Below are 115,343 nucleotides of genomic sequence, written 5' to 3'. Positions count from 1 at the left end.
TTTTTATTTTCTGGCAGTTGGCGGCCGGGCAATAGCGGCCAGGCTCAGGCTGCCTGCTGATAGAACTCCAGAAAGCTGAAGCCGGTGTCCTGATCCAGGTCTGGCAGGTCGTGATGAACATGCCCGCCCAGTGCGCAGTAGACCAGCCAGTGGCGGTCCTGAACATTGAAGGCCAGGCCATCGATCAACTCCTGCTGCTCATCGCTCTGGGCCATGAGATAAAGGCGATCCTGATTTTTTGCATGCAGCATGACAAGCTCCAAAAAGAGTGAAGTCCGTTTCTTGAGGAGCCACACAATGCAGGCGCTGCGTTACGCTTGGGTGACAGCGGCGGGGTATTTTTGTGCAGGATGTTTCGGCGTGCCACAGCGTCAGGCGCAGAGCATCGAGGACGGCAGGCCGACGCAGAGCATTGGCACAAGCGTTACAAGATTCTCGTTCCGCACGCTCGGCGTGAGAATGCAGTGCGTGACGCTCTGCGTCACACATCCACGCTGCGCATTCAAGCCCTGATCAAAGCGCCAGCCCCGCTTTGACACGATACTGGTTACGAACCGGCGTCGCGTATTGCTGCACCAGGAACGGCCGATGCTCGGCAGGCACGCCTGCCAGACGGCTTTCCCATTCGTCTCTGGCGCGCTCCAGTTCATCGGCCGGGAACAGCGCCTCGGCCTTTGGCACCTCAAGTGCCGGGTCTGCATCGGCCCATTGCGCGTACGCCAGGTAATGCACCGGGAACAGGCGATAGCCGCCGAGAATCTGCCGGTCCATTTCGATAGCCAGTTGCTTGGTGTCTTCGAAATACTCGGTAATCGGCGGTGCAAAGTTCACGTGTACGCGCCCTTTGTAACCGGTGATGCCCAGCGCGATGCTGACGTCATCTTCGCCAGGCGTCTTGGTGTACGAGCCGGTGGTCGCGCGGATATACAGCTCGCGGGCTTTGGCACTGTCACACGGGTCGTATTCATAGCTGATCGACACCGGGATCAGGTTCAGCGAACGAATCACCTCGCCAAACGGTTCTTCCTTGCGGCTCATGTGGAACATCTTGAGGATCGCCGATTCGGTGCGGTCATCGCCGTCCTTGGCACGGCCCTCGGCCTGCGCGATCCAGATTGACTGGCAGTCCTTGGTAATCGAGTGATTGATGTACGCCGACAGCAGTTGATAAGCCGCCATCTTCTCGCGACGCCCGATGATCGAGCGATGCACGATAAAGCTTTTGTTAAGACGCATCAGGTCGCTGACAAATGGCTTCTGCAGGAGGTTGTCGCCAATCGCGATGCGCGGCGTAGGCAGGCCCGCGTGGTACACGGCGTAGTTGACAAACGCCGGGTCCATCACGATATCGCGATGGTTGGCCAGAAACAGGTAGGCACTACCGGACTTCAACTGTTCGACGCCGGTATAGGTCACACCGTCCGTGGCACGTTCGATGGTGTGGTCGACGTAATATTCGACCTTGTCCTGCAAGGTCGCGACCGAGTCGATCCCAGCGAATTCACGGCGCAGTTTGCGCGCCAGAGTAGGCTGAAGGATCCAGCCGAATGCGCTCGCCAGGCGAGGAAAACGGAATTTGGTCAGAATGGCCAGAAAGGCTTTGTCGCTCAGCAGGCGTGCCAAGACGGCGGGGACTTCTGCATCGTTGTAAGGTCGGATGGCATCGAATTCGCCCATCATGCTCTCTTGTCGGAAACGGATAGGGTAAAAAGAAGACAGATTTGTTAAAACAGCCTTCTGAAGAATGCGGCAATTATACGCACAACTGATCCCGGAGACCGTGATGCAGGAATTAGAGAGTTACGACTGCCCTTATTGCGGCGAACCTGTCGAGGCGGTACTGGACCTGTCCGGTGGCGATCAACAGTACATTGAAGACTGTCCGGTCTGTTGCCGCCCGATTGTTTTCGACCTGCAGACCGACGGCGAAGCATGGAACCTGGACGTTCGCAGCGAGAATGAGTGATGCAGAAGGTCTACGAGCCGGAGAATCTGATGGAGGCCGAATTGCTGCAAGCGATGCTCGCCAGCGAGGGCATCAAGGCGCATCTGGCCGGTCGTGACCTGCTCGGCGCAATGGGCGAGCTGCCCGGGCTGGGGTTGCTGGCGCTCAAGGTTGAAGATGCGCAGGTCGTGCGGGCACGAGAGCTGATCACTGCGTACAATAGCGCCTCGCCCTTGTCTGGCGATGAGCCGGATGATTTTCCCGATGTACTTGTGTGCTGATCAAGCACCTTTCGAAAGAGTCTGATTAACCCCCATGTGTGGACGCTACGCCCTGTTTCGCTGGACCCCTGCCTTTGCAGCCTTGCCCGGTTTTCCGGCTGATCAACAGGCGCAATGGAATATCTCGCCAGCCGACTGGGTGTTGATCATGCGCGCAGCCGAAAACGATCAAGGCATCGAACTGGTCCGCGCCCGCTGGGGGCTGACGCCTGCCTGGCTCACCGATCTGTCGAAGACACCGGCTCATGCGCGCGCCGAAACCGTGGCTGAACAGCCGATGTTCCGCGATGCGTTCGCCCAGCGGCGCTGCCTGCTGCCTGCCAACGGCTTCTATGAATGGCGCGGCACGGTGCGCAAGCGCCCGTTCTGGTTGACGCCGGGGGAGGGTGCGGCGCTGTTTTTTGCCGCCATCTGGGAAGCTTATCCGGTTCAAGGCCATACCTACCTGAGCGTAGCGGTGGTCACCCAGGCTGCCGCGACCCAGCGCCGCCCGCTGATTCTGGATGCCAAAGGGCAGAAAGACTGGCTGGCTGCCGACACACCGCTGTCTACGCTGCAGGCCTTGCTGGCTGCACCGCAAACCGCTCTGAGAGAGCGGCCTCTGGCCAATCTGGTCAACGATCCGAAACTCAATGCACCCGAGTGCCTGACACCGTTGAGTTAAGTCGGCAGAGCGGATAAAAATACCGACCTGAGCAAATCCGATATCCGGCCTGAAGCACTTCTGATACAAACTGAACATACCTTCGGGAACCATCCACCTCTGTGCAACGCCCAAGATGCCAATTGGCCGGTATCTGGCGCAGAGGTCTGCCCCCGAGAAAGACCGTTTTTACCCACAAGGAGATTCACCATGCGTCAGTCATTTGCCCTCTGTGCCTTGAGCGCTGCGTTACTGCTCGGCGGGTGTCAGGCCGTCAACACCACGAGTGGCGATTCGGTGGGCGTCGAGCGCAAGCAGTACATGTTCAGCATGCTCTCGACGGATGAAGTCAACAAAATGTACGCCCAGTCCTACCAGCAGACGGTAGGTGAGGCGACCAGCAAAGGTGTGCTCGATACCACCAGTGCGAATGCCAAGCGTGTCCACGCCATCGCCGATCGCTTGATTGCTCAGGCCCCGAAACTGCGGCCTGACTCGGCCCAATGGCAGTGGGAAGTCAATCTGATCAAGAGCGACGAACTCAACGCGAACTGTGGCCCGGGTGGCAAAATTTTCGTTTACACCGGCCTGATCGACACCCTCAAACTGACCGACGATGAACTCGCCGCGGTCATGGGCCACGAGATCGCTCATGCCCTGCGCGAGCACGGTCGTGAAGCGATGTCCAAGGCGTATGGCGTGGCGATGGCCAAGCAGGGTGCTGGTGCCTTGTTGGGAGTAGGGCAGGACAGTCTGGCGCTGGCCGATACCGTAGTGAACTACAGCCTGACGCTGCCCAACAGCCGCAGCAACGAAAATGAAGCGGACCTGTTAGGTCTGGAACTCGCCGCGCGCGCCGGTTACAACCCTAACGCAGCGATCAGCCTGTGGCAGAAAATGAGTCAGAACGCCGGTGGCTCGCAGCCGGAGTTCATGAGCACTCACCCGGCGTCAGCAAATCGCATCGCCTCGTTGCAGGCGGCGATACCGAAGGTCATGCCGCTGTATCAGAAAGCCGCCAAATCCTGATCTGCAGTCATTGCCGGAACGCTGTGGTGGTTTTCACGGCGTTCCGGCGGGCTTGATCAGACCCAGCCGCTGACCTGCATCGCCTTGTAGACCGCCACCAGTGCCAGCACGAAAAACGCGCAGGCTGCCAAACGGCGGATCAGCGTCAGCGGCAGCTTGTCCGCCGCAAAATTACCCGCCAGCACCACCGGCACGTTGGCCAGTAACATGCCGAGCGTGGTGCCGAGAATGACCAGCCACAGGTGGGAATACTGTGCCGCCAGCATCACGGTGGCGATCTGCGTCTTGTCGCCGATTTCAGCGATGAAGAAGGTGATCAGCGTGGTCATGAACGGGCCGAATTTGCGTGCGGTACTGGCCTCGTCGTCGTCCATCTTGTCGGGCACCAGCGTCCACAGCGCCGTGGCGGTAAAGCTGGCGGCGAGAATCCAGTGCAGCACTGCGTCGGAAAGGAAGCTGCTGAACCATGCGCCTACCGCGCCTGCAGCAGCGTGGTTAGCCAGGGTCGCGGCGACAATGCCCGCGATGATCGGCCAGGGCTTGCGAAAACGGGCGGCGAGAATGAGCGCGAGCAACTGCGTCTTGTCACCGATTTCGGCGAGCGCAACGACGGCGGTAGGGATTAAGAATGATTCCAGCATCAGGATTCCCGGGGGCGGGTCGACACGGCTATGACACGTACAGCCTTCCCGCCCCGGGTAAGGTGTGCGTGTCATAGGTCTTGTCAAACCACCGATCCGTCTGAGCGGATTCCGGGTCGCACGTACCATGGTCTGAGGACCAAGTATGTTGATACGTGCCGGACGAGCATGGCGCTCGTGGGAGACTACTCCCCTAGGACGGAGCGGATTCTGCCTCCGCAAAATCGTTTCGGCAAGCGCTTATTTTCAAGCGCGTTTGGCACTGTAGACTTTGAAACCGTTGCCCTGCGCCTTGACGTGGCAGTACCCCACATGCTCTTCGATGAGTGGCTGGTAACGCAGGAAGTTATTCGCCACCACGCGCAGTTCGCCGCCTGATTTCAGATGTTGGCGTGCTTTTTTCAGCAGGTTTTCCGTCGCCATGTAATCGGTGTGTACCCCGACATGGAACGGTGGGTTGCTCAGGATCGTGCTCAGCCCCATGGGCGCCGCGTCGATGCCGTCTCCGGTCAGAACCTGGGCTTCCAGGCCATTGGCGGCAAGGGTCAGGCGTGCACTGGCAGTGGCGAAAGCATCCACATCCAGCAGGACGACGTCGTTGTGCGGGTAGCGACGCTTGACCGCCGCGCCCAGTACGCCGGCACCGCAACCGAAGTCGAGCAGGTTGCCGCTGGGCAGCTTGTCGATGTTTTCCAGCAACAGTGCCGAGCCTCGATCAAGACGACCGTGGCTGAAGACGCCCGGCAGGCTGACGACCGTGAGCGAGCCGTCCTGCAACTCGATCTGGTACGGTCTGGCGAGGCTTTCCAGAGTGACGGCTTGCGGTGCGTCTTCGACAGTAACCTGCCACAGCTGGCAATGCCGGGCGCTGTCGAGCTTGCGCGCGCGTCCGAACGGGCTCAGCTGCTTTGCCGCCGCTTCAATGCCGCCCCGTTTTTCACCGACCAGAAACAGCTCGCGCCCGGCCAGCCGCGAGGCCAGCGCGTTGAGCAGGTAATCGGTCAGGTCGCGGGCCTTGGGCAGGAACAGCACGGCGGCTTCGAAGGCCGCCTGTGGGGCCTCGACGCCGAACGCCACGCGTCCTTCGAAGCGCGTATCCAGCGCCGCCTGATCACCCGCATGCCAGCACCAGCCACGCGCGTTCGGCAGTTTTCCGAGCAGGTCATCGGCAGGCAGCCCGACCAACAACAGCGAGCCTTGAAACAACTCGGCCTGACGGAGTAACACTTCACTGCGCGGGTCCATGGAATGGCTCCTGAAAAAGCGCGGAGTCTAACAGGATATGGTTGGGCGGACGCAGAGCGTCCAGAACTGCATGCCGACGCGGAGCGCCGCACCGTCGTTGAGATTGTCGTTCCTCACGCTCAGCTCGGGAATGCCGTTCACGACGCTCTGCGTCGCCAAAAATGCCGGTACCTTTTGCGAAGGCATCAGACGGCGTAACCTGCCAAGTCCGTCAACCCTCCAGGAGGTCCCCCCATGTACTTGGCAGAATTTCTCACCGTTGCGCTGATTCACCTGCTGGCCGTCGCCAGTCCCGGTCCAGACTTCGCGGTCGTTGTGCGGGAAAGCGTGACCCATGGCCGCAAGGCGGGCACCTGGTCGGCGCTGGGCGTGGGCTCGGCCATCTTCCTGCATGTGGGCTATTCGCTGCTGGGGATCGGGATCATCGTTTCCCAGTCCATCGTGTTGTTCAACGCGCTGAAATGGGCGGCTGCCGCGTACCTGCTGTACATCGGTATCAAAGCCTTGCGCGCCAAGCCGGCTGCGGCGGGCGACGAGGCGGCGATCAGCAGGATGCCCGGCGAACGCACGGCTCGGGGTGCTTACATCAGTGGTTTCGTCACCAACGGCCTGAACCCCAAGGCGACGCTGTTTTTCCTGTCACTGTTCACGGTGGTGATCAACCCGCATACCCCGCTGCTGGTGCAGGCCGGATACGGCGTGTACCTGGCGGTGGCCACGGCGGCCTGGTTCTGCCTGGTGGCGCGACTGTTCAGTCAGGCTCGGGTACGCGCCGGTTTTGCGCGCATGGGCCATTGGTTCGACCGGGCCATGGGCGGCGTTCTGGTCGCGCTGGGGGTCAAGCTCGCCTTCACCGAAGTGCGCTGAAACTCGCCGGTGAGAGCGCTTTTACCCGGCCGGTTATTCCGCGAGCGCGGGTCGACAGCGCATTCCTGACGCCGATTTCACGGGATTTTACTGGCAGAAGAAGGCTCTAGCGTCCATATTTCGAGCCTCGCCTGTGGACTTTGAAAAGGGGCTCATATGTTACAGACTCGCGTTCTTCCGCCTGCCGATGGCGCTCACCGATACCCTCTGCTGATCAAAAGCCTGCTGTTATCCGGTCGTCGTTATGAAAGGACGCGCGAAATCGTCTACCGGGATTCTGTCCGTTTCACCTACGCGACACTCAACGAACGTATCTGTCGCTTAGCCAACGCGCTGACCGCCGCAGGCGTGAAAGCCGGGGACACGGTGGCGGTCATGGAATGGGACAGCCACCGCTATCTGGAATGCATGTTTGCGATTCCGATGCTGGGCGCGGTGATCCATACCGTCAACGTCCGGCTGTCTCCGGAACAGATCGCCTACACCATCAATCATGCTGATGACCGTTTTGTTCTGGTGAACAACGAGTTCGTCGGTCTGTATCAGGCCATGTCCGGGCACCTGACCACGGTCGAAAAAACCCTGTTGCTGACCGATCAGGCGGAAAAGACAGCCGGGCTGCCGAACCTGATCGGCGAATACGAAGAACTGCTGGCGGCCGCCAGCCCCGAATACGCGTTCGAGGATTTCGACGAAAACTCGGTCGCGACCACGTTCTACACCACGGGCACCACCGGCAACCCCAAAGGGGTCTATTTCACCCACCGTCAACTGGTACTGCACACCCTGGGCTTGGCGACCATCATGGGTTCCATCGACAGCACCCGGCTGCTGGGCACCGAAGACGTCTACATGCCCATCACGCCGATGTTCCATGTGCACGCCTGGGGCATTCCGTATGCCGCCACCATGCTCGGGCTCAAACAGGTCTATCCGGGCCGTTACGAGCCGGAATTGCTGGTGGAGTTGTGGCGCCGGGAGAAAGTGACCTTCTCGCATTGCGTGCCGACCATCCTGCAAATGCTGCTTAACGCCAAAGGAGCGCAGAATGCGGATTTCGGCGGCTGGAAAATCATCATTGGCGGCAGCGCCCTGACTCGCACCCTCTATCAGGCGGCCAAGGCCAAGGGCATCCAGCTCACCGCCGCCTACGGCATGTCGGAAACCGGGCCGCTGATTTCCGTGGCGCACATCAACGAAGAGCTGAAAGCCGGCAGCGAAGACGAGCGCATCACCTACCGGATCAAGGCCGGTGTTCCCGGCATGCTGGTCGAGGCGGCGATCATCGATCAGCAGGGCAACTTCCTGCCAGCCGACGGCGAAACCCAGGGCGAACTGGTGCTACGTGCGCCCTGGCTGACCGAAAGCTATGTTCGCGAGCCCGAGAAAGGCGCCGAGTTGTGGGCGGGTGGCTGGCTGCATACGGGCGATGTGGCCACCCTCGACGGCATGGGTTTCATCGACATTCGTGACCGCATCAAGGATGTCATCAAGACCGGTGGCGAGTGGATCTCGTCACTGGAGCTCGAAGACCTGTGCAGCCGCCACCCGGCTGTGCGCGAAGTGGCGGTGGTCGGTATCGCCGATCCGCAATGGGGCGAGCGGCCGTTTGCCCTGCTGGTGATTCGCGAAGGTCATCCGTTCGATGCAAAGGAATTGAAAGAACACCTCACGCCTTTTGTCGATAAAGGTCACATCAACAAGTGGGCGATTCCCCGCCAGATCGCGCTTGTTACTGAAATTCCCAAGACCAGTGTCGGCAAGCTCGATAAAAAGCGCATGCGTCTGGACATTGTCGAGTGGCAAAACAGCAACAGCGCGTTGCTTTCCACGCTCTGACCATTACGGCTTGCCGTACGTGTCGGGTACGGCAAGCGTCTGCGCCGCAGGTCCTGCTCTGCGACTTGCCAAATTTTCTATTTCAGCCATTCTCCTCGCCTGACGTTTTGCGCAGCGGCTCGAAAACGAGCGGGCCAGAGGCGTTGGTTCTGCAAATCACCCTTTAGAGGGATCAAGTGGCGGAGTCTGCTGGCTATAGTCGCCACAGGGAATGAGCGACCGCGGACCTGGCGTGTGAGTGGATTCGATGACTGAATCGTTTTCCGGATTTTCCCACTGCCATAACAATAAAACACACGGAGTAGCATCGATGACTACCACAACCCTGTTCTGGCGGCGGGCCAAGCTGCCGCTGGCCGTGAGTCTTGCTTCGTCACTCGCCGGCCCGGCGTTCGGCGTGACGTTCAATGTCGGCGAAATCGAAGGCAGTTTCGATTCCTCGCTGTCAGTGGGGGCCAGCTGGTCGACTGCCAGCCCCAACAAGAACCTGATCGGCGCCAACAATGGCGGGCGGGGGCTTTCGCAGACGTCCGATGACGGTCACTTGAACTTCAAGCGTGGGGAGACGTTTTCGAAGATATTCAAGGGCATTCATGATCTGGAGCTGAAATACGGCGACACCGGTGTGTTTTTGCGTGGCAAATACTGGTACGACTTCGAACTCAAGGATGAAAACCGCGAGTTCAAGGACATCAGCGACTCGGGTCGCAAAGAGGGCGCCAAGTCGTCCGGGTTCCAGTTGCTCGACGCCTTCGTCTATCACAACTACTCGATCGCTGATCAGCCGGGCGCAGTGCGCTTCGGCAAGCAGGTCATCAGTTGGGGCGAAAGTACCTTCATCCAGGGCGGTATCAACAGCGTCAACCCGGTCGATGTCTCGGCCTTCCGGCGTCCAGGTTCGGAAATCAAGGAAGGCCTGATTCCGGTCAACATGTTCTACGTGTCGCAGAACCTGACCGACAACCTGTCTGCCGAGGGTTTCTACCAGCTCGAATGGGACCAGACCGTTGTCGATAACTGCGGCACCTTCTTTTCGCAGCCGGACGTGATCGCGGATGGCTGCAACAGCAACCTCGCGGTATTGCGCAGCCGCAGCGGCCTGAACAGTTCGCTGGCCGCCGCCGGTCTGCCGGCAGGTGCGCGCGGGGCGGTTTTCAACTCGCTGTCGCAGCAGGGCGTGGTGTTCGGCAACCCGGATGAGGGCGCGGTGGTACGTCGTGGCGGTGATCGCGATGCGCGTGACAGCGGCCAGTTCGGCTTCGCCATGCGTTACAACTACGAGCCGCTGGACACCGAGTTCGGCGCCTACATGATGAACTACCACAGCCGCGCGCCGATTTTCAGCGGCCGCGGTGGTTCGGCTGCATCGTTCAGTCCGCAAGGGCTGGTGGGATCGCTGGTTCGCAACGGGATTCCGGTCGCCACCGCTACACGACTTGCGCCAACGCTGCTTCCGGTCGTGGTGGCGGGCAACTCCAGTTACTACGTCGAATACCCCGAAGACATCCGTCTGTACGGTCTGAGCTTCTCGACCACCTTGCCCACCGGCACCGCCTGGAGCGGCGAGATCAGCTACCGTCCCAACGCGCCGGTTCAAGTCAACACCACTGACATCCTGTATTCGGGCATTTCGCCGCTCAACCCCAACGTGTCGCTGCTGAGCGGACGGCCGAACACCGACCAGCCGGGTTATCGCCGCAAGGAAATCACCCAGCTGCAAACCACGTTCACCCAGTTTTTCGATCAGGTCATGGGCGCAGAGCGTCTGACCCTGGTGGGCGAGGTGGGCTGGACCCACGTCGGTGGTCTCGAAAGCACGTCGAAAATCCGCTATGGCCGCGACCCGGTCTATGGTCCGGGTCCGCTGCCTGGTGGCCAGTGCGCGACCCTCAACGCCGGCACGCTGACTGGCGCAGAGCAGAACAACCTGACTCGCTATTGCGAAGACGACGGCTTTACCACGGCCAACTCGTGGGGTTATCGCGGTCGCGCCATCTGGGACTACAACAGCGTGTTTGCCGGGATCAACCTCAGGCCGAGTGTGGCCTGGTCGCATGACGTCAAAGGCTACTCACCCGGCCCGGGCGGCAACTTCGAAGAGGGGCGCAAGGCGGTCAGTCTGGGGCTTGATGCCGAGTACCAGAACACCTACACCGCGAACCTTTCCTACACCAATTTCTTCGACGGCAAGTACACCACGGTGGACGACCGGGATTTTGTAGCGCTCAGCTTCGGCATGAACTTCTAAGCACATGTTTTCAGGATGACGACGAACATGAAAATAACAAAAGGTCTGTTGCAAGCCGGTGTACTGGGAATGTCGTTGCTGGCAACCGGAGTGATGGCGGCGGTATCCGCGTCCGAAGCGGCAAAGCTGGGCACCTCCCTGACCCCGATGGGGGCGGAAAAAGCCGGTAATGCGGCCAATACGATTTCTGCCTGGACCCCGATGCCGAAAAATGCCGGTGCGGTCGACAGCAAAGGGTTCCTGGCCAACCCGTATGCCAGTGAAAAACCGCTGTTCATCATTACCGCGGCCAACGTCGAGCAGTACAAGGACAAGCTGGCACCGGGTCAATACGCGATGTTCAAGCGTTACCCGGACAGCTACCGCATTCCGGTCTACCCGACTCATCGCGGCGCTACGGTGCCGGATGAAGTGTTCGCCGCGATCAGGAAAAACGCGACTACCACCAAACTGGTCGGTGGCGGCAGCGGTCTGGAGAATTTCGACACGGCCATCCCGTTCCCGATTCCGGCCAGCGGTGTCGAAGTCATCTGGAACCACATCACCCGTTACCGGGGTGGCAGCGTGAAACGTCTGGTCACGCAGGCGACGCCGCAAGCCAATGGCTCTTACAGCCTGGTGTATTTCTCCGATCAGTTCGTGTTCCGCGACAAGATGAGGGATTTCGATCCGAAAAATCCGGGCAACGTGTTGTTCTACTTCAAGCAGGAAGTCACGGCTCCGGCGCGGCTGGCCGGGGGCGTGCTGCTGGTGCATGAAACCCTCGATCAGGTGGCCGAACCTCGCTCGGCATGGCTGTATAACGCCGGTCAGCGCCGCGTGCGGCGTGCGCCGCAGGTGTCCTACGACGGGCCGGGTACGGCGTCCGACGGTCTGCGTACCTCAGACAACCTCGATATGTACAACGGCGCCCCGGATCGCTATGACTGGAAGCTGATCGGCAAGCAGGAAATGTACATCGCCTCCAACAGCCACAAGCTGGACGATCCGACGCTGAAATACGCCGACATCATCAAGGCCGGGCATATCAATCAGGACCTGACCCGTTACGAGCTGCGCCGGGTCTGGCACGTGACTGCAACGCTCAAGGAAGGTCAGCGGCATATCTACGCCAAGCGCGACTTCTTCATCGACGAAGACACTTGGCAGGCGGCGGTGATCGACCATTACGACGGGCGTGGTCAGCTGTGGCGGGTCGCCGAAGCGCATTCGGAAAACTACTACGACAAGCAAGTACCGTGGTATGCCGTCGAAACCCTGTATGACCTGCAATCCGGCCGCTACGTGGCCCTTGGCATGAAAAACGAAGAGAAAAAGGCTTACGAGTTCGGTTTCACGGCGGGCACCAGCGACTTCTCGCCCAATGCGTTGCGTCAGGAAGGCGTGCGTTGATCACACCGGGTAAACGCATGTAGCGACGGTTGATACATAGCGCAGGCCGATAAGCTGTTGATTCGCATGAGAGCCCCTTGAATGGGGCTTTTTTGTGCCTGTTCAGGCGGCTTATAAGCTGTAGGAATTTTGTTACAGTCTTTTCGGTGATGGACTTTCAAAGGTGGCGTTTTACCCGCTAGTCTCCGAACACCGCGACGCCGAACCAACGATTCTCACACGAGCCGGCCATGACCGATCTGTCCCGCATGCAAGGGTTTGCAGACAGCGCAATTCCTGCGCTGGAAGGGCGATTCTTTCGTCCACCGCTGCCAGAGGGCTACGTTGCACGCGCCCGCCTGTGTCAGCGCCTCGACGCCGGGTTGAGCGGTCGTTTGCTGTTGATCTGCGCGCCGGCCGGGTTCGGCAAGAGCTCACTGGCGGTGGAGTTTTGTCAGGGCTTGCCCGACCAATGGCAGAACATATGGCTGGGGCTGAGTGCCCGGGACAGTGATCCGGGGCGCTTCCTTGAACGGCTGCTCGCCAGCCTTCAGCAGTTCTTTCCGCAACTGGGTGCCCAGGCGATGGGCCTGCTGAAAATGCGTCAGCGGCATCAGCCGTTTGTGTTCGAAGAATGGCTTGAAGGTTTACTCGACGAGTTGGCCATGCACCTGATGCTTAGCAAGCCGCTGTTGCTGGTGCTCGATGACTACCATCTGGCGCAGGGGCCGGTGCTTGATCGCTGTCTGCAGTTTTTCCTCAACCATCTGCCGGTCGGTCTGGTGGTCATGGTGACCAGCCGCCAGCGGCCGGATTGGCACCTGGCGCGCCTGCGTCTGTCGCGCCAGCTGCTTGAAATCGGCGAGCAGGATCTGCGCCTGACGCATGCCGAGTCCATCGCGGTACTGGACCAGCCGGGTCGCACGCTTGACAGCGAGACGCTGCACAGTCTGATCGTGCGCAGCGAAGGCTGGGTGGCGGGGCTGCGATTCTGGCTGCTGGCGGCCGCTGAAGCGGGCGATGGCAACGCCTTGTCGCAGGCGTTGCGTGGCAGTGAAGTACTGATTCGTGAATACCTGCTCGAAGAAGTCATCGACTGTCTGCCTGCCGATGTTCAGGCGTTCCTTTACGACACGGCGTGCCTGGAGCGTTTTTGCTTCGAACTGTGCGACGCCGCCCGTGACAGTCACGACAGCGAAAATATGTTGCGTTACCTGAAAGCGCATCAGGTGTTTCTGGTGCCGCTGGACGAACAGGGCCGCTGGTTTCGCTATCACCATCTGTTCTCCGATCTGTTGCGCGCGCGCCAGGCGGGGGGAACGCAACCGACTCGTCTGCACCTCAACGCCTGCCGCTGGTTCAGTGCTCAGGGCCTGCTGGACGAGGCGGTCGAGCAGGCCCTCCGCGCCGGGCATCTGGATGTCGCCGCCAATCTGGTGCAAAACCTCTCCGAAGAGCAATTGCTGGCCGAGCAGAATGTCGGCATGTTGCTGCGCTGGAAGATGGACCTGCCGGACGACCTGCTGACCAGCACGCCGCGCTTGATCGTTCTCTATGCATGGGCGCTGGGGCTGGCGTGTCAGCTGGACGCTGCGGAGGAACTGGCCAGTCAGTTGAGTCGGTTTCTGCCCGCGCCGTCTGCCACTGCACAGAAATCCATGCTCGCCCAATGGCTGGCGCTGAGCGGCATCATTGCGCGCGGGCGTGGCGACAGCGAAAAGACCGAGCACTGTTGCCGCGAGGCGCTGCTCACACTCCCGGAAAAACGCTACGGCCAGCGGCTGGTCTGCCTGTCGACGCTGGCCAACCTGGCGATTGCCAACGGGGATCTCTGGCGTGCCAAGGTACTGAACCGCGATGCACTCGAGCTGGCGCAGCGGGTAGCCAATCCGCTGTTCGAAGCGCTGGCGCATTATGACCGGGCCAGAGCGCTGCAAGCGCGGGGCGAAATCAGGCGGGCGATTGAAGAAGTACGCCAGGGGCAGCAGCGACTCAAAGGCTTGTCCAGCGTCCGGCTGTACGCCGTTCGCGCACGTCTGACGTTATATGAAGGCTACCTGCTGACTTTGCGCATGCAGGTCGATGAGGGGCGAGCACTGCTGCTTGCCGGTCTGGCCGAAGCACGCGCCTGCCGTGACATCAGTGTGCTGATCGGGCATTGCGTGATCGCCACGATGGAAGGCTGTGCCGGCCGTTTTACCGAGGCGTTTGCCGAACTCGCCGAAGCCGAAAGGCTGATGCACATCTGGGACGTGCCACCGATTTATTACCTGGGCATGATCACCCTGGTGAAGTGCGAGCTGTGGCTGGTGCAGGGGCGCATCGATCTGGCCGAGGCCTGGTTGCTGCGTCTGACCCATACCTACAACGGCGGCCTCGGCGCTGCGGCCCCGGAGTGTCACCCGCAATTGCCGCAGCACATTGAATTGCAGCGCGCCGCACTTGAGCGATTGAAAGGCGAGGGCGATGCCAGTGAACGGCGTTTGCAGACACTTGAGCGGCGGGCTGAGGATGTCGGTTCGCAGTTGTTGCGCCTGATCGCCATGACCCAGCAGATCGGGTTGCTGCTCAGGCAGGGGCGGCAGGAACAGGCCGCTGCCCTGTTACTGCGCAGTTTGCCGGTTGCGGCGGGAGGCGCGCTGCTGCCGTTCAGGATCCTGCTCGGCGAGCATGCCCAGTGGCTGCAGGAGCAACTGCTTCAGGCACCACCCGGCACAGTGCGCGATGCCTTGCTGGAAAAACTCCCGGCCTGCGCTGCTCGCGTCTTGCCAGAGCCTGCGCATGGCAGCGATTGCCTGAGCGTGCGGGAACTGGGCGTGCTGCAACTGATTGCCCAAGGCTGCTCGAATCAGGAAATCAGCGAGCAACTGTTCATTTCCCTGCATACCGTCAAGACCCACGCCAGCCACATCAACAGCAAGCTGGGCGTCGAGCGGCGTACTCAGGCGGTGGCGAGGGCGAAAACACTGGGCTTGCTGGGGTGAGTGTGCCGGGCGATCAGTCTGCCTTGCCTGCCCACAGCGTATCGATGTCCCCCAGCCCCCAATCGGCTGGTAATTCGATTTTCACGATGGCGTCGCGCTCTACAGAATCTTCAAGGTCGATAATCTGCGCTGCGAAGATCTTGCCCGTGTGGGCGGACATGAATACTTTCACTTTCGGCTTCAACAGGGATTTTTCACTCTGTTCGATCACCACGCCCAGACGTCCGCTTTCCAGCCGCACCAGCGCGCCGATCGGGTAGATGCCGACGGTTTTGACGAAGCTCTGAAACACCACGTCGTCGAAGTGGCCTTTCCACGAGGCCATTTCGCGAATCGAGTGGGCGACGCCCCAGCCTTTTTTGTAAGGCCGGTCGGAGGTGACGGCGTCATACACATCGCACACCGCACCCATCCGGGCAAAGAGGCTGATCTCATCGCCTTGCAGGCCATGCGGGTAGCCTGAGCCGTCGACTTTTTCGTGGTGATGCAGGCAAACGTCCATGACCGTCTGCGCCACCGGCTGGTTTTCCTTGAGGATTTCCAGGCCCAGTTCCGGGTGGGCTTTCATGACCGCGAATTCCTCGCTCGTCAGCCGGCCGGGCTTGTTGAGCACTTCCGGGTCGATCATCATTTTGCCGACATCGTGCATCAGTCCCGCCACGCCTGCTTCGCGTATCTGTTCATCAGGCATGCCCATGCGCCGGGCGAGCGCGACCATCAGCGCACAGACCGCCACTGAATGCATGTAGGTGTATTCGTCCGACGTCTTCAGGCGCGACAGGCTGATCAGCGCATGAGGATGGCGCAGAATGGAGTCGGATATTTCCTCGACCAGCAGCAGTACATCGTCAATATCCATCGCCCTGCCCATGCGGGCTTCGGTGAACATGTTCATGACGGCGTCTCTGGCTCTGCCGCAAATGGCCCGGGCGCGCAGCACTTCCTTGTCCAGACTGACCGGAGCGGTGTCACTCGAGGTGGGTGCCGTGATTACAGGCGTTTTGATTGCGCGGTATTTGGTGGTCTCAATCCAGACTTCCCGTGTGTCTGACTGCTGAATGCGCTTGAGCACTTCGACGTCTTCAAGCACCACTTCGACCAGGCCTATCCAGAAGGGATCGTTGGTCCACGCGCGGCAGAATTTATGAATGTGCATGCCAAGGGCAAGCTGGTCGACGGGAATTTTCTTTAACATGCTCAGTCACCCGTGTGCATTGACATCAGGGGTCGCGGGCCAGGGTAATGAGCAGACAGCAGCGTACTTGCTGGCGCAAGCAGCGTGCCGGGTTTACCGATCGCCATGATTTCACCTCATTGACCACAAGGATCATCCTGATCTCGTAATGCCAGTATACGGGGCTGTCTGTGGAAAAATCATGTCTATTTATTGAGCGTCAACAACTCGCCGGTTGCCTTGTGACAGCGTCCGGAAAACGCGTGTTTGAAGGTTTTCTGACACAGAAGACGTCTGAGCACCGCCCGTTGTGTTCAAACAGTGGCCGTCGTACCTGGCAGGCTGTGGTATCGGCGACCAAAATAAACCAGTGCGTCAGTTTCATTGTGGTGTCTGATATCCACGACTTCGCAGAACAGAATGTCATGCGTGCCGACGCTGACCGACTGCGTCACCTGACAGTCGAGGGCCAGTTTGGCACCTTCCAGCATGGGCGAGCCCGTCACGCCGCTGTGCCACTGACCCGCGGCAAAACGCTCCTGCTGTGAGGTCTTGCCGCCGAACAGGCTGGACAATGCCTGCTGGCTGTTATCCAGCGTGTTGACGCACAGCGTGCCATTGCCGATAAACGTGTCATACACCGATGCCGAACGGTTGATACACACCAGTAACGTGGGTGGCTGATCCGTCACACTGCACACGGCAGTGGCGGTAAAGCCTGCTCGCCCGCCGCAGCCATCGGTGGTGATGACGTTGACTGCTGAGGCCAGGCTGGACATCGCATTGCGAAAGTCCTGCTGGCTGACCGCTGGACTGTCAGCGGGCAAAAGGGGGCTGTCCGGGTTTTGGGCATGAAGTTGAGTCTGGGTGCGCATGGCAAGCATCCTTTCAGGAGCGAGTGTTGAGAAAATCGAGCACGGCGCGTCGAAACGGTGCCGGGTCGCTGATGCTGGAGGCGTGACCACCGTATTCCAGCAACGCCAGCCTGGCGTTCGGCAATGCCTCGGCCAGATGCAAGGATTGCTGCCACGGCACCAGCATGTCGTCGCGGTTGGCGATCAGCAGCGTCGGCGTATTTATGCGCGTCAGCTGCGCCTCGATATCGAAGGTTTCCAGCGCATTGATACGCCGCAGGAGGTTGTCGGTGTCGGGAAAGTGCGCCAGCGCATGGGCTTCGTCGTAGGTCAGGCGGGCGCTGTTGGCAGCAATCCAGTCAGCCGGATAAAGGAACAGCGCCTGAGCTTGCACATAGGCTTCAGGTCCGCTGTTCAACAGCAGTTGCCTGCGGATGGAGAAACAGCGCGCGCTGTGTGCATTCGGGCTGCTCCAGGCGTTGATCAGTATCTGGCTATGCAGCAATTCGGGACGCAACAGTGCCAGCTCCAGGCTGACCAGCCCGCCCAGTGCATGGCCCATGAAATGACAACGCTGGATGTTCAGCGTGTCGAGCAGGGTCAGCAGCTCGACGGCCATGTGCCGGATCGAGTAATCCGGCGCCAGCACCGCAGGGCTGCGTCCGGTGCCGGCGTGATCGTAGACCAGCACATGGTGATCGCGGGTCAGTGTCGACAGGTCATCCGCCCAGTAACGGCTGGACCCGCCCAACCCGGAGCTGAGCACCAACATCGGCGCATCGTCATGCTGGCAACGATGGATTTCATGAAACATGCGCGTTCTCCGGTCGGGCTTCAGATCGGTTTTCAGCCGATATGGGCGATGCTGGCGATTTCGATCAGGGCTTCGGGTTTCACCAGGCCGCACTGAATGCAGTAACGCGCCGGTTTTTCACCCGCGAAATACTCGGCGTAGACCTCGTTGACCTTGGCGTAGTCGGCCCAGTCGCGAATCATGATCATGTTGAACGTGACGTCATCCATCGTGCCGCCCGCGGCTTCGACCACGCTCTTGATGGTCTCCAGCACGTGGCGGGTTTGCGCGGTGGCGTCCCCGACATGCACCACATTGTTGTCTTTGTCGAACGGCAGCGTGCCCGAGACATAGAGCACGCCATCGGCCATGGAGCCCGGCACGAACGGGGCGATGGGTTTGCTGGTGCCAGCGGGAATGATCGCTTTCTTGGTCATGCTGAGGTCCTCACGAAGTGTGCCCGACAGGGGCGAAAGTGGTGCAGAAGTCATCGACGCTGGAGACCCAGCCGAAGAAGGTTTCAATGTTGAACAGCGCGGCTTGCTGAGCGAATTCGGGGCCTGCCTGATGGGTAGCGTCAGCCAGCACCACGCCGAAATATTCCAGGTGAAAACCGTCCCGCAACGTCGACTCGACGCAGACGTTGGTGGCGATGCCGGTGAACACCAGGTTGCGAATGCCACGGCTGCGCAGCACGCTGTCGAAGCTGGAGTTGAAGAAGCCGCTGTAACGGATTTTCGGCACCACAATGTCGCCAGGCTGCGGCGTCAGCTCGTCGACCAATTGATAGTCCCAGCCGCCCTTGGCCAGCAACTGGCCTTCGAGTTCCGGGCGCTTGCGCATGGTCTTCAGGGCGTTGGACTTGTGCCAGTTCGGCGAGCCAGGGCCACCGGCTTCGACATACGCCTGGTCCCAGCCATTCTGGAAAAAGATCACCGGAATGCCTGCTGCTCGTGCAGCGGCGCAGGCCTTCTTGATGTTGGCAATGACCGGTCCGGTGCTGCTGACATCGAACCCGGCCAGGTCCAGATAGCCGCCCAGTGATGCGTAGGCGTTCTGCATGTCGACCACCACCAGCGCCGTTTCGCCGAGCTTCATGCGCAAGGCTTCCGGACGTGCAGGCAACTCGCGTGCAGGTTGTTGATCCAGCGGCAGGTCGACGCCTGCGACCGTTGCCGACACGCTCATCACACCACCTCCTTGAGTTGGGTGATGTGTTTGCGGCTGGTCATCAGCGGCTGGATCTTCTGTCCGAAATCTTCGACGCCCTTGACGAAATCATCGAAGGTCAGCATCACGCCTTGCGTGCCCGGCACGCTGGCGACCTCATCGAGCATCTTCGCCACGTTGGCCCAGGACCCCACCAGCGTGCCCATGTTGATGTTGACCGCCGAGGTCGGATCGGCCATCTGCCGCAGGTTCGAACCTGCACTCTTGTCGGCCGCGCCTTTTTCGCTCAGCCAGGCGATGGCCTCTTCATCGGCACCTGCCTTGATGTGCTCCCAGCGCGCCCGTGCGGCTTCATCGGTGTCGTCGGCGATGATCATGAACAGCACGCAGGAGGTGACGTTACGGCCGGTCTTCTCGTTGGCTTCGAGCAGTTTCTGGGCGGTCGGTGCAAAGGCCGTAGGAGTGTTCACGCCTTTGCCGAAGCAGAAGTTGTAATCGGCGTATTGCGCCGAAAACGCCATGCCGGCTTCGCTCTGGCCGGCGCAGATCAGCTTCATGTCGGCTTGCGGGCGTGGGCTGACGCGGCAGTCCTGCATGCTGAAATGCTCGCCCTTGAAGTCGCTGCTGCCGGTGGCCCACAGGTCACGCAGCACCTGAGCGTATTCGGCAAGGTATTCGTAGCGTGTATGGAAAAACTCGTCGCCGGGCCACAGGCCCATCTGCTCGTATTCGGGCTTCTGCCAGCCGGTGACCAGATTGATCCCGAAGCGCCCGTTGGAGATCGAATCAATGGTCGATGCCATGCGTGCGGCGATGGCGGGTGGAATGGTCAGGGTCGCGACTGTGGCGAACAGCTGGATCTTGCTGGTGACTGCCGCAAGGCCCGCCATCAGCGTGAAGGACTCCAGGTTGTGTTCCCAGAACTCGGTCTTGCCGCCGAAGCCGCGCAGTTTGATCATCGATAACGCAAAGTCGAAGCCGTAGCCCTCGGCCTTCTGCACGATCTGCTTGTTCAGCTCGAAAGTCGGCATGTATTGCGGCGCGTTGCTGGAAATCAGCCAGCCGTTATTGCCAATGGGGATGAAGATACCGATGTCCATATAAGGCCTCTTTGCGTTAGTCGATGCCAGCCAATGTCGCTGGCACCCTGTGAATCCCTACCTGCATCGAGGACGTTGCATTAAGCGGGCCATAATTTTTTATTGTTTTTATTCAATGGCTTGAGAATTTATACGGTTTAGTTCAGACCATCTGGTCCGAATAAGAGCACTTGGTTTGTGCAGGGCGCACGCAGATAGGGCAGCGCTGACAGGGCATGTGATCCGTATCGACAAAACAGCTGCGCCCGTTAAGATGCCCGCTCATTTCGGCATCACTGGATGGATGTGCGTGAACAAGAAACCTCCCGTGGCTGAGCCTGCGAGCAAGCGTGTACGCAAGGTCAAGCCGGAAACCGTGGCCAAGACCACGCGCGAGCCCAGCGCCACTTCGCTGAAGCGGCGCATGCGTCTGATGGAAGGCAAGCGCACGCTGATTCTCGATGCGGCGCTGGAGATATTTTCCCGCTACGGCGTGCATGGCAGCAGTCTGGATCAGGTGGCGAGCCTGGCGGACGTTTCCAAGACCAATCTGCTGTATTACTTCAGCAGCAAGGACGATCTGTATCTGAATGTGCTGCGTCAGTTGCTTGAAGTCTGGCTCAGCCCGCTGGTGCATTTCACTGCCGACAAGGAGCCGGTGCAGGCCATCGGTGCGTATATCAGGGCCAAGCTGGAAATGTCCCGTGATCATCCGGCCGAGTCGCGCCTGTTCTGCATGGAAGTGATGCAGGGCGCGCCGTTGATTCAGGGCGAACTGCAACATCCGTTGCGCGATACCGTAGAGGCCAAGGTGGCCGTCATCCAGCACTGGATAGACAGCGGCCAGCTGGCGCCGATCAACCCGCACCACCTGATTTTCTCGCTGTGGGCGACCACTCAGCATTATGCGGACTTTCGTACCCAGGTCGAGGCCGTCACCGGCAAGACACTGGATGACCCGGCGTTTTTCGAAGAAGTGCTGGCCAGCCTGCGCAGCATGATGCTGGACGGCATCCTGCCGCGTAATGCCTGAATGCTTTTTGTCTCTCGCTGAACGGCGCACTCAGGAGGCGCAGTGCAGCAGAGAGATGCACAAACCAAGTGCTCTGGTTCAGACCATTTGATCTGTTTTCATTCGAGGGGTTGAGCCAGGTCGTTGTTGCATAGCGTTTTTCCGGTAATGGCATGGATGCTGCTAAAGCTCCCAAGGGCCGGCCTCATGATCGGCCACGTGCTGTTCTCATCGGCCATTACCCTCAGGAAAACGTCTATGTACAAGAAACTGTTGCCCGGGACATTGTGTGCGGCCGTCGCGTTCGGGACCGTCAGCCTCGCTCAGGCTGAAGGTCTGACACTCAAGGGCCCGGCGAAAATCGCCATGGTGTACATCAGCCCGCGCAATGACGGCGGCTGGACTCAGGCGTTCGATGAGGCACGACTGAAGCTGGAAAAGGATCTGGACACAAAAATCCAGTTCGTGGAGAGCGTTCCCGAGAACGCTGCGGCCATCACGCCAGTGGTCGACCGACTCATCGCACGCGGCGCGAATATCATCGTCGGCACCGCCTTCGGCTATTCCGATACCTTCCTCACGCTGGCGAAGAAATACCCGGATGTCGCGTTCCTCAACGGTTCGGGCACCACCAACGCCGCCAATCTCGAATCGTTTTACGGCCGCACCTATGAAAGCCAGTACCTGTGCGGCATGGCGGCAGGCGCGGCATCGAAGACCGGCAAACTGGGCTTCGTCGCCGCCAACCCCTTCGGTCAGGTCAACTGGACCATCAATGCCTACGAGCTCGGAGCCAGGCAGATCAACCCCAAGGCCACGGTCAACGTGATCTATACCGGCGCGTGGAATGACCCGGTCAAGGAACGCGCCGCGACCATGGCGCTGATCGACAACGGCGTGGACGTGGTCGGTCAGCACGTCGACAGCCCGACACCGCAGATCGTCGCCCAGGAGCGCGGCATTCATGGCACCGGTCACCACCGCGACCTGAGCGAATTCGCACCAAAAGCGACCGTCTGTTCTTCCTTGTGGGTCTGGGACCGTTTCCTGGGGCCGGAGCTCAAGAAAGTCATGGCCGGTAACTGGACGCCTTCGGCCAACGGCGCGTTGCTGTCGATGCAGCAGGGTGGCACCGATATCAAGCTGACCAGCGACCCGATCATCTCTGCCGAAGATCGCCAGAAAATCGAGGCTGAGCGTGCCGAATTGCTGGCCGGCAAGAAGATCATTTACAGCGGCCCGCTGGCGGATCGCGATGGCAAGGAACGCGTCGCGGCGGGTCAGCAATTGTCCGATCCCGACCTGTGGAAAATGGACTGGTTCGTCGAAGGCGTGAAGACTCAGCAATGAGTCAGGTCAACGCGCTGCAACTCACGGGCATCAGCAAATCGTTCGATGGCTTCAAGGCGCTGATCGAGGCCGACTTCACCGCGCACTGGGGTGAAGTGCATGCGCTGCTGGGCGAAAACGGCGCGGGCAAGTCTTCGCTGATGAACATCGCTGCCGGGCTCTATGCACCGGAAACCGGGACCTTGCTGGTCGATGACAACCCCGTGCAGCTCAGCGGCCCGAAGGACGCCAGCCGTTACCGGATCGGCATGGTTCACCAGCATTTCAAGCTGGTGAAGCCTTTCACGGTGGCGCAGAACATTCTGTTGGCGCTGCCCGAGCAGCCCGGTGAAGGCAGTTACCGCAAGCGTCTGCGGGCGCTTGAACAAGAGATCGTCAGCAAGGCCGCCGAGCTGGGTTTTGTGCTTGAACCGACGCGCATCGTCGACAGCCTGTCGGTCGCTGAACAGCAACGTGTCGAGATTCTCAAGGTGCTGCTGGCCGGTGCGCGGATTCTGATTCTCGATGAACCGACTGCCGTGCTCACCGATCAGGAGGCCGAGCGCTTGCTGCTCACCGTGCAAGCCTTTGCCCGGCAGGGCGCAGCGGTGATTCTGGTGACGCACAAGATGGCTGACGTCAAACGCTATGCCGACCGGGTGACGGTCATGCGTGGCGGGCGCACCGTGCAGACCCTCGACCCGGCCAGCGTCAGCGTCGAACAACTGGTGCAGTTGACCGTTGGCGAGTCGGTATCTGTTGCTGAGCATCAGCCCGCAACGCCGGGTGACGTGCGTTTGCAGGTGCGTGATCTGCGCAGTGTCGCCGGCAGCGGCATGCTCAACGGTGTGAACATGACCTTGCATGCCGGGCAGATTTACGGCATCGCCGGGGTCGGTGGCAATGGTCAGGCGGAACTGGCCAATGCGCTGATGGGCTTGCCGCAACCGACCGAGGGCGAGATTCATCTGACGCCGTTCGGCGATCTGCGCACCGCTTCGGCCGGTCAGCGTCGCCAGCTGCGCATTGCGTCGATCCCGGCAGATCGCTACGGCGCAGCACTGGCCGGATCGCTGTCGGTGGCGGAAAACTTTGCCATCGGCAATATCCACAGCGGCCAGTACGGCTCGTTCTGGCGGCTCGGTTATCAGCGTTTGAAGCAAGACGCGCAGCGTGCAGTGGAAGCGTTCGATGTGCAGGGCGTTCGTTCTCTCGATCAGAAAGCGGCACTGTTGTCGGGCGGCAATGCACAGAAGCTGGTGATTGCCCGGGAGTTCAGCCGTGACCCGCAACTGGTGCTGGTGCACAGCCCGAGCCGCGGCCTCGACGTGCGCGCCACCCAAGCGGTGCATGGCCGACTTCGGGCCGCACGGGACGCGGGCGCTGCCGTGCTGGTGATCAGCGAAGACCTGGATGAAGTGTTGGCCCTGGCTGACCGGATCGGCGTGATGAACGGTGGGCGCATCGTCGCCGAGTTCGATCATCCCGCCGACCGTCAGGCGATCGGCAAAGCGATGGTGAGCCATGACTGAATTACTGCAACATTCCGTTGCTGCACGCCAGCCGTTGCTGACGCGGCGCTACACGCTGGAGCTGCGCCAGCAGACCGGCTGGCCGTTGCAGGCGATGATCATTGCGCTGGCGCTGCTGGTCGGGCTGGCTATCTGCACCGCGATCCTGATTGCAGCAGGTGTGCCCGCTGACGAACTGCTCAACGAATTCGTCGTGCAGACGGTGTTCGATGCGCAAAACTTCAAGGCGGTGCTGTTTCAGGCCTCGCCGATGATCATGGTCGGTCTGGCCGGCTGCATGGCGTTTCGCGCGCGCTTCTGGAATCTGGGGCTGGAGGGCCAGATGATCTGGGGCGCGATTGGCGCCACGGCCATTTCGCTGTTTCAGGTGGGACCGGAGTTTCTGCGCCTGCCGCTGATGACGGCCGCGGCTATTGCCTGTGGATTGCTGTGGAGCCTGGGGCCGGTCCTGTTGAAGCTCAGGTGGCAGGTCAATGAAATCATCTCGACCCTGATGCTCAACTACATCGCCGCCAACTTCCTGCTGCACCTGGTCTATGGCAGCTGGAAAGACCCGCGCGACAACTTTCCCTATTCGCCTGCGTTTCAGGCCTTTGAGCGCCTGCCCGACCTGTTTGCCGGGTACAACGCGGCGATTCTGCTGGCGCTGCTGGTCACGGCACTGACCTTGTGGTTCGTCGGGATTTCCCGCGCGGGCCTGTACCTTCGTTTCGTCGATGCCAACCCTCGGGTGGCTGAAGCCGTGGGCGTGCCGGTGCGCAAGATGATCATCGGCACCGTGTTGCTGTCAGGCGCGCTGGCCGGGCTGGCGGGGTTCGTCGTGACGTCGGGGCAGGAAGGGCGGCTGACTCAGTCGTTTTATCAGGGCTACGGTTTCTCCGGGATTCTCATTGCGTTTCTGGCCCGTAACAATCCGGTCGCCGCGACTATCGTTGCGCTGTTGATTGCCATGTTGTTCGTGGCCGGTCGTAACTTGCAGGTCTTCTATCAGATTCCGTTTTCGATGGTGCAATTGATCCAGGCGATTCTGGTGATCTGTGTGGCGTCATCCGACTTTTTCATCCGCCATCGCCTGCGACGCATTCAGGCAGGAGAACATTGATGGAGCTGATTTCCCACTGGCTGGGCAGTGCGCCGGATTTTGCCGTGCCGTTTGCGCTGGCGGCGCTGGGCCTGATCCTGATAGAACGCAGCGGCGTGCTGGCGTTGGGCGTGGAAGGGCTGATGCTGGTCGGAGCGCTGGCGGGCATCGGCATGCAATTGAGCGTGGGCTCGCCGGGGCTTTCCTTGCTGGCGTCGATGGCGGCGGCGGGTGTGGTGTCGTTGCTGTTTGCGCTGATGGTGCTGGTGTTGCGGATCAATCAGGTCATTGCCGGTCTGGCGCTGGTGTTCTTCTGTCAGGGGCTGACCGGTCTGCTCGGCACCTTGCTTGGCTGGACCAACCGCCCGGTCATTGGCTTGCAGGCGGTCGAGTTGTGGCCGTTGTCGGAACTGCCGGTGGTCGGCAAGGTGTTTGTGCAGAATCCATTGGTGTACCTGACGGTGGTGATCTTCATCGCGGTGGTCTGGCTGTTGGAGCGCACGCGCAGCGGGTTGCGCCTGCGCGCGGTGGGCGAGAACCCGCAGGCTGCGGATGCGGCGGGTATTTCCGTGTTGGGCTACCGCCTGGCAGCGATTGTTGCGGGCTCGGCGCTGATGGGGCTGGCGGGGGCTTCATTGCCGTGCTGAGCACCAAGATGTGGATCGCGGACATGACCGGCGGACGCGGCTGGATCGCGGTGTCGCTGGTGATCTTCGCGCGCTGGTCGCCCTGGCGTGCATTGGCCGGTGCCTTGCTGTTCGGCGGTATCGAAGCGCTGATCCCGCAACTGGCGGCGACCGGTGTGCGTCTGCCTCAGTACTTCGTGTTGATGACGCCCTATGCTGTCACGCTGCTGGTGATGGTCTGGGTGGCCAGCGGCAAGCGTCAGTCCACGAGCCAGCCTGGGGCGCTGGGTGAGCCTTATATTCGCGAGGAGCGTCGGTGATCAGGGTGGTCGGCAGCGCTCTCCAATCAAGAGCGCCACAATACGGGCGGTTCAGCCGGGGTTAAGGAATTTTTGACGGGAGGCATGCTCTAATCCGGTTACTAGCGTTTGTCAAAACCAGGAGCTCCTGAATGTTTACCTCGCCTCGTTTGATCATTGTCGCCGCTGCCGTAGCCGTGCTGTCGGGCTGCGCGACACCCAACCCTTATGACAATCAAGGCCAGGCGCAAAGCTCCGGTGGCATGAGCAAAACGGCCAAATACGGCGGGCTCGGCGCACTGGCGGGTGCTGTAGCGGGCGCAGCCATCGATCACAATCACCGTGGCAAAGGCGCCTTGATCGGTGCTGCCGTTGCCGGTGCGGCATCGGCGGGTTACGGCTACTACGCGGACAAGCAGGAAGCTGCGTTGCGTGCGAGCATGGCCAATACGGGCGTCGAGGTGCAGCGTCAGGGCGACCAGATCAAACTGATCATGCCAGGCAACATCACCTTCGCCACCGATTCTTCGGCGATTGCCAGCAGCTTCTACTCGCCGCTGAACAACCTGGCGAACTCGCTCAAGCAGTTCAACCAGAACAACATTGAAATCGTCGGCTACACCGACAGCACCGGCAGCCGCCAGCACAACATGGACCTGTCGCAGCAACGCGCGCAGAGTGTTGCGACCTACCTGACGTCTCAGGGTGTCGATCAATCGCACCTGTCAGTCCGTGGCGCAGGCCCTGATCAGCCCATCGCCAGCAACGCCGACGTCAACGGCCGCGCCCAGAATCGCCGCGTAGAGGTCAACCTCAAGCCGATTCCGGGTCAGCAGTACTAAACAGCGCCGCTCCGCTCGGCTGATGTCGGACGCAGAGCGTCCGGAACGGCATGCCGACGCGGAGCGTCGCACGATAGTATTACCGTGCCTCACGCTCGTCTCGCCGTCCCGGATACTGCTCATGCATCGTGTCCAGCAGCCGGTCTTTCTCTTCCCATAGCCCGTTGATCCACTGCTGGAATTGCAGGCGGTACTCGCCGTCCTGGTCGTAGTTTTTGCCGATGAATTGCGGCGGGATCCTGATCTCTTCAAAGTGGGCGACCACGTCTTTCACGTTGCCGCACAGCAAGTCCCAGTATCCCGGTTGTCCGTCTGGATAGTGAATGGTCACGTTGATGATCGATTCCAGCTGTTCACCCATCGCGTCGAGGACGAAGGCGATGCCGCCAGCCTTGGGTTTGAGCAAGTGGCGGAAGGGCGACTGCTGCTGGGCGTGTTTGCCGGCTGTAAATCGCGTGCCCTCGGCAAAGTTGAAAATCCCCACCGGGTTGTGGCGAAACTTCGCGCAGGTACGGCGGGTGGTTTCCAGGTCTTTGCCTTTCTTCTCCGGGTGTTTGGCCAGATAGGCCTTGGAGTAGCGCTTCATGAACGGGAAGCCCAGCGCCCACCATGCCAGACCAATCACCGGGACCCAGATCAGTTCCTGTTTGAGGAAGAACTTCAGCGGACGAATGCGCCGGTTGAGCACGTACTGCAACACCATGATGTCGACCCAGCTCTGATGATTGCTCGTCACCAGATACGAGTGCTTGTAGTCCAGCCCTTCAAGACCGCTCAGGTGCCAGCGGGTATTGCAGAGCAGCCTTATCCAGGCATTGTTGTTACCGATCCAGGTTTCATGGATGTGGCTCATCAGCCAGTCGGTGAAGCGCTGCGCAGCGGAGAAGGGCAGGCAGATCTTGAGGATCGTGACCGCGAACAGCACCGTGCAACAGACGATGGTGTTCAGCGCCAACAGCAGTGAAGCGATGACGCCGCGCAGTGGGGCAGGCAGGAAATCCATGAAAGAGATGGCTCCGGAAGTGATCGGATGCCGCAGGCTGACCTGCGGCACGGTAAGTTTGGGTCAGGAAGACACAGGGATCATGGCAACGTGTCTGCCTGAATGGCGGTCAGCGCAATCGTGTAGACGATGTCATCGACCTGAGCACCACGCGGCAGATCATTCACCGGCTTGCGCAGGCCTTGCAGCATAGGGCCCAGACTCACACAGTCGGCACTGCGTTGCACCGCCTTGTAGGTGGTGTTGCCGGTGTTCAGGTCCGGGAACACAAACACGTTCGCGCGTCCCGCCACCGGGCTGTCCGGGGCCAGTTGCCGGGCAACCTGCTCGTTGGCGGCGGCATCATACTGCAGCGGTCCGTCGATCAGTAGATCGCGCCGCGCTTCCTGAGCCAGTTGCGTGGCTTCGCGGACTTTCTCGACTTCTTCACCACTGGCCGAATTGCCGCTGGAATAGCTGATCATTGCCACCCGGGGCGAGATACCGAACGCGGTCGCCGAATCGGCACTTTGCAGGGCAATTTCGGACAGCTCGCTGGCGCTCGGGTGCGGGTTCATGATGCAGTCACCGTACATCAGCACCTGCTCCGGAAACAGCATGAAGAACACCGACGACACCAGCGTGCAGCCCGGCGCGGTCTTGATCAGTTGCAGGGCTGGGCGAATGGTATTGGCGGTGGAATGAACGACGCCCGACACCAGCCCGTCCACCTCGTCCAGTGCCAGCATCATGGTGCCGATCACCACCGGATCTTCGAGCTGCTGCTCGGCCATCGGCGCATTCAGGCTCTTGTTCTTGCGCAGTTCGACCATCGGCGTGACGTAACGCTCGCGAATCACTTCAGGGTCGAGAATCTCCAGCCCCGGCGGCAGCTCGATGCCATGTGCCTGAGCAACAGCCTGTACTTCTTCGGGCCGCGCCAGCAATACGCAACGAGCGATGCCACGCGCCTGGCAGATTGCCGCCGCTTGAATGGTCAACGGTTCGTTGCCCTCTGGCAGAACGATGCGTTTATTGGCCGCCTGGGCGCGCTGGATCAACTGGTAACGGAACACCGCAGGCGACAGGCGCAGCTCGCGCGGGGTGCCGCAGCGTTGGTGCAGCCAGTTGGCATCCAGATGGCTGGCAACGAAATCGGTGATGATTTCCGCACGCTCGCGGTCATCGATGGGGATTTCCTTGTTCAATTGGTTGAGGCGGTTTGCCGTGTCATAGGAACCGGTGCTGACCGACAGCACGGGCAGGCCAGCCTGCAACGCGCCTCGGCACAGCTCCATGATGCGCGGGTCAGGCACGCTGTCGCTGGTCAGCAACAGGCCAGCCAAGGGTACGCCGTTGATCGCGGCCAGGCTCACCGCGAGGATGATGTCGTCGCGGTCGCCTGGCGTGACGACCAGCACACCGGGCTTGAGCAGCGGGACGGTATTGAGCACGGTGCGCGCACAGATGATGATTCTGGACATGCGGCGCTGATCGTAGTCGCCTGCATTCAGCACCTGTGCGCCCAGCAGTTCGGCCACATCGCGGGTGCGTGGCGCGTTGAGTTCGGCGCGATAGGGAATGCAGCCCAGCAACCGGAAATCGCCATTGCGCAGCAACGGCGAATGCTCTTTCAGGCGCGCAGCAAACACCTCCATGCTTTCGTCGGTGCGCACCTTGTTGAGGATCACGCCCAGCACCTTCGGGTCTTTCGGCCCGCCAAACAGCTGAGCCTGCAACTCGACCCTTCCCGAGAGTTCAGTCAGCACTTCGTTTTCCGGCGCCGAGACCAGGATGACTTCCGCATCCAGGCTCTTGGCCAGATGCAGGTTGACCCGCGCGGCATAACTTGCGCTGCGGGTCGGCACCATGCCCTCGACCACCAGCACATCCTTGCCGACAGCAGCCTGCTGATAGAGGTTGATGATTTCTTCGAGCAGCTCATCCAGCTGACCGTCGCCCAGCATGCGCTCGACGTGCGCCAGGCCCAGCGGCCTGGGCGGTTTGAGGCCGTGGGTGCGGGCCATCAGTTCGGTCGAACGCTCAGGGCCGAGGTCACCGGGATGCGGCTGGGCGATCGGCTTGAAAAAGCCCACTTTCAAGCCCGCGCGCTCCAGGGTGCGCACCAGGCCCAGGCTGATGGAGGTCAACCCCACACCAAAATCCGTGGGGGCAATAAAAAACGTCTGCATACGGGCTTCTCGATTGAGCAGTGCAAGGGTCGCAGCGCATAGGGAACAGCGGTTGACCAAAAAAGTCCGGAAATCGTCTAGCGCGACTTCTCATCGGCAAGATTATCGTTATCTGCGCCATTCGCACACCAGCCGCAACAAAACGGCTGACCTGTCATCTGTTGACGCTTTACAGGGTCCAGGACCCAGGCACGCGATTGCCATGGCGGCTGATGACGCAGGTGCTGAGTGTGGCCGCAGGACAGTCGCGCAAACCAGTGTCCTTGCTCGTCCTGTCTTAAATCGATAACAGTTGAACCTTTCAATCCGGGCCGTCCGTCAGAGTTGCGTTCGCTTTCGGGCGATGGCTTGGTTAGACTTGTTCGTTCTTCAATCTTAAGCAAAGGTCTTGTCCCCATGCCGATCGCCGCCAATAAGGCTGTCTCCATTGACTATACCCTGACCAACGACGCTGGTGAGGTCATCGACAGTTCTGCCGGTGCTGCGCCGCTGGTTTACCTGCAAGGTGCAGGCAACATCATCCCGGGCCTGGAAAAGGCACTGGAAGGCAAGGACGTCGGCGACGAGCTGAAAGTCGCTGTCGAGCCGGAAGATGCGTACGGCGAATACTCCGCCGAGCTGGTCAGCACCCTGAGCGCCAGCATGTTCGAAGGCGTCGACAAGCTCGAAGTCGGCATGCAGTTCCACGCGTCGGGTCCTGACGGCGGCATGCAGATCGTGACCATCCGCGATCTGGATGGCGATGACGTCACCGTTGACGGCAACCACCCGCTCGCAGGTCAGCGCCTGAACTTCGATGTAAAGGTCGTTGCCATCCGTGATGCCAGTGAAGAAGAATTGGCGCACGGCCATATTCACGGTGAAGGCGGTCATCAACACTGATCAGTGCTGACAGGCTCAGGTCACTGATATAAAGGCGCCCTGACCGTTTCGCGATGACGATTTTCGTTACGCGTTCGGTCAGGGTGCCTTTTCAGGTTATGACTCAGGGCAATTTGCTACAAATTGGGGGTTTCATGAGTGCTTTTCACACCATCACACTGAAAGCGCTGGATGGTCAGGAGCTGCCGCTGGCGGCTTACAAAGCCAAAGTCGTTCTGGTGGTCAACGTTGCCTCCAAATGCGGGCTGACGCCGCAATATGCAGCGCTGGAAAACCTGTATCAGCAGTACAAGGACAAAGGGCTGGTCGTGTTGGGTCTGCCTTGCAACCAGTTTGCCGGGCAAGAGCCAGGCACCGAAAAAGAGATCGCCGAATTTTGCGAACTCAATTACGGAGTGACCTTTCCCCTGGGTGAAAAGCTCGACGTCAACGGTCCGAACCGGCATTCGTTGTATCGCCTGCTGGCTGGCGAAGGGGCCGAGTATCCGGGCGATATCACCTGGAATTTCGAAAAGTTTCTGGTGGGCAAGAATGGTGGCGTGAGCGCCCGTTTCTCGCCGCGCACCCCGCCCGACGATCCGACAGTCATCCTGGCGATTGAAAAGGCATTGGCGCAAAGCTGATCGCCTTGCCGGGACAGCAATCGCTCGCCCGGCCGACTGCCGCATTCGCGGCTTCTTGAGTTAAATCAGTTAAATCAATAGTACTGGGCCACTGCTGGCGCCCAGCGATATTCTGCGCCCCTGATCTGGTGCCCTTGACTATTTACCCCCGGAGTTCCGCGCATGTCGGCAGAAGCCTTGTTCAAACCCTTTCGTCTGGGCAGCCTGGAATTATCGTCGCGGGTGGTCATGGCGCCCATGACCCGGTCTTTCTCGCCGGGGCATGTGCCCAATGCCAACGTCGTCGAGTATTACCGGCGTCGTGCTGCCGCGGGTGTCGGGCTGATCGTGACCGAAGGGACGACGGTCAACCACAAGGCTTCCAACGGCTACCCGAATGTGCCGCAGTTTTTCGGCGAGGCACCGCTGGCCGGCTGGAAGAAGGTGGTCGATGCGGTGCATGCCGAGGGCGGAAAGATCGTTCCGCAGCTCTGGCATGTGGGGGCTGTGCGTCGCCTTGGTACCGAGCCGGACGGTAGCGTGCCGGCGTATGGGCCGATGGAAAAGACCAAGGACGGTCAGGTGCTGGTGCACGGGATGAGCAGGCAGGACATCGGCGACGTCGTGCAGGCTTTCGCTCAAGCGGCGGCCGATGCCCGGGCGATTGGCATGGACGGCGTCGAGATCCATGGCGCGCACGGTTATCTGATCGATCAGTTTTTCTGGGAAGGCAGCAATCAGCGTGATGACGAATATGGCGGCAGCCTCGCCAATCGTTCACGGTTCGCCATCGAGCTGATCAGCGCAGTGCGCGCCGCAGTCGGCCCGGACTACCCGATCATCTTCCGTTTCTCACAATGGAAACAGCAGGATTACTCAGCGCGTCTGGTGCAGACGCCCGACGCGTTGGGCGAATTCCTGCAACCCCTGTCTAACGCCGGTGTGGATATCTTTCACTGCTCTACCCGGCGCTTCTGGGAGCCTGAATTCGAAGGCTCTGACCTGAACCTCGCGGGATGGACACGCACGCTGACCGGCAAGCCGACCATTACCGTTGGCAGCGTCGGGCTGGACGGTGAGTTTCTGCAATTCATGGTCAACACCGACAAGGTCGCGCAACCCGCAAGCCTGGAGCATCTGCTGGAACGCCTGGGCAACGAAGAGTTTGATCTGGTCGCAGTAGGGCGTGCCTTGCTGGTCGATCCGGATTGGGCGTTGAAGGTGCGCGACGGTCGCGAGCAGGACATTCTGCCCTTCAGTCGAGAGGCACTGACGACACTGGTCTGATCTTCTTGTCGCGGGCTGGCCTGATCTCTTTGATATGGCCGCCGGGATTGATGTTGCCACTGGGACTGGCTTCCCGCAGCTGTCGCTCGAACTGATCGATGATCGCATTCCAGCCCTGGCGGCTGGCATGCTGTCTGGCGTTTAGCCGCACCCTGCGCAGCGTCTCGCTGTCTTCCAGCAGCCAGCGGGCAGCGTCGATGAAGGCCTCTTCATCACCCGGCATGGCCAGCGCACCGTTGTGGCCGTGGCGGATATGCTGCCCGGCCGCCGCTTCGTCGTAGGCCACCACGCCGAGACCTGAAGCCAGCGCCTCCAGCACTACGTTGCCAAAGGTTTCAGTCAGGCTCGGGAAAAGAAACATATCCCCTGAAGCGTAATGCGTAGCCAAGTCCTCGCCCCTTTGCGTCCCGCAAAAAATCGCATCCGGAATCTGTCGCTCCAGCTCGGCGCGTTGCGGTCCGTCGCCGACCACGATCAGCTTCAGCGTGCGCTGAGGGTAACGCTCTTTCAGGGCCTCGAAGCTCGTCTTGAGCAACCCCAGGTTCTTTTCCGGCGCCAGCCTGCCGACGTGGATAACGCCGATATCAGCCGCTTGCAGGCCCCAGCTCTCGCGCAGCGCCTGGGAGCGTCTGGACGGGCTGAACAGCTGGCTGTCGACCCCGCGGGACAGCAACTCGATCCGCTCGAAGCCGCGTCGTTCCAGTTCTACTTTCTGGCTGATACTCGGCACCAGCGTGAGGCGCGAGCGGTTATGGAACCAGCGCAGGTAGTGGGTGAGCAGGCGGGTGACGAAACCCATGCCGTATTGCTGGGTGTATTGCGGGAAATTGGTGTGAAAGCCGCTGATCACTGCAATGCCCAGCCGCCTGGCGGCACGCAATGCCGACAACCCCAGCGGGCCCTCGGTTGCGATATACAGCACATCCGGCCGACGCCGCTGCCAACGGCGCAGCAGCTTGTGCATTGAAGACTGACCCCACTGCAACCCCGGGTAGCCCGGTATCGGCCAGCCCCGGCACAGGAGCAGATCGTCGACGGCTCCCGAATGGGTTTCATCATTCTGGCGCGGCCGGACCAGCTCGACCCGATGCCCGCGCAACCGCAATCCGTCACAAAGCCGCCCCAGGGTATTGGCAACGCCGTTGATCTCGGGAGTGAACGTTTCAGTGATAAGGGTGACATGCAGAATCTGGCTCATGAGAGCAGTGTCTGCCGTATAGATTTCGGTTATGTGGCGGTTGTGTGATTGATTGATGATAGGAGGCAGGGAGATCGGTTGGCGGTTCGAAAACTGCGCGCAATATCTAAAAGCTAAATAAATGAGTTGTAAAGTGTTTTTTATTAAATGCATGATTGATTTCGTTGGCGGCCTACAGGTTTACGCATGTATTCCTAAAGGAGCGTAGTACGTTCAAGTAGATGTTGATATTAATTGAATTACTGTCAATTGGTAATGTCACAGGTGCCCTCCCCGCAGACGGGGAGGGTGCTCAGTCTACCAATTTGCCATGTCACGAATGCTTGAGGAAGAGAGTCATTAAAGTTTAGTATTTTTTCAAGGATCTCAACCGCAGGCGTACCTTTCAAGCATTCCTCCTCATAAAGGGCTGTTCGCTCCTTTTGCATACACCCCCCTATTTTCTGAAAATAAGCGCTTGATTCGGGTGTGACTATTTTACCCGTGGCGCAGTAACGAATCACAGGGTAATCAGATAGATCCACACCTTCGCCAGTCAATGAATTGTACGCATAGTGTTTGGCCAGGAAGCTTGCTTCCCCCGGGCTACTTTCAGCCTGTGCCATCAGCTTGTGCCTGAGCTCTCCTCCTCGGGGAATTGTCCTTGCGCAATAAGGCATTTCTTTTTCGTGGACGGTTTTTTGAAGAACGTTAGCGAAGATTTCAGGTGTTGATGCAGTGGTACGCGGTGTTGTTTTTTGCCGTACACCCAACGGGGTAACGTTCGGGAATGGCTTGGCATTGTCTGTGTGAGTCATTTGAAAGTCCTTCGCGTACTTTCCATTGCCGCAGGCACAGGAACGAAGTCCTTATCCTCCACAATGGATCTGCGTTGTTCGATATTCATGTTATCCATGAAGCGAGTCGAGCGCGGCTGCGCTAAGTTGCCGAGTGTTGCGGAGGCTGCGACTGCAGATTTTTTGGCTGCCTGGTTGCTGACATCGTTTAACATCTGGGCAAACCGACCTGAACGGGATCTCGGGGTTCTTTCGAGAGCTGCTGGTTGGTAGGGGGAAGGTTGGGCTGCGGCAGATTTTGTTGTTATCTCCATAGGGAACGCTCCTGTTGTTTAAATCAGGAGGGCAAAGACAGTGCCATATTCAATGATTTAGTTGTTCCTACGCTACGTCGGTCTTTAGATAGGGGCGGAACAGGTATGTCCTACGTAACATTCCTACGTGCAATATTTTTTTACAGATCGGCAAGTATTGTCTGGTTGCGGCAACTGGCTGCCGGTACACGATAGATGGTTTGTAAAATCCGTTTGTAGGGCGAATAATTTATATAGGTAAGGTATTTCCTGTTTAGTCAAGGTGCCGAACAGACAGTTTATTATCTGTCCGGCATTCTTTCGGGCTCTGCAGTACTTAGTTAATCAAGGCGATTAACCCAGATCACGAACCAGTTGGCCGATCACTTCACCGATCTTTGCCAGATCCGGTGCAGCCAGGCGATGCTCATCCGCGTACGAATACGCTACCGTGAACAGGCCAGCAGTGCGAGCGGAGTAGGAAGGTGCGTCTTTCTCGAAGACACGGGTCGATGCTTCGGCAGTCAGCGATACAGAACCGATGACCACGCGTTCTTCAGGGTCGTTAACGCCATTGATGTAAACATTGTCCGGGTCAATCGACCATTCGGCCAGTTCACTGATCAGGAACGCGCGGATCTTTTCTTCGACTGATGCGGTTTCGGCGGCAAAGGCAGCCGGGTTTACTGGGGTGTTCATGATTTAACTTCCTTGTTAAGTTCATGTGTCGTCATGTTTTATTGCAGTGGGCTTCACATGAACGGGTTGGTTGAGACCCGATTAAACGCCCGACGACAGGGTCAAGTGCGGTACATATATATAGGGGTGTAACTTTTCTCCGTTGGGGCAGGTCGGGCGCATAGTGCACGCGCCCGACATTTCAGCATTCAGCCACGCGCATGCGTGACGGGCAGTGCTTCTGCGCCGCGTTCGCGAACCCAGAACAATGTCGCGCCCGCAACGGCGGCCGGCATCATCAGCAGGTTGACCACCGGGATCAACAAGGCGACATAAACGATCCCGCCGAAGCTCAGGCTCTGCCAGCGTTTGCTTTTCAGCCAGCCGAGCATCTCGTTCCAGCCCAGTTTGTGGTTGTCGGCCGGGTAATCGATGTACTGGATCGCCATCATCCATACGCCGAACAGCAGCCACAGCGGTGCGGCGATGATATTGGCTACCGGAATGAAGGACAGCACGAACAGCCCGAGCATGCGCGGCAGCATGTAGCCCAGCTTGCGTGCCTCGCGGGCCAGTGTGCGCGGCACCATGGCGACCAGCTCGGCCCAGCTGAAATCGGGCGAATCGTCTACGCCACGAATCACCGCTTCGACTTTCTCGGAAAGAAACCCGTTGAACGGTGCGGCGATGATATTGGCAACCACGGTGAAGGTAAAAAACACCATTAACACCACCAGCGCTACAAACAATGGCCACAGGATGTAGCTGAGGAAGCTCAGCCAGTGGGGAAGTGTCGGCATGAAGGCGTCGACCCACAGTTCGAACTGGTGGATCGCCAGGTAGATGAGGCCGCAGAACAGGATCAGGTTGATGCTCAGCGGCAGCAGGACAAACAGACGCAGGCCGGGGCTGAGGATCAGTTTGAGACCTTCGCCGAGGTATTGCGGGCCGGTGAGGGCAGGAGCGGGCATGGCAGCCTCCGAGTGCTGGAAAGGCGTGACATTACCGGCTTTGCGATGACCATGAAAGAGCGGAGCGATGACAGCTTTTGAGGACGCGACACTTGTGGCGTATTCTTGATCGCGGGTGAATATCATGATGGCTGGCAGCGAATGATGCCGCTTTCCGACGCACGCTCTATAGAAGTGACCTATAGGGTGGATTGTGAAACGATATTTCCTTAACCTCTGCCACCCCGATAGGCTTGTCTGCAATGTGAAGGCCTGCCTCTCGGGTCAGAATTTTCAGGACCTGCCGAACCAAACGGCGCTTCCCCAAGCGTTTCGGTGGTCCTTTTTATCCAGCCGTCCCGACCGCGGCGTAAAACACGGTCGGTCGATAGGAGTGTGTCATGTCAGACGTACGTCATTCCCGAGTGATCATTCTCGGTTCCGGTCCTGCCGGTTACAGCGCTGCGGTCTATGCCGCACGCGCCAACCTCAAGCCACTGCTGATCACCGGCATGCAGGCTGGCGGCCAATTGACCACGACGACAGAAGTTGATAACTGGCCGGGCGACCCGCACGGTCTGACCGGCCCGGCGTTGATGGAGCGTATGCGTGAGCACGCCGAGCGTTTCGAGACTGAGATCGTTTTCGATCACATCAACTCGGTCGATCTGGCTGGCAAACCGTTCAGCCTTCAGGGTGACAGTGCAACCTACACCTGTGACGCACTGATCATCGCCACCGGTGCAAGTGCCCGCTACCTGGGCCTGCCTTCGGAAGAAGCGTTCATGGGCAAGGGCGTTTCGGCCTGCGCGACCTGTGACGGTTTCTTCTATCGCAACCGCGAAGTCGCGGTGGTAGGGGGCGGTAACACCGCTGTGGAAGAGGCGCTTTATCTGGCCAACATCGCCAGCAAGGTAACTCTGGTCCATCGCCGTGAAACCTTCCGTGCCGAGAAGATCCTGATCGACAAACTGCATGCCCGCGTTGCGGAAGGCAAGATTGAGCTCAAGCTCAATGCCACGCTGGACGAGGTGCTGGGTGACAACATGGGCGTTACCGGTGCACGCCTGAAGAATAACGACGGCACCAGCAGCGAGCTGAAAGTCGACGGTGTGTTCATCGCGATTGGCCACACCCCGAACACTTCGTTGTTTGACGGCCAGTTGGCCCTGAAAGACGGCTACATGGTTGTACAAGGTGGCCGCGAAGGCAACGCAACAGCGACCAGTGTCGAAGGCGTGTTCGCTGCCGGCGACGTGGCTGACCACGTTTACCGTCAGGCCATCACCTCGGCGGGTGCGGGCTGCATGGCCGCACTGGACGTTGAGCGTTACCTGGACGGGCTGGCAAACGTTTCGTTCTGATTTGTATGCATCTGCCTGGTCCTCGTGCCCAGGCAAGAGCACGAGAATCGACTTGATTTCAGCCCACCCACTCAGGCCTTGCGCTTGAGTGGCTCGCCTTCGAAATGAACCCCTGCCAGACCCTTCGCAATCAGCGCACGAATGTTGCCGTGATCGCTGCCTTCGGGCGTGGCTTGCACGGATCGGTAATGTTCGCCGAATGCCAGCAGCGCTTCTTCATCGCTCAGGCCTTCCAACAGTGCCAGACCCAGTGTCTTGCATGAGCCTTCGTTCTGCCCGGCTGCGTTGTCGACGTCGCCGTTTTTGAACGCTTGAGGCTGATAGTAGTAACCTTCTGCAATAAAACTCAGCGTGTCAGCGAACACATGCTCGCCACTGCGCAGGCTGGTACGCAGGGAGTTCAAGTCAGTCATGCTTGGGTTCCTTGGCGAACGCCGCCTGTTGCTCGGCGCTGGCTTCTTTCTGGTAGTGGGTTTTCCATTCGCTGTACGGCATGCCGTAGACCACTTCGCGCGCATCATCGAGGCTGATGTCGATGTGTTTTTCGTCAGCGGCGGCCTTGTACCATTTGGACAGGCAGTTGCGGCAGAAACCGGACAGGTTCATCAGGTCGATGTTCTGGACATCCTTGCGGCTGTCCAGGTGCGCAACCAGTCGGCGAAAGGCGGCGGCTTCAAGTTCGAGGCGTTCTTGCTCGGTCATGACGGGCTCTATTCAGTCAGAAAGTTGCGTCATGATAAGAGTTTCAGCGCTGACCGGCGAGCGTGATCGACACCGATTCGGCGAAGCGCAACGCATGCGGCTTGTCGACTTCCACCTCGGCGTAACTCACGGCCTGATGAGTCATCACCAGATCCAGCACTTCCTGCGTCAATCGTTCAAGCAGGGCAAAGCGGTTGCCTTCGACATGCTGAATGATCGCCTTGGTGATCGTGCGATAGTTGAGCGCGTGCTCGATATCGTTATCGCGAACGGCTTCCTGTGCGGCATAGAGGATCGTCACGTTGATCAACACGTCCTGCTTGTTGACGATTTCATCCTCGTTGATGCCGATATAGGTGCGCAAGCGCAGATCCTTGATGCGGATGCGCGCAGTGCCCGGTTCGAGTCTGGCCATTACTGTCTGCTCCGTCCGATCAGTTGCAGAAACTCCATGCGCGTGGTGCTCGATTCGCGGAACGCCCCCAGCATCACCGACGTGTTCATGGTCGAGTTCTGCTTTTCGACGCCGCGCATCATCATGCACATGTGCTTCGCTTCAATGACCACTGCTACGCCGGCAGCGCCGGTCACTGCCTGAATCGCATCGGCGATCTGTTTGGTGAGGTTTTCCTGGATCTGCAGGCGTCGGGCAAACATGTCCACAATGCGCGCGATCTTCGACAGGCCCAGCACTTTGCCGGTCGGGATGTACGCTACGTGTGCCTGGCCAATGAACGGCAGCAGATGGTGCTCGCAGAGCGAGTAGAGTTCGATGTTCTGCACGATGACCATTTCATCGTTGTCGGAGGCGAACAGAGCGCCATTAACGATCTCGTCGACACTCTGGGCGTAGCCGTGACACAGATACTGCATCGCCTTGGCGGCGCGTTTTGGAGTGTCGAGAAGACCTTCGCGGTCCGGGTTCTCACCAAGTCCGAGCAGAATGTCTCGGTAGTGCTGTGGCAGGGATGAACTCATCAGAAGGGTCCTCGGGGCGGCTTACTTGACGTGCCGTCCGCCGTTTACGGTCAGTGTTGTGCCGGTCACATAGGTGGTGTCCAGAAGGTAACGCAGGCTCTGGTAGATCACCTCTGCACCAGGCTCTATGCCTATGGCCGACTTGGCCAGGGCGTTGGCGCGGTAGGCCGCATCGTCCTTGGGTTGAAACATCAACAGCGCCGGGGCAATGCCGTTGACTTTGACACGCGGGGCGAACCGGGCGGCGAAGGAGAGTGTCAGGCTTTCCAGGCCCGCCTTGGTTGCGCAATAGGCAATATGCTTGCTGCTGCCCTTGCGGGTCACATCGTCGCTGATATGCACGATGTCGGCGATCTCGCTGGCGTGCAGCAGAGACTCGCAGTGCAGGTTGATCAGGTAGGGCGCCAGCATGTGTACGCTGAACATCCGGGCAAAATTCTCGGCCTCGTCACCGGGCGTTTCGGCCAGCCATTCGGAAGCGTTATGGACAATGGCGCGCAGGCTGTCGGTCTGGGTTTTCAGGCCGTCGATGAATGCCATGATGCCGGCTTCGCTCGAAAAATCGCCATGAATCGCTATCGCCCCGGCGTCGCGCAATTGCGCGACGCTGGCACGCTCGGTTCGATAACTGATGATCACCTGATGCCCGTGTTCCAGCAGGCGCAGCGCACAGTGCAGGCCCACACGCTGACTGGCGCCGGTGATCAGAACAGGTGCAGAAGATAAGGTCATCGGCAGCTCGCGAATCAGGGTCCGGAATTCAAAAGGATCTTACGATCAATTGCCTGTACCGGTTTACACGCAAACTTATACCAGTGAATTTTTTTGTACAACCCTGATCCGCATGAAACTCACCTTTTCCGGCGCGAGAAAAGGCCTTCACTCAGCTTTTCAGCGTGACGCGGCGCCAGGACGGGGGAGGGAGAGGGTAAAGACCTGTACCGGCTGCTCGGGCGTGTACAGGTCTTCGGAAAAATTATCGCGGGGAAGGTGACTGTGTTGCGCGCTCAGGTGTTGTCTGGGGGCTGTTCAGCCAGGACGCCAGAAGGCGAGTGGACAGTGGAATGAACAGATAAACCATCAGTGGCGTAAGCACCGCCGTGCTGATCAGGATACGCGGCAGCAGGTCCAGGGGGTTGAGCAGGGGGCCAAGCAGAAAGTTGAAGATCAATGACACCGGGAAGAACGCCAGCCAGATGGCGACTGCCTGCTTCCAGCGAGGCGGACGCTGATCGATTGCGCCAAACCAGCCGTCGATGCCACTGACACGGTGTTCGGAGGGTTGGGCAAAAAGACCGCTGCCGCGCACCAACCAGGAGCGTCGGGAGGCGGAATGCTCCCAGGCGTGCATGGTGTGCTCATCGGTAAAACGGAAAATGATCTGAAACTCATCGTCCCCAGGCGGGGGAGCCAGCACGCCGGAACCGAGATAACCCGTGAAGTCCGTGGCCAATTGTTCGCCTTCATGCAGCCAGGCCATCATTTCCTGGTAGCGACCATGCGCAACACGGCGGGCAACCATCAAGGTGACGGGTGAGGTAGACATTGTGTATCTCCGGTAGAGGCGTGAGATTCCCGGGTAGGGACGTCACATGGCACGCACCGGGGTGATGGCACGTGTCAGCTTCGGCAGGAAGCAAGCAAGGATTATTCCTGAATCCAGGCCATACCGGTAAAAATTTGCACTCGATATTCTGCTACTGATCAGCGCCGCCTATTTATTTATGCAGCTTATGCAGCGCCGGGTGTACGCGCCGATGCTCTTCAAGGATGAACTGACGCAGGCGCTCTGCATCTTCCTTGCTGTGCTGATTGAGGCGATAAGCACCGAATGCAGGTTTGGTCTGCCGCTCCAGTTTGCCTTTCATGGCGATCGGCGCCTGACCTGCCGGTGTGAACCAGGCGGAGAAGCTTCTGGGCAGTTTGCCTTCCTTGCGGGATTCGAGCAAAACGCCCTTGAATGACAACTCATGAATCCACAACGAGCTCAATGTGCCTTTTTCGGTTTCCAGAGGAATGGGCTCTGTCAGCGCAAGCCGCCATGGACGAATCTGCGGGCCCTCTTCGAAAATGCTGGGCGCGCCCAGTTCGAGGTGCAGGGCATGAAATTCGTCTTCGACCAGATGCAGCGGAAAATTCATCTGCTGGTTTTCGAATTGCGCATGGATGGTGACTTGTTCGTGCGCGGCCAGCCGGGTCAGCAAATCCTGAATCTGAATCCCGCCATTGACCAGCAGGCTACGTGTGCTGTCACGCACATTTAGCTGTGGATTGCGCTGCATGCTCTGGATAAAGTCCAGTTCAGCCTGTGTGAGAAGAGAATCAGGTTGCATGATGGGACTCGGGCCTACCGGTTATTGAGAACAAAGACCATAAATTCCGCAAAGTGTTCTGGCCATTCATCGTGTTTTTTTCGTTCAGGCACTATCAACCTGCTTGCGCTGACGCGGGCCGAAAGGTCGAGGTAAAAGTCAGACGGCATTCTAAGGCATAATGTTTCACTTTTTTAGCTGCTGCAGGAATAGTCATGAAAGTCGCCATCGTGTGCGGAACGGTCTATGGATCGGCCGAAGAAGTCGCCAGGCACGCAGCCACGCTGCTGCGCGCTGCGGGTCATGAAACACTCGTCAATTCCAGGCTGACGCTGCCTGAACTGCTGGCCTTCGAACCTGAGGCGTTGCTGGCGGTGACATCGACCACTGGCATGGGTGAGTTGCCGGATAACCTCGTACCGCTTTATTCGCAGCTGCGTGATGCGTTGCCTGCTGCCCTGCGCGGGTTGCCGGGCGGCGTGATCGCGCTCGGTGATGCCAGTTATGGCGATACCTTCTGTGCCGGTGGCGAACTGATGCGTGAGCTGTTTGCCGAACTGGGCATCGCTGAAACGCAAGACATGCTACGCCTTGACGGCAGCGAAAGTGTCACCCCGGAAACCGATGCCGAGCCTTGGCTCGCAGCCTTCATTGCGCAGTTGGGCTGAGGTCATCCGCCTCTGCTATCGGCATGATTCAGCACCGCTGCTGTTGATTGCCGGCGACCTGCACGACCCTCTGGATGGCTCGCCCCATGGCGAGCGGGCCAACGTGTATCTGAAGGCTCGGTAAGCTGAACATGTGTATGTTCAGCTTGCCGCTGTTCTTGAAGATTTCAGGTGGTGTAAAGTTTATTTAAGCCGGCTTGTAAGTTTGCTTACCAAACAATGTAAGAACTTTCCGAGCAACTTGTAAGTTAGGTATGAATTTTTTCAGCGCTATAAGATAAGCACGTTCTGCTCCGATATGACTGTTGCATTCATTCATATAAGGAGTAGCACATGGCACGATCAATCTGGGGTGACCTTCCACCGGTCACGGTCGCCGCGCCGCCTGCGAGAGTCAGTGTCAAAAAGGCTGCAGAGCAGGTGGGGCAGGTGTTGCAGGAGGTTGGCGAGAATGCGCTTGCGCTCAATTCTCTGGCGATGGAAAAGCGCAAGATGAAGCCGCTGTTCAAAGGTTTCAATCCTGAGCAGATTACCCCCAAGGATCTCAACAGGGCAGGGATGATCCTCTACAAGTTCGGCATGATCGACAATCACACCGCTGAACTTATGAGCCGAGCCGGTGATGAGTTCGACAGTAAAGGCAAACTTGTCGATCCGAATAAAGAGATCAACGCAATGGAGTTCTTTGCCAACCGGATTATCGATATGAAGGAGAAAGCATTGAGCGGCGATCCGTACGCCCAGATTCTGTTGCCTGACTACATCAAGACCCTCCATGTCATGCAGAACCTGCAGGCGTTTGCCGAGTCCGGCGACAGTTACGACATGCGCAAGATCAAGGACATGGAGAGTAAAGGGCTGGTCAAACGAACACCGAATGCCCAGGCCTGAGCAAAGCTGGCCTCACAAACGATCGGCCATAAAAAAGGCCGCTGCCTGTACACGTACCCGCAGCGGCCAAACAAAACGCGGGATCAAGGGAGCTTGCAAATCCACGTTGAATTTCAACGACGGCAGGTTACCTGCCCTTAGTGCATTGAAAAATCCCCGCGCTGGAGATGCAGCATTACGCAGCCAGCAACAATGGCCAGCAGCTCAGGGGCCAGCAGCTCAATGCACGGTACGATGTGACGGCAACTGGCTCAGGCGTTCAGTCAGCCTGATGCGTTGTATAGGGTCTTCACTGAGCAACAGCGCGTGTTCCAGGTCGAAGCGTTCGGCCTGCGGGCATTCAAGCATCTGATACAGCGTCGCGCGGGCCAGGTAATCGCTGCTGATGGCCTGACCCATTTCGACGATCCGGTCGGCGTCCTTGAGCGCAGCGATAAAGTTGTCATTGATCTGATGCAGGTGCCGGAGGTTGCGTGACAACCGTTGCACCATGCTCGCAGGTGTCGCCGACGCCATGTGTTCGGCGCGCAGTTGCATGCCTGGTCCGAATTGGCGGAGCAGCAGTTCACGGCAATCTTTGGGGTATAGCCTGCGACCGCCGCAGGGGTCGAGCAGATGGTCGGCGCCTGGCACGCGCAGCAGAAAGTGGCCCGGGAAGTTGACGCCCTCCAGCGCGATGTTCAGCCGCCTGGCGATTTCCAGTGCAATAAGTGCCAGCCCCAGCGGCTGGCCCCTACGGCGCTGGATGATCTTGTGCAGCAGTGCCGCGTCAGGTTTGGGAGGGTTCCAGTCATCCTGCTGAAAACCCAGCGCGCTGAGTTGACGCAACATCGGTTGGGCAAGTTCGGAGGCGGGCAGGACCGGCAGGGCGGCGTCTATCTGGCGTTGCAACTGATCCAACTCAGCCATCATGTCCTGGCGTGAAAACTGCGCGTCATGCTCTGCCGAAACCCATAGCGCGGCTTCAAACACCGAGGGCGGCGTATGTTGCAGGCAGGCCAGGCAATGCTGACGTGGCGTCATCGACAAGCTCCGTGGGCCTTACAGTTTCAGGCATCCAGTACGAAGACTCTTTGTAGCCCTGCGCAGGGCTTTCGTCCAGCGCAGCCTGTTGCTACTTGTTTAGTGCGTCTACCAGTTCTGGCGTTACGTAGTGCGGGCCGTCGAACAGGTACAGCGGGTAACCGTCATAAGCGTCGAGCTGGGGTTGCAACTCATCGGCGGTTGCCGAGCGAAAGCCACCGCCGGCCTGTGGGCGAAAGGCTTCGACAATGATTCTCACCCGGTTTTTGCCCAGTCGTTTGCGCAGCGCGTCAGCGTAGGTCCGGGCGATCGGCGCGGTACGGGCGTAAACGCCGACGCCGTCCTGAAAGAACACCCCGATATCATCCGGCAGCCAGGTCTTCAGCCAGTCAGCTGTGGCGGCCGGGCCGATATTGGCGCCGTCGTAGACACTTATCCACAGCGGCCTCGGCAGTTTCGCCAGCAGTGCAGGCAGCTCTTTGGCACGGCTCCAGCTGGGGTCTACCTCGGCTGGAAAATACCAGCCAGTGACGTTCAGCGGCGTTTTCACGTTGGCCAGTTGCGCAGACAGGGTTGCCAGTTGCTCGATGTTGTCCCGCGACTGGTTTTCGCTGAAGTGCCCGGCCAGCCCGAGAATCACTTCCTTGGCCCACGGCTCTTTGCCGATCCGTGTCCAGTCCGGCAAGACAGGTACGTTCGGCAGGGTGGTGCCCGGTATGAAGGACTGCCCGTCGACCGCCGTCCACTGCACCAGCAGTTGCCGTGCGCCGAGTGTGTCCCAGTCACCCTTGATGCCGACCGTGGCGTTATCCGGCTGCCAGACAATGCCGACGATACCCGGCCCTTTGGGCAGCAGTATCCGATACAACTCGCTGGAGCCGACGCCCAGCACGCCGATCATAAGCGCAGCCAGCGACGTCTTGATCAGCGTCGCGCGTCGCAACAGTGCGAGCAAAGCCTTCAAACACTACTCCCGGATGGCTGATGTGCGGTGATTACCACGAGAACGTCATACGGGCGAATACACCTTCTGCCCGGTCATCGCCAAACACTTTCTCCCGGTACTGCACAGAGAAATCGACATATGACTGCGGCGCCTTGTACCTGTCCTCGCGGAACCAGTAGCGCACACCCGTGCCGACGCCCAGACCGCCTGCGTTGCCGGAAGACGTGCTGCTGCGGCCGAGACTGTCGACCTCGCTGCGCATCTTCGAATCGTAGTCCACTGCGGCGACCACATGCGGGAATACCACCAGCCGTGGGCTGATGCTGTCCAGGCGAAAGCTGCGCCCGACCTGCCATTCGCTGTTGAAGTAGTTACGCTTGTCCTGCAGATAACGGCCGCCCTCAGCGTACAGCTGTGAGGTCCACCAGCTTGGCACGTCGACCCGCAAGTCAGTGCCAATGCTGGAGCCATAGCCCAGACGCACCAGCCAGTCGCCGTCGGCATTGGAATTGCCCAGCGGGAACGTGCGTTCGAAAGCGCCGATGATGTTGACTTCGCTGAACGGCTTGGCACGTATGCCGAGCGCGCCTTGCAGGGCGTCCGCGCCGGTGTCGGATTCACCGCTCTTGCTCCACAGCGTGTCGGTCACCCGCCCGTACAACTCGACGAAGCGCGCATTGCGGTAACCGAACGGCCGCCAGAACACCTCGGTGCTGTTCTGCACGCTGTCATTGCTGCCGCCGGGTGCGCCGCTCAGGCCGCTGCTGGTGCTGGCGCCGCGATAAGTCGTGGTGTTGGTCAGGCCCCAGACGCGGGACAGATCGGAGACCGCGCGGCGGGTATCGAACACTTGCTGGGCAGGCATCTGCAAATCGCCGGTCTGCTGATAATCCAGCACGCGCTTGAAGTAGGCGATGGCCTGCGCGTCATCCGGGGTGCGCATGGCGCTGTAGGCGGCATCCTGCACTTCGCGGGGCTTGAGACCGGACTGACGATCAACGCGCTTGAACGTGTCCAGTGCGCCTTGATCATCGCCTGCCTGGCTCAGGAAGTAGGCGATCTGCACTTCATCACCCGGTTGCAGTTCGCCAGCGTCGCGGGCTTTCTGCAAACGTTGCAGCGCCTCGCCCGGCTGGCCCATGGCGGCATACAAAGATGCCTGTTCACGCAGCGGCAGATTGCCGACGGCCATGGCCTGGGCAAAGTCCTGACGGGCACCGTTCTGATCGCCAAGACGCTGACGCATTTGTCCCCGCTGGACGAGCAGGGTGGCGTCGTTGCCATTGAGCGCGAGCGCTTCGGTGGCCGCAGAGCGTGCTTCGGCGTATTGCCCCTGGGCAATCAAAGCGCTGACCAGCAGTTTTCGGTACGCCATTTGTTTCGGGAAACTGCGGACAGCGTCACGCGCCTCGCTGACGGCGGTTTCGTTATCGCCGCGTGCCAGTGCCTTGTAGCCAGTGGCCGCCTTGTCGACCGCCACCTGCTCCTGGATCGCCTGCCGACGGCGCGTCAGGACCGGCTGTGGGCCGAGTGCCTGCTCTGCGTCGTTAATGGCTGTCTGCGCTTCGTCCAGACGCTGCTGACGTTGCAGTGCCTCGATCAGCATCATGCGGTAATCCAGACTTTTCGGTGCCTGTGCAATCGCTTTGCGGGCGTGGCTGGCCGAGCCGTTGTAGTCATGCCGGGCGTATGCCCGCAGCGCCTGATTACCTTCCAGATAGCCGGGTTTCGGACGCGTCTTGTAGGCGCGCTGCGGGTGATCGCGGCGGTACTTGTCGCGTTCGGCCAAGGCAATCAGGTCGCGCAACTGGCTGGCATCGGCGCGCTGACGCAGCGCCTCGTTCGCCTTGGCGATCGCGAGGTCGTAATCCTTGCGGTTGTAGGCCATGTAGGCTTCGTTGGCGATGGCATACGCCGGACCGGTCAACGGCAACGGCAGGGTTTCTGCCTGGCTGAACGGCGAAGAGAGACTCAGGCCAGTCACCAGCAGCGACAGGATGAAGGGGCGCTTCATAATGGCTGCTCCGTTTGATCGGCAGGTCGATATTGATTGTGCTGAAGGGCCACAGCCTCTTCGATGGTTTCTCTGGGCAGCACGCCGATGTCGACCAGATAATCGCCGATACGGCCATGCACATGCGGGCGATAACCCAGCATGGCCTTGCGGAACACCTCGCGGTCCAGCAGGCCCTGCTCGACCAGCAGATCGCCCAGCAGTGGCGCAGCGGCCGGCAAAGGCTGACCGCCAACGGCTTGCAGCTGACGTAACTGCGCAACGATCTCGCTTTCACGCGCGACCAGTTGCACCGGCTCCGAGCCAAGCTGTTCGGTAATCTGTTGCAAGCCTTCTTCCGGAAGCGGACTGGCCACTGCGATTTCCGTGCGCCCCTGAACATTGATCGTCAGTGGCACCACGCGCCAGCGCAGGCAGAACTCATCCGCCAGCACACTGCTGTCGGCGCGTTTGCTGGCGATGTCGAACACCCGCGGCAGATCATTCTGGAAGGCGATGGCCTCAGCGAGGGTTTCATCGTCGAGCCAGCCATGGCTCAGCAAAATCCTGCCCAGCGGCACCTGACGGGTTTGCTGTTCAGCCAGTGCGCTCTGGAGTTTTTCGTCGTTGATGGCCTGCCAGGACAACAGCACGCTGCCCAGACGGCGAGGCGCGGCAGCCACCAGGTCGGTGGACGGGAAGTCGTGCATGGTCTTGTCCCAGACCAGCTTGCGGTTGAGCAGCTTGCCCACCAGAAACATCCGCCAGGCCCGCGCGGCAGCCATGAAGTTGACGAAGTTGCCGACCACCATGCGCGGTATGGACAGCAAGCCATGCTGCCAGCCATACAGAACGGTGGTGAAGTAACAACGGTGAGCTATCCGCCACAGCAGGGCAATGCCGTTGGCCACCAGCAGGTACTGAATCAGCCCGGTGGTTTCAAACGGTGTCGGGAAGCTGGTATTCCACAGCCCGCTGGAACGCAGAACGATCAGTGCCAGCAACTGGATGAGGATCAGGTAGGCAATGATGCTGATAAACGAGGTCACCACACCCTTGCGGTCGCGAAACAGCAGGTAACGGTTTGCCAGCGAGCCGGTCCAGCCCATCTGTTCCCAGCCTTGCAGGCCGATACCCAGCGTCCAGCGGGCTTTCTGGCGAAACGCGGTGCGGAAGGTGTCCGGGAAAAACTCGCGGACACACAGCGGCATTTCAAGGGTGGATTCGTACTGCTTGCGGAACCAGGATTTGCGCAACACGCGAAATTGCACCGGGAAACGCACGAAAATCGCCTGCATGCCGTACTTTGCCAGCCGTGCGCCGACGTCGTAGTCCTCGGTCAGGCTTTCGGTATTGAACGGCTGGTTCTGGTTCTCATCGGCCAGCACCATCAAGGCACGCCGCGAAAAACAGGTGCCGACACCGGCCGACGGCACGGTGTCGGTCATGCTTTCACGCACGACCAGGTCCTTGCCGTGCCATTCGGCGAACTCATCCATGTAGGTGCCCGCAACCCATTCGTACCAGTTGCGTTCCAGCGACACGACCGGTAGCTGGATCATGTCCTTGCGTGGCAGCAGGTAGTTGAACAGGCGCAGCTCAAGCGGGTGCAGCACGTCTTCGCTGTCGTGCAGGATGGTCCCGGCGAACTGTACGGCATGAGTCTTCTCATACAGAAAGATCGCCTGGATCACCCAGTTCAGGCAGTCGGCCTTGCAGGTCGGGCCGTTGTGCGGCACCTCTACACGGTGCAACTGCTTGTAGCGACGGCGCATGCGCTCCACTTCATCGATGGTGCGCTGGTCGTTGATGTAGGTGCCGACGAAGACCACGTAATTCTGATAGTCGAGGGTCGACACCATGTTTTCGATCATCGGCGCGATGACGTCGTATTCCAGCCAGGCCGGGACCATGATCGCCAGCGGCTGCTCATCACGCGCCATCAACTGCTCGGCAGTCAATGGCCGGTAGCGGCGTTCGGCGGTGAACTTGCGGTACAGCCGCCTGGACCAGTACCAGATGTCGATGAACAGGTCATCGATGCTCGACACGAGAATGATCAGCCCGACAATGATCGTCGCGACTTCCAGCACGCTGTAGTAATGGGCCAGCCAGTAAGGCCAATAAAGCGACGTCATTGCGGCGATCCGTTACGAGCGATTGCGACGGGCGTTACGGCCAGCCAGCAACAGGATGAGAAAGAGCACGATACCGGCCGGAATCAGCCACAGCAGCGACGGTTTGCGCCAGGCTTCGATGCCGGTGGTTTCTTCTTCTTCGATCATCTTGCTGCCGGTTGGATCATTGGCGTCAAAAGTCGCCACCGGGCCGCTGTCGGCGAGCAGGGTTGCATTGCCGCGTTCCAGCAGCAACGGACGCTCGAAGACCGGGGCCTGACCGCCCAGTGTGCGATAGACCATACCGTGCTGACTGCCAGCCTCGATCACTTGCAGGGAGGCCAGGTGATTGAGGGTCTTGAGATCCAGCAGCGTCTGTTCTTTGTGGTTGATCAGCAGATGGCCTTCGTTATCGGCCTTGACCGACTCGGCAGCGTCCTTGACCGGCAGCTCGAAGGCCAGAAACGCCTTGGCCGGTGTCACTGCAACACTGGCGTCGTCACTGACGCTGAGTTGGGCGCGCAACGGCGAAACACCGGCCGCGCTGGCAACACGGACAACCTGCGGCAGGCTGCTGGCCGGACGTTCGAGGTAGCCCTTAGGCACCATCAGTTGAGTGTCGGTTGCGAAGCGCGCGGCCATCCCGGAGAAATTGCTGTCCGGGTTGACCTTGTCCAGTACCACATGGCTGGTCGGCAGTACCGAGATCGGGAACGCCTGTGGCGTTTCCAGGCACATGTTGCTGACCGGCTGACGCTGGAAAGACACACGCAAGGTGTTCTGCGCCGCCAGAGCGTATTGCGGAATCCGTGCTTCGATGCGTTCTTTCTTGCCGTCGGCCGTCAACTGCAACGCACCGATCAGGTAATCGTTGAGAAACACAGTAGCAACCGGAGGCGTGCCTGACGCACCCGGTGCGGCCGCCACATCGATCATGGCGGTGACCGGTACGCGACCGTCATAGGCCACGCTGCCCAGCGGGAACGAAGCGGTCCAGTCGGTTTTCGCCAGCACGTCGACCGTCCCGGGCTTGCCGCCCAGGCGCGTCAATGCCACACGACCGTCTTCGCTGAGCGGCATGGCCGCTTCTTCGCCGATGGTCAATTGGCGGCTGCGGGCCAGTTTGTTCCACGCCGAGCTGAACAGGCCAATGGCCTTGTTCGCCGATTCCGGCTTGATCATCAGCAAGGCGCGATTGCCGAGCAACGCCAGGCTGACGTCGTCGCCAGCGCTGTTGGCAAGCGGCTTTTTGATGTGGCGCTCACGCCATTGGCTCAGTGCGCCAGCGGCCGATGCATCGACACTCTGGACTTGCGCTTGCAGCGCGTCGAGCGAGTCATCGATGGCCTTGAGCAGTTGCGGGTCGCTGATGGCCAGGTCTGCCTGCAGCGCAGGTGTCTGGCCGAGCATCAGCAGGGCACCGATTTCAGCCTGATCGCGCAGGGTGTAAACGCCTTTGCCATTCAGGCTGGCAAACGCCGGGATCTGCATGAGTTCTGCCGGAATACGCAGATTGCTCAGATCAAGGCTGTCCTGTACGGCAGGAAACGGCAGGATACGGGCCTGCTTGCCGATTCGTTCCAGAGCAACGCCCAGGCGCCAGGCAGCATCGTAGCTGGCAGCGGACAAGGTGCCCGGTGCGACCAGCAGACCGGGTTTGCCGGGCAGTGCGGTCCACGCCGCGCCGACATCCTGCAACTGGCTGGCGTCATAGCTGTAGGTCAGCCGGGTGTGCGGATCAATGCGCAGTACGTTGCCGATGGCGCGTTCGTCTTCACAGAGTACTTTCGAGATCACCGAGGACCAGGCAACGCCCAGACGCACCGAGCCGCTTTCCCGCGCCGCTTTGTCAACACCCAGTACCGTGCTGGCATTGCCCTGTTCTTCGTTAAGGCCAAGGGCACGTACCGGATAGCCGTCCAGCGACAGCAGCAGCGTGTTGCGGCCTGCTTCGCCGTTCAGGTAACTGGCGTCAAAATTCAGCGTCGCGTCAGTCAGTGGCACATTGGCTGGCACTGGCAGGTACAGCTCCCGGCGCGCATCACTGGCGCTGAGAATGATCGGGCGATCGATACCCAGTTCCCGCAGCTCGACCACTCGCTCCTGACGGTTGTCGGCAGTGATCCGGTTGATCGCCAGGGTCAAGGGACTGTCGGCGGCCAGAGCGAAGGTGGGCATCAGAGCCAGCAGGCTCATTCCGCAGGCAAAGGCGCTCAGCGCGCCCATGTTTACGGTAACGGAAGATTTCATCGGGTATGTCTCGGTAAGGGCTCAAGGCCATTGGGTCTTGAAGCAGGCAGCAGGTCCGCGAGAAAGGCCTGACGGGCACAGGGCGTGAACCGTGTGCCCGTAACGTCTACGGACTGTCTGCTGCGGATTCGATTGTGGGTTGTAGCGCGAACATCTCGCTGTATTAACTGGCCATTGAACGCACTTGCGCATGTTGTTGCAGGTGCCCGGGCATGACGCCAGGCATAACATCGACCGGGTCCGGGCGACGACGCGGCATTTCAGCGACAAATTCGTTTACCGGGCGCCCCATCAGCGCATCGACGATACGCGCACTGGCCTTACCGTCACCGTAGGGGTTGGCGGCGCGGGCAGCGTTCTGCCAGAGCTCGTCGTTGTCAAACAAGGCGTTCACGCCGCGAGTGATGGCGTCCGGTTCGGTGCCCACCAGGCGCACAGTGCCAGCCGCGACGGCTTCAGGCCGCTCGGTGACGTCGCGCATGACCAGCACCGGTTTGCCCAGCGACGGCGCTTCTTCCTGCACGCCACCGGAATCGGTGAGGATCACGTGGGAGCGTTGCATCAGGCGCACGAACGACAGGTAATCCAGCGGTTTGATCAAATGCACATTGGGCAGGTCGCCCAAATGTTCGGTCACCGGCCCCAGCACGTTGGGGTTCAGGTGTACCGGGTAGACGATCTGTATGTCGTCACGCTGCGCGAGTTCACCCAGCGCCTTGCAGATGTTCAGGAAGCCGTCGCCGAAGTTCTCGCGGCGATGACCGGTCACCACCAGCACTTTGCGGTCTGGCACCAGGAACGAAAATTGGCGATCCAGTGCATGGCACAACTGACGGTTCGAATCGATTCGCTGGGCGGTCAGCTGCAAGGCGTCAATGACGGTGTTGCCCGTCACGAAAGAAATACCCTGCAGGCGCTCGCCCAGCACGTTGCGCCGCGACTCGGCGGTTGGCGCGAACAAATGATCGGAGATCAGATCGATGCAGCGACGGTTCATTTCCTCAGGCCAAGGCTGACGGATATCACCGGTGCGCAAGCCAGCCTCGACGTGGCCGATGGGGATGCGACGATGAAACGCCGACATCGCTGCCACCATGGCCGAGGTGGTATCGCCGTGCACCAGAACCTTGTCCGGCTGCATTTCGTCCAGGATCGGATCGATAGCCGCGTACAGCGCTGCCGTCAGAGAATTCAGTGTCTGCCCTGGACGCATCACGTCAAGGCTGTAATCCGCCTTGAGCTCGAACATGTCCAGCACTTGCTGCAGCATGCTCTGATGCTGACCGGTGATGCAGATTCTTGAATCGATACCCGGCTCTGCGGCCAGTGCTCTGACCAGAGGCGCCATCTTGATAGCCTCCGGGCGAGTGCCGAAAATCGAAAGGACCTTCATTCTGGGTTGCTGACCAGCCATTTATTTCCTCCCGCGCTGTTGAGCGCGCCGCACAGCAACTGAACCGGGCAATGGGCTCGGACAGCTTGCGAGTTGATGGGTTTCTCGGGCGGGAAAGATCGGAGTTGATACTCGATGTTCACTTCAGTGTGATGTAGCAAAATGCCTTGTTACCCGGATTTGCTGGAATTATTAGCAGAACACTTTAATAAAGCCAAACTTTTTATTAAGTATTTTTCGATGTAAGGATTGCTAGGAACTTTCATTTTTAAACACGGTCAGGCGCTCGGCTCTGCGCGTTCATGGGTGCGTTTGGACCAATGAATACTAGGCTTTCAGGGGGGTGGTGGCTTATTGTCTGCTGTTGTCAGGGCGGGAATGAATACTCTAATTCAGCGTGATGGCAAAAAGTTCAAACAAAAAATGAGGGGCAGTGAAGTGACTCACTACAGCAAAATCCTGACGCCTGATTAATGACATTAAAAGAGAAGAGGTTCACAAAAAATGACGCTGATATTATGACGGTGCGGAACTTTACTATGTAACGAGTTTGCAGCGGAGGTACAGCGAGAGGTTATCGGGAGTCGCGTTACATGGTATTCAGCTGAAACTATACATTCGAACCTCGACAGCCAAGAGTTGTAACAGGACTGCAGTCATCTGGGCAAGCCATAAATGAGAATGGTTAACGACCCTCAAACGAAAGGGTCGAGATTCGTTCGGATGTCCGTCAGCTTTCTGTACTGGCTGTCTCCGACAGTTCGTTCAGCGCTGTAGCGTTGTTTTTGAACGCTGCCGCAAAAACGGCCCGGTTCTTCGCCATGTAAATGCTCGCGTCTTCCGCGTGTTTCTCGGAGATCCCCGGTACGTTCTTGACCAGGACGTCAGTGAGCAGCTCGGCCAGCTCGAGCATTTGATCGTGCGCATCGGCGAGTTTACGGTCCACGAAAGTAGTCTCCAGATCGCGGGTACTGCGGTAAAGGGTTTCAACAGCCATTTTGGCCTCGTCGTCTTATCCAGTGTTGATAGGGCTAGACCCGGACGTCCAGTGCTTCACGCGCTGACCCGCGGGTAATGCAAAAGCAGTGATCGTGCATGACCAGCGTGCCGGTCAGAGAGAGCGGTGCGCCACATTGAAGCCGTTCACCCACGCATCTGCGTCTGAGGGTGACTTCTCGATTACTGTGTTTTTATACAGTAAAAGGGCTGGAGCAATCAAGCGCTGTTTGAATAGTGGCATTTGAGCATCTTTTTTACCCTGCAAATGTGCCTTGCGACATCCCGTCGCGCTCTCAACCATAGCCTATGGCCCTGTTCCTGCTTTATATAGCAGGCCACACACAGGTGTCACGAGTACCCGGCGGTGTCCGGTCGGCATAAACGAAGGTTCAGAGGTAAGCGTCATGGGAAACAAATGGGCCGTAAAGATAAGGCATCGGGTGCACGGGCAAGCCGAATCGCTTGGCAATCTCTGTGTCGAGAGCTTCCACTTTCTTGCGCTGTTCGCGATCGGTGCAATCACTGCCTGGGCGTCAGTGGTCGCGTTTCTGGGGATGGTCGAGAAAGGCAACGTCACCGTCGATGACATCCTGTTGCTGTTCATCTATCTCGAACTGGGGGCGATGACCGGGATTTATTTCAAGACCAATCACATGCCTGTGCGCTTCCTGATCTATGTTGCGATCACCGCACTGACCCGCCTGCTGATTTCCGACGTGTCCCACCACAATCCGCCCGACATCGGCATCATCTATTTGTGTGGCGGCATTCTGTTACTGGCGTTCGCGATTCTGGTCGTGCGCTACGCGTCGTACAAATACCCGTCGGCGAAAATCCCCGATTCATCCAGCGCGGTCAAAGGTGCCGTGACGGAAGAGAAGGGCGAGGTCTGATCGAAGCGCCAGCGGCATCCATGAAAGATGCCGCCAGGTGCTTGCTGTAAGGAAAGTTTTAGTTGAGCCAGACCCCGGCGTGCCAGTGCCAGCCGTCACCTGCGCTCTCCCAGTGCGGATGCACATAGCGATAGCCGGGTCGTTCTGCTTCCCAGTGACCGTGAACCGGCACAAAGCGCTGGCCGTTCCAGTGCCAGTAACCGCGTGCCCATATATAGCCGGGACGCGGCGCGGGTTCCACCTCGACTATTCGCTCGGGCGGCGCTTGCGGCGCGATGACTTCTTCGACGTATTCATGATGTGCGTGCGGTCGCTCATGCACCACTCGCTCTTCGACACAGCCTGATGCGATCGCAAGTGATGCGATCAGTACCCCATAACGTAAGAACATGTTGCCTCCTCGGCGTTAACCGCAGGTGCAGTGGCGCTGAGCTGAATGCCCAGTTGCTCGAATGTTTCTGCGCAAGAAGTGTTGTAGCAGGTTGTATCTGTCCTTTAGCTGAACCTGCGAGACGGCTGGAGGGCGATTCGATGAGAGCTGCAGGTCGCGGTCGTCACGGAGGACGACCGGGGGAGGGGATATGTACGAGCAGGCAAAGACAGCCGTGACAGTCGGGGTTTCGTCACGCTCCGGCGTTGACGACGGCCTGATCCCGTGACCACAGACCATTTGCGGGCGCCGGGTTTTTTTGCAGTGTGACACCGTCCGTCATCGCCGCCAGAATCTTGATCGCACTCTCGCCACGCTCGATGGCGATGCCGAACTGCACGCTTTCGATAAGCTTGCGCAGGCGCTGGGGATCGTTACGTTGCGCAGCGCTGATCAGGCGCTTGGCAACCACTCCGCGTTCATTGGAGAGGGTCAGCATGATGCTGCCGTCCAGCCCTTGAATGCTCAGATTCACCCGGTAATCGGGGTGGAATGTGTCTGTGATCATCTGAAAAGGATTGTCCATATCATTCACCTGCTCAATGGTTCTGCATAAGTTGACCGGGTAATAGTCCTTTTGGTTCTTGATGACTGATCAGCGGTCGCGTTGCTCCGGCGCTTGCTGCTCAGAGGTTTTGCTGTCATCTTTTGCGTTAATGATAATTTTTCGTGTTTGAGATGCATTGACGTATGCGCGACTTTTCCGCGGTTGATGACGACGCCAGTCGTCGCCAGCAAATGACCGAGCTCTACAGCGACCATCACTCGTGGTTGCAGAACTGGCTGCGGAAAAAGATCGGCTGCTCGCAGCGCGCGGCTGATCTGGCTCATGACGCTTTCGTGCGAATTCTTACCCTGACCGAACCGCCCAATCTCAAGGAACCGCGCGCTTTCCTGGCGACCACCGCAACTCGCTTGCTGATCGATGGTGCGCGGCGGCGCAAGGTCGAGCGTGCCTACCTTGATGCGCTGGCGTTGCATGCCGACGGAACCGACGCTCCCGGCCCTGAGGCGATTCATGCCGCATTGCAGATCCTGGAGCGAATCGCCCGGTTGCTCGAAGGCCTGCCCGAGAAACCACGCCAGGCTTTTCTGCTCCATCGCCTTGATGGGCTGACGTACAGCGAAATCGCCACTCACTTGGGTGTGTCCTCCAGCATGGTCAAACAGTACATGGCCAGTGTCATGGTGCATTGCTACAAGACACTGCACAGTTCGGGCCATTTCGCATGAGCGACAGGCACGAACCCTCCGAACGGATGATTGGCGAGGCCGCGTCGTGGCTGGCTTTGCTGCACGATGACTCGGTCAGTCCAACGGACAGAGAGGCCTTCGAACGCTGGCGGCAGGCAGACCCCGGACATGAAGTGGCACTGGCGCGCATGCACTCTATGTGGGGCAGTTTTGACGAATTGTCCGACACTTCTGCGCGAGCCGCACTCCGACAAACATTCGCACCGGCGGGGGCAAAACCCCACTCGCGTGCAGTGCAGGCGCTGGCCTTGATCGGTGTTCTGATGTGCGGCTGGATGAGTGCCGAGCGCTTGCCTGTGTGGATGGCCGACCAGCACACGGCGGTCGGCGAACGGCGCGAGTTTTCCCTCGCCGATGGCAGCCAGGTGCAACTGAACAGTGGCTCTGCGCTGAATGTTAAATTCGATGGACGGCAGCGGACCATCGAGTTGCTGGAAGGCGAACTGTGGGTCGAGGTGGCCAAAGATGTGCAGCGACCGTTTGTGGTGCGCACGGATCAGGGCACAGTCACCGCGCTGGGCACACGCTTTGTGGTGCGGCGTGGCGACGAGGGCACGACGGTCAGCGTGCTGGAGTCAGCCATCGCCGCACAGGCCAACACGGCGGACGTAGTGAAAGTGGCTAGCGGTCAGCAGGCGCTGCTCAAGGACGGGCGAGTGCAGACGCCGCACGCACTGGGCAACAAGGACCCGGCTGACTGGACGCGTGGCGTGCTCAGGGTTGATGACCGGCCGCTGAGTGAAGTGCTGCAAACCCTCGCGAGTTATCGCCACGGCCTGCTGCGTTTCGATGCGCAGGCGTTGCAGGGGATGCGGGTGTCTGGCGTGTTCCGGCTGGATGATACCGATGCGGCGCTGGCCACGCTGGCCGATAACCTGCCGATCAAGGTCGAGCGATTTACCGATTTGCTGGTGCGCGTCGAACCGGCTGCCCGATAGCTGCGCCCTTGGCAAAAAGGGCGAACCGTTTCCGGTTCGCCCTTTGTTTACAAAACGTATCTGTTTACCACACGTGTCAGCTAACTCAGGTCAGCCGAGCGGCTTCTTTCTCCTGCTCTTTTTCCAGAAATTCTTCTTCGAGCAGCGCGTCCGGGCTGATCGGGTCGTCGTCCTGCTCGGCGAGGGCCGGCGCAGCGCCGCGTTTGCTGCCGCGCAGCTTGCCAAACAGATGCTCGAGAGCGTGATCGAGTTTTACCGCAGCACCATCCACAGCCTGATCGACCGTATCGGCTTTGTGGGAAACAGAAATAGGTTGGTGTCCTTTGGGCCGCGCTTCCATCTGGCATTTGATGTCATGCGGGCCGGGCTTGTCGCCGTTTTCATCGCGGATATGGACTTCCACGCGAGTCAGGTTTTCGTCGTAGTGTTCGAGCGTGCTTTCAACGGTGCTACGGACCCACTCCTCCAGTCGGATACTGCTTTCGATGTGATTATCGCTATTGACCTGGATTTGCATAGTTAATCCTTATTAGGGCTTGCTCGTGCGAGGCTGGACTGTGCGATTCCCTGCGGAATCGATTTCGTTTGCGCTCACTCACAGTGTTGGCGGCAATGGCCTGACAATTCAACCCCAATATGTAAGAAATATTTCGCAGCAAAAAAGCACCGACGATTATTTGAATGTAAATCCATCTCATTCACTGTCTGTTTCACGAAGGTATACGTCAAGGCTAAGGAAACCCAATCTATACCAAGGATCTGTCATGCCCCGTCCCGCCAGTTCGCTGCACCCCTTGGCACTTGCCGTTCTGATGGCGTGTGCAGCGCTGCCGTCGCACGCCGCCGAATCTTCCCTGCCAGCGGCCGGCGTCAATGCGACGCGCAGTTTCTCGATACCGGCCGGTGATTTGAGTCAGGTGCTCAACACCTTTTCGGAACAGGCAGGCCTGGCGCTGGCGTTCGATCCTGCGCTTACCCAAGGCAGGCGCAGCAACGGTTTGCAGGGGCAGTACAGCCCCGATGAGGCGATTGCCCGCCTGTTGGGCGGCAGCGGTTTGCGGGCCATGGCGTTGTCGGCCAATCGATATCGTATCGAGGCCGCGCCCGAGGCTGTCGAGGGTTCGATGGAGTTGCAGGCCACCACCATCAGTGGTGCGGCGCAATTCGAGACCGCCACCGGGCCGGTGACCGGTTATGTGGCCGCGCGCGGGTTGTCGGCAACCAAGACCGACACCGCGCTGATCGAGACGCCGCAATCGATCTCGGTGGTGACCAAGGATCAGATGAAAGCCCAGGGCGCGGAGAATCTTAGCCAGATGTTGCGCTACAGCGCCGCAGTGGTGCCCGAGACGCGCGGCTCTACGGCTTCGCGTCTGGACATGCTGAGCATCCGTGGGTTCTCGCCTGCGTTGTATCTGGACGGGCTGCGCATGCCCGACAACCGCGACGCTGCGCCGCAAAAGGATGCGTTCGATCTGGAGCGGGTGGAAGTGCTGCGCGGTCCCGCGTCAGTGTTATACGGCCAGGCCAGCCCCAGCGGCGTGGTGAACATGGTCAGCAAGTTGCCGACAGAAACACCGTTTCACGAGATCGGTCTGACCTACGGCACCTTCAACAAGAAGCGCACCACGTTCGATTTCGGCGGCCCTGTCGATGATCAAGGCGTTTATTCCTATCGCCTGTCCGGGCTGTACGATGATGCTGACGGCCAGATCGAACACACCGAAACCCGTCGTCAGTCAATCGCTTCGGCATTCACCTGGCGGCCCGATGACGATACGTCGTTGACCGTGCTGGCCAATTATCAGAGCGATCCCAAAGGCGCGTCTTATGGCTCGATGCCTGCCTACGGTTCAGTGGTGAACAGCCCGACCGGGCGGCACATCGACTTTGACTTTTATGACGGCGAGAAAGACTTCGAAAAGAGCGACCGTGAGTACCATGCGGTGGGTTACCTGTTCGAACACCACCTGAATGATGTCTGGACCTTCCGCCAGAACGCCCGCTACCTGCGCAGTGAAGGGCTTTACCGAAGCATCTATAACGGCTGGGGCACTTTGCAGCCTGACTATCGCACCTCGGAACGCGCCACCATCGCCACCGACGTGAACCTGGATTCGTACACGTTCGATAATCAGATGCAGGCCAGGTTCGACACTGGCCCACTGCAGCATACGTTGCTGCTGGGGGCCGATTATCAGAACACCAGCACTGATAGCAAAGCCGGTTATGGCATTGGGCCAACGCTGGATATCTTCAATCCGGTCTATGGTTCGCCGGTGGCGATCCCGGGTTACACCGAGTCCAGCACGCAGCGCGATCAGCAAAAAGGCTTGTACCTGCAAGAACAGTTGAAGTGGGACAAATGGGTGTTGTTGATGGGCGGCCGTTACGACTGGGCCGAGAGCAGCAACAGTTCTACCGACCTGACTTCACGCGCCAAGACCCGGTCTTCTGCCGACAGCGAAGCGTTCACCGGGCGTCTGGGCCTGGTTTACCTGTTCGATAACGGGCTGGCGCCGTACATCAGTTATTCCGAATCCTTCGAACCACAAACCGGCACAGGGCTGGGCGGTTCGCTGTTCGAGCCGACCGAAGGCACGCAGTACGAACTTGGCATCAAATACCAGCCACCCGGCAGCAACAGCTTCATCACTGCAGCGATTTTCGATTTGCGTCGTGCCAATGTGCTGACCCAGGACCCGGAAGGCAATATGTGTAATGGCGCGGTCTGTCAGGTGCAGACCGGTGAAGTGCAGTCGCGTGGTTTCGAACTGGAAGGCAAGGCCAGTCTGAATGACAACCTGGACATCACGGCCGCCTATGCCTATCTGGATAACCGGGTGACCAAGTCCAACAACGTGGTCAATGTAACGTCCGGCATCATCGGCGACGCACCGGGTCCGGAGGTTTCGACCAAAGGCACCACAGCTCCGGCCATTCCACGCCATACGGCGTCGGCATGGGTCGATTACACGTTTCATGAGGGGCAGTTGAAGGGGGCTGGCGTGGGCGGCGGTGCGCGTTATGTCGGGGCAAGCTGGGGCGATGAAGCCAACACCCTGAAAGTGCCGGGCTACACCTTGTTCGATGCTGCTGTGCATTACGACATCCCGAACATCAGCAACAGCATGGACAACCTGCGCCTGGCACTGAACGTCACCAACCTGGCCAACAAGGAGTACGTCGCGTCCTGCTACACCTATTCATGGTGCTGGTACGGCTCGCAACGTACCGTGCAGGCAAGTGCTACGTATCGGTGGTGACAGGAACCTGCTTCTCGTTACTCAACTCACGCTTTAGGGTGAACATGCAGTTCGTGACGCGGCGCATTACAAATCTGCGCGGTGCCGCTTGCTCGGGATTGGACTCGGAGCACGCGGAGTATGGGCACGATAGGCGTTCTCCTTGACGCCTCTCGTTCCTCACGCTCCAGCGTGGGAATGCAGTTCGTGACGCTCTGCGTCACATGGCCGCCGTGACGCATGGTGCAGGTTGTGCCGAAATGCATGCCAATGCGTTGGCACCAGCGTCGTCTTTTTTCCTGAAACTAGAACGCAACCGACGTCTGCACATACACCGTGCGCGGTTCGCCGACGTATTTGCCGCGGTTGTTGTCGTCGAACGAGCGGGTGTAGTACTGGCGGTTGAAGATATTCTTTATCCCGACAGCAACGTTGAGGTCCGACAATTGCGGGCCGAAGTCGTAGTTGGCGCGGCTGCTGAACAGCATGTAACCCGGGATCTTGCCAGTGCTGCCATCGGCGCTTTCGGCTGCCGTGTTGGCGTTGTCGGCGAACTGATCGCTCTGGAAAGAACTGTCGACATTGAGCTTCCACGGCCCTTCGGTATAGCTGACGCCCAGCGTGCCTTTATGCTTTGACGAGAACGGCACGCGGTTGCCCTTGTTCGGGCCTTCTTCACGAATGGTTGCGTCTACGAACGCATAGGTTGCGTAGACATCGTAGCCAGCCAGTGCCGGGTTCAGACCTTCCAGCGCGTAATTGATGCTGGTTTCGATGCCTTGATGACGCGTTTCACCGCGTGCGATCACCGTGTCGTTGGTCTGGTTGCTGTCGTACTGATTGTCGAAGTTGATCAGGAACGCGCCGATCTCGGCCCGCAGGTTACCGTTGTCGTAACGTGTTCCCAGCTCCCAGGTACGCGCCTTTTCCGGTTTGACTTCATCCCCGGTCACGCGGTTAGGCATCTGGCTGTACTGCACGCTGCCGAACGAGCCCTCGGTGTTGGCGTACAGGTTCCAGGTGTCAGTCAGGTGATAAAGCACGTTCAATGCAGGCAGCGCGGTGCTGTAGTCGCCTTGATAGCGGGCATTGGTCAGGTTGTTGTTCTGCGCGGTGTCGATCATTTCGTAGCGAACGCCGGGCGTGATGGTCCACTTGCCGATATCGATCCGGTCATCGATGTAAAACGCATGCGCTTCTGTCGCGCCGCGGGTGTCGCGGTCGTTGCGGCTGCCGGTGGTTGGCAGTTCGCCCGTTACCGGTTCGCGATAGCGCAGTTCATGACCGGCTTCATTGACGTAGCGATAACCGACGCCGACTTCGTGCCAGGTCTCGCCCAGTGCGAAGCCTTGCGAGAAGCGTGTTTCCAGGCCGCGCACCCAGTACTCACGAGGCGACAGTGAGACGAAGTTGCCCTGATCGAGATAACCGCTGCGCAAGGTCTTGGTGAAGAACGTGTTGGCCGTGAACACCCGCGCATCCTGTTCGTAGCGATAGCCGAAGTTGAACATCGTGCGACGGCCCCAGAACTTGTCTTTCAAGCGCGTCGACTGATACGGGTCGGCATCGTAGTCCTTGACGCTCAGCCCGCCGGGCATCTGTGCTTCGCCCTCGTAGTACTGCGCCATGGCATTGAGGCTGTTGGCCTCGTCGATCTGGTATTTGCCTTTGAGAATCAGGTCATCGATTTCAGTGTCGCTGTGTTCGCGCCAGTCACCGCCGCGCACGCCGGAATACAGAATCGCACCACCCAGACCGTTGTCTGCGGTGCCGCCGGCCAGCAGGTTGCCGGTGGTCTTGAAGCCGTCATGGCTGGACGACGGGCTGGTTTCGGTCTGTATGCCGCCTTTGAGCGTCGGCGCATCGGGGATGGCGCGGGTCACGAAGTTGACGATGCCGCCCACGTTTTGCGGGCCGTAACGCACTGCGCCGCCGCCGCGTACCACATCCACAGCGTCCATGTTGCCCATGCTGATCGGCGCGAAGGACAGTTGTGGCTGACCATAAGGTGCAAACGGCACCGGGATGCCGTCCATCAATACGGTGGAGCGTGATGCCAGACGCGGGTTGAGGCCGCGAATGCCGAAGTTCAACGCCATGTCATGGCTACCGGTGCCGTTGTTGTCCGGCGCATTGACGCCGGGAATGCGATTGAGCACCTCGCGCGCCGACGTTGCACCTGCACGCTCGAACTCCTCGCGGCGAATCACGTCACGTGCGCCCGGATGTTCGAACACGTTGGTCTGCTGCGCTTCGCCCAGCCAGTCGCCGACCACCGTGGAGACGCCCAGTTCGATAGGCGCGCCCGCCACACTGGCCGATTGCAACGTGAAGCCGTTGTTGCCGTCAGCCATGGCCTGCAACCCGGTGCCTTCGAGCAAGGCATTCAGGCCTTGCTCAGGCGTGTATTGACCTTCCAGCCCACGGCTTTTCAAACCGCCGGTGATCTGCGAACCGTAAGAAATCAGCACGCCCGACTCGCGCCCGAACTGACTCAGCGCCGCCTCAAGCTCGCTGGGTGCGATGTGATACACCTTGGGAGTCACGTCTGCAGCGTAAGCCATCGACAGGCTGCCGACCGAGAGGCTGGCGCCGAAAATGACATGACGCAGTGTGCGCACCAATGGCGAAAGTTGAGTAGGGCGGGCTGACATGCAGGAGTCCTTTGACCGGAAGGTTGAGAGATGCTTTCCCTGTCTGTCACGCGAGCAGCAAAAAACGGCTCACACTGTTTGAAAAATTTTGGCCGACCTACGCAAGTCCAACTGACTATCGTGCCGATGCTCCGCGTCGGCATGCAGTTCGTGACGCTCTGCGTCACATCCGTGTTGCAGCGCAGTGTCATGCCTTGCCTGTAATCACTGCACACATAAAAACGCTTTTTTGTCACGATGGCACTGACGACGCAGATTGCGACGTGAGTGACGGCTGAGTCCTGGCGCTGATCCGGGGGATGCTCGGCAGGACGCCGAGCAAGCCGCACCGGGCCATGGATGGCCCGTTGCGGCGCCCCCCGGATCAGTGACAGGGCGAAGGAACCCGACGAAGTCGGGCCGGAAACAGGAGCGAGGACTTTGCTCACTTTGGTCCCTCAAAGTGAGTCGCCGAGGGGCGAAAAGGGGACCTGAGCCGAACCCCCACCCACCTGATTTCGCAGAACCGCCGTGTGACGCGGAGCGTCACGAAAGGCATTACCACGCGGAGCGTGGGAACGATAAATCAAAAGCTGGGCGTGGGGATGAGCAAAATTTTGGCCGACCTACGCAAGTCCAGCTGACTATCGTGCTGATGCTCCGCGTCGGCATGCAGTTCGTGACGCTCTGCGTCACAAGTCTTAAGTTCTTGTGAGACAGCAAGCGGAACCGACGTTCTGGCTTCAACGGAGCCTGCATTTCGTTCGGCCTGAAGTACGCATCAAGGCCCCGCCGTGTGACGCGGAGCGTCACGAAAGGCATTACCACGCGGAGCGTGGGAACGATAAATCAAAAGCTGGGCAATCACTGTCAGACCCGCGCCTGCACGTTCACCCAATAGCGGGTAAAGCGCTGCACGCGCACGGGGAGGGCGAGTTCGAGCATGTCGAGGATGCGTTCGCTGTCGGCCAATGGGTAGCTGCCGGAGATCAACAGGCTGGCCACTTTTGCGTCACAGTTCAAACGGCCGCGTCGGTAGCGACCCAGCTCGCTCAGAAAGTCCGACAGCTTCATGCGCGACGCCACCAGCATCCCTTCGGCCCACGCGCCACTGCCTGCATCCAGCGGGCGCACGCTGTCCCAGGCATCACGACTGAACGTCACTTGCTGGCTCGCCCGCAGCATCAGGCCCGGCCCGGTTCTGCCGGCGGGCGCTACTTCGATGGCCCCGGCGAATACCGCCAGTTGCGTGCGCCCCTCCAGCTGGCGCAGATTGAAGCGGCTGGTGCCCGTCGAGGCTTTCACCGTGCCTTCAGCGCTAAGCAGGTGCAACGGGCGCTGATCCGCCGAAGCGGTCATGAGGATTTCGCCTTGCAGCAACTGGATCAGCCGCTGCTGCGTATCGAAGCGCACATCCACGGCGCTGGCGGTATTCAACTGCACCTGGCTGCCATCGCTCAGCGCCACCTTGCGCTGTTCGCCCACGCCGCTGTTGTAGTCGGCCAGCAACGGTTGCAGCGCGATCTGCTCGCGCAGGCTCCAGCCTGCCGCCGAGCCCGCACCCAGCAGCAACAGCAGTTTCAGCGCCTGCCGACGGCTGTTGGATTTTGGCGCATTGAGGGCCGCGTGTGCCAGTGGCGAGGACAGCCCGCTCAGGCGCTGATTGACGCGTTGCATATGCGCCCAGGCCCGCTGATGCTCGGAATTGCCATTGAGCCACAGCTGCCAGGCCTGCTGTCGGCGGGAGTCGAGTACGCCTTCCTGCATTTCCAGCAGCCAGTTGACTGCTTGCTGCGCCACGGCAGGCGAGATATCGGATCTGTTCAGAGAATCGCTGGTCGGGTTCATAAAGCGAAATAGCAGCGCAGCGCGGCCTTGCTCAGGTGGCGTTTGACCGTCGCGATGGAGATGCCCAGCTCGGCGGCGATCTGGCCGTGGCTCAGGCCGTCGACCTGCGACATCAGGAAGGCGCGTTTGACCAGCGCCGGCAGGCCGTCCAGCAACTGATCCAGCTCTATCAGGGTTTCGAGGATGATCGCCCGTTCTTCTTCCGAGGGTGCCACGCTTTCCGGCAGTTCGGACAGCGCCTGATGATAGGCGCGCTCCAGATCCTGACGCCGGTAGTGATTGCTCAACACGCGTTTGGCAATAGTGGTCAGGAACGCACGGGGCTCGATGATCTGCGCAGTATCGCGGGCGCCCAGCACCTTGATGAACGTGTCCTGCGCCAGATCGGCCGCGTTGTGAGGGCAGCCGAGCCTGCGCCGCAACCAGGTCGTCAGCCAGGCGTTGTGTGCCTCATAAAGGCCTTCGACAGTGTGATTGAGAGCGGAAAGGGCGGTGTGCATCTCGGAGAACAATCCACGGGATTCAATGATGGCGTGGATTCTGGCAGACTCTTTTGCGTATGAGAATATTTATCATTCATATTGCGTTGCATTTTTCCGCTCAGGGTCGAACAGACCCTAACGCCAGTCGATATTCACCGGGCGTTGCGCCCACGGCCTGACGAAACCGGTTGCTGAAGTGGCTGGCGCTGGCAAAACCGCAAGCCAGCGCGATTTCTCCGAGGGGCGTGGCGGTCTGGCGCAGCAATCGGCGAGCCTGCTCGATCCGTCGGGCCAGCAGGTACTGATGGGGCGGCAAGCCGAAGCTTTCCCGGAACATGCGGGCGAAGTGGTATTCCGACAGCGCACACAGGCTCGCCAGTTGCCCGAGGCTCAAGGGGTCAGCCAGGTGCGTTTCGATGAACTCAATCAACTGACGCCGCAAATGCGGCGCCAGCCCGCCTTTCAGGCGCAAGCCTTCGCGCATGCCTGCCTGGCTGAGCAACGCATGGCTGACCATTTCGTGGGCCAGGCTGCTGGTCAGCAGACGTTCGCCGGGTTCGGCCCAGTTCAGGCGGATCAACTGCTGGAAGCGCGCCGCTTGTGCCGGGTCTTCCAGAAAGGTGTTTTCACGCAGTTGCATCTCGCGCGGCTCGCGATCCAGCAGCGTGACGCAGCCCAGCGCAAAGTGTTCCGGGCTGAAATACAGATGCGCCAGACGGATCTCGCCATTCACCACCCAGGCCGATTCATGGCCTGCGGGCAATATGCAGAGCTTGCCCGGCGAGCCTTTGCGGTCCGGCTGGCCGCGCCGGAAAGTACCGGTGCCGTCTGCGATGTAGCATGACAACGTATGGTGAGTCGGCGCGTGATATTCCTGCGAGTCATGCCGGTTGTTCCACTGCGCGGCCACCAGCCCGTCGCCCAGCGGCGCACTTTGCTCCAGACGCGCATGGGGTGAGCTGTTCAGGGCCTGGAAGACCTGGATGGATTCAATGGCTGGCATGTCGACTCCTTTAGGCTTGCTATCCTACTCGCCGCCTGTGCCGCTGCCATTAGCTGTTCAATCAAAAGCGCAAGATTATGCAAACGGGTTGCGCCCAGGACGCAGCAGACTGCTGGCTCATTGAGGAGCCCGCACCATGAACATTTCGCTTTATCTGCTGACCGTGCTGATCTGGGGCACGACCTGGATTGCCCTGAAACTGCAACTCGGCGACGTCGCCATCCCGGTCTCCATCGTCTACCGCTTTGCCTTGGCGGCCTTGGTGCTTTTCGCATTTCTACTGCTGACCAAGCGCCTGCAACCGGTCAATCGTCGCGGTCAGTTGATCTGTCTGGCGCAAGGCGTGTGCCTGTTCTGCGTCAACTTCATGTGCTTCTACACCGCCAGTCAGTGGATACCCAGCGGCCTGATCGCGGTGGTGTTCTCGACGTCGACCTTATGGAATGCGCTGAACGCACGGGTGTTCTTTCGTCAGAAAATCGCTGGCAATGTACTCGCCGGTGGGGCGATGGGCCTGCTGGGGCTGGCCTGCCTGTTCTGGCCCGAGCTGTCCGGACACAGTGCCAGCCACGAAACCCTGCTCGGTCTGGGCCTCGCCCTGCTCGGCACACTGTGTTTCTCAGCGGGCAATATGCTGTCGAGCCTGCAACAGAAAGCCGGTCTGCGTCCGCTGACCACCAACGCGTGGGGAATGTTCTACGGAGCGAGCCTCCTCGCTGTCTACTGCGTGCTGAGCGGCACGCCGTTCACGTTCGAGTGGAACACCCGCTATATCGGGTCGCTGCTGTATCTGGTCATCCCCGGCTCGGTGATTGCCTTCACCGCCTACCTGACTCTGGTGGGGCGCATGGGGCCGGAGCGCGCCGCTTACTGCACGGTGTTGTTCCCGATAGTGGCGCTGAACATCTCGACCTGGGTCGAGGGTTATCAATGGACCTTGCCTGCCTTGCTGGGGCTTGTGCTGGTAATGGTCGGCAACGTGCTGGTGTTCAGAAAAGCCAGGCCGATCGCTGTTGTGGTCGGCGGCAAGCTGGCCTGAGTCAATGTCGATCGTTCCTTACCCAAGGAACGATCGACAGCGGTATGCCACTCAGCCCTTCCACACCTGAGGGTTGACCAGATCCTGAGGCCGCTCGCCCAGCAGCGCACTGCGCAGGTTGTGGTAGGCGCGATCAGCCATGGCCTGGCGGGTTTCAGTGGTGGCCGAGCCGACGTGGGGCAGGGTGACGGCGTTCTTGAGCTGGAACAGCGGCGACTCGCTCAGCGGCTCTTTTTCGTAGACGTCCAGGCCAGCGCCGCGAAGGGTGCCGTTCTGCAAGGCTTCGATCAGTGCCGGCTCGTCGACAATCGGGCCGCGGGCGATGTTGATCAGAATCGCGCCGGGCTTCATCAGGCCCAACTCGCGACGACCTATCAGGTGTTTGGTCTTCTCGCTTAACGGCACGACCAGGCAAACGAAATCCGCTTCGGCGAGCAGTTGATCCAGGCTGCGAAATTGCGCGCCCAGTTCCTGTTCAAGTTCGGTCTTGCGGCTGTTGCCGCTGTACAGGATCGGCATGTTGAAGCCCAGACGACCACGCCGCGCAATCGCCGCGCCGATATTGCCCATGCCGACGATACCCAGCGTCTTGCCGTAAACGTCGGTGCCGAACTGCGGCGCTTCGATGCTGCGGGTCCACTGTCCGGCTTTGGTGAAGGCGTCCAGCTCGGCGACGCGCCGGGCGCTGCTCATGATCAGGGTGAAACCCAGGTCAGCGGTGGTTTCGGTCAACACGTCCGGGGTATTGGTGAGCAGAATGCCGCGCTCGCTGAGGTAACCGACATCGTAGTTGTCGTAGCCCACCGAAATGCTGGACACCACCTCCAGTTTCGCAGCATGTTCCAGCTGTTCGCGGCCCAGCTTGCGACCCACGCCGATCAGCCCGTGGGACTCGGGCAGGGCTTCGTCGAACTGGGCGTTGATGTCACCCTTTTTGGAATCGGGCACGATCACGTTGAAGTCTTGCGACAGACGCTCAGCCATTTCAGGGGAAACACGGCTGAAGGCGAGTACGGTTTTTTTCATCGGGCAGTCACTCTTGAGCGGTTGAATGAGTAGCACGCTAACATTCCTGTCCGCCCTTTGGCAGCCGCTTTTTGCAGTTGTACGATGTCAGGAAGAGGCTTTGAGTGCCTGCACGTGCAAATCGGCTTCATCGGCCGCGAGGATTTCCGGCAGCGAGCCGCGCAGGTATTCGACCCAGGTTCTGATCTTGGCATCCAGGTACTGGCGCGACGGGTAGATGGCGTACAGGTTCAGCTCCTGCGAGCGGTAGTCGGACAGCACACGCACCAGGGTGCCGTTGCGCAGACCGTCGATGGCCGAATAGATCGGCAGAATACCGATGCCCATGCCGCTGGAGATCGCCGTTTTCATCGCGTCCGCTGAGTTGACCAGCAAGGGCGAGCTGTTGATGGTGACCATTTCCTGGCCATCCGGGCCGTCGAACAGCCACTTTTCCAGCGGGAACACCGGGCTCACCAGGCGCAGGCACGCATGGTTCAGCAGGTCGGCAGGTTTATGTGCCATGCCAAATGTCCTGACGTACTCGGGGGAGGCGCAAACAATGCTGTAGGTGATGCCCAGGCGTTGCGACACGAACCCCGAGTCTGCCAGTTCGCTGGCCAGCACGATCGACACGTCAAAGCCTTCTTCGAGCAAGTCCGGGACGCGATGCGTCATGGTCAGGTCGAACGCGACGTCAGGGTGATTGCGTCGATAGCGGGCGATGGCATCGATCACGTAGTGCTGGCCGACACCGGGCATCGAATGCACCTTGAGTTGCCCGGCCGGGCGCGCGTGGGCGTCGCTTGCTTCGGCCTCGGCTTCTTCCACCGAGGCGAGAATCTGCTCGCAGCGCAGTAAATAGCGTTTGCCTGCCTCAGTGAGCGCGATGCGCCGGGTGGTGCGGTTGAGCAGACGGGTCTGCAGGTGCGCCTCCAGGTTGGAGACCGCGCGCGAGACGTTGGCCGTGGTGGTGTCGAGCACGGCAGCGGCAGCTGTGAAGCTGCCCGCTTGCGCCACACAGCTGAAGGCACGCATGTTTTGCAGGGTGTCCATGAGTACTTCTCTGAGATGATGGCAAATTGTGACATGAAGTAACGGGCGCATGTCAGCCAGACCAAAGCATTATCACCGTGTCGGTAACAAAGATTCACACAACTCCCCGCTTATCGCCGTGCGGCGCGCCACCTAGAATCGCCGCCATCGCCTGTGTATCACCTCCGCTCGGGAACTCGCCGCTGTGCCGCGTCGTATCATCAGAGGGCTCAAGCCCCTCGGTATTCTGGCTTTGACGCTGGTCATCAGCGGTTGCATCGGAACCCATGGCATCCAACCGTACGGCAGCCTGTTGCCCGCTGACAGTCTGGCGACCGATCAGGCTATCCAGAGCGCTGCACACGATGCCCGCTGGCCGACAGCGCAGTGGTGGCACGCTTATAGTGACGCACAACTGGATCGCTGGATCGAACTCGCAACGCTGGGCAGCCCCAGCCTGGCGATCGCTGCTGCACGGGTGCGACAAGCGAAAGCGATGGCAGGCATTGCCGAGTCCAGCGAGTCGCTGCAGATCCAGAGCAGCGCGAGCCTGCAACGCCATGATTGGCCGAACGACCAGTTTTATGGGCCGGGCGCCCTGGCCGATACTCGCACCTGGGACAACAATGCGTCGCTGGGCCTGAGTTACTCGCTCGATCTGTGGGGCCGCGAGCGCAATGCCAGCGAGCAAGCCCTCGACCTGGCCCACGTGAGCGCTGCCGAGTTGCGTCAGGCACAACTCGAATTACAGGAAAATATCGTCCGCGCCTACATTCAACTGGCCCTGAATTACGCCCGTCTGGACATCGCCGAGGCGGCGCTGGACCAGCAGCAACAGATCCTTGAGCTGGCACAACGTCGTCTGCAAGGCGGCCTCGGTACGCATTTCGATGTCAGCCAGGCCGAGACGCCCTTGCCCGAAGCGCATCGGCAGATCGATGCGCTGGAGGAGGCCATTGCACTGAGTCGCAATCAATTGGCAGCGCTGGCCGGCAAGGGACCGGGGCAGGGCGTTGATTTGCAGCGACCGGTCTTGTCGTTGCACAGCACATTGAAACTGCCTTCGACACTGCCTGCCGAGCTGCTCGGTCAGCGGCCTGACGTGGTAGCCGCTCGCTGGCAGGTCGAGGCGCAGGCGCGCGGTATCGACGTGGCCCGTGCAGGCTTTTATCCGGACATCGATCTGGTCGGCAGCCTGAGTTACATGGCCACGGGCGGCGGCATGCTGGAGTTTCTGAGCGGCAGCAAGCTGGGTTACAAAGTCGGCCCTGCCATCAGCCTGCCGATCTTCGACGGTGGACGATTACGTGCGCAACTGGGGCAGGCGTCGGCCGGTTATGACTTGGCGGTGGCGCATTACAACCAGACGCTGCTTATGGTGCTGCGGAGCATTTCCGATCAGTTGATCCGTCGCGCGTCGATGGACAAGCAGCAGGTGTTCGCTGCCCGGTCGGTGGCGTCGGCGCAGAAAACCTATGACATCGCCCTGATTGCCTGGCAACGCGGCCTGACTGATTACCTGAACGTGCTCAACGCCCGGACGCAGCTCTTCCAGCAACAGCAAATACAGCAGCGGGTCGAGGCGGCACGATTGAACGCCTATGCCGGGCTGGTAGTGGCGCTGGGTGGCGGGTTGTCGGCAGGCAACGAACCCGGATCATGGTGATGATCAACAGCCTGCAACGCCTCTCAGCCTTGCCCTGGCGGCGCGGGTTCAACAGTTGGGCGCGCAGCGACGGGGTGACGTGGATTTACATCTTCAAGGTGTTGATCGCCGCCTTTCTGACCTACTGGCTGGCGCTGCGCCTGGAGTTGCCGCAACCGCGCACGGCGCTGATCACGGTCTTCATCGTGATGCAGCCGCAGAGCGGGCAGGTGTTTGCCAAGAGTTTCTATCGACTGCTGGGCACATTGGCCGGATCGGCGCTGATGGTGTTGCTGATGGCGCTGTTCGCGCAAGACCCGGTGCCTTTCCTTGGCTGTCTGGCGCTGTGGGTCGGAATCTGCTCGGCTGGCGCGGCGCGTTATCGCAACTTTCGTGCTTACGGGTTTGTGCTCGCCGGTTACACCGCAGCGATGGTCGGTCTGCCAGCACTGGCCCATCCGCAAGGTGCGTTCATGGCGGCCGTGTGGCGCGTGCTGGAAATCACGCTGGGCATTCTCTGCTCAACGGCCGTCAGTGCGGCGATTCTGCCGCAGAGCTCCAGCGCCGCCATGCGCAACGCGCTGTATCTGCGCTTCGGGGTATTCGCTCGCTTCGTGGCCGAAGGCCTGCGCGGCGATATTTCACGCGCGGCGTTCGAGACCGGCAACGTGCGTTTTGTTGCAGAGGCCATCGGCCTTGAGGGCATGCGCAGCGTCACGGTCTTCGAAGACCCGCACATGCGGCGGCGCAACGGCCGGCTCAATCGCCTGAACAGCGAGTTCATGGCCGTCACGACGCGCTTCAATGCGCTGCACCAGTTGCTCGAACGGCTTCGTAAACAGCACGCCGCGGCCGTGTTGACGCATATCGATCCCGGCCTGGAAACCCTGGCCGACCTGCTCGACGCGTTTGCTGATCGCGCCCTGACCAACGACGACGCCGCTGTGTTGGTCAGGCGCCTGGAGACCTGCAAGGCGCAGTGGCCAGACCGGGTCAGACGCTTACGCAGTGCGCTGGAAAACACCGCGCCGAGCGAAGCTGAGCGGTTGGACTTTCACACGGCATTCGAGCTGCTGTACCGGCTGATCAGCGAGCTGCTCGATTACGCTCGGACCCACGCGTCACTGGCCGATCACACCCATGTACGTGAGCAGTGGAAAGAGTCGTTCGTATCGCGCACCCACTGGTTGACCGCGCTGGCGGCCGGTGTTCGCGCCACCAGTGTGGTGGGATTGATGAGTGCCTGGTGGGTGCTGACCGCCTGGCCCAGTGGCGCCAGCATGATCCTGGCGTCGGCCGCCACGGTGGCGCTGTCATCGACCACCCATAACCCGAAGCGCATGTCCTTTCAGATGGCCAGCGGCACATTGCTTGGCGCGCTGCTCGGCTTTATCGAAACCTTCTTTCTGTTCCCGCATATCGACGGTTTTGCCCTGTTGTGCATGCTGCTTGCTCCGATCTTCATGTTCGGCGCGTTTCTCGGCTCGCGCCCGCAATGGACGGGATACGGTCTGGGGCTGTTGATCTTTTTCAGCCTTGGATCGGTGCCGGACAACCTGACGATCTATAACCCTTACACCTTCATCAACGATTACATCGCGATGGTCATCGGCATGCTGATTTGCGCAGCGGCGGGCGCAATCATCCTGCCGCCGAACAGCCGCTGGATGTGGCAGCGGCTGGAGCAGGCGCTGCGCAATCAGGTGGTGTTCGCGATCAGTGCACCGCTGCATCGTCTCGGTTCCAGCTTCGAAAGCCAGACCCGCGACTTGATGCACCAGGCCTACGGTCTGGCCATCAGCAAGCCATTGGTGCAACGTGCGCTGCTGAGCTGGATGTTCGTGGTGCTGGAAATCGGTCACGCGATCATCGAGTTGCGCCGCGAGCAGGCTGTCTTGCCGATTCATCCCGCTTACGCTGACTACCAGCCTTGGCGCATCGCGTTGAGGATCATGGGCCGGGCGTTGGTCCGCCTGTTCATCCAGCCCGATCCTGTCAACCTGCAACGTTGCCTGTTGGCCGTCGATCAGGCGATCCAGCGGGTGCAGGAAGCCGATGAACCGTTTGCCTCGCACTTCGACACTTCAGTGTTGCGGCGGGTGAAAAGCTACCTGCACTTCATCCGCACTTCGCTGCTTGACCCGCAGTCACCGCTGGCTGCCTACGGCCTTGGCCACACGTATTCAGGACCAGCGCATGCCGCGTGAAATAGCCTTCCACGGTCTGTACATGCCGACCCTGACCCTGATGTTTCTGATCGCTGCGGCCCTGGCCTGGGCGTTGGATCGGCTGCTGGCCGGTTTCGACCTGTATCGGCTTTTCTGGCACCCGGCGTTGCTGCGCCTGAGCCTGTTCGTCTGCATCTTCGGCGCTCTGGCGCTGCCTCTATATCGCTGATATCTGTTCGAGAATCATCTGGATGAAAAAGTTTTTCAGTCTGATCGCCACCTTGCTGGTGCTCGCCCTTGCGCTGTGGATCGGCCGGGCGCTGTGGGTCGATTACATGGACACGCCATGGACCCGCGACGGCCGAGTGCGCGCAGACATCATCAATGTGGCTGCCGATGTGTCGGGCACCGTGGTGGAGGTGCCGGTGCGCGACAATCAATGGGTCAAACGTGGCGATTTGCTGATGCAGATCGACCCCGAGCATTACCGGATTGCCGTCAGGCAGGCGCAGGCATTGCTGGCGTCGCGCAAGGCCACCTGGGAGATGCGCAAGCTCAACGCCAAGCGCCGCGCCGACATGGATGAATTAGTGATCTCGGCAGAAAACCGTGACGACGCGAGCAACGTCGCCACCTCGGCACTGGCGGATTATCAACTGGCGCAAGCGCAACTGGAGGCCGCGGAGCTGAACCTGTCACGTACTCGGGTGCTGGCCGCAGTGGACGGCTATGTCACCAACCTGAACGTGCACCGCGGTGACTACGCGCGCATCGGCGAAGCGAAAATGGCCGTGGTCGACATGAACTCGTTCTGGGTCTATGGCTTCTTCGAGGAAACCAAACTGCCGCACCTCAAGGTGGGTGATCCGGCTGATCTGCAACTGATGAGCGGCGAAGTGCTCCAGGGCCACGTCGAGAGCATCGCCCGAGGCATCTACGACCGCGACAACCCGCAAAGCCGCGAACTCATCGCCGACGTGAACCCGACCTTCAACTGGGTACGCCTGGCCCAGCGCGTGCCGGTGCGCATTCACCTGGATCAGGTACCAGAGGGCGTGTTGCTGGCAGCAGGGATGACCTGCACCGTGATCGTCAGGCCGGTCGAGGGCTGATCATCAAGGACGCAGAGCGTGCAGAATGGCGTGCCACGAGAGTTACAGAAATCTCATTCCTCACGCTCCAGCGCTCAGCGTTATACGTAAGCCCAACTGACTCGCGCACAGTGCGTTGGCATGCATGGATGTCATGCCACGCCCGTAGCCACTGCCTATAAAAGCGCTTTTTTATCGCGAAGGAACCCGACGAAGTCGGGCCGGAAACAGGAGCGAGAGGGTTTGCCTACTTTGGCCTCATCAAAGTAGGTCGCCGAGGGGAGAACAGGGGGCTCGAGTCGAGCCTGAATCTGTCTGATATCGCAGAACCGTGTGACGCAGAGCGTCACGAAATGCATTACCACGCGGAGCGTGGGAACGAGAACCAACGTCGCACTCTGCGTCGCCAGTGCCATCGCGATAAAAAAGCGCTTTTATGCGCAGTCGCTAAGGGCGAGGCATGACGCCCTGCGTCACCGGCCAGCCACTACAGATCAGTATCCAGCCCAAAGCGCCTTCTCAAGCCTTTCTCCAGCAGCCCCTTGGGCAACAGCCACGCCATCAGCGGCAGGATGCGCGAGCCGTTGCCTATGCGCAGCTGGCGTGGAGGGTTGGCGTGTTGCACGGCTTTGAGCAGTTCGCGGGCCAGAACGGCGGCGGGTGTCGGGTTATCCAGCGACGCTTTGGCACGTGCGCGGATGCCTTCACGGATCGGCCACCAGGGCGACTGCTCACTGATTAACTGTTCGGCTTCGTGACTGGCGTTTTTTGCGAAGCTGGATGCAATCGCGCCCGGTTGCACTTCCATCACTTGCACGCCGAACGGCGCCAGCTCCATACGCAGGGCATCACTCAGGGCGTGAACGGCGGCCTTGGACGCGCAATAAGCGCCCGCGAACGGGGTGACCAGAACACCCGAAACGCTGCCAATGTTCACCACCCGCCCTTTGTTGCGCCGCAGTGCCGGGAACAGGGCCCGGGTAACACCGACAATCGAGAAGACGTTGGTTTCAAACTGCCGCTGCAACGCCTCCACACCACCGTCCAGCAGCGGGCCCATTGCGCCGTAACCTGCGTTGTTGATCAACACATCCAGCCCGCCGTGTTCCAGTCTGGCTGCCAGTTGCGCCAAGGCCACACCATCGTTGACGTCCAGTTGCACGGCAATAAAACCGCCAGCGCTGAGTGCCGCGACGTCTTCCGCCTTGCGCGCAGTGGCCCAGACTTCATACCCAGCGGCCTTGAATGCATCGGCCAGGGCGCGGCCTATTCCGCTGGAGCAGCCGGTTATAAGAGCAATAGGCATGTTTACGATCCTTGTGGTCAGTCCGAGAAACTGCCTTGCAGATGTTCTGCGCGAAATTCCAGGGTTTGCGGGCGGTAGCCGTTACGTAGTGCAGGCAACGGCACACAATCCTGCCACGCCGCCTTTGCCTGAAGCTGGCCGGGGCCGCGATAGCGTGCAGAAGTGTAGGTGTTGTCCACCAGATTCACGGTGTCCCCCGGCGCGTAGGCCGCGATCCGCCAGTGCAGCTCCAGCAGGGCAGCCTGATTGTCGTTGGTGATCGAAACGCGCAGCGGCCGGTCTGCCGGGCAACCTTGCGGGTCGTAACCAAGCTGGATGTCCAGACGTTCCAGCTGGCGCGTTTCCCGGCTGTCCTGCCAGATCACGATGGCCGCCACAATCCCCAGCCCCGCCGCCGCTGCGAGCGACACTGGCAAGGCCTTGGCGGGATAGCGCAGCAACAGGATCAGCCAGGTCAGGATTAACAAAATGCCGATAAACATGCAGCGGATCTCCAGCCGTAGGCAGTGCTGGACATCCTACAGACATTGCAGACGGGTTGACCAATGGGCAGATACCAGGCCGGTAGAGGACTTGGCGGTGGTCGGCACCTGTCATAAGTGCCAGTAGGCGACATCGGTTCAGTCATCTAGATTGTGGGCAGCAAGGAATATTCCGGGTTCTCTGGATTAGCTGCAGGTCCCTGTCATGGTCGAAAGCTTATTCATTCTGCATCAGTACACGCCTGCGCTACAGTCAGTGGACCCGCGCGGGTTGTCTGTGGCGTCGATTCTGCTGTGTCGTTCGAGCATCGACCACGAGCCGGAAATGCGCATCAGCCGGGCGTCATTCGACGTTGCCGGGCGACTGGTCAGCCGTTGGGACCCGCGCCTGTGGGCTGATCACGCTCCCGCCAACCTCACCTCAATCCATTCGCTCAGCGGTCAGGTGCTGGCCATTGACAGCGTCGATGCTGGCCGGCGAGTGTCGTTAGCGGGGGAGGCCGGGCAGGTGCTGGAGGCCTGGGACGCTCGGGGCGTTGCGCGACGTACCGGGTACGACGCGTTGCTCAGGCCCACCGAGGTTTTTGAAGATGAGCACTGCGTCGAACGTCTTCTCTATGGCGGCCCTGATTCGACTGATCACAACCAGTGTGGTCAGTTGATTCGTCATGACGATCCGGCAGGCACGCGGCTTGACGATGAGTACGGTCTTTCCGGAAGTGTGATCAGTCAAACGCGGCGCTTCCTGCAAAACCTCGACGAGCCTGACTGGCCCGAGTCGTTGACCGGGCGCGATGCCTTGCTGGAGCCTGGCGAAGGGGCGACTACTCGCTGGCGCTACAACCCCTTGAACGAAACCCTCCGGCAGACTGATGCGCTGGGCAATGTTCAGTTTCTGGATTACACCGTTGCGGGGCAGTTGAAAAGCAGTCGTTTACAGCTGGATGGTCAGGCTGAAAAAGTACTGGTCAGTTCCATTCAGTACGACGCGCAACAGCGGGTTATGTCGGAAACGGCGGGTAACGGAGTGATGAGCACTGCGCGGTATGACACTGAAGACGGCCGTTTGCTGGCGCTGAATGCCACGCGTAGTAATGGGCAACTGTTGCAGGATTTGCGTTACGACTACGACCCGGTCGGTAATGTGATGCGTATCGACGATCTTGCTCTGCCAGCCATCTCCAAAGGTCAGCGCATCGACTCGGTTTCGACCTATCAATACGACACGCTTTATCAACTGATCGAAGCCACGGGCAGGGAATGGGCAGTCGTTAACCACGGCCCGGTGCTGCCTGGTTTCCAGAGTCCTGCCGATCCTTCGAAGCTGGCTGATTACACACAGACCTATCGCTACGACGCGGGCGGCAACCTGCAGCAGCTTACCCATACAGGCACGCAGTCCCATTCGCGTACGCTGGTCACCGCGCGTTACAGCAACCGCAGTCTGCCGGTGATTGATGACCACATACCTGACGAAGCACAAATCGCCGCTGCCTTCGACGTCAACGGTAATCTGCTTGCCTTGCAAGCCGGACAAAACCTGAGCTGGGATCGACGCAACCAGTTGCAGCAAGTGCGCCCCGTCGTTCGCGACAACGGCATGGACGACAGCGAACGCTACAGTTACGACGCCAGCGGTCAGCGTCTGCGCAAGGTGCGCACCACGCAGGCTAAAAGCATTACTCATACTGCCGACGTGCGTTACCTGCCCGGTCTTGAAGTCCGTACCGATACTGCCACTGGCGAAACCCTGCACGTTGTTGTGGCCCAGGCCGGGCGCAATAACGTGCGCGTGCTGCATTGGGCGTCTGGAAAGCCCGACGCACTTGAAAATGATCAGACTCGCTACACATTGAACGACCACCTGGGCTCTAGCACGCTGGAACTGGACGGGCAGGCGCAGCGTGTCAGCCAGGAAATGTATTACCCGTTTGGTGGCACATCATGGTGGGCAGGTCGCAATGCGATCGAAGCGAGCTACAAGACCGTGCGTTATTCGGGCAAAGAGCGCGATGCGACGGGGCTTTATTATTACGGGTTGCGGTATTACGCACCGTGGTTGCAGCGGTGGATCAATCCTGATCCGGCGGGAGCCGTGGAGGGTGTGAACTTATACCGTATGGTTAGAAACAATCCGCTGAGTAGGCGCGATAGTTTAGGTTGCAATAGTTATGACGTTTTAAATGAACAAGAAATGATGTGGCGTAACAACGGTGGAACGTTTGTGGCGCGTGGATTGGATAACTTTCCGAGCCAACATAAAGAGATCGTCAGGTCATCAATTTTTTTGGGAAAACAATGGTTGTCCAGTGCGTCAAGGCATTTACAAGAGAAGCCTCTTCACCGCTATACGGAATTAGTGATGGGCGCTACCTTTGGGCAAGACTGGGCAGATAGTGATAACGACCCGTCAGGGCTGATAGCTTCTCTGCAGGAACGGTTGACGGAGGTGGATAAAGTTTTGGGACCGTTGGAAAACTCTGAGAGTTGGAGATTACAGTTGGTCGAAGGTGATGGTGATGACTTTAATGGCATGACGTTAAAAACCCCTGCTCAGGGAAAAATGATCTGGTTAAATAAAACCTATTTAGAAAGCTCTCACAGTGTAGGAATTGCTAAAACCATGGTGCATGAAAGCTCTCACGCTGTTCCAGTGCGGGGCGCTGGTTCCTACACCCGTGACTTTTGGTATATGTCATCACTCTTGGCAAATACGGCATCCAGTGAGGATGTCGAAGATTACATGGAAATACACGTTAATCGATCTAAATTAATAAACGCTCAGGCACCCGTTGAAGAAGGGATGACGCCTTCTGACAGAATAGAATATCAAAATCTGATGGATAAAATGCTGACGGCTGGCCAGTTGCCAAAGTCAATAGATGCTAAGGAACGCTCGGAAATATTCGTCGAAGATCCCGCTGTGAGGCAGTCTATAGTCTTGAGAAACGCCGACTCACTTGCGGCGTTTGCCTTACAGTTTCATAGACCGCGCTGAATGTGCAACGAGGACGGTACTGTTCGCATTCAGATAAGTAAAAGCCCCCAGCAACGCTTTGCGCATAAAAATACGCAAAGCGTTGCTGAGGGCTATCTCACTTGCAGCTGGCAGCTAAAACCCTATCAGCGAGCGATAGTCTGGGTCTTCACACCCGCTTCCAGCGCATTCGAACGACCGTAGATATCTTCGAAACGCTCGATATCGTCTTCGCCCAAATAGCTACCCGATTGCACTTCGATGATTTCCAACGGGATCTTGCCCGGGTTTTTCAGGCGATGCACCGAGGCGATCGGGATGTAGGTGGACTGGTTCTCGGTGAGCAGGAACACGTTTTCGTCGCAGGTCACCTGCGCAGTACCGGATACCACGATCCAGTGCTCGGCACGGTGGTGGTGCATTTGCAGCGACAGGCAGGCGCCCGGCTTGACCGAGATGCGCTTGACCTGGAAGCGGCCGCCCATGTCGACCGAATCGTAAGAACCCCACGGACGATACACTTCGAGGTGGTTCTGGGTTTCGCTGCGGCCACGCTCGTTCAGGGTGGCGACCATCTGCTTGACGCCCTGAACCTTGTCTTTGTGGGCGATCATCATGGCGTCTTTGGTTTCGACAACGACGATGTTGTCCAGACCGATGACCGACACCAGTTTGCCGTTGCCGTGGATCATGCAGTTGCGGCTGTCCTGAATGACGACATCGCCTTTGGTGACGTTGCCGTTGGCATCTTTAGCATTGACTTCCCACAGCGACGACCAGCAGCCGACATCGCTCCAGCCAGCCGACAGCGGCACAACGCAGGCGCGCTGGGTTTTTTCCATGACCGCGTAGTCGATGGAGTTGTCCGGGCAGCAGGCGAAGGTTGAGGCATCGATTTCCAGGGCGTCGCCGTCCTGAACGCTGCGCTCAAGCGTCAGCAGGCAGGTGTCGTAGATGTCCGGATCGTGCTTTTTCAGTTCTTCCAGGAAGCGGCTGGCGCGGAACAGGAACATGCCGCTGTTCCAGTAGTAGCCACCGGCTTCAACGAATTCCTTGGCGCGTTTTTCGTCAGGCTTCTCGACGAATTGCGACACGCGGCTCACGCCTTCCGGCAGCAGGGCGTCGGCGGTCGACTTGATGTAGCCATAGCCGGTTTCCGGCTTGTTGGCAGGCACACCGAACAGCACCATTTCGCCACGCTCAGCGGCGACAGTGGCCAGAGCCAGTGCGCGTTGCAGGGCTTTCTGATCTTCGATGACGTGGTCGGCAGGCAGCACCAGCATCAGGCCGTCGTTGCCTTCGTTGACCAGCTTCATGGCGGTCAGGGCAACGGCTGGCGCGGTGTTGCGACCAAACGGTTCCATCAGAATGGCCTGGGTGTCCAGGTTCAGCGCAGCAAGTTGCTCGTTGACGATGAAACGGTGGTCCTTGTTGCAGACCACGATAGGCTCCTGCATGCCTTCGAACAGCAGACGCTCCAGGGTTTGCTGGAACAGCGTGTGCTCGCCGGTCAGTGCCAGGAACTGTTTAGGGAATTGTTTACGCGAAAGCGGCCAGAGTCGTGAACCACTACCGCCTGACAAGATAACTGGAATCATTTTGTTTCTCCAAAAGCATTCAATTAGGGCTGTACGAGGTGTCTGTCGTTTCTGTCTTGTTCTTGTTCCGCGCAGGCCGGTTCAACGCTGATACCCTGAACCGACCGGCATAATCCGTATTAGCGGGTTGCAACCGGTGGCTTGACCCATACTGGCGAGAGGCTGCTGCCACTGCCGGTGATGTAGAGCACGGCGGCTTCGCCACGCTCCAGCGCCACGGGTTTCACATCGGTGACTTTCTTGTCGCCGTCGTACAGCGCCAGGCTGACCTTGACCGGGTTGATTTCACGCTCGCCGGTGCCTTTGGCCGCTACAGCCTTGACCACATCGGTCTTGCCGTCAGCGGTTTTCAGGGTCAGGGACTTGTCGCTCAGGTTCTGAACGCGAACCAGGGATTTCTGCTTGTTCTTGAACGGTGGTTCTTCAACCAGTTGTGGCTTGCCGCTGGCGTTGTTGACCAGGGTGTAATAGTGATCACCGGCCAGTTTCACCGGCAGGCTCTGGCTGCCCAGCTTGGCGGTGTAGTCGCCCTGTGGCATGAAGCTGAACGCGGTGCTGCCCAGTGGCGCCACTTCGTTGAGGTTGGTGTTGCCGACGCTGGCGCTGATTTCTGCGCTGCTGGCGTTGTAGACACGCACGAACGTCGAGCCTTTCGGGGCAGTCGGGCCGTACAGGGCGGAGTCACCTGCGAACGCTTGCAGGGACATCAGGCCCAGACCGGCGGCCAGTGCGCAGGTTTTGAACAGGCGTTTTGCGGCCGAACGGTTAGCAGTAGTGGTAAAAGTCATGAGTCAGTCCTCTCAGTTTTGCGCCCGGTTGGGCGACTCGGATTGTTTGGCGTTGAGCGCCACGTTTTCTTGGGTGTCACGCGATTTCTTCAGCTCGGCGATCCACTTGGGATCAAACTCGCCAAGGTCGTTGTGTGCCGGCAGATAGCGCTCCGGGAATTCCCAGATAACCACTTGCGGCGGAGTGTTCTTGAACGCGTCGGTCTGCAAGTACTTGAGCATCGGCAGAATCGGGCCATGGCCGTCTTCGGCGTAGTTGACGACGTCACTGCGCAGCGCCTGTTTCAGGGCACCGACGAAGTTCCAGTTAGGATTGGCGCTGTAGCTGGTGCCCACCAGACCCACCGGGATGTCGCTGTCGGCGAACAGTGCGTCATCGCCCGCGGCTGCGCCTTCTACCGGATCGGTGCTGCGTTTCTGCAAATCGTCCGGTTTGGGCAGCAGATTGCTGAACAGCGGATCGAGTGGCAGGAATGTAGTCAGGTCACCTTTGTAGGGTTCAGTTCCCTTGGCTTGTGTGACGAACTGCTCAGGTTCACCTTGCAGCGGGGTCTTCTGGGCAATTGCCGCGCTCAGTTGCTGTGCGGCAACTTCGGCACCCATCGGGGTCCAGTGTGTGTCGGTACGCAGGAACACCTGGCCCTGTTGCTTGGCGGCTTGCAGCGGTCCCAGCAGGTCCGGGGCGAAGATCCCGGCCTTGGCCACCTGCTCGTGGAACTGCTGATACAGATCGACGTGCAGGCTGGCAGGCTTGGTATCACCGACATGTTCCGGGTACAGACGGGTTTTTGCCGGAACAATGGCCAGAACCAGTTTGCTGCCCTGTTTTTCCAGTGCGTCGCGAACACCCTGAATCAGTGCCAGGTTGTCGGCTTCGTTCTGTTCGCCATTGGCGACGGCATCGAACTCTTCGTCGGTGTACAACCACTGGTCTTTGCCCAGTACCACGCCGGGACGGCCTTCGTTGAAGAGTTTGAAATCCAGCGCCGCCCAGAGGTTGGTGCCCAGACGCTTGATCGGGAACTCATCGTCGTAATGAGTTTCCGCCGCCTTGGTCCACTTGCCGTTGAGCACGGTGGTTTCTGCCGACGTCGAGAAGGTGCTGAAACTGCGCAGCGACCAGATCCCGAGGGCCAGCAGGATGCCCAGAAAGATGGCGATATAGAGGATTCGTAATGAACGTGTCATGTCAGGCCCCTCAGAACTGGAAGTAAAGGAACGGCGAGAAGCTTTGCGCCGAGAGTTTGAGAATCGAAGCCACGAACAACAGCAGAATCAGTGCGCGCATCGCGTAGCGTGGCCAGTCGGCTTCCCAATAGGCCGGTTGCACCTGAGCTTCGCTGCCCACGGTGTAGCCAGGCATATGCAGGCTGCCAGGCGCGTCGCCAGGAACCGCCTTGATGGTGCCCGGTTGGGCCGTTGCAGGACCGTCAGCCTTGGCGCTCTTGCCGGTGTCTTTTTCACGGTTCTGGTAGAAGTCACGCAGACCGAAGAACGCCAGCGTCAGGTAAGCCACCACCAGCGTTGCCACTTGCAAACCGGTCAGGCTGGCGCGGTTGAGTTCGGACAATTGCCATTCGCCGAAGCTGAACATGGCACTGTACATACGACCGGCAACGTGCAGGTTCTCGGAGCGGAAGATGACCCAGCCTATGACTACCAGCAGGAAGGTCAGTGCCCAGCGAATCACATTGAAGCTGTAAGGCTTGGTGTTGATGCCGACCGCTTTTTCGATCGCCAGCCACATGCCGTGCCAGGCACCCCAGATGATGTAGGTGACGTTGGCGCCGTGCCACAGGCCGCCCAGCAGCATGGTCAGAAACAGGTTGCGATAAGTCGCGAACTTGCCGCCACGGTTGCCGCCCAGGGTGATGTACAGGTAATCACGCAGCCAGGTGGACAGGCTGATATGCCAGCGCCGCCAGAACTCGGTGATCGACTGACTGATGTAAGGCTGTTTGAAGTTTTCCATGAAGCGGAAACCCATCATCAAGCCCAGGCCGATGGCCATGTCGCTGTAACCGGAAAAGTCGAAGTACAGTTGCGCGGTGTAGGCCAGCGCGCCGAGCCAGGCATCGCCCGTGGTCGGGTTTTGCAAGGCGAAGCAATGATCGGCGACCACTGCCAGGGTGTCGGCGATGAACACTTTCTTGATGAAGCCCTGCATGAATCGCGTGGCGCCTTCGGAGAATTTGTCCAGTGTGTGGGTACGGTTGTTGAACTGGTCCGCCAGATCGCGGAAGCGCAGCACCGGGCCTGCAATCAGGTGCGGGAAGATCGCCACGAAGGCCGCAAAGTCGATCAGGTTGCGTGTCGCTGGAGTGTCGCCGCGATACACGTCGATGATGTAGCTGATGGACTCGAAGACATAAAACGAGATACCGATCGGCAACAGCACGTGAGTCAGGATGAACGGTTCCAGGCCCATCGAGGTCATGGCCGCGTTGATGCTGTCCACACCGAAGTTGGCGTACTTGAAGTAGCCCAGGATGCACAGGTCCACTACCACGCCAAGCAGCAACCATTTCTGTGCCGGTTTGGTTCGTACGCCGGCCGCGCCCACTTTGAGGCCGATCCAGTAGTTCCAGACCGTCACGCCGATGAACAGGGCCAGGAAGTCCACACGCCACCAGGCGTAGAAGATATAGCTGGCAATCAGCAGCAGCAGATTGCGATAGCGTTGCCCGCTCAGGTAGTACAAGCCGAGGAAAATCGGCAAGAACAGGAACAGGAACACGTTGGATGAGAAAACCATCCTTATCTCTCCGTTGGTCCAACATTCAAGGGCTCAAAGCCCCCCCAAACCCCCCGTTGAAAAGGGGGGCAAATCACTTCACAGCGTGTTCTCGAAGCTGGTCAGGCGAGATCCGGTTTTATGGATGCATCGCCTGGACTTGTGTCTTCGCGGACACGTCCGCTCCTACAACCAATGGCGAATCAAGAACCGTCTTTGTCGCCCTTGTCGCCTTTTTCATGCGTCGGGTCGTAGACCTTGGTCAGGTCACCGCCCAGGCGGAAGGTCTTGAATGGCTGCTTTTCGTGTTTCTCTTCCAGCACATCCGGGCTGCAGGAGTAGAGCGAGCAGTACGGTTCGAGCCAGGCGAATTTCGGGTCCTTCTTGAGGTCCGTCATGTCCTGTTTTTCACCGTTGTGTTCAGCAAACGATGCGGGGTCTTTGACGCCGGCCAGAACACGGTCACCCAGACGCTTCAAGGCGCCATTGTTTTCCTGACGCAGATCCACACCGTTGGCCTGGGCGAAACTGGCAATCATGGCCAGCGGCGGCAGGGCGTAGTTGTGATACGACAGCGCACGCTGGCGACGCTTCATTTCGTTGGGCAGGAAACCGTCCTTGTCCACCTGGTTGGCGGCGACCTTGAATTCCTTGACTGCCCAATCGAACAGGTCCTGACGATTGGTCACGACAGCAGTTGCCATCACCGACCAGGCGGCCCAGTAAGAGTGGTTATTGATTTTTTCCAGCGGCAGATTGCTCCAGTCGCTGACCACCTGATCGGCCAGTTTGCTGAACCAGGCTTCAATGATCTGTGCTTCCTGCTGACGATTGGCCAGCGGATGCGATTCGGAGAATTTCAGGCGCAGGTAGGCGGACGACATGCTGCCCAATGCCCATTTGCGCATGGATTTGCCGGTGTGGTTGAACTCGCGGGACTCCAGCGCGTCGGCCTTGGCCCAGGTGGTCATCATGTTCAGTGCGCAGTCGAGCTGTTCGGGACGCCCGTCGCGCATGTACTGCATCACGATTTTGCTGACGCCACGCTCAAGGTCGGTGATGTCCTTGGTCGCGTCGCGAAAGGCTTCTTCGGAGACTGCATTGAGGGTCGAGCGAGCCTTGTCCGAACCTTCGTACTTGCTGCGGAACACCAGCTTGTCGGTGTACGGCTTGGGAATGGCTTCACAGGTAAAGTTGTGATCGCCAGTCTTCATCTTCTCGATGGGAGCGTCGTAACCCTTGGGTGGAACCAGCGCGGCGGACGCGCCCGCAGCCCAGGCCATCGATGACAGGATTGCCATCGACAGCAGGGTAGGGCGGATCAGTTTAGGAGTCTGCATTATTCACCTCATAGTCCGGCTTGAGCGTTGTGTTTCGCGACGCCCGGGAACACGTTGCGTTTGCATACTTTGGCTTCGACTTTCTGTGGTGCGGTGCCTGCTTCCGGTCCCTGGATTTCCAGTGCCAGCAGTTGCTGGTTGGCCCAGTCCTCGTCTTCGCGCAATTCGAACGAAAAACGTCCATCTGTATCGGAAGTTTCAGGTTTCTCGATTTTCAGATCTTCGTGGCGACCGTTCATGTACCAGAGCCTGGCCTGAAGGGTTTTCACCGACGTGTCGTCAAATTTGATGTCAATCTGATTGCTGCCGTTGCGGATGTCCTTGATACCGTTCTTGCCGTTGACCAGCACTTCATTGGTGCCCGGCTTGAGGGTCGTGCTGGCGCTCATGACCGCAGGCTTGCCTTCGCAGCCGTTGTCCAGCAGGGACATCATCTGGCGATAGATGGTTTCCTGGTCCAGGCGGTACAGCGGCGAGAATTCCCAGATGAGAATCTTCGGTGGACGCTTCTGGAAGTCTTCGCTGCCCAGGTACTGCAACATCGCGCCTTCCAGACCACCGCCGGGGAATGCCACGTTCAGCACGTCGGCGCTGAGGTCTTCCTGAAGGAAGCCGCCGAAGTTGTAGTTTTTGCCACTGTGGCTGGTGCCGACCAGAGTGATTTCCGGGTTGCCGGAGTCGCCGAACAGGTCACCGTCGCCAGCCTCCCCCTTGGGTTCGGTGCTGAACTGGTCCATGTACTGCACCGCATAGCTGGTGGCGCACAATTGGCCTGCCATGTTGTGCAGGGTGCCGTTCTTGCCCATGCGGCCGGTGATGTGGCTTTCGAACTCACGCTTCGGAATACCGGAATAGGACGGGATCTTTTTCACGGTTTCGGCGACGATCTTCGCGGTACGCTGGGCGCCATATGGCGTCCAGTGCTGGTCACCGCGGAAGTAGAAGTCATGCGCCTGCTGCTCGTTGGTCAACGGCGACAGATCCGGTACCCAGTAGCCCAGTTTGCTGAAGCGCCCGAGCATGGCCTGATAGTTTTTCAGTGCCTTGTCGTAGTCGAACTTCTCGCGATCAGCCGGGAACAGTTTGTTGCGATCCACCAGGCCACGGGTCGGCTGATAAACCACCACCAGCTCGACGCCTTTGCTCTTGAACGCATCGTGCAGTTCTTTCAGGCGGCGGTAGCCGGCGGGCGTAGTGTCGAACTCGGTGCGCAGGTCTTCCTGAGTACGGAACAGCCAGTCACCCTGCGCCTGGATCAGCGTGGTGAAGTTCTGCTGGTAGCGCGAAACATAGTTTTTCGCGTCGTGCGCGGCCGGGCACAGGCTGCAGCATGGCTCGGCCTTGAAGGTCGGCGCTTGCGAGTCGTCCGCGCGCGCTACACCGGCGGCGGCCATCAGCGCGGCGGTGAGGCTGGACAGACTCAACAGCTTGATCAAATGTGCGTGCATAGCAATACCCTTCCTCATTCCTGCAGCTCGGTCTGGCTTTCGACCGGGTCGATCAATACGGCTTTCTTCTGGCGTACCAGCAGGTCGAGGATTTCGTCCTGGCGATCACCGAGGATGCCGTTGAGGCTTATGCCCACTTCTTTGGTCGGCATCAGCATCGAGACGCGATACAGCTCGACGCTCAATGGCGAATCAATGGACAGCGGACCAGAGCCGTTGCCGGCCAGCTCGCCACCGACCAGGATCAGCGACACCTGAGCGTCGAACGGGTCGAGCTCGATGTCGCGGTCGGTGTCGCTCAGGTCCTTGATGTGGCCGTAGACGCCCATCAGACCGTTGGCTGTGGCGACGTTTTCGTACAGCTTGATGTTCACGCTGTTGCGCACGCGGATACCGTGGCGGCGATTGGCAATGACGCGATTGCCCCACAGCAGGTTGTTGCCGCTTTCGTACAGGGTGATGCCGTCGGTGTGGTTCTGATAAATCTCGTTGTAAGCGACGATGTTGCCGACACTGTTACGGTCCAGAACCACGCCGGACAATTTGTTGTTGTGGCTCTTGTTGCGGAAGATGAAGCTGTTGTCCACTTCCCGGGAAATAATGATCCCGTGCTTCTTCTTGGTTCCGTACACGTCGTTTTCGGCGATGATCAGACCGTGTGAACGGTCGTGCGGGTCAATGCCGTAAACGATGTTGTCGCGGTAGGTGTTGCCCTTGACCACGAAGTCACGGGTTTCATAGCAGTAGAAGCCGTACCACATGTCCGAGAATTCAGAATCGATGATCCAGCCGGTGGGCTCGGGACGCTTGAGAACCTTCGCGGTGTTGGGCGTGTACTGGGAAATACTGATGCCGTACGACTTGCTCTGGTCGTAGCCCATGCTCGCCATTTTGGTGTTGGCGATCCAGGTTTCCGAGCCGCCCCAGGTCAGCAGGAACGGGCGAAACTCTTCGGGCTTGCGATAAGTCGCCAAGCCGTTGCGGGCTTCACTCCAGGCGTTGACCTGAGTGTGGGTGATCAGCATCTTGCCTTCGCTGACGATGAACGAACCCTTTTCCTGAGACAGACGCAATTCCTTGGTCTTGCTGTCAATCTCGAAGATCCCGGTTTCTTTGACCAGAATCGGCAGGCGCGCTACGTAGACACCCGGCGATACTTCGTCAAGAAACTGCTTCGGAACCTTTTTCGCCAGATCCTGCAGGCTCACGTAACCGTCGGAAATCATGATGGCCTGGGGGATGCCCCGCTGACGGTTGACCCACTCGGCCATCTTGTTGTCGCCGCCGATGAATTCCTTCAGGCCGGTTTCTTCCATCATCCGCGAGACGGTGACCTTGCCCGGCTTGGTGCGCACGATCTTTTTCAACGCGGCCTCGGCGGTATAGCCCTTGAGGTCGGGCAGTACCGGCTTGGCCATTTCCAGCGGCGCGGTGGGCGGGCTGGTGATGGTGTAAGTCTTGGCCTGCTGCAGGCCCTTGACCAGCTTCGGGGTCTCGGGGACGACAGGCGCGTTGGCCAGCGCGACGCTGCTGGCCATCAGCAGGGCGCCGGTCAGCACTGCGCTTTCGAGCAGGGCATGTGACCAGTTGCGACTGCGCCCGTTGCTAGCTTGACTGTTCATCTCTCGCACTCCTATGGCGTTTTGCATCAGAAGCGCCAGATGACGTCGACAACAGCGCGGTGCATGTAGCTGTCCACGTTGCTCTGGTAAGCGTCGCCGGGCTTGAAGACGCCTGCGCGCAAGCGCACCAGTGCCGACGGTTCATCGAACGACTGGCTGAGCGACGCGGGCAGCAAGCCTTGCTTGAAGTACTTGGTCACGACCAGGTCCATTTCCTGACCCAGGTCCTTGCTGCCGTCTTCCAGTGGCAGCGAGCTGAACGTACCGTCACGGTTATCGTTGACCGCGTTGATGCCCGATCCGCCGATACCGGTGTTGCCGTCTACACGACGAAACTTGTGGTAGATCAGCGATGCGTCGTATTCCTCGTTCATCTGCCAGGAGGCGAACAGCGAGCCGGTTTCCACGTTGGCCATTTCGCCCTGGAAGGCTTCGCCGAAACGGTGGATGCGCGAGCGCGTGCCGGTCCAGTTGGAACGGTTACTTTCCAGACCGTTCTGGACGTAATCCCTGCTGGCGCGCGAGTAGGCCGCACCGACTTGCCACTGCGGATCAAGACGCAGGCGCAGGCCCAAGTCGGTGGCCCAGCCGTTCATGTCACGGCTGTTCTTTTGCCCGGCAATAAACTGGTCGTTGGCCGCGGAAGTCACGCCGATTTCGTCGCGCGTGCCGTCCAGCCAGGTCAGGCTGCCCCAGTAGTTGAGCTGATTGGCGTTGCTGCGATAGTTGTAAGCATCGCTGTCGGCCTGCAAGCCCACCCAAGTCAGATCGCCGTTGGACGTCTTGTCCAGATCGTCGAGCGCCTGGCCTTGCGACTTGAGTTTGCCATCGTCAGCGCTGTGATGCGCACGGATGCCTGCCCAATGGCCCGGTGTCCACTGATAGCTGACCGAGCCGAACAAATGCTTGCGGTCTTCGTCGTCAGGCGCCAGTTCGGTCAGGTCGGTGCGGTATTCGCTGAAACGCTGGGCAGCACCCAGTTCAGCGCGCAACAGGGTGGTGTCGAACGACCAGTTGATGGCTTCGATATTGGTATCGTGCCATTGGCCGTCGTCATTGCGCAGGCGCTGACGGCCGACTTTCAGGATCTCGCCGGGGTAGGGCGTGAAACCGCTGTAGCCGATCCAGAATTCACGCAGGGCGGCGTAGGTTTTGTCGGCTTCGCGCTCGCTGGCCGTGCCACGCGAGGTCTGGGTGCCGCTGCCGTCGGCGTTGCTCTGCTCCAGCGGGTCGGTCTGAATGATGTCGGTGGCGGTGACCACCTGGCCCATGGCATAGCCGCTCCAGTCGCCGCGCTCGCCGTAAACCCAGGGACGCAGGTCCAGGCCCACACCGTTGACGTCGCCGCCCGAACGGGTGCCCAGATCGCGATCATCCTCGGCCTGTGCCGTGGCTTTGATTTCGATGCCGAAATTCTGTTGTTCGGTCAGCGCTGCCAGCGTCGGGCAGGCCCACAACAGGGTGAAGCCAAGGCCCATGCCGGCGGCCATCAGGGGATTCAACTTCATAGTGCTTCCTCACCGTCTTTTTCTTCTTGCAGGGCCTGCATTGCCATCACGTTCTGAGTGGCGGTAGCGCCCCGGACTTTTTGCTCGCGTGCCAACAGGTCTTTGGCGGTGGCAAGCTTTTCAGGCGGCAGTTGGGTGTTGAGGGCCTCGGCAAGCTCGGTGGCTTGCGGGGTCTGACTGGCCAGCGCCAATTGGGCGAATACCCAGGCATTGACCGGATCAGGCTTGGTGCCCTTGCCCTGCGAGAACAACTGCGCGAGGGCGAAATCGGCGCTGTTCTGGCCACCACGGGCGGCGGTCAGCAGTTCATCCACGGCTTTCTGTGGATAGACCTGACCCAGATAACCACGACGGTAGATCTGACCCAGGTAGTAATGGGCAGAGATTTCCGTTGCCGTGGCTTTCTTCAGGTGTTCTTCGGCCTTGAAGGCGTCAGGGGTGACCCATTTGCCTTCGTAATACAGACGGCCCAGCAGCAGTTCGGCGCGGGGCTGGTCAGCTGCGCGGCCGTTATTCAGGTATTCCATCATCTTGTTGACGTCGCCCAGTTCGGGGAAGTCGTAAAGCAGTTTGGCCAGCGTGACCCAGGAAACCGGGTAGCCCGGCGCAACGCTTTCCAGCAATTGCTGAGCGGTCTTTTCGTCTGGCGTACCAATGGTGGAGTCGCCCAATACGCGCGCTACGCTGTCGACTCGCTGAGCATTGACGCGACCGGCAGCATGTTCGCTCTTGAGCTTCTCGATCAGTGCCGCCTGTTGCTCGGCCTGGCCGCGCGTCTGGTAGACCGTGGCCAGTTCGACGTAGCAAATGTCAGTCACCGACAGCGCCTGCTTGCAGATGCTTTCGACTTCATCCAGATGCTGTGCGTAGGTGCCTTGAGTACGGTACAGCAGCACCTGAGCCAGACCGGCCTCCGGATAACCGGCTGCACGCCACTCGCTGATCTTCTGCTGCGCATTCACTTCCGGGAAAGTGTGCGGGTATTGCAGGTACAGCATGGCCAGCGGGATCAGCGTGCCGGATTCACCGTTGGCGAATGCTTTTTTCAGCAGGCCTTCGGCTTCGCGGTGTTCGGCCTCGGTGGCGTCGGGCTTGGCCGCCAGCAGGCGACCGAGGCGCGACTGCGCACGGGGCGAAGTCTCTGCCGCGGCACGATAAGTGGCCTCGGCCTGCTTGAGCAGGGCCGGGTCGCGGGTGCTCACCTGAATGTCGGCCAGGCCGACCTGTGCATCGCTGTAGCCCAGGTCCGCCAGCTGCCGATAGTTCTGCTCCGCCAGTGCAGTGTCACCGTTTTTCAGGGCTTCATTGGCAAGGCGTTGATCAGGCAGGCCGGCACAGCCGCTCAGGCCGAGCGCGACAGCGAGGCTCAATAGCGTGGGGGTCGACAGGCGTCGTAGTGGGCTGCTCATGGTTACAGACCCGCAGCCATGGCTTTGTCGAGCAACCAGTTCACGGACGGACCGCGATCGCTGACCACTTCAACAGGGCGACCTGCCAGCGAGCTGCTCAGGGTTTCGTCAGGCTGGATCTGCACGCGGATGTCGGTGGACAGATCGGTATTGCTCAGGTTGGTGCTGCTGATGATCTTGCCGGTGCGCAACTGGTCTTCGCCTGCGATCTGGAAGCTGACACGCGTGCCTGGCTTGACGTCGTTGAACTGGCGATAGGTGAAGCGCGCTTCAACGGTAGCCGGTGCATTGCGCGGTACCAGCTGGAAGATCACCTGACCCTTGGACGCGAACTGACCGTCAGCCACCAACTGACGACCGACAACGCAGTCGCACGGGCTGGTGAGGGTGCCGCTCATTTGCTTGCCATACAGTTCTTCGATCTTGGCAGGCTGCAGGTCTTCACCGGTCAGGCTGCCTTTGAGCATTTCCAACATGCTGGTGTTGAAGGTTGCCAGTGGCGCGCCTTTGGTGGCTTCGCCGTTCGGGCCGACCAGGCTTTGCACGGTGCCTTCGCGTGGCATGGTGACGTCCATGCTCGGAATCGACACCAGACCTGCCGACGCGTGGCTGACGAAGTACAGGCCGTAGACGGTCTTGAAGATGAAACCGAAGGCTGCCAGGCCGACAATGAAGATGCCGAGGCTGAAGGTCACTGCGCGCAGACGGCCCAGGGCGGACATGCCGCTGTCCTTGCCTTTGACCTTGCGTGCTTTGGTGAAGTTGTCGCGCTGCAGCGTAGCCAGAACTTCGCCCAGGGTGACAACTTCGCCGGACAGGTGCGAGGTGATCAAATGACGCAGGGTGGCAATGTCCTGAGGTTCCAGGTTCTGGAACTGGCAGCCGATACGGTTGCTGGCGTTGTCGATCGAACGAACCTGCAGATCGACGTCCATGGCCAGGCCGAGGTTGTCGATGATGAACTGCAGGCGTCCTTTGACGATTTGACCTTCGCTGAATTTCTGCCCCGACGGAGCAACGAAACTCAGACCGCCGGCCGACAGGTCTTCGACACGCACCAGTGGCGCATTTGGCTGATCATTCAGCAGGCGCAGCTTGGCAGGGATCTTGATCCGGGCGTGTTGGCGCTGGGCTTCGGATTCATGTACGACGTTCGCATTCACGGCTGTATTCATGGCTATTTTTCCTACTTAAGCAATTAATCCGTTGGTCCGGTCAAACCATCGTCAACAGCACGGCGACGAAGATGGTGCCAGCCGAGAAAGTCATGGTTCGGGACGACCACGTGTTGAACCAGCCTTGAAAGCTGGCCATGTCGCGGCTGAGTTTTGTGTCCTGGCGTGTCCAGGACTGGCGGTCCAGGCGGAAGAAGACGTAAATCTTCATCAGGGCGCCGACGATCTGGTTGTAATAGAGAATGATCGGGTAGGCAGGCCCGATCCTGTGTCCCGAGAGGGACAGCAGCAGGGTGAGGATCAGACGGGTCATGCCGATCCACAGCAAGTACATCAGCAGGAACGCGCCGCCATACTTGAAGCTGGCGATGAGGGCGACGGTCAGGCCGAGAATCGAGGTCCACATCGACACTCGCTGGTCGAACAGCACGATGCTGGTGAAAATCCCCAGACGACGAACGCCCAGGCCCAGTGCGCGCGAGTTCTGACGCAGGTTGTTGCCGTACCAGCGGTACATCAGTTTGCGGCTGGCTTTCAGGAAGCTCTTCTCGGGCGGATGCTCCACGGTGTTGATCGCCGCATCCGGCACGTAGAACGTGTCGTAACCCAGGCGCATCAGGCTGAACCAGCTGGACTTGTCGTCGCCGGTCAGAAACCTGAAGGTGCCCAGGCGCCAGTGGTTGAGCGAATCGCTTTCCACGTCGGCGATGAACTCGGGGTCGGTGACCACGGTGGCGCGGAACACTGACATTCGACCGGTCATGGTCAACACGCGCTTGGACAGCGCCATGGAGCACATGTTGATGTGACGCTGGGCGAAACGCAGCTTGTGCCACTCGCTCATGATGTAGCCGCCACGCACTTCGCAAAACTCGTTGGTGGTCAGACCGCCAACGTTATCGAACAGCTGGAACCACGGCACGGTCTTGGCGACCACACCTTCGTTGAGCACCGTGTCACCGTCGATCACCGCAACCACTGCGCGGCTGTCGGGCAAGTGACGCGAAATGGCGCGGAAGCCGTAGGCCAGGCCATCGCGCTTGCCGGTGCCCGGAATACGCACGAAGTCGAGCTTGACGCGTTCTGGCGGGTTGAACTTCGCCCACATGCTCTTGACCAGCAGCTCATCGGACATTTCTACCAGCGAGCAGACGATGGTGGTCGGCAGACCGCAGTCGATCGCTTCGCGGATGACCGAGTTGTAGACCTGTGCAGTGGTCAACGCATCGATACGAAAGCTGGTGACCATCAGAAACACATGGGACGGATCTGCAGCGCTGCCCAGCTTGCGAACCTTGCGGCGCAAGTGCGGGTAAACGATGTACAGGAAAATCATCCCGCGCACGAAGTGCGTGATTCCCATCGAGTAGCGCCAGATACCGACGGCACCAATCAGGAAAATAAAGTTCTTCGACTGCGAGTCGAAGATACTCGTGGGCAATGCGGCAGCAAGGCCCATCAATAAACTCAGATAGAACAGCCAACCGGCGGCCTGAAGCAGGCCGTGCTTGAGCCTCTGCATAATCGTATCCCTAAGTCAGTTGCAAGCCTCAAGCCCCAGGCTGCAAGCAGTTGGCTTGAGCTTGTGGCCTGGAGCTTGGCGCTTGTGGCTTGCGGCTGATTTACCAGCAGATACCTTCGGCACGACCGTCTTCGGTGGTGGCATTGGTCATGAAGCCCACCAGGTCGATGACGCGCTTGCCTTCCGGGGTCTTGTTGGCGAGGGCGCGGAAACGCTCGTCGCGGTTACCCAGAATGATCACGTCGGAGTTGTCGATGACTTGGTCGAAGTCGGAGTTCAGCAGCGACGAAACGTGCGGAATCTTCGATTCGATGTATTCCTTGTTGGCACCGTGAACGCGGGCATATTCAACGTTGCTGTCGAAGATGCTCAGTTCGAAGCCTTTACCGATCAGCATTTCGGCCAGCTCTACCAGCGGGCTTTCGCGCAAATCGTCAGTGCCGGCCTTGAAGCTCAGGCCCAGCAGTGCAACCTTGCGGGTGTCGTAGCTGGCAACCATGTCGAACGCGTTCTGTACCTGCGACGTGTTACTGCGCATCAGGGAGTTGAGCAGGGGAGCTTCAACGTCCAGGCTGCCGGCGCGGTAGGTCAGGGCGCGGACATCTTTCGGCAGGCAGGAGCCACCGAAGGCGAAGCCAGGGCGCATGTAGTACTGGGACAGGTTCAGTGCCTTGTCCTGGCAGACAACGTCCATCACTTCACGACCATCGACGCCGACTGCTTTGGCGATGTTGCCGATTTCGTTGGCGAAGGTCACTTTGGTGGCGTGCCATACGTTGCAGGTGTACTTGATCATTTCGGCAACAGCGATGTCCTTGCGGATGATCGGTGCGTCGAGTTCTTCGTACAGCGATTGCAGAACGTCACCCGATGCTTTGTCGAACTCGCCGATCACCGTCATCGGTGGCAGGTCGTAGTCTTTGATCGCGGTGCTTTCACGCAGGAACTCAGGGTTTACCGCAACGCCGAAATCAACACCGGCTTTCTTGCCAGAGCAGTCTTCCAGGATCGGGATCACCACGTTGGCGACAGTGCCCGGCAGAACAGTACTGCGAACAACGATCGTGTGGCGGGTGGCTTTGTCGCGCAGGACATAACCGATTTCACGGCACACGGATTCGATGTAATCGAGTTCCAGATCGCCGTTTTTCTTGCTCGGCGTGCCGACGCAGATCATCGACAGGTCAGTGGCGCGAATGGCTTCAGCGAAGTCAGTAGTGCCGCGCAGTTTGCCGGTGGCAAGACCTTTTTGCAGCAGTTCTTCCAGGCCTGGTTCAACGATAGGCGACTTGCCGTTATTGATCAGGTCGATCTTGGTGCTGGAGATATCCACACCCACTACGTCGTGACCACGTGCAGAAAGGCAACCGGCACAGACGGCACCGACATAACCCAAACCAAATATGCTGATACGCATCGTATTCTCCTCGATTTTTCACGCCATAAATTGGCTGGATATTAATTTTGGCCAGCAGATGTCACGCGTCAGTACAGGCGGCTAACAAAGCCGTCTAACTAACACAGGCATATTTAATGAGTGAGTGCCTAAATAAACGAGGCGAACTCAAATGACACTAAGTGCAAGCGGCAAGTGACCTGTCCGGCGGGCAGGGCCCTGCTCTCCTTGGATGTAGTAAACCACTCCTTGTCTGACGATCGATGGCGGACCTCGGTCGGAAAGCCTCAGCGTAGAGCGGTGGCTGTCCTTGTCGAATCCTGCGCATCGCACCTGTCGGCGCTTCGTCCGTCTACCAACATCAACTAGTGATGTGATCTTAGTTCTGATACCTGACACCTGGTCATATTGATCAAGCTTCCGTGTCGGTACTTCCCGTGCGTCCAGGCAACCTGTAAGTGATCTCTTACACGTTGAGCCTGAATTGTTACGGGATGTAGGAGCGCCTGAAATCGTATTTAGTTCCGGGCCGCTCGTCCTGATTTACCGTTTTTGATGTGTCAAGGCTGTGACAAAGGGCAGCGCCTAATCAGGGGGGTTTTCATGAAAGCCTTATAGTACGGGGCTTACGTACAGATTAATATGAAAGTGCTACTGTATCCAGTAACCAAAAGGCCACTACTTAAAAAAATTGAATATTTTTTGAGAGGAAAGGCGCGGAGAACATGACGGTTTTATTTTGACGTTTCTCTGGCGTCACTATGTTGTCATTAGTGGCTTTGAAACCAGTCGTTTGGATGTGTAACAGCAGGCTGTTACACAATTTTGACGCTGTTAGTGGTCGGTGGGATCGCGCAGAAACACTAACTTGTCAGGTGTTGACTGTTCGCGGTTATAACGATAGCCCTGCACATCGAACGCTGTTAGCGCTTCCGGCGTATTGATGCGCTCTTCTATAATGAAGCGACTCATCATGCCGCGTGCCTTCTTGGCGTAGAAGCTGATGATCTTGTACTGACCGTTCTTCAGGTCTTTGAACTCGGTGTCGATGATCCGCGCCTTGAGCGCCGAGCGCTTGACTGCCGAGAAATACTCGGTGGACGCCAGGTTCAGCAGCAGGTCGTCGCCCTGATCGGCCAGCGCCTCATTCAGCCATTCACTGATCCGCGTACCCCAGAATGCATAAAGGTCCTTGCCACGGGCATTGGCCAGTCGAGTGCCCATCTCCAGGCGATAAGGCTGCATCAGGTCCAGCGGACGCAACAGGCCATACAGGCCGGAAAGCATCCGCAAGTGGCCCTGCGCATAGTCGAGCTGTGCGTCACTCAGCGTTTCGGCCTGCAGGCCGGTGTACACGTCGCCCTTGAAGGCCAGCAGTGCCTGTTTGGCATTGTCGAGCGTGAAGGCCGGGTCCCAGCTGCCGAAGCGTGCCGCGTTGAGCCCGGAGAGTTTGTCGGAGAGGTGCATCAGTTCGCCGATCTGTGCCGGGGTCAGCTCTCGCAACTGACTGATCAGTTCCTGCGAGTGCTCCAGATACTGTGGCTGCGTGAAGCGGCCGGTCGTGGGCGGTGTCTCGAAATCGAGGGTTTTCGCGGGGGAAATCACCATCAGCATGAAGTCGTCTCCTTTGATCGTCGGAGGATTCTAGGGGGTGAGGGCGCTCGACTCCAGCGATGGTGGCAATAGAGGCTGCGTTATATAAAGCTGCGCACTGAAACCGGCCTTTGTATGCGTGCCGACATAAGAAGCCATGGCAATTTCAGCTATAGTGGCGCGCCGGTCATCGCGTTGAAGGCTGATCAAGAGGGCGTCGGGTTTGCGTATTGTTTTAGCAGTGTGTGCGAGTCTGTTCTGGTTTCAGGCTCAGGCGGCAGCGCCGTTGGTTGCCACCATCGACCGCAGCGTGTGGCCCGAGCGTCTGGAGACGCCTGCGTTGTTCGACGTTGCTTCACGCGCCGAAATTCTCTCTTTTGCCCATGAGCTGTACCTCAGCGAGAAACTGAATGAGGACGGACTGAAGCAGCGTCTCGGCCTGCGCTTCGTTAACGTGCCCTCGCTGAATGTGGTCCGCCATCGTCTGTGGCTGCGCTTGCTGGAGAACTATCAGGCTGCGCAGAAGAGCTGTGAGGAGGATGCCAACTTCTGTGTACTGGTCGAAGACATGGATCAGTTGCGCCAGCGTGCCGAGGAATACCAGGTGGCGAACGACTCGTTCTACGCCTCCTGGGCCAGGCCCGGGGCCATTTTTCATCAGCGCTACCTGGACGAATTGCTGTTCATGGCGGCGTTGTTCCCGCAAACCAGTAGCGAGATCGAGCGTTACAACTCTGACGAGATGAGCGGCGATGAAATGCCCGATCGCACGTTCATGCTCAATTTTGAGAGCGGCCCGAGTCCAGCGGACGGCGGGACCGACTGGCTGGCCGACTTCATGCGCCAGCAAAAAATGAACGCCACCTTTTTTGTGTTGGGCAAGAGCCTGCAGGAGCGTCTGGACACGACGTCGGCGGTCAGTCTGCAATCACTCTATCGCCAGCAGTGTGTCGGTATTCAGGGCTGGGAGTACCGTTCGCACAGCCAGTGGCTGGATTGGCAGGATTCGGTGCAACGCAGCGCCACCCTCGTGCAGCACGTTTTGCCGGATAACTTCGTGCCGCTGTTTCGCCCGCCCTATGGTCATCGGCGGGCCGACAGCGGCGATTTCTTCCGCGCCCAGCATCTGCGGGTGTCGTTGTGGAATATCGATGCACAGGACGACAGCGGGCGGCTCACGGCAGAGCAGGTCGGTGACCGGGTGCTGACGCTGATGCTGCTCTGGCGCAAGGGAACGGTCGTGTTCCATGACGTGGCCAACAAGGCCCAGTCTGCACTGCCGCTGCTGCTGGCCAACACCGCGCAAAGCGAGTTGATCTGGGATGACTGCCGAAATATCTCTGAAGCGCCCGTGGAACAAGGGCCGGAGGGCAGCGAAGAGGCTGCGCCGGACGCGGAATGAGGGCAAATTCAGCGTGGGCGGACTTCCGACTTTAAACGCGACGCGTACGTCCGCCAAGTCCTATTCGTCAGCCTGTGAAATAAACCTCAAAAAACCATCAAAGAGCTTTTTTCTGTCATCCCTTTTGCTGTATTACGAATACAGACCGCCGAAACCTGCAACACAGGTGGCGTCTTCCAAGACCCACCTTGAGCGACATTTCTCCCCTGCCTGAAGGGAAGAATCCGGCGGCCTTTTCGTGGCGCAGCACTGTCGTGGTTCTGCGTCGCCTGGCTTCTACAAAGGTGAGCGAGTATGGATGATCACGGACGCACCCCTTCCACCAACCAGCCAATCCTTTACGTGCTCGATACCAATGTACTGATTCATGATCCAAACGCATTGTTGAATTTCGAAGAACACCACGTCGCCATTCCCATGACAGTTCTGGAGGAACTGGACAAGCTCAAGGCCGGTAAACATTCGGTGGCCGCCGAGTGCCGTCAGGCCATCCGCCTGATCGACAAGACCCTCGGAGAAGCCAACCCTGAAGAAGTTGAAAAGGGCGTGCCCATTGATCGCGGCACCGGTGTCTTTAAGGGCTTTCTGTCCATCCTGATGAGCAAGCGTGAGGAGCCCAACAGTCTTTTACCCGAGCACCTCAACGACAACATCATCATCAACCAATTGATTGACCTGCACGCGCGCAACAAGGACTTGAGCGTCGTACTGGTGACCAAAGACATCAACATGCGCCTCAAGGCGCGAGCCTGCGGCATTGCTGCCGAGGATTACAGCACCGACCAGCTGGTGGACGACGTTTCACTGCTGTCCCGTGGCTACCACGAAATGACCGGCTCGTTCTGGGACCGCGTCAACAAGGTCGATACCCGCCAGGAACGGGGCCGCACCTGGCATCGCGTGCAGCTCAACGAAATGCTGCCGGCCGTTCACATCAACGAGTTCATCATCGACGAACAGGGTTTCGTCGGCTGGATAAAGGGCGTCAAGAACGATGAGTTACTGATTCTCGACATGCATCAGGAGCCCTTGCTGCATCAGGAAGCCTGGGGCCTGAAGCCACGAGACATCTATCAGGGGCTGGCGCTGTTCGCCTTGCTCGACCCGGATATTCATCTGGTCAACCTGTCGGGTGCTGCGGGCTCGGGTAAAACCATCCTGGCGCTGGCGGCGGCCATTGAGCAGACCATGGTCACCAAGCGCTATCGCCGTATTATCGCCACCCGTAGCGTTCAGGGTCTGGATCAGGAAATCGGCTTTCTGCCCGGCACCGAGGCGGAAAAGATGGAGCCCTGGCTTGGCGCTATCACCGATAACCTCGAAGCCTTGCACATGGATGACGAAAACACCCATGGCAGCGTCGATTACATCCTCAGCAAAGTGCCGTTGCAGTTCAAATCCCTTAACTACATTCGAGGTCGCAGCTTCCAGCAAAGTCTGATCCTGATCGATGAATGCCAGAACCTGACCCCGCACCAGATGAAAACCATCATCACCCGAGCCGGTGCCGGTTCAAAAGTGGTCTGCCTGGGCAACCTGGCGCAGATCGACACCCCTTACCTGTCAGCCACCAGTTCCGGCCTGACCTACCTGACGGAGCGCTTCAAAGACTTCCCGAACGGCGTGCACATCACCCTGCAAGGCGTGCCACGCTCGATACTGGCCGAGTATGCGGAGAGTCATCTTTAGCTGAAAAGCAGCTGCAAGCTTCAAGCTATTAGCTGCAAGCGGGGAACCTCGGTGTGCGAGAGCGCCCGCTTGCAGCTTTGATTGTTGCGCTCGCGCGCCAAGCTTATCGCCATGCACGAGTCCGCTTCTGGCCTAAGGGCGTAGGAGCGAACCTGTTCGCGAAGGCTATGTGGTGGGTGATAAATCAGTTGTGAATGTACAGCCCTCTTCGCGAACAAGTTCGCTCCTACGCCCTCCGGGCAGAAGCCAGGATTTTCGTACGCTTTACAACCCTATGGATAACGCCGGGCACTTGCAGCTTGCAGCTTTGATCGTTGCGCTCATGCGCCAGGCTTATCGCCATGCACGAGTCCGCTTCTGGCCGAAGGGCGTAGGGCGTAGGAGCGAACTTGTTCGCGAAGGCTATGTGGTGGGCGATAAATCAGTTGTGAATGTACAGCCCTCTTCGCGAACAAGTTCGCTCCTACGCCCTCCGGGCAGAAGCCAGGATTTTCGTACGCTTTAAAACCCTATGGATAACGCCGGGAGCTTGCAGCTTGCAGCTTTGATTGTTGCGCTCGCGCGCCAAGCTTATCGCCATGCACGAGTCCGCTTCTGGCCTAAGGGCGTAGGAGCGAATTTGTTCGCGAAGGCTATGTGGTGGGTGATAAATCAGTTGTGAATGTACAGCCCTCTTCGCGAACAAGTTCGCTCCTACGCCCTCCGGGCAGAAGCCAGGATTTTCGTACGCTTTACAACCCTATGGATAACGCCGGGAGCTTGCAGCTTGCAGCTTGCAGCTTGTAGCTTGTAACTGCCACACCCTCTACACTTCTTGCTTCTGCCAAGGAGTAACGTTGTGCTCACTCATCTCGATTCCCAGGGTCGCGCCAATATGGTCGACGTCACTGATAAAGCCGTGACGTCCCGTGAGGCTGTGGCTGAAGCATTGGTGCGGATGTTGCCCGCCACGCTGCAAATGATCGTCAGCGGTGGTCATCCCAAGGGCGATGTATTTGCGGTGGCGCGTATTGCCGGTATTCAGGCTGCCAAGAAAACCAGCGATCTGATCCCGCTGTGCCATCCGCTGATGCTGACCAGCATCAAAGTCCACCTCGCTGCCGAAGGCGATGATGCGGTACGGATCAGCGCAAGCTGCAAGCTGGCCGGGCAGACCGGTGTGGAGATGGAAGCGCTGACGGCCGCCAGTATTGCGGCGTTGACTATTTATGACATGTGCAAGGCGGTGGATCGCGGCATGGTCATCGAGTCGGTGCGGCTGCTGGAAAAGCTCGGCGGCAAAAGCGGCCACTTCATTGCAGACCCGGTGCAGACGCCATGAAGATTCAGGTTCAGTACTTTGCCCGCTATCGCGAAACACTGGGTCTGGACAGCGAGTCTGTCGAAGGCGAGTTCGCCACGCTCGATGCACTGCGCCAGACGCTGGTGCAGCGCGGCGAGGCCTGGCAGGTCCTGGCCGAGCAAAACCTGATGTGCGCTCGCAATCAGGAGCTGTGCAAGCCAACCGAGCCACTGTCTGATGGCGATGAAGTTGCGTTCTTTCCACCTGTGACAGGGGGCTGATCATGACGATTCGCGTGCAGGCGGCAGCCTTCGATCCCGGCACTGAAGTCAACGCACTGCACGCTGCCAACCTGGGCATCGGCGCAGTGGTCAGTTTTGTCGGTTACGTGCGTGACTTCAACGAGGGGCGCGAGGTGTCCGGCATGTTCCTGGAGCACTACCCGGGGATGACCGAGAAGGCACTGGCGAAGATCGTCGAAGAGGCAGGGCAGCGCTGGCCATTGCTGAATGTCGACGTGATCCATCGAGTGGGCGCGCTGGAACCTGGTGAGCCTATCGTCTTCGTTGGCGTTGCCAGCGCGCACAGGCAGGCGGCATTCGAAGCCTGTGATTTCGTCATGGACTACCTCAAGACCCGTGCGCCGTTCTGGAAGAAGGAAAATACGGCTCAGGGACCGCAGTGGGTTGAAGGTCGCGCGAGTGATCAAACGGCTGCGCAGCGCTGGTAGCTGGCAGTCGATCACGTACTTTTTTGCCGGAAAGTGTGACCTGCCGCTCGTCATACCCTCTAATTGTATCTTCCTGGTACAGGCGCGAATGGCTTCCGGCTATGATGCCGGCCGTGGAAAGGCGTCCTGTGGCGTTGGCCAACCCCTATTCAATAACTGTCCGAACGTGATCGCTCTTGCGAGCGTTACGTTGCGGACAGGTTTTCTTAAACGCTCGGAGCAGAATGTGAAAAAACTTCAGCAGGTTTTGGTTTCAGGGATGACGACAGCGGCGTTAGTGCTGGTTGCTGGTTGTGCCACGGAAAGTTCGCGGGCTCTGCCTGTGGCAAAGGTTGAAAGTGCCGGTGTTGCTTATGCCGGTGCGCGTTATCCGGTTGCGGTCGGCAAGTTCGATAACCGTTCCAGCTACATGCGCGGGATCTTTTCCGACGGTGTCGATCGGCTTGGCGGTCAGGCCAAGACCATCCTGATTACCCACATGCAGCAGACCAACCGGTTCAGTGTGCTGGATCGCGACAACATGGAAGAGATCAAGCAGGAAGCCACTATCAAGTCCACCGCCCAGCGCCTGAAAGGTGCTGACTACGTGGTGACGGGCGACGTGACCGAGTTTGGTCGCAAGGAAGTCGGTGATCAGCAGTTGTTCGGTCTGCTGGGCCGCGGAAAATCCCAGATTGCCTACGCCAAGGTCGCGCTGAATATCGTCAATATCAGCACTTCGGAAGTGGTGTATTCGACTCAAGGCGCGGGCGAGTACGAGCTTTCCAACCGTGAAGTCATCGGCTTTGGCGGCACCGCCAGCTATGACTCGACACTCAACGGCAAGGTTCTGGACCTGGCCATGCGCGAAGCCGTCAACAACATGGTACGTGCGCTCGACAGCGGTGTCTGGAAACCGACTGCCAACTGATAGTTCAAAAGGGAATTTGTGGTGATCATGAACAGTAGTAGTGTTTCGTTGCGCAGTGTCGCAATGTTTCTCGTGGCCGGCGCCTGTGTCACTGGCTGTGCCCAGCAGCCGAAAACCTTGTACCAGTGGGGCAGTTACCAGCCTGAGGTGTACGAGTATTTCAAAAACGAGGGCGAGCCCAAGGAAGCTCAGGTCGCCAAACTCGAAGAAGACCTGCAGAAAATTCGCGCTGCCAACGCAACGCCGCCGCCGGGTTATCACGCTCAGTTGGGCATGTTGTACGGCAGCCTTGGCAAGGATGACCAGATGGTTCAGGAGTTGCGCACGGAAAAGACGCTGTTTCCCGAGTCGGCCACGTACATGGACTTCCTGCTCAAGAACGCTCACGCAGGAGTCGCCAAATGAACCTCGGTCAGCTGAAAATAGCGCTCAGCCTGTTCGCCGTTGCCCTGCTGTCGGGTTGCGTCACACCGCCGACAGTGGACTACTCGGCCTTCAAGGAAAGCAAACCGCGTTCGATTCTGGTGCTGCCGCCAGTCAACGAGTCACCTGACGTCAAGGCGACGTACAGCACTTTCTCGCAGGTCACCTATCCATTGGCCGAGTCTGGCTACTACGTGTTGCCGGTCGCGCTGGTTGACGAGACCTTTCGCAACAACGGCCTGACCAACGCCGATGATATTCAGGCGACATCGCCCGCCAAGCTGCGCGAGATCTTCGGTGCCGATGCCGCGATGTACATCACGGTCAAGCAATACGGCACCAGTTACGTGGTCATCAGCAGCCAGACCGTCGTGACGGTCACGGCAAAACTGGTTGATCTGCGTACCGGCACCGCGTTGTGGACCGGTACAGCGTCGGCGTCCAGTGAAGAGGGCGGCAATAACAGCGGTGGCGGTCTGGTAGGCATGCTGATTACTGCGGCGGTCAAGCAGATCATCAACAGCTCGACCGATGCCGGTCATCCCATTGCCGGGATTGCCAGCAACCGTCTGCTCTCTGCGGGCCGGCCTGCGGGCATGCTGTATGGTCCGCGTTCGCCGAAGTACGGCACTGACTGACGTTCACGCTGTTGATGTCTGACAGGCACAAAAAAAGCGCAGCCCGCAAAGGCTGCGCTTTTTTATCGGGCTGAACCTGTCAGGTTGTGTGCCGCACCACGGGTCTCAGCAAATGAGTCGGCGGTGTCTCGCAACTGATCTTGCGGCCCAGCTTCTCTTCGATGGCGGGCAACTGGTACGAGTCGTCTTCACCGGCAAAGCTGATGGACACGCCGTCGGCCCCTGCACGACCGGTGCGCCCGATGCGGTGCACGTAATCGTCCGGTACTTCCGGCAGGGTGAAGTTGATCACGTGACTGATGCCGTCAATGTGAATCCCGCGACCCGCCACATCGGTGGCGACCAGTACACGAATCTTGCCTTCGCGGAAGCCTTCGAGGGTTTTGATGCGCTTGTGCTGAGGCACATCGCCCGACAACTGCGCAGCGTTGACGCCGTCGCGTACCAGACGCTCTTCGATACGACGGACTTCGTCCTTGCGGTTGGCAAAGACCATGACCCGTTCCCAGCCGTTGTCGGTCACCAGGTTGTACAGCAGCTTGTATTTGTCGGCACCGGCTACCGCGTAGATATGCTGTTCGACATTATCGCTGGCCACGTTCAGCGACTCGATCTCGACGATGGAAGGCTCGGTAGTCCACTGTTTGGCGAGGTTCATCACGTCTTCGGTGAAGGTCGCGGAGAACAGCAGGGTCTGGCGTTCGCCCTTGTGCGGGGTCTGGCGAATGATCTGCCGTACCTGCGGGATGAAACCCATGTCCAGCATGCGGTCGGCTTCGTCGAGTACCATCACTTCGACCATGTCCAGGTGCACTTCGCCGCGCTGGTTGAAGTCCAGCAAGCGGCCTGGCGTGGCGACCAGAATGTCGCAGTGGCGCGCTTCAAGCTGCTTGAGCTGCTTGTCGAAGTCCATGCCGCCGACGAACGTCATGACGTTCAGGTCGGTGTACTTGGTCAGGTCTGCGGCGTCCTTGGCGATCTGCACCACCAGCTCACGGGTTGGCGCGATGATCAGTGCGCGCGGCTCACCCATGTAGCGCTCGGCCGGTGGTGGCGTCTGGGTCAACTGCTCGATGATCGAGATCAGAAAGGCAGCGGTCTTGCCGGTGCCCGTCTGAGCGCGGCCGATTGCATCTTTGCCCTTGAGGGTGAAACCCAGCACACCCGCCTGGATAGGCGTGCAGTACGGGAACCCCAGGTCCTGAATCGCGTGCATCAGTTCGGGTGCAAGGTTGAAGTCGTGGAAGCGGGTCTTGCCTTCCTGCGGCTCGACCACAAAATCCTCGAGTTTCCATTGCGGCGCGGGCGGTTTGGCCACACGTTCACGGCGCGGGCGTTCGGCCCTTGGCTTGTCAGTACGCGGCGCTCTGGCTTTGGAGGGCTCGCTGACGGTGTCCAGAGCCTGAGTCTGGACAGCATGATCCGGTTGGTCGCCTGTGACGGGCGGGGGGAAGCGGGGATGGAGGCTGTCGGTATAGGCGCGCGTTGCTCAGCTTCGCTCTTACCGAACATCTTTTTAAGTGCTTTGAGCACGGTCATCTCGTCGATTGGTTAAGGAATGTACGCCGGGCAGTGTAAAGCAAGAACCGTGCTCGGCGTAGTGCCATCCATGGCGAGCTACAGATGAGGTGTGTTTCAGGGGTGTACGGCAATGTCAACGAAGCTTTTCAGCCAGCCAGACACCGATGTCATGGATTTCCTGCGGTAACACTTGATGCCCCATTGGGTATTCCTGCCATTGTGCGGTTACACCCTGGGCCATGAGATGCTCGTAGGCAGCGCGTCCCATCGCGTTGTGCACCACTTCGTCGTGTTGCCCGTGCAGGCAGAGTGCCGGGGTGCGTTGCTGGCTCGCCGACAGTGTCATCTGATTGCTGAATGTGGGGGCATAAGTCGAGAGCGCCAGCACCCCTCCCAACGGACCTTGCCAGCGCTTGTAGCCGGTGTGCAGGACTACCGCGCCACCCTGGGAAAACCCCGCCAGAAATATTCGCGCCGGATCGATACCGCTGTCGCGCTGCTGCTCGATCAGGTCCAGTACCTGCTGCGCCGAGGCTTCCATCTCATCGTGATCGATTGCGCGGGCTTCGCTGCTCATTGATTTGATGTCATACCAGCTTGGCATTTCATAGCCGCCGTTGACGGTTACCGCGCGCATTGGCGCCTGGGGCAGGACGAAGCGGGTGCTGCGCAACGACGCTTGCAGCGCTTCGGCAACCGGCAGGAAATCATAACGATCGGCACCTAGCCCGTGCAGCCAGATAACGCACGCGTCGACGGTGGCGGAAGGTTCGATGATCAAAGGTTCGCTCATGACTGCTCCATTTGTGTGCGCTGGCACTTTTTGAGCGCATTATTAAGGTGCGCGATTAGATTAAAAGTGAACGAAGATGTCGCAAGATTACAAGTTTTTGACTTGACCTGTCGCTAATTCGACATAGCCAGCATGCTGGTACGGGCTTTGCTACAGCAGCACTGGAGTCCAGGCGCTCTCATCGTTCGGTAACACTATAAGGCTATTACTTGTAGCGATCGAAAAGCAGCCCGGGAGTTCCTGCGTCAGGATTCGCGGCACGGTTCGACCCGTCCCTCTCTGGTTCGGGAAATCATGAGGTTTCAGTCCACGGGACCGATTCTGAACGACGAAAAGCAATGGCAGGGCGATCCTGTCGGTGACTCGATATTCATGTTCGGTACCGCATGACCCAAAAATAAGCCAGCACGGGTCACAAGCGCCTCACAAAGGTGCGATGCGACTGAGGCTTCCACACAACAAAGAGCAAACTGGAGTTTTTGAATGAAGATGTTGAAATCCACCCTTGCTGTTGTCACTGCGCTCGCCGCCTTCGGTGTGACCGGGGCTGCCAACGCAGGCGCTACCCTTGACGCAATCCAGAAGAAAGGCTTTGTACAGTGCGGCGTCAGCGACGGCCTGCCAGGTTTTTCGGTTCCGGACTCTACCGGCAAGATCACTGGTATCGATGCTGATGTCTGCCGTGCCGTAGCGGCCGCTGTATTCGGCGACGCCACCAAGGTCAAGTTCAGCCAGTTGAACGCCAAGGAGCGTTTCACGGCGCTGCAATCCGGCGAAATCGACATCCTTTCGCGTAACACCACCTGGACCAGCTCCCGTGATGCGGGCATGGGTCTGGTGTTCACCGGCGTGACCTACTACGACGGTATCGGCTTCCTGGTGAACAACAAGCTGGGCGTCAAGAGCGCCAAGGAACTGGACGGTGCGACCATCTGCATCCAGGCCGGTACCACCACCGAGCTGAACGTCTCCGACTACTTCCGCTCGAACAACCTGAAATACACGCCGATCACCTTCGACACCTCCGACGAAAGCGCCAAGTCGCTGGAAGGCGGCCGTTGCGACGTACTGACGTCCGACCAGTCGCAGCTCTACGCACAGCGCAGCAAGCTGGCCAAGCCAGACGATTACGTCGTTCTGCCGGAAGTGATTTCCAAGGAACCGCTGGGCCCTGTCGTGCGTAAAGGCGACGAAGAGTGGTTCTCGATTGTTCGCTGGACCCTGTTCGCCATGCTCAACGCTGAGGAAGCCAAGATCACTTCCAAGAACGTTGAAGCTGAAGCCAAGTCGACCAAGAACCCTGACGTCGCCCGTATGCTGGGTGCCGACGGTACTTACGGCAAGGACCTGAAACTGCCGAAAGACTGGGTCGTGCAGATCGTCAAGCAAGTCGGTAACTACGGCGAAGTGTTCGAACGCAACCTGGGCGAAAACACCCCGCTGAAAATCAAGCGTGGCCAGAACGCCCTGTGGAATGCCGGTGGCATCCAGTACGCTCCACCTATTCGTTGATTGACCCGGCGCCCGACAGGCTTCTCAGCCTGTCGGGCGTTGTTCTGTTGGATTTTTCCTGGGGCCTTTCATGGAAAAGCAAATCGTCGCACCCAAGCAAAAGCTCACGCTGAGCGATCCGAAAGTGCGCGCGTGGTTATTTCAGATCATCACCGTTGTGGCGGTGATCTCGTTGGGCTGGTTCATCTTTGATAACACCCAGACCAACCTGCAACACCGTGGTATTACCTCGGGTTTCGGTTTTCTTGAGAACAGTGCCGGTTTCGGTATTGCCCAGCACCTGATCGACTACACCGAATCGGACACTTATGCCCGTGTGTTCGTCATCGGCTTGCTGAACACCTTGCTGGTGTCGGTGATCGGTATTGTTCTGGCCACTTTGCTGGGCTTTGTCATTGGTGTCGCTCGCCTGTCTCCGAACTGGATGATCAGCAAGCTGGCCACCGTTTATGTCGAAGTCTTCCGCAACATTCCGCCACTGCTGCAAATCCTGTTCTGGTACACCGCCGTATTCCTCACGCTGCCAGGTCCGCGTCAGGCGCATGGCTATCTGGACATGTTCTTCGTCAGCAGCCGTGGGCTCAATATGCCCAGAGCCTTGCCTGCCGAAGGTGCCTGGGCGTTCCTTATCAGCATCGTTGTCGCGGTGATCGCGATCGTGATGATGGTGCGCTGGGCCAACAAGCGTTTCGAGGCCACCGGCCAGCCGTTCCACAAGTTCTGGGTCGGCCTGGCGTTGTTGCTGGTGATTCCGGGCCTGAGCGTGCTGATCTTCGGCAGCCCGGTGCATTGGGAGCTGCCGCAGCTCAAAGGCTTCAACTTTTCAGGTGGCTGGGTACTGATTCCCGAGCTGATTTCCCTGACCCTGGCACTGACCATCTACACCGCAGCATTCATTGCTGAAATCGTGCGTTCGGGCATCAAGTCCGTCAGTCACGGTCAGACCGAAGCCGCCCGCTCTCTGGGTCTTCGTCCTGGGCCGACGCTGCGCAAGGTCATCATTCCGCAGGCTCTGCGAGTGATCATCCCGCCGTTGACCAGTCAGTTCCTGAACCTGGCGAAGAACTCGTCGCTGGCAGCGGCCATCGGTTATCCGGAAATGGTTTCCCTGTTTGCCGGTACGGTACTCAACCAGACCGGGCAGGCGATTGAAGTCATTGCCATCACCATGAGTGTGTACCTGGCGATCAGTATCAGCATCTCCATGCTGATGAACTGGTACAACAAGCGCATTGCGCTGATCGAGCGGTGAGGAAACGCGCATGACAACTCATACTTTCAAACCTGATATGCCACCACCGGGCAAAGTGTTCGGCCCGGTCGCGTGGATGCGGCAGAACCTGTTCTCCAGCTGGATCAACACCCTGCTGACCCTGTTCTCGCTGTATCTGATCTACCTGATCGTGCCGCCGATTCTCAGTTGGGCCTTGCTGGACGCCAACTGGATCGGCACGACCAAGGAAGACTGCACCAAGGCGGGCGCCTGCTGGGTGTTCATCGAGCAGCGTTTCGGTCAGTTCATGTACGGCTACTTTCCCAATGAGCTGCGCTGGAGGGTCGATCTGACCGCAATCCTGGCGATTGTCGGTGCTGCGCCGCTGTTCATCTCGAAGTTTCCGCGCAAGGCTGTCTACGGCATCTGCTTCCTGGTCATCTACCCGGTTGTCGCGTTCTATCTGCTGCACGGCGGCGCGTTCGGTCTGACCAACGTACCGACCAGCCAGTGGGGCGGTCTGATGCTGACCCTGGTGATTGCCACCGTGGGTATCGTCGGTGCCTTGCCGTTGGGTATCCTGCTGGCGCTCGGCCGTCGTTCCAACATGCCCGCTGTGCGGGTGGTGTGTGTGACGTTCATCGAGTTCTGGCGCGGCGTGCCCTTGATCACGGTGCTGTTCATGTCTTCGGTGATGCTGCCGCTGTTCATGCCTGAAGGCATGAACTTCGACAAACTGCTGCGGGCACTGATCGGCGTCATCCTGTTCCAGTCGGCGTACATTGCCGAAGTGGTGCGTGGTGGCATGCAGGCCATCCCTAAAGGCCAGTACGAAGCGGCCTCGGCGATGGGCCTCGGCTACTGGCGCAGCATGGGTCTGGTGATTCTGCCGCAGGCGTTGAAGATGGTCATTCCCGGCATCGTCAACACCTTCATTGCCTTGTTCAAAGACACCAGCCTGGTGATCATTATCGGCCTGTTCGACCTGCTCAACAGCGTCAAACAAGCCACCGCCGACCCAGCCTGGCTGGGTATGGCCACCGAAGGCTACGTCTTCGCGGCCCTGGTGTTCTGGATCTTCTGTTTCGGTATGTCCCGCTATTCCATGCATTTGGAACATAAGCTGGACACAGGCCACAAGCGTTAGGAGTTTTGTGATGAGTGAAGTTATCAATAAGCCCCTGGGCGCTGAAGGCATGATCCGCATGGAGGGCGTCCATAAGTGGTACGGCCAGTTCCATGTGCTCAAGGACATCAACCTGAACGTGCGTCAGGGCGAGCGTATCGTGCTGTGCGGCCCGTCGGGCTCGGGCAAGTCCACCACCATTCGCTGCCTCAACCGTCTGGAAGAGCATCAGCAAGGCCGTATCGTTGTCGATGGCACCGAGCTGACTTCCGACCTGAAGCAGATCGAAACCATCCGCCGTGAAGTCGGCATGGTGTTTCAGCACTTCAATCTGTTCCCGCACCTGACCATCCTGCAGAACTGCACGCTGGCACCGATGTGGGTGCGCAAGATGCCGAAGAAGAAGGCTGAAGAAATCGCCATGCACTATCTGGAGCGTGTGCGTATTCCGGAGCAGGCCCACAAGTTTCCGGGCCAGCTTTCCGGCGGTCAGCAGCAGCGTGTAGCGATTGCCCGTGCCTTGTGCATGAAGCCGAAAATCATGCTGTTCGACGAGCCGACCTCGGCACTCGACCCGGAAATGGTGAAAGAGGTACTGGACACCATGGTCGGTCTGGCAGAAGAGGGCATGACCATGCTCTGCGTAACCCACGAAATGGGTTTTGCCCGCACCGTGGCTAACCGCGTGATCTTCATGGACAAAGGCGAAATCGTCGAACAGGCTGCGCCGAACGACTTCTTCGACAATCCGCAGAGTGACCGTACCAAGCTGTTCCTCAGCCAGATCATTCACTGAGTCAGTAGCTGCTGCACAAGAAACCGGGCCAGGCGCCCGGTTTTTTTACGGCCTTGTCTTGCCGTTCTTCCGGCAGGCAATTTCAGCTGAACCTTGTATTCAAGATGATTCTCCAACAGGATACCGCCCCCCTGAAACGGGTCGACATACCTGATTACCGAGAAACCGATGACTGCCAAGGCTCAAACCAGCCCCCAAGCGAATTCTGCTCAAGCCCATCCTGTTCTGAAACGCCCCTGGCTTTTGCTGCTGGGTCTGGTGCTGGTCGCGCTCAATCTGCGTCCCGCCTTGTCCAGCATTGCACCGTTGCTCAACGACGTGTCCGACAGCCTTGGCATGTCGGCTGCCGAAGCCGGTTTGCTGACCACCTTGCCGGTGCTGTGTCTGGGCCTGTTCGCACCACTGGCGCCGATTCTGGCCCGCCGCTTCGGCAGCGAACGCGTGGTGCTGATGGTGCTCCTGACCCTGGCCGCGGGCCTGGCGTTGCGCAGCCTGTTTGGCGAAGTCGGGCTGTTCTCCGGCAGTTTGCTGGCAGGTGCCAGTATTGGCGTTATCGGCGTGCTGCTGCCAGGTATCGTCAAGCGTGATTTCCCGCACAAGGCCGGTGCCATGACGGGCGTCTACACCATGGCGCTGTGCCTGGGGGCGGCGATTGCCGCCGGTTCGGCGGTGCCGCTGAGTCAGTACTTCGATGGAAGCTGGCAGATTGGCCTGGGTTTCTGGCTGATTCCGGCACTGATCGCCGCGCTGTTCTGGTATCCGCAAACACGTGAAGTACATGGCACGCATCGCGACGTCTATCGAGTGCGCGGTCTGCTGCGTGATCCACTGGCCTGGCAGGTCACGTTGTACATGGGCCTGCAATCGTCGCTGTCGTACATCGTCTTCGGCTGGCTGCCATCCATCCTCATTGGCCGTGGCATGACGCCGACCGAGGCCGGTCTGCTGCTGTCCGGCTCGATCATTGCGCAAGTCGTCAGCGCGTTGGCCATACCGTACCTGGCCACACGCGGCAAGGATCAGCGCCTGGCGATCATGCTGGTCATGTCGCTGACCCTGACCGGTCTGTTCGGCTGCCTGTACGCGCCGCTTGGCGGGCTGTGGGGCTGGGCGATTCTGCTGGGGATCGGGCAGGGCGGCACCTTCAGCCTGGCGCTGGCGCTGATCGTCCTGCGCTCACGTGACTCTCACGTAGCAGCCAACCTGTCGAGCATGGCGCAGGGTTTCGGCTATACCATCGCCTCGACCGGCCCGTTTGCGGTCGGCGTGGTCCATGACATGACCGGCAGCTGGAACGCGATTGGCTGGATCTTCGCGGTACTGGGCATCGGCGCGATGATCGCCGGGCTGTGTGCAGGTCGGGCGTTGCATGTGCAGGTGAGCAGCGAGAAGGTGTGAGTGCCGATGATTTATGATCATGCGGACCGGGCTTGTGCTGTTCAGGTGTGAGCCAGATTTGCCTGCGCCCAGTGTTCGGCACTGGTAACGCTTAACCCGTGTTCGGCGTTGTAGGTGTGGCCGATGTCCCATGCCACCCCTCGGCCCATGGCAAAAACCGCCCGATACTTGCGCAGAGGGTCATCCGGCATTGCCGCCAGCTCCGTCTGCAGCTGCGCAACACTCCATTCACAGCGCTCGATACTGCGTCCTGTGACACGTTCGACAAGATCGGCCAGCTCGGCGTACGTCAATGTGTCGCCGGCGGTGTACACCACCTGATTCACGATACGTGGCTCATGCACGACGATGGCAGCCGTCAGTCTGCCGATGTCTTCTGGAGTGGTGACCGTCACGGCGGTGTTCAGGCTGCCCAGCGCATTGACCCGCCCGGCGTTCAGGTCGACGACACCAAACGCTGGTTCGAACAGGAAACTGGTGAACATGCCGGTCGAAACGATCACCCATTCGGTGTGCTGCTGGGCGCGCAGCATGTCTCGCACATCAAGCTGCTCATCGAACAGGTCCTGCGGGCTGCCCCGACCTATGAGGTCGTAGTCGACTCCGAACTGCCATGGGAAGTAACGCTTCACACCTGCCTTTAGCACCGCTTCGGTCAGTTTGCGCTGCGTGCCGCGTCCAGCGGCAAAACCCACACAACTGATCACCGTGTCGTAGCGCGCCATGACAGCGGCAAGTTCTTCCACGCTGGCAGCGACCAGATCGGCCGTTTCGATGGCAATGTCCAGCGCGCGGATTTCTTCGATTTCCAGGTGTTTTGCCGCGTTCTCAGTATTCGCAGCACTCTGGCGCAACAGCACGGCAATGCGCAAACCATGTTCTCCGGCTTTTCCGGCTAACCCGCGTAACACGGCGAGCCCCAGCTCTCCTGCACCCAGCACCAGAATACGTTGTTTGACGTTTGCGTTATCGGCTTGCATGGTGACTCCTTTGGATAGCCTTTCAGTTCAGGCGGGAGAGATGCTGGCATGCCTGTCGATAGACAAAAAGTAGGCACATCGGTGATACCGGGCGGTCTGGACGCGCAGGAAGTGATAAGACGCTCCGAAGCGGCCTGTGCTGCGCTCAGCGATGACGAGGATGGTCTCAAGCGAGACATTCTCGGCCACGCAGGTAATCGGTGGTCGTTGGGGGTGGTGCATGCCCTGGGTGTGAGCAGCCCGTTGCGGCATGCCGAATTGCGCAGAACGTTGCACGGTGTGACCCAGCGCATGCTCACCCATACGTTGCGTCAGCTTGAACAGGATGGGCTGATCACCCGCCACGACTACCGCGAGAAGCCTCTGCGAGTGGAGTACTCGTTGACTGAACTGGGTATGGGGCTGCTGGTGCAGATGATTCCACTGTGGACGTGGGTCATTGAGAACGCGGAAGCGTTCAGCGCTGCGCGAAACCGTTATCTCGACAGGCAGCAGTCGGATGGCTGATGCGCCATCAACCGCTCGCCATTTTTCGCTGCGCCGCTTATCGTGCACGCATCTTTCGCCAAGGGATTTGCACGCATGAGCTACGAAGAACAGAGTCAGGCCAACAGTGCGCTGATCACTCGCTTTTATGAGGCGTTCGCGCAGCTGGATGCCGAGGCGATGAGCGCCTGTTACACCGACGACGTCGTGTTCAGTGATCCTGCATTCGGCGAACTGCGCGGGCCTCAGGTGGGCGACATGTGGCGCATGCTGACTTCCCGGGCCAAGCATTTCTCGGTGGTCTTCGATCAGGTGCGTGCTGATGACCGCACCGGTAGCGCCCACTGGGTGGCAACCTATCTGTTCAGCCAGACCGGGCGCACGGTGGTCAATGATATTCAGGCGCGCTTCGTGTTTCGCGATGGCAAGATTTGCGAGCATCGCGATCATTTCGATATGTGGCGCTGGTCGCGACAG

At 59.3% G+C, this 115,343-nt stretch carries 102 protein-coding genes, 3 pseudogenes and 1 riboswitch (1 of these 106 cut by a window edge); of the genes and pseudogenes, 46 read left to right on the top strand and 59 right to left on the bottom strand.

The features are described from left to right. Positions 1–44 precede the first annotated feature (44 nt). Both I9H07_RS19045 and I9H07_RS19040 read right to left on the bottom strand, forming a co-directional pair. Positions 45–251: a hypothetical protein gene (locus tag I9H07_RS19045; RefSeq protein ID WP_024643627.1), complete on the bottom strand. Its 207-nt coding sequence runs from the start codon at positions 249–251 to the stop codon at positions 45–47. Positions 252–513: 262 nt separating this feature from the next. Beyond that, positions 514–1,677 (bottom strand): 1-acyl-sn-glycerol-3-phosphate acyltransferase, encoded by a 1,164-nt coding sequence (locus I9H07_RS19040; RefSeq protein ID WP_058823883.1) that lies wholly within the window; start codon positions 1,675–1,677, stop codon positions 514–516. 106 nt (positions 1,678–1,783) lie between these two features. Here I9H07_RS19040 and I9H07_RS19035 point away from each other — a divergent pair, with 106 nt between their 5' ends. The 4 genes from I9H07_RS19035 (at position 1,784) to I9H07_RS19020 (ending at position 3,898) form a co-directional block, all read left to right on the top strand. Beyond that, positions 1,784–1,966, top strand: coding sequence for a CPXCG motif-containing cysteine-rich protein (locus I9H07_RS19035; RefSeq protein ID WP_024671875.1), 183 nt, complete (start codon positions 1,784–1,786; stop codon positions 1,964–1,966). Next, positions 1,966–2,226, top strand: a complete 261-nt coding sequence (locus I9H07_RS19030; protein WP_024643753.1) for a DUF2007 domain-containing protein — start codon at positions 1,966–1,968, stop codon at positions 2,224–2,226. Before I9H07_RS19035 ends, I9H07_RS19030 begins: the two co-directional genes overlap by 1 nt. Before the next feature lie 34 nt (positions 2,227–2,260). Further along, the gene (locus tag I9H07_RS19025; protein WP_024671874.1) at positions 2,261–2,890 is read left to right on the top strand and encodes an SOS response-associated peptidase; all 630 of its coding nucleotides are present in this window, start codon (positions 2,261–2,263) and stop codon (positions 2,888–2,890) included. Positions 2,891–3,079: 189 nt separating this feature from the next. Continuing rightward, positions 3,080–3,898: a M48 family metallopeptidase gene (locus I9H07_RS19020; protein ID WP_024671873.1), complete on the top strand. Its 819-nt coding sequence runs from the start codon at positions 3,080–3,082 to the stop codon at positions 3,896–3,898. A 56-nt stretch (positions 3,899–3,954) separates the two neighbouring features. Here I9H07_RS19020 and I9H07_RS19015 read toward each other — a convergent pair whose 3' ends face one another. Continuing rightward, complete coding sequence (locus I9H07_RS19015; protein ID WP_024671872.1) at positions 3,955–4,539, bottom strand: TMEM165/GDT1 family protein; 585 nt, start codon at positions 4,537–4,539, stop codon at positions 3,955–3,957. Positions 4,540–4,607: 68 nt separating this feature from the next. Continuing rightward, positions 4,608–4,746, bottom strand: a riboswitch (yybP-ykoY riboswitch). A 39-nt stretch (positions 4,747–4,785) separates the two neighbouring features. Continuing rightward, positions 4,786–5,784: a class I SAM-dependent methyltransferase gene (locus I9H07_RS19010; RefSeq protein WP_058823881.1), complete on the bottom strand. Its 999-nt coding sequence runs from the start codon at positions 5,782–5,784 to the stop codon at positions 4,786–4,788. Positions 5,785–6,018: 234 nt separating this feature from the next. Between I9H07_RS19010 and I9H07_RS19005 the strand changes: the two genes are divergently transcribed. From I9H07_RS19005 to I9H07_RS18985, 5 genes are all read left to right on the top strand, one after another. Beyond that, positions 6,019–6,651 carry a LysE family translocator gene (locus I9H07_RS19005; protein ID WP_058823880.1) on the top strand — a complete coding sequence of 211 codons (633 nt, stop codon included), beginning with the start codon at positions 6,019–6,021 and terminating at the stop codon, positions 6,649–6,651. A 156-nt stretch (positions 6,652–6,807) separates the two neighbouring features. After that, positions 6,808–8,490: a fatty acid--CoA ligase gene (locus I9H07_RS19000; RefSeq protein WP_236423424.1), complete on the top strand. Its 1,683-nt coding sequence runs from the start codon at positions 6,808–6,810 to the stop codon at positions 8,488–8,490. A 310-nt stretch (positions 8,491–8,800) separates the two neighbouring features. After that, entirely contained in the window at positions 8,801–10,738 is a 1,938-nt protein-coding gene (locus tag I9H07_RS18995; protein ID WP_236423423.1) for a DUF1302 domain-containing protein, read from the top strand. A gap of 27 nt (positions 10,739–10,765) precedes the next feature. After that, positions 10,766–12,130: a DUF1329 domain-containing protein gene (locus tag I9H07_RS18990; protein ID WP_236423421.1), complete on the top strand. Its 1,365-nt coding sequence runs from the start codon at positions 10,766–10,768 to the stop codon at positions 12,128–12,130. 230 nt (positions 12,131–12,360) lie between these two features. Continuing rightward, positions 12,361–15,093 (top strand): LuxR C-terminal-related transcriptional regulator, encoded by a 2,733-nt coding sequence (locus tag I9H07_RS18985; RefSeq protein ID WP_236423420.1) that lies wholly within the window; start codon positions 12,361–12,363, stop codon positions 15,091–15,093. Between the two features lie 13 nt (positions 15,094–15,106). On the opposite strand, the gene I9H07_RS18980 is transcribed toward I9H07_RS18985, so the two are convergent. From I9H07_RS18980 to rutA, 6 genes are all read right to left on the bottom strand, one after another. After that, entirely contained in the window at positions 15,107–16,288 is a 1,182-nt protein-coding gene (locus tag I9H07_RS18980) for an HD-GYP domain-containing protein (protein WP_236423418.1), read from the bottom strand. Between the two features lie 293 nt (positions 16,289–16,581). Beyond that, entirely contained in the window at positions 16,582–17,142 is a 561-nt protein-coding gene (gene rutF / locus I9H07_RS18975) for an NADH-dependent FMN reductase RutF (RefSeq protein WP_024675565.1), read from the bottom strand. Positions 17,143–17,155: 13 nt separating this feature from the next. Further along, positions 17,156–17,935, bottom strand: coding sequence for a pyrimidine utilization protein D (rutD, locus tag I9H07_RS18970; RefSeq protein ID WP_236423416.1), 780 nt, complete (start codon positions 17,933–17,935; stop codon positions 17,156–17,158). A 32-nt stretch (positions 17,936–17,967) separates the two neighbouring features. Then, the gene (gene rutC, locus I9H07_RS18965) at positions 17,968–18,351 is read right to left on the bottom strand and encodes a pyrimidine utilization protein C (protein ID WP_024675567.1); all 384 of its coding nucleotides are present in this window, start codon (positions 18,349–18,351) and stop codon (positions 17,968–17,970) included. A gap of 10 nt (positions 18,352–18,361) precedes the next feature. Further along, positions 18,362–19,102: a pyrimidine utilization protein B gene (rutB, locus tag I9H07_RS18960; RefSeq protein ID WP_236423415.1), complete on the bottom strand. Its 741-nt coding sequence runs from the start codon at positions 19,100–19,102 to the stop codon at positions 18,362–18,364. Next, positions 19,102–20,184, bottom strand: a complete 1,083-nt coding sequence (gene rutA / locus I9H07_RS18955) for a pyrimidine utilization protein A (protein WP_058392384.1) — start codon at positions 20,182–20,184, stop codon at positions 19,102–19,104. The genes rutB and rutA overlap by 1 nt, the downstream gene beginning before the upstream one ends. Positions 20,185–20,467: 283 nt before the next feature. Here rutA and rutR point away from each other — a divergent pair, with 283 nt between their 5' ends. The 6 genes and pseudogenes from rutR (at position 20,468) to I9H07_RS18925 (ending at position 26,884) form a co-directional block, all read left to right on the top strand. After that, positions 20,468–21,196, top strand: a complete 729-nt coding sequence (rutR, locus tag I9H07_RS18950) for a pyrimidine utilization regulatory protein R (RefSeq protein WP_024675570.1) — start codon at positions 20,468–20,470, stop codon at positions 21,194–21,196. Positions 21,197–21,433: 237 nt separating this feature from the next. Continuing rightward, on the top strand, positions 21,434–22,525 hold the full coding sequence (locus tag I9H07_RS18945) for a BMP family ABC transporter substrate-binding protein (RefSeq protein ID WP_058823873.1): 1,092 nt from the start codon (positions 21,434–21,436) through the stop codon (positions 22,523–22,525). Next, complete coding sequence (locus I9H07_RS18940; RefSeq protein WP_024675572.1) at positions 22,522–24,036, top strand: ABC transporter ATP-binding protein; 1,515 nt, start codon at positions 22,522–22,524, stop codon at positions 24,034–24,036. Before I9H07_RS18945 ends, I9H07_RS18940 begins: the two co-directional genes overlap by 4 nt. Beyond that, positions 24,029–25,138 carry an ABC transporter permease gene (locus tag I9H07_RS18935; RefSeq protein WP_236423413.1) on the top strand — a complete coding sequence of 370 codons (1,110 nt, stop codon included), beginning with the start codon at positions 24,029–24,031 and terminating at the stop codon, positions 25,136–25,138. The genes I9H07_RS18940 and I9H07_RS18935 overlap by 8 nt, the downstream gene beginning before the upstream one ends. Then, positions 25,138–26,063, top strand: a pseudogene (locus I9H07_RS18930) (ABC transporter permease). The gene I9H07_RS18935 and the pseudogene I9H07_RS18930 overlap by 1 nt, the downstream one beginning before the upstream one ends. 131 nt (positions 26,064–26,194) lie before the next feature. Next, entirely contained in the window at positions 26,195–26,884 is a 690-nt protein-coding gene (locus I9H07_RS18925; RefSeq protein ID WP_024675575.1) for an OmpA family protein, read from the top strand. 79 nt (positions 26,885–26,963) lie between these two features. Here the strand turns inward: I9H07_RS18925 and I9H07_RS18920 are convergent, their stop codons facing one another. The 3 genes from I9H07_RS18920 to I9H07_RS18910 form a co-directional block, all read right to left on the bottom strand. Continuing rightward, positions 26,964–27,887 (bottom strand): acyltransferase, encoded by a 924-nt coding sequence (locus tag I9H07_RS18920; protein WP_024674674.1) that lies wholly within the window; start codon positions 27,885–27,887, stop codon positions 26,964–26,966. A gap of 80 nt (positions 27,888–27,967) precedes the next feature. Next, complete coding sequence (gene pta / locus I9H07_RS18915; protein WP_024674675.1) at positions 27,968–30,058, bottom strand: phosphate acetyltransferase; 2,091 nt, start codon at positions 30,056–30,058, stop codon at positions 27,968–27,970. Between the two features lie 77 nt (positions 30,059–30,135). Further along, positions 30,136–30,441, bottom strand: coding sequence for a DUF3565 domain-containing protein (locus I9H07_RS18910; protein ID WP_161936332.1), 306 nt, complete (start codon positions 30,439–30,441; stop codon positions 30,136–30,138). 13 nt (positions 30,442–30,454) lie between these two features. Here I9H07_RS18910 and I9H07_RS18905 point away from each other — a divergent pair, with 13 nt between their 5' ends. The 3 genes from I9H07_RS18905 (at position 30,455) to I9H07_RS18895 (ending at position 32,829) form a co-directional block, all read left to right on the top strand. Beyond that, positions 30,455–30,940 carry an FKBP-type peptidyl-prolyl cis-trans isomerase gene (locus tag I9H07_RS18905; protein ID WP_024674676.1) on the top strand — a complete coding sequence of 162 codons (486 nt, stop codon included), beginning with the start codon at positions 30,455–30,457 and terminating at the stop codon, positions 30,938–30,940. A 134-nt stretch (positions 30,941–31,074) separates the two neighbouring features. Next, positions 31,075–31,563 (top strand): glutathione peroxidase, encoded by a 489-nt coding sequence (locus tag I9H07_RS18900; RefSeq protein WP_024674677.1) that lies wholly within the window; start codon positions 31,075–31,077, stop codon positions 31,561–31,563. A 162-nt stretch (positions 31,564–31,725) separates the two neighbouring features. Then, positions 31,726–32,829, top strand: a complete 1,104-nt coding sequence (locus I9H07_RS18895) for an NADH:flavin oxidoreductase (protein ID WP_024674678.1) — start codon at positions 31,726–31,728, stop codon at positions 32,827–32,829. Here the strand turns inward: I9H07_RS18895 and I9H07_RS18890 are convergent. The 5 genes and pseudogenes from I9H07_RS18890 to cysZ form a co-directional block, all read right to left on the bottom strand. Next, positions 32,798–34,027: a glycosyltransferase family 4 protein gene (locus I9H07_RS18890; RefSeq protein WP_058823872.1), complete on the bottom strand. Its 1,230-nt coding sequence runs from the start codon at positions 34,025–34,027 to the stop codon at positions 32,798–32,800. The two genes, I9H07_RS18895 and I9H07_RS18890, sit on opposite strands and share 32 nt — an antisense overlap. Before the next feature lie 297 nt (positions 34,028–34,324). Beyond that, positions 34,325–34,824 (bottom strand): annotated as a pseudogene (locus I9H07_RS18885) (hypothetical protein). Beyond that, positions 34,821–35,117 (bottom strand): hypothetical protein, encoded by a 297-nt coding sequence (locus I9H07_RS18880; protein WP_024674681.1) that lies wholly within the window; start codon positions 35,115–35,117, stop codon positions 34,821–34,823. The pseudogene I9H07_RS18885 and the gene I9H07_RS18880 overlap by 4 nt, the downstream one beginning before the upstream one ends. A gap of 333 nt (positions 35,118–35,450) precedes the next feature. Continuing rightward, complete coding sequence (locus tag I9H07_RS18875; RefSeq protein WP_236423410.1) at positions 35,451–35,795, bottom strand: hypothetical protein; 345 nt, start codon at positions 35,793–35,795, stop codon at positions 35,451–35,453. 188 nt (positions 35,796–35,983) lie between these two features. Beyond that, complete coding sequence (gene cysZ / locus I9H07_RS18870) at positions 35,984–36,745, bottom strand: sulfate transporter CysZ (protein WP_024674683.1); 762 nt, start codon at positions 36,743–36,745, stop codon at positions 35,984–35,986. A 380-nt stretch (positions 36,746–37,125) separates the two neighbouring features. Here cysZ and trxB point away from each other — a divergent pair, with 380 nt between their 5' ends. Continuing rightward, a complete protein-coding gene (gene trxB / locus I9H07_RS18865) occupies positions 37,126–38,088 on the top strand; it encodes a thioredoxin-disulfide reductase (protein WP_024674684.1) in 963 nt (320 codons plus the stop codon). A gap of 71 nt (positions 38,089–38,159) precedes the next feature. Here the strand turns inward: trxB and I9H07_RS18860 are convergent, their stop codons facing one another. The 7 genes from I9H07_RS18860 to I9H07_RS18830 form a co-directional block, all read right to left on the bottom strand. Beyond that, entirely contained in the window at positions 38,160–38,501 is a 342-nt protein-coding gene (locus I9H07_RS18860) for a HopJ type III effector protein (protein WP_058392391.1), read from the bottom strand. Beyond that, on the bottom strand, positions 38,494–38,790 hold the full coding sequence (locus I9H07_RS18855; protein ID WP_058392392.1) for a DUF1244 domain-containing protein: 297 nt from the start codon (positions 38,788–38,790) through the stop codon (positions 38,494–38,496). The genes I9H07_RS18860 and I9H07_RS18855 overlap by 8 nt, the downstream gene beginning before the upstream one ends. A 43-nt stretch (positions 38,791–38,833) precedes the next feature. Then, on the bottom strand, positions 38,834–39,205 hold the full coding sequence (gene folX / locus I9H07_RS18850; protein ID WP_007252643.1) for a dihydroneopterin triphosphate 2'-epimerase: 372 nt from the start codon (positions 39,203–39,205) through the stop codon (positions 38,834–38,836). Further along, positions 39,205–39,768: a GTP cyclohydrolase I FolE gene (gene folE / locus I9H07_RS18845; RefSeq protein ID WP_058392393.1), complete on the bottom strand. Its 564-nt coding sequence runs from the start codon at positions 39,766–39,768 to the stop codon at positions 39,205–39,207. Before folE ends, folX begins: the two co-directional genes overlap by 1 nt. Positions 39,769–39,789: 21 nt before the next feature. Next, entirely contained in the window at positions 39,790–40,500 is a 711-nt protein-coding gene (gene folM, locus I9H07_RS18840; protein WP_236423409.1) for a dihydromonapterin reductase, read from the bottom strand. A gap of 244 nt (positions 40,501–40,744) precedes the next feature. Beyond that, positions 40,745–41,314 (bottom strand): antibiotic biosynthesis monooxygenase, encoded by a 570-nt coding sequence (locus tag I9H07_RS18835; RefSeq protein ID WP_024674689.1) that lies wholly within the window; start codon positions 41,312–41,314, stop codon positions 40,745–40,747. 172 nt (positions 41,315–41,486) lie between these two features. After that, on the bottom strand, positions 41,487–42,101 hold the full coding sequence (locus I9H07_RS18830; RefSeq protein ID WP_024674690.1) for a hypothetical protein: 615 nt from the start codon (positions 42,099–42,101) through the stop codon (positions 41,487–41,489). Between the two features lie 194 nt (positions 42,102–42,295). Here I9H07_RS18830 and I9H07_RS18825 point away from each other — a divergent pair, with 194 nt between their 5' ends. Continuing rightward, positions 42,296–42,748 (top strand): flavodoxin, encoded by a 453-nt coding sequence (locus tag I9H07_RS18825; RefSeq protein WP_024674691.1) that lies wholly within the window; start codon positions 42,296–42,298, stop codon positions 42,746–42,748. A 333-nt stretch (positions 42,749–43,081) separates the two neighbouring features. Continuing rightward, positions 43,082–43,639 (top strand): hypothetical protein, encoded by a 558-nt coding sequence (locus I9H07_RS18820; protein WP_024674692.1) that lies wholly within the window; start codon positions 43,082–43,084, stop codon positions 43,637–43,639. Between the two features lie 219 nt (positions 43,640–43,858). On the opposite strand, the gene I9H07_RS18815 is transcribed toward I9H07_RS18820, so the two are convergent. The 7 genes from I9H07_RS18815 to I9H07_RS18785 all read right to left on the bottom strand — a co-directional run bounded on the left by I9H07_RS18815 (position 43,859) and on the right by I9H07_RS18785 (position 54,358). After that, positions 43,859–44,662, bottom strand: a complete 804-nt coding sequence (locus I9H07_RS18815) for a SirB1 family protein (RefSeq protein ID WP_024674693.1) — start codon at positions 44,660–44,662, stop codon at positions 43,859–43,861. A gap of 91 nt (positions 44,663–44,753) precedes the next feature. Continuing rightward, positions 44,754–45,626: a hypothetical protein gene (locus I9H07_RS18810; RefSeq protein ID WP_248957188.1), complete on the bottom strand. Its 873-nt coding sequence runs from the start codon at positions 45,624–45,626 to the stop codon at positions 44,754–44,756. A 31-nt stretch (positions 45,627–45,657) separates the two neighbouring features. Beyond that, on the bottom strand, positions 45,658–47,622 hold the full coding sequence (locus I9H07_RS18805) for a bacteriophage N4 adsorption protein A (RefSeq protein ID WP_236425713.1): 1,965 nt from the start codon (positions 47,620–47,622) through the stop codon (positions 45,658–45,660). Continuing rightward, positions 47,619–49,739, bottom strand: a complete 2,121-nt coding sequence (locus I9H07_RS18800; RefSeq protein WP_236425712.1) for a glycosyl transferase family protein — start codon at positions 49,737–49,739, stop codon at positions 47,619–47,621. Before I9H07_RS18800 ends, I9H07_RS18805 begins: the two co-directional genes overlap by 4 nt. 12 nt (positions 49,740–49,751) lie before the next feature. Continuing rightward, on the bottom strand, positions 49,752–51,968 hold the full coding sequence (locus I9H07_RS18795; RefSeq protein ID WP_024674697.1) for a cellulose biosynthesis cyclic di-GMP-binding regulatory protein BcsB: 2,217 nt from the start codon (positions 51,966–51,968) through the stop codon (positions 49,752–49,754). Between the two features lie 163 nt (positions 51,969–52,131). Then, positions 52,132–53,382: a non-hydrolyzing UDP-N-acetylglucosamine 2-epimerase gene (gene wecB / locus I9H07_RS18790; protein WP_058823868.1), complete on the bottom strand. Its 1,251-nt coding sequence runs from the start codon at positions 53,380–53,382 to the stop codon at positions 52,132–52,134. Between the two features lie 709 nt (positions 53,383–54,091). Then, positions 54,092–54,358, bottom strand: a complete 267-nt coding sequence (locus I9H07_RS18785; RefSeq protein ID WP_024646778.1) for a YebG family protein — start codon at positions 54,356–54,358, stop codon at positions 54,092–54,094. Positions 54,359–54,764: 406 nt separating this feature from the next. On the opposite strand from I9H07_RS18785, the gene I9H07_RS18780 reads away from it, so the two are divergent. Next, entirely contained in the window at positions 54,765–55,253 is a 489-nt protein-coding gene (locus I9H07_RS18780) for a phosphate-starvation-inducible protein PsiE (RefSeq protein ID WP_058390844.1), read from the top strand. 58 nt (positions 55,254–55,311) lie between these two features. Here I9H07_RS18780 and I9H07_RS18775 read toward each other — a convergent pair whose 3' ends face one another. Further along, positions 55,312–55,644, bottom strand: coding sequence for a YXWGXW repeat-containing protein (locus I9H07_RS18775; protein ID WP_024674699.1), 333 nt, complete (start codon positions 55,642–55,644; stop codon positions 55,312–55,314). A 232-nt stretch (positions 55,645–55,876) separates the two neighbouring features. Next, a complete protein-coding gene (locus I9H07_RS18770) occupies positions 55,877–56,209 on the bottom strand; it encodes a DUF3509 domain-containing protein (RefSeq protein ID WP_058823867.1) in 333 nt (110 codons plus the stop codon). A gap of 164 nt (positions 56,210–56,373) precedes the next feature. Between I9H07_RS18770 and I9H07_RS18765 the strand changes: the two genes are divergently transcribed. Continuing rightward, positions 56,374–56,916: a sigma-70 family RNA polymerase sigma factor gene (locus I9H07_RS18765; RefSeq protein ID WP_236424048.1), complete on the top strand. Its 543-nt coding sequence runs from the start codon at positions 56,374–56,376 to the stop codon at positions 56,914–56,916. Then, on the top strand, positions 56,913–57,875 hold the full coding sequence (locus tag I9H07_RS18760) for a FecR family protein (RefSeq protein WP_236424049.1): 963 nt from the start codon (positions 56,913–56,915) through the stop codon (positions 57,873–57,875). The genes I9H07_RS18765 and I9H07_RS18760 overlap by 4 nt, the downstream gene beginning before the upstream one ends. An 85-nt stretch (positions 57,876–57,960) precedes the next feature. Here the strand turns inward: I9H07_RS18760 and I9H07_RS18755 are convergent, their stop codons facing one another. Then, positions 57,961–58,392, bottom strand: coding sequence for an HPF/RaiA family ribosome-associated protein (locus tag I9H07_RS18755; RefSeq protein WP_024674703.1), 432 nt, complete (start codon positions 58,390–58,392; stop codon positions 57,961–57,963). Between the two features lie 247 nt (positions 58,393–58,639). Between I9H07_RS18755 and I9H07_RS18750 the strand changes: the two genes are divergently transcribed. Beyond that, positions 58,640–61,141, top strand: coding sequence for a TonB-dependent siderophore receptor (locus tag I9H07_RS18750; protein ID WP_236424052.1), 2,502 nt, complete (start codon positions 58,640–58,642; stop codon positions 61,139–61,141). 284 nt (positions 61,142–61,425) lie between these two features. Here I9H07_RS18750 and fecA read toward each other — a convergent pair whose 3' ends face one another. The 4 genes from fecA to I9H07_RS18730 all read right to left on the bottom strand — a co-directional run bounded on the left by fecA (position 61,426) and on the right by I9H07_RS18730 (position 67,086). After that, complete coding sequence (gene fecA, locus I9H07_RS18745; RefSeq protein ID WP_236424054.1) at positions 61,426–63,774, bottom strand: TonB-dependent Fe(3+) dicitrate receptor FecA; 2,349 nt, start codon at positions 63,772–63,774, stop codon at positions 61,426–61,428. Between the two features lie 849 nt (positions 63,775–64,623). Further along, a complete protein-coding gene (locus I9H07_RS18740; protein WP_236424055.1) occupies positions 64,624–65,601 on the bottom strand; it encodes a FecR domain-containing protein in 978 nt (325 codons plus the stop codon). Continuing rightward, positions 65,598–66,101 carry a sigma-70 family RNA polymerase sigma factor gene (locus tag I9H07_RS18735; protein ID WP_024673755.1) on the bottom strand — a complete coding sequence of 168 codons (504 nt, stop codon included), beginning with the start codon at positions 66,099–66,101 and terminating at the stop codon, positions 65,598–65,600. The genes I9H07_RS18740 and I9H07_RS18735 overlap by 4 nt, the downstream gene beginning before the upstream one ends. A gap of 100 nt (positions 66,102–66,201) precedes the next feature. After that, positions 66,202–67,086 (bottom strand): helix-turn-helix domain-containing protein, encoded by an 885-nt coding sequence (locus tag I9H07_RS18730; RefSeq protein ID WP_236424057.1) that lies wholly within the window; start codon positions 67,084–67,086, stop codon positions 66,202–66,204. Between the two features lie 136 nt (positions 67,087–67,222). Here I9H07_RS18730 and I9H07_RS18725 point away from each other — a divergent pair, with 136 nt between their 5' ends. Beyond that, positions 67,223–68,125 (top strand): DMT family transporter, encoded by a 903-nt coding sequence (locus I9H07_RS18725; RefSeq protein ID WP_236424059.1) that lies wholly within the window; start codon positions 67,223–67,225, stop codon positions 68,123–68,125. A gap of 51 nt (positions 68,126–68,176) precedes the next feature. Here the strand turns inward: I9H07_RS18725 and I9H07_RS18720 are convergent, their stop codons facing one another. Continuing rightward, the gene (locus I9H07_RS18720; RefSeq protein ID WP_236424088.1) at positions 68,177–69,151 is read right to left on the bottom strand and encodes a 2-hydroxyacid dehydrogenase; all 975 of its coding nucleotides are present in this window, start codon (positions 69,149–69,151) and stop codon (positions 68,177–68,179) included. Between the two features lie 87 nt (positions 69,152–69,238). Continuing rightward, a complete protein-coding gene (locus I9H07_RS18715; RefSeq protein WP_024673752.1) occupies positions 69,239–70,186 on the bottom strand; it encodes a LysR family transcriptional regulator in 948 nt (315 codons plus the stop codon). A 184-nt stretch (positions 70,187–70,370) separates the two neighbouring features. On the opposite strand from I9H07_RS18715, the gene I9H07_RS18710 reads away from it, so the two are divergent. From I9H07_RS18710 to I9H07_RS18695, 4 genes are read left to right on the top strand one after another with little or no spacing between them, the layout of a single operon-like run. Beyond that, complete coding sequence (locus I9H07_RS18710; RefSeq protein ID WP_236424061.1) at positions 70,371–71,831, top strand: efflux transporter outer membrane subunit; 1,461 nt, start codon at positions 70,371–70,373, stop codon at positions 71,829–71,831. Continuing rightward, positions 71,831–74,017, top strand: a complete 2,187-nt coding sequence (locus I9H07_RS18705) for an FUSC family protein (RefSeq protein ID WP_058390872.1) — start codon at positions 71,831–71,833, stop codon at positions 74,015–74,017. Before I9H07_RS18710 ends, I9H07_RS18705 begins: the two co-directional genes overlap by 1 nt. After that, complete coding sequence (locus tag I9H07_RS18700) at positions 74,007–74,207, top strand: DUF1656 domain-containing protein (protein ID WP_024673749.1); 201 nt, start codon at positions 74,007–74,009, stop codon at positions 74,205–74,207. The genes I9H07_RS18705 and I9H07_RS18700 overlap by 11 nt, the downstream gene beginning before the upstream one ends. Before the next feature lie 22 nt (positions 74,208–74,229). Continuing rightward, positions 74,230–75,090 carry an efflux RND transporter periplasmic adaptor subunit gene (locus I9H07_RS18695; RefSeq protein ID WP_024673748.1) on the top strand — a complete coding sequence of 287 codons (861 nt, stop codon included), beginning with the start codon at positions 74,230–74,232 and terminating at the stop codon, positions 75,088–75,090. A gap of 466 nt (positions 75,091–75,556) precedes the next feature. On the opposite strand, the gene I9H07_RS18690 is transcribed toward I9H07_RS18695, so the two are convergent. After that, complete coding sequence (locus I9H07_RS18690) at positions 75,557–76,375, bottom strand: SDR family oxidoreductase (protein ID WP_058393108.1); 819 nt, start codon at positions 76,373–76,375, stop codon at positions 75,557–75,559. A 17-nt stretch (positions 76,376–76,392) separates the two neighbouring features. Further along, entirely contained in the window at positions 76,393–76,857 is a 465-nt protein-coding gene (locus I9H07_RS18685) for a hypothetical protein (RefSeq protein ID WP_024673745.1), read from the bottom strand. Between the two features lie 205 nt (positions 76,858–77,062). Between I9H07_RS18685 and I9H07_RS18680 the strand changes: the two genes are divergently transcribed. Beyond that, positions 77,063–79,855, top strand: a complete 2,793-nt coding sequence (locus tag I9H07_RS18680) for an RHS repeat domain-containing protein (RefSeq protein WP_236424063.1) — start codon at positions 77,063–77,065, stop codon at positions 79,853–79,855. Between the two features lie 125 nt (positions 79,856–79,980). Here the strand turns inward: I9H07_RS18680 and I9H07_RS18675 are convergent, their stop codons facing one another. The 13 genes from I9H07_RS18675 to yaaA form a co-directional block, all read right to left on the bottom strand. Beyond that, positions 79,981–81,432, bottom strand: a complete 1,452-nt coding sequence (locus I9H07_RS18675) for a mannose-1-phosphate guanylyltransferase/mannose-6-phosphate isomerase (RefSeq protein ID WP_024673744.1) — start codon at positions 81,430–81,432, stop codon at positions 79,981–79,983. Positions 81,433–81,551: 119 nt separating this feature from the next. Beyond that, the gene (locus tag I9H07_RS18670) at positions 81,552–82,220 is read right to left on the bottom strand and encodes an alginate O-acetyltransferase AlgF (protein WP_024673743.1); all 669 of its coding nucleotides are present in this window, start codon (positions 82,218–82,220) and stop codon (positions 81,552–81,554) included. A gap of 12 nt (positions 82,221–82,232) precedes the next feature. Beyond that, positions 82,233–83,408: an alginate O-acetyltransferase gene (locus I9H07_RS18665; RefSeq protein WP_236424065.1), complete on the bottom strand. Its 1,176-nt coding sequence runs from the start codon at positions 83,406–83,408 to the stop codon at positions 82,233–82,235. Positions 83,409–83,418: 10 nt separating this feature from the next. After that, the gene (locus tag I9H07_RS18660) at positions 83,419–84,975 is read right to left on the bottom strand and encodes an MBOAT family O-acyltransferase (RefSeq protein WP_024673741.1); all 1,557 of its coding nucleotides are present in this window, start codon (positions 84,973–84,975) and stop codon (positions 83,419–83,421) included. Positions 84,976–85,157: 182 nt separating this feature from the next. Further along, positions 85,158–86,294: a mannuronate-specific alginate lyase gene (locus I9H07_RS18655; RefSeq protein WP_024673740.1), complete on the bottom strand. Its 1,137-nt coding sequence runs from the start codon at positions 86,292–86,294 to the stop codon at positions 85,158–85,160. An 8-nt stretch (positions 86,295–86,302) separates the two neighbouring features. Further along, complete coding sequence (locus I9H07_RS18650) at positions 86,303–87,742, bottom strand: alginate O-acetyltransferase AlgX-related protein (protein WP_024673739.1); 1,440 nt, start codon at positions 87,740–87,742, stop codon at positions 86,303–86,305. Positions 87,743–87,756: 14 nt separating this feature from the next. Beyond that, on the bottom strand, positions 87,757–89,364 hold the full coding sequence (gene algG, locus I9H07_RS18645) for a mannuronan 5-epimerase AlgG (RefSeq protein ID WP_236424067.1): 1,608 nt from the start codon (positions 89,362–89,364) through the stop codon (positions 87,757–87,759). Between the two features lie 26 nt (positions 89,365–89,390). Further along, complete coding sequence (locus I9H07_RS18640) at positions 89,391–90,872, bottom strand: alginate export family protein (protein ID WP_058823852.1); 1,482 nt, start codon at positions 90,870–90,872, stop codon at positions 89,391–89,393. Further along, the gene (gene algK, locus I9H07_RS18635) at positions 90,869–92,281 is read right to left on the bottom strand and encodes an alginate biosynthesis TPR repeat lipoprotein AlgK (protein WP_024673736.1); all 1,413 of its coding nucleotides are present in this window, start codon (positions 92,279–92,281) and stop codon (positions 90,869–90,871) included. Before algK ends, I9H07_RS18640 begins: the two co-directional genes overlap by 4 nt. A gap of 2 nt (positions 92,282–92,283) precedes the next feature. Further along, a complete protein-coding gene (locus I9H07_RS18630; protein WP_058823851.1) occupies positions 92,284–93,456 on the bottom strand; it encodes an alginate biosynthesis protein Alg44 in 1,173 nt (390 codons plus the stop codon). A gap of 40 nt (positions 93,457–93,496) precedes the next feature. Next, positions 93,497–94,978 (bottom strand): mannuronan synthase, encoded by a 1,482-nt coding sequence (alg8, locus tag I9H07_RS18625; RefSeq protein ID WP_002552255.1) that lies wholly within the window; start codon positions 94,976–94,978, stop codon positions 93,497–93,499. Between the two features lie 100 nt (positions 94,979–95,078). Further along, on the bottom strand, positions 95,079–96,395 hold the full coding sequence (locus I9H07_RS18620) for a nucleotide sugar dehydrogenase (protein WP_024673734.1): 1,317 nt from the start codon (positions 96,393–96,395) through the stop codon (positions 95,079–95,081). 813 nt (positions 96,396–97,208) lie between these two features. Beyond that, positions 97,209–97,988, bottom strand: coding sequence for a peroxide stress protein YaaA (yaaA, locus tag I9H07_RS18615; protein WP_024673733.1), 780 nt, complete (start codon positions 97,986–97,988; stop codon positions 97,209–97,211). 202 nt (positions 97,989–98,190) lie between these two features. Between yaaA and I9H07_RS18610 the strand changes: the two genes are divergently transcribed. The 8 genes from I9H07_RS18610 (at position 98,191) to I9H07_RS18575 (ending at position 105,041) form a co-directional block, all read left to right on the top strand. After that, complete coding sequence (locus I9H07_RS18610; protein ID WP_236424069.1) at positions 98,191–99,369, top strand: polysaccharide deacetylase family protein; 1,179 nt, start codon at positions 98,191–98,193, stop codon at positions 99,367–99,369. 294 nt (positions 99,370–99,663) lie between these two features. Beyond that, positions 99,664–101,058, top strand: coding sequence for a PhoH family protein (locus I9H07_RS18605; RefSeq protein WP_024673731.1), 1,395 nt, complete (start codon positions 99,664–99,666; stop codon positions 101,056–101,058). Between the two features lie 838 nt (positions 101,059–101,896). Beyond that, on the top strand, positions 101,897–102,379 hold the full coding sequence (gene moaC / locus I9H07_RS18600; protein WP_024645645.1) for a cyclic pyranopterin monophosphate synthase MoaC: 483 nt from the start codon (positions 101,897–101,899) through the stop codon (positions 102,377–102,379). Continuing rightward, positions 102,376–102,621, top strand: a complete 246-nt coding sequence (moaD, locus tag I9H07_RS18595) for a molybdopterin converting factor subunit 1 (RefSeq protein ID WP_236424071.1) — start codon at positions 102,376–102,378, stop codon at positions 102,619–102,621. The genes moaC and moaD overlap by 4 nt, the downstream gene beginning before the upstream one ends. A 2-nt stretch (positions 102,622–102,623) precedes the next feature. Beyond that, positions 102,624–103,070 (top strand): molybdopterin synthase catalytic subunit MoaE, encoded by a 447-nt coding sequence (gene moaE / locus I9H07_RS18590; protein WP_024673729.1) that lies wholly within the window; start codon positions 102,624–102,626, stop codon positions 103,068–103,070. Positions 103,071–103,329: 259 nt separating this feature from the next. Beyond that, a complete protein-coding gene (locus tag I9H07_RS18585; RefSeq protein ID WP_161632869.1) occupies positions 103,330–103,980 on the top strand; it encodes a CsgG/HfaB family protein in 651 nt (216 codons plus the stop codon). Positions 103,981–104,007: 27 nt separating this feature from the next. Further along, positions 104,008–104,385, top strand: coding sequence for a DUF4810 domain-containing protein (locus I9H07_RS18580; protein ID WP_058824933.1), 378 nt, complete (start codon positions 104,008–104,010; stop codon positions 104,383–104,385). Next, positions 104,382–105,041, top strand: coding sequence for a DUF799 domain-containing protein (locus tag I9H07_RS18575; protein WP_236424073.1), 660 nt, complete (start codon positions 104,382–104,384; stop codon positions 105,039–105,041). The genes I9H07_RS18580 and I9H07_RS18575 overlap by 4 nt, the downstream gene beginning before the upstream one ends. Before the next feature lie 79 nt (positions 105,042–105,120). Here the strand turns inward: I9H07_RS18575 and rhlB are convergent. Beyond that, positions 105,121–106,580 (bottom strand): annotated as a pseudogene (rhlB, locus tag I9H07_RS18570) (ATP-dependent RNA helicase RhlB). A 115-nt stretch (positions 106,581–106,695) separates the two neighbouring features. Beyond that, positions 106,696–107,355, bottom strand: a complete 660-nt coding sequence (locus tag I9H07_RS18565; protein ID WP_236424075.1) for an alpha/beta hydrolase — start codon at positions 107,353–107,355, stop codon at positions 106,696–106,698. A gap of 483 nt (positions 107,356–107,838) precedes the next feature. Here I9H07_RS18565 and I9H07_RS18560 point away from each other — a divergent pair, with 483 nt between their 5' ends. From I9H07_RS18560 to I9H07_RS18540, 5 genes are all read left to right on the top strand, one after another. After that, positions 107,839–108,867: an amino acid ABC transporter substrate-binding protein gene (locus I9H07_RS18560; RefSeq protein WP_024673723.1), complete on the top strand. Its 1,029-nt coding sequence runs from the start codon at positions 107,839–107,841 to the stop codon at positions 108,865–108,867. Positions 108,868–108,937: 70 nt separating this feature from the next. After that, positions 108,938–110,119, top strand: a complete 1,182-nt coding sequence (locus I9H07_RS18555; protein ID WP_024673722.1) for an amino acid ABC transporter permease — start codon at positions 108,938–108,940, stop codon at positions 110,117–110,119. A 10-nt stretch (positions 110,120–110,129) separates the two neighbouring features. After that, on the top strand, positions 110,130–111,227 hold the full coding sequence (locus tag I9H07_RS18550) for an amino acid ABC transporter permease (protein ID WP_058824930.1): 1,098 nt from the start codon (positions 110,130–110,132) through the stop codon (positions 111,225–111,227). Between the two features lie 10 nt (positions 111,228–111,237). Then, positions 111,238–112,002, top strand: a complete 765-nt coding sequence (locus tag I9H07_RS18545) for an amino acid ABC transporter ATP-binding protein (RefSeq protein WP_024645634.1) — start codon at positions 111,238–111,240, stop codon at positions 112,000–112,002. 168 nt (positions 112,003–112,170) lie between these two features. Then, positions 112,171–113,400, top strand: coding sequence for a CynX/NimT family MFS transporter (locus I9H07_RS18540; RefSeq protein WP_236424077.1), 1,230 nt, complete (start codon positions 112,171–112,173; stop codon positions 113,398–113,400). A 41-nt stretch (positions 113,401–113,441) separates the two neighbouring features. Here the strand turns inward: I9H07_RS18540 and I9H07_RS18535 are convergent, their stop codons facing one another. Continuing rightward, positions 113,442–114,380, bottom strand: coding sequence for an aromatic alcohol reductase (locus I9H07_RS18535; protein ID WP_236424079.1), 939 nt, complete (start codon positions 114,378–114,380; stop codon positions 113,442–113,444). 48 nt (positions 114,381–114,428) lie between these two features. Here I9H07_RS18535 and I9H07_RS18530 point away from each other — a divergent pair, with 48 nt between their 5' ends. Both I9H07_RS18530 and I9H07_RS18525 read left to right on the top strand, forming a co-directional pair. Then, positions 114,429–114,887, top strand: coding sequence for a winged helix-turn-helix transcriptional regulator (locus I9H07_RS18530; RefSeq protein ID WP_058824927.1), 459 nt, complete (start codon positions 114,429–114,431; stop codon positions 114,885–114,887). Positions 114,888–114,962: 75 nt separating this feature from the next. Continuing rightward, positions 114,963–115,343: the 5' portion of a nuclear transport factor 2 family protein gene (locus I9H07_RS18525; RefSeq protein ID WP_236424081.1), read on the top strand. 111 nt of this gene lie beyond the right edge of the window; 381 of the gene's 492 nt are visible here — the first part of the coding sequence; the start codon lies at positions 114,963–114,965; its stop codon lies off the right edge, out of view.

Source organism: Pseudomonas syringae (genome assembly GCF_023278085.1).
Lineage (GTDB): Bacteria > Pseudomonadota > Gammaproteobacteria > Pseudomonadales > Pseudomonadaceae > Aquipseudomonas > Aquipseudomonas syringae_Q.
This window is presented reverse-complemented; position numbering and strand designations above follow the sequence as displayed.

Coding starts and splice junctions, on each gene's coding strand:
- wecB (WP_058823868.1), bottom strand. CDS start 53,382: ATGGCTGGTCAGCAACCCAGAATGAAGGTCCTTTCGATTTTCGGCACT.
- rutD (WP_236423416.1), bottom strand. CDS start 17,935: ATGTTTCATGAAATCCATCGTTGCCAGCATGACGATGCGCCGATGTTG.
- I9H07_RS18725 (WP_236424059.1), top strand. CDS start 67,223: ATGAACATTTCGCTTTATCTGCTGACCGTGCTGATCTGGGGCACGACC.
- cysZ (WP_024674683.1), bottom strand. CDS start 36,745: ATGCCCGCTCCTGCCCTCACCGGCCCGCAATACCTCGGCGAAGGTCTC.
- I9H07_RS18560 (WP_024673723.1), top strand. CDS start 107,839: ATGAAGATGTTGAAATCCACCCTTGCTGTTGTCACTGCGCTCGCCGCC.
- I9H07_RS19040 (WP_058823883.1), bottom strand. CDS start 1,677: ATGGGCGAATTCGATGCCATCCGACCTTACAACGATGCAGAAGTCCCC.
- algG (WP_236424067.1), bottom strand. CDS start 89,364: ATGAACAGTCAAGCTAGCAACGGGCGCAGTCGCAACTGGTCACATGCC.
- I9H07_RS18990 (WP_236423421.1), top strand. CDS start 10,766: ATGAAAATAACAAAAGGTCTGTTGCAAGCCGGTGTACTGGGAATGTCG.
- I9H07_RS18575 (WP_236424073.1), top strand. CDS start 104,382: ATGAACCTCGGTCAGCTGAAAATAGCGCTCAGCCTGTTCGCCGTTGCC.
- I9H07_RS18650 (WP_024673739.1), bottom strand. CDS start 87,742: ATGCACGCACATTTGATCAAGCTGTTGAGTCTGTCCAGCCTCACCGCC.
- I9H07_RS18605 (WP_024673731.1), top strand. CDS start 99,664: ATGGATGATCACGGACGCACCCCTTCCACCAACCAGCCAATCCTTTAC.
- I9H07_RS18690 (WP_058393108.1), bottom strand. CDS start 76,375: ATGCCTATTGCTCTTATAACCGGCTGCTCCAGCGGAATAGGCCGCGCC.
- I9H07_RS18920 (WP_024674674.1), bottom strand. CDS start 27,887: ATGGATTTCCTGCCTGCCCCACTGCGCGGCGTCATCGCTTCACTGCTG.
- rutB (WP_236423415.1), bottom strand. CDS start 19,102: ATGAGCGTGTCGGCAACGGTCGCAGGCGTCGACCTGCCGCTGGATCAA.
- I9H07_RS18895 (WP_024674678.1), top strand. CDS start 31,726: ATGTCGGCAGAAGCCTTGTTCAAACCCTTTCGTCTGGGCAGCCTGGAA.
- I9H07_RS18540 (WP_236424077.1), top strand. CDS start 112,171: ATGACTGCCAAGGCTCAAACCAGCCCCCAAGCGAATTCTGCTCAAGCC.
- I9H07_RS19030 (WP_024643753.1), top strand. CDS start 1,966: ATGCAGAAGGTCTACGAGCCGGAGAATCTGATGGAGGCCGAATTGCTG.
- I9H07_RS18755 (WP_024674703.1), bottom strand. CDS start 58,392: ATGCAAATCCAGGTCAATAGCGATAATCACATCGAAAGCAGTATCCGA.
- I9H07_RS18985 (WP_236423420.1), top strand. CDS start 12,361: ATGACCGATCTGTCCCGCATGCAAGGGTTTGCAGACAGCGCAATTCCT.
- pta (WP_024674675.1), bottom strand. CDS start 30,058: ATGCAGACGTTTTTTATTGCCCCCACGGATTTTGGTGTGGGGTTGACC.
- I9H07_RS19010 (WP_058823881.1), bottom strand. CDS start 5,784: ATGGACCCGCGCAGTGAAGTGTTACTCCGTCAGGCCGAGTTGTTTCAA.
- I9H07_RS18730 (WP_236424057.1), bottom strand. CDS start 67,086: ATGCCAGCCATTGAATCCATCCAGGTCTTCCAGGCCCTGAACAGCTCA.
- rutR (WP_024675570.1), top strand. CDS start 20,468: ATGTGCGTGAACAAGAAACCTCCCGTGGCTGAGCCTGCGAGCAAGCGT.
- I9H07_RS18830 (WP_024674690.1), bottom strand. CDS start 42,101: ATGCAACCTGATTCTCTTCTCACACAGGCTGAACTGGACTTTATCCAG.
- I9H07_RS18565 (WP_236424075.1), bottom strand. CDS start 107,355: ATGAGCGAACCTTTGATCATCGAACCTTCCGCCACCGTCGACGCGTGC.
- I9H07_RS18555 (WP_024673722.1), top strand. CDS start 108,938: ATGGAAAAGCAAATCGTCGCACCCAAGCAAAAGCTCACGCTGAGCGAT.
- I9H07_RS18935 (WP_236423413.1), top strand. CDS start 24,029: ATGACTGAATTACTGCAACATTCCGTTGCTGCACGCCAGCCGTTGCTG.
- I9H07_RS18535 (WP_236424079.1), bottom strand. CDS start 114,380: ATGCAAGCCGATAACGCAAACGTCAAACAACGTATTCTGGTGCTGGGT.
- I9H07_RS18675 (WP_024673744.1), bottom strand. CDS start 81,432: ATGATTCCAGTTATCTTGTCAGGCGGTAGTGGTTCACGACTCTGGCCG.
- I9H07_RS18580 (WP_058824933.1), top strand. CDS start 104,008: ATGAACAGTAGTAGTGTTTCGTTGCGCAGTGTCGCAATGTTTCTCGTG.
- I9H07_RS18825 (WP_024674691.1), top strand. CDS start 42,296: ATGAAAGTCGCCATCGTGTGCGGAACGGTCTATGGATCGGCCGAAGAA.
- I9H07_RS18890 (WP_058823872.1), bottom strand. CDS start 34,027: ATGAGCCAGATTCTGCATGTCACCCTTATCACTGAAACGTTCACTCCC.
- folE (WP_058392393.1), bottom strand. CDS start 39,768: ATGAGTTCATCCCTGCCACAGCACTACCGAGACATTCTGCTCGGACTT.
- I9H07_RS18905 (WP_024674676.1), top strand. CDS start 30,455: ATGCCGATCGCCGCCAATAAGGCTGTCTCCATTGACTATACCCTGACC.
- alg8 (WP_002552255.1), bottom strand. CDS start 94,978: ATGCAGAGGCTCAAGCACGGCCTGCTTCAGGCCGCCGGTTGGCTGTTC.
- I9H07_RS18700 (WP_024673749.1), top strand. CDS start 74,007: ATGCCGCGTGAAATAGCCTTCCACGGTCTGTACATGCCGACCCTGACC.
- I9H07_RS19005 (WP_058823880.1), top strand. CDS start 6,019: ATGTACTTGGCAGAATTTCTCACCGTTGCGCTGATTCACCTGCTGGCC.
- algK (WP_024673736.1), bottom strand. CDS start 92,281: ATGAGCAGCCCACTACGACGCCTGTCGACCCCCACGCTATTGAGCCTC.
- I9H07_RS18835 (WP_024674689.1), bottom strand. CDS start 41,314: ATGTCTACCTCACCCGTCACCTTGATGGTTGCCCGCCGTGTTGCGCAT.
- rutA (WP_058392384.1), bottom strand. CDS start 20,184: ATGGACATCGGTATCTTCATCCCCATTGGCAATAACGGCTGGCTGATT.
- I9H07_RS19045 (WP_024643627.1), bottom strand. CDS start 251: ATGCTGCATGCAAAAAATCAGGATCGCCTTTATCTCATGGCCCAGAGC.
- I9H07_RS18530 (WP_058824927.1), top strand. CDS start 114,429: ATGCCTGTCGATAGACAAAAAGTAGGCACATCGGTGATACCGGGCGGT.
- I9H07_RS18860 (WP_058392391.1), bottom strand. CDS start 38,501: ATGACTGACTTGAACTCCCTGCGTACCAGCCTGCGCAGTGGCGAGCAT.
- folM (WP_236423409.1), bottom strand. CDS start 40,500: ATGACCTTATCTTCTGCACCTGTTCTGATCACCGGCGCCAGTCAGCGT.
- I9H07_RS18805 (WP_236425713.1), bottom strand. CDS start 47,622: ATGAAGCGCCCCTTCATCCTGTCGCTGCTGGTGACTGGCCTGAGTCTC.
- I9H07_RS18795 (WP_024674697.1), bottom strand. CDS start 51,968: ATGAAATCTTCCGTTACCGTAAACATGGGCGCGCTGAGCGCCTTTGCC.
- I9H07_RS18995 (WP_236423423.1), top strand. CDS start 8,801: ATGACTACCACAACCCTGTTCTGGCGGCGGGCCAAGCTGCCGCTGGCC.
- folX (WP_007252643.1), bottom strand. CDS start 39,205: ATGGCCAGACTCGAACCGGGCACTGCGCGCATCCGCATCAAGGATCTG.
- I9H07_RS19025 (WP_024671874.1), top strand. CDS start 2,261: ATGTGTGGACGCTACGCCCTGTTTCGCTGGACCCCTGCCTTTGCAGCC.
- I9H07_RS18715 (WP_024673752.1), bottom strand. CDS start 70,186: ATGGACACCCTGCAAAACATGCGTGCCTTCAGCTGTGTGGCGCAAGCG.
- I9H07_RS19000 (WP_236423424.1), top strand. CDS start 6,808: ATGTTACAGACTCGCGTTCTTCCGCCTGCCGATGGCGCTCACCGATAC.
- I9H07_RS19035 (WP_024671875.1), top strand. CDS start 1,784: ATGCAGGAATTAGAGAGTTACGACTGCCCTTATTGCGGCGAACCTGTC.
- I9H07_RS18665 (WP_236424065.1), bottom strand. CDS start 83,408: ATGACACGTTCATTACGAATCCTCTATATCGCCATCTTTCTGGGCATC.
- I9H07_RS18630 (WP_058823851.1), bottom strand. CDS start 93,456: ATGAATACAGCCGTGAATGCGAACGTCGTACATGAATCCGAAGCCCAG.
- I9H07_RS18945 (WP_058823873.1), top strand. CDS start 21,434: ATGTACAAGAAACTGTTGCCCGGGACATTGTGTGCGGCCGTCGCGTTC.
- moaE (WP_024673729.1), top strand. CDS start 102,624: ATGACGATTCGCGTGCAGGCGGCAGCCTTCGATCCCGGCACTGAAGTC.
- I9H07_RS18875 (WP_236423410.1), bottom strand. CDS start 35,795: ATGAACACCCCAGTAAACCCGGCTGCCTTTGCCGCCGAAACCGCATCA.
- I9H07_RS18620 (WP_024673734.1), bottom strand. CDS start 96,395: ATGCGTATCAGCATATTTGGTTTGGGTTATGTCGGTGCCGTCTGTGCC.
- I9H07_RS18815 (WP_024674693.1), bottom strand. CDS start 44,662: ATGACGCCACGTCAGCATTGCCTGGCCTGCCTGCAACATACGCCGCCC.
- I9H07_RS18685 (WP_024673745.1), bottom strand. CDS start 76,857: ATGTTTATCGGCATTTTGTTAATCCTGACCTGGCTGATCCTGTTGCTG.
- I9H07_RS18750 (WP_236424052.1), top strand. CDS start 58,640: ATGCCCCGTCCCGCCAGTTCGCTGCACCCCTTGGCACTTGCCGTTCTG.
- I9H07_RS18770 (WP_058823867.1), bottom strand. CDS start 56,209: ATGGACAATCCTTTTCAGATGATCACAGACACATTCCACCCCGATTAC.
- I9H07_RS18785 (WP_024646778.1), bottom strand. CDS start 54,358: ATGGCTGTTGAAACCCTTTACCGCAGTACCCGCGATCTGGAGACTACT.
- I9H07_RS18660 (WP_024673741.1), bottom strand. CDS start 84,975: ATGGTTTTCTCATCCAACGTGTTCCTGTTCCTGTTCTTGCCGATTTTC.
- I9H07_RS18775 (WP_024674699.1), bottom strand. CDS start 55,644: ATGTTCTTACGTTATGGGGTACTGATCGCATCACTTGCGATCGCATCA.
- I9H07_RS18735 (WP_024673755.1), bottom strand. CDS start 66,101: ATGCACACCGCCCTTTCCGCTCTCAATCACACTGTCGAAGGCCTTTAT.
- I9H07_RS18880 (WP_024674681.1), bottom strand. CDS start 35,117: ATGGAGATAACAACAAAATCTGCCGCAGCCCAACCTTCCCCCTACCAA.
- I9H07_RS18640 (WP_058823852.1), bottom strand. CDS start 90,872: ATGAAGTTGAATCCCCTGATGGCCGCCGGCATGGGCCTTGGCTTCACC.
- I9H07_RS18925 (WP_024675575.1), top strand. CDS start 26,195: ATGTTTACCTCGCCTCGTTTGATCATTGTCGCCGCTGCCGTAGCCGTG.
- I9H07_RS18550 (WP_058824930.1), top strand. CDS start 110,130: ATGACAACTCATACTTTCAAACCTGATATGCCACCACCGGGCAAAGTG.
- I9H07_RS18760 (WP_236424049.1), top strand. CDS start 56,913: ATGAGCGACAGGCACGAACCCTCCGAACGGATGATTGGCGAGGCCGCG.
- I9H07_RS18940 (WP_024675572.1), top strand. CDS start 22,522: ATGAGTCAGGTCAACGCGCTGCAACTCACGGGCATCAGCAAATCGTTC.
- I9H07_RS18800 (WP_236425712.1), bottom strand. CDS start 49,739: ATGACGTCGCTTTATTGGCCTTACTGGCTGGCCCATTACTACAGCGTG.
- I9H07_RS18855 (WP_058392392.1), bottom strand. CDS start 38,790: ATGACCGAGCAAGAACGCCTCGAACTTGAAGCCGCCGCCTTTCGCCGA.
- I9H07_RS18820 (WP_024674692.1), top strand. CDS start 43,082: ATGGCACGATCAATCTGGGGTGACCTTCCACCGGTCACGGTCGCCGCG.
- I9H07_RS18695 (WP_024673748.1), top strand. CDS start 74,230: ATGAAAAAGTTTTTCAGTCTGATCGCCACCTTGCTGGTGCTCGCCCTT.
- I9H07_RS18670 (WP_024673743.1), bottom strand. CDS start 82,220: ATGACTTTTACCACTACTGCTAACCGTTCGGCCGCAAAACGCCTGTTC.
- yaaA (WP_024673733.1), bottom strand. CDS start 97,988: ATGCTGATGGTGATTTCCCCCGCGAAAACCCTCGATTTCGAGACACCG.
- I9H07_RS18900 (WP_024674677.1), top strand. CDS start 31,075: ATGAGTGCTTTTCACACCATCACACTGAAAGCGCTGGATGGTCAGGAG.
- I9H07_RS18765 (WP_236424048.1), top strand. CDS start 56,374: ATGCGCGACTTTTCCGCGGTTGATGACGACGCCAGTCGTCGCCAGCAA.
- I9H07_RS18705 (WP_058390872.1), top strand. CDS start 71,831: ATGATCAACAGCCTGCAACGCCTCTCAGCCTTGCCCTGGCGGCGCGGG.
- I9H07_RS18680 (WP_236424063.1), top strand. CDS start 77,063: ATGGTCGAAAGCTTATTCATTCTGCATCAGTACACGCCTGCGCTACAG.
- I9H07_RS19020 (WP_024671873.1), top strand. CDS start 3,080: ATGCGTCAGTCATTTGCCCTCTGTGCCTTGAGCGCTGCGTTACTGCTC.
- fecA (WP_236424054.1), bottom strand. CDS start 63,774: ATGTCAGCCCGCCCTACTCAACTTTCGCCATTGGTGCGCACACTGCGT.
- rutF (WP_024675565.1), bottom strand. CDS start 17,142: ATGCGCACCCAGACTCAACTTCATGCCCAAAACCCGGACAGCCCCCTT.
- rutC (WP_024675567.1), bottom strand. CDS start 18,351: ATGACCAAGAAAGCGATCATTCCCGCTGGCACCAGCAAACCCATCGCC.
- I9H07_RS18980 (WP_236423418.1), bottom strand. CDS start 16,288: ATGTTAAAGAAAATTCCCGTCGACCAGCTTGCCCTTGGCATGCACATT.
- trxB (WP_024674684.1), top strand. CDS start 37,126: ATGTCAGACGTACGTCATTCCCGAGTGATCATTCTCGGTTCCGGTCCT.
- I9H07_RS18740 (WP_236424055.1), bottom strand. CDS start 65,601: ATGAACCCGACCAGCGATTCTCTGAACAGATCCGATATCTCGCCTGCC.
- I9H07_RS19015 (WP_024671872.1), bottom strand. CDS start 4,539: ATGCTGGAATCATTCTTAATCCCTACCGCCGTCGTTGCGCTCGCCGAA.
- moaD (WP_236424071.1), top strand. CDS start 102,376: ATGAAGATTCAGGTTCAGTACTTTGCCCGCTATCGCGAAACACTGGGT.
- I9H07_RS18720 (WP_236424088.1), bottom strand. CDS start 69,151: ATGAAAAAAACCGTACTCGCCTTCAGCCGTGTTTCCCCTGAAATGGCT.
- I9H07_RS18585 (WP_161632869.1), top strand. CDS start 103,330: ATGACGACAGCGGCGTTAGTGCTGGTTGCTGGTTGTGCCACGGAAAGT.
- I9H07_RS18545 (WP_024645634.1), top strand. CDS start 111,238: ATGAGTGAAGTTATCAATAAGCCCCTGGGCGCTGAAGGCATGATCCGC.
- I9H07_RS18655 (WP_024673740.1), bottom strand. CDS start 86,294: ATGCAGACTCCTAAACTGATCCGCCCTACCCTGCTGTCGATGGCAATC.
- I9H07_RS18780 (WP_058390844.1), top strand. CDS start 54,765: ATGGGAAACAAATGGGCCGTAAAGATAAGGCATCGGGTGCACGGGCAA.